111 protein-coding genes and 1 other annotated feature (1 of these 112 running past the window's edge) are annotated in these 115343 nt (G+C 43.1%); of the genes, 40 read left to right on the top strand and 71 right to left on the bottom strand.

Annotated features, from left to right (window positions below):
• The 5 genes from JMF81_RS07890 to JMF81_RS07870 form a co-directional block, all read left to right on the top strand.
• On the top strand, positions 1 to 765 hold the 3' portion of the coding sequence (locus JMF81_RS07890) for an SIR2 family NAD-dependent protein deacylase (RefSeq protein ID WP_201310910.1). It extends 177 nt beyond the left edge of the window; 765 of the gene's 942 nt are visible here — the last part of the coding sequence; the start codon falls outside the window, past its left edge; its stop codon occupies positions 763 to 765.
• Positions 766 to 783: 18 nt separating this feature from the next.
• Positions 784 to 1617 (top strand): protein-ADP-ribose hydrolase, encoded by an 834-nt coding sequence (locus JMF81_RS07885; protein ID WP_201310909.1) that lies wholly within the window; start codon positions 784 to 786, stop codon positions 1615 to 1617.
• 71 nt (positions 1618 to 1688) lie between these two features.
• Complete coding sequence (locus JMF81_RS07880) at positions 1689 to 1943, top strand: hypothetical protein (protein WP_201310908.1); 255 nt, start codon at positions 1689 to 1691, stop codon at positions 1941 to 1943.
• Positions 1944 to 2072: 129 nt separating this feature from the next.
• Positions 2073 to 2513 carry a MarR family winged helix-turn-helix transcriptional regulator gene (locus tag JMF81_RS07875; protein ID WP_201310907.1) on the top strand — a complete coding sequence of 147 codons (441 nt, stop codon included), beginning with the start codon at positions 2073 to 2075 and terminating at the stop codon, positions 2511 to 2513.
• Positions 2510 to 3172, top strand: a complete 663-nt coding sequence (locus JMF81_RS07870) for a YczE/YyaS/YitT family protein (protein ID WP_201310906.1) — start codon at positions 2510 to 2512, stop codon at positions 3170 to 3172. Before JMF81_RS07875 ends, JMF81_RS07870 begins: the two co-directional genes overlap by 4 nt.
• A gap of 15 nt (positions 3173 to 3187) precedes the next feature.
• Here the strand turns inward: JMF81_RS07870 and yfcE are convergent, their stop codons facing one another.
• Positions 3188 to 3733, bottom strand: a complete 546-nt coding sequence (gene yfcE / locus JMF81_RS07865; RefSeq protein WP_201310905.1) for a phosphodiesterase — start codon at positions 3731 to 3733, stop codon at positions 3188 to 3190.
• An 85-nt stretch (positions 3734 to 3818) separates the two neighbouring features.
• Here yfcE and JMF81_RS07860 point away from each other — a divergent pair, with 85 nt between their 5' ends.
• From JMF81_RS07860 to JMF81_RS07835, 6 genes are all read left to right on the top strand, one after another.
• Entirely contained in the window at positions 3819 to 5930 is a 2112-nt protein-coding gene (locus JMF81_RS07860; protein ID WP_201310904.1) for a DNA topoisomerase III, read from the top strand.
• A gap of 102 nt (positions 5931 to 6032) precedes the next feature.
• Complete coding sequence (locus JMF81_RS07855; protein ID WP_201310903.1) at positions 6033 to 6602, top strand: TVP38/TMEM64 family protein; 570 nt, start codon at positions 6033 to 6035, stop codon at positions 6600 to 6602.
• Positions 6603 to 6790: 188 nt separating this feature from the next.
• On the top strand, positions 6791 to 8917 hold the full coding sequence (locus tag JMF81_RS07850; protein ID WP_201310902.1) for a BglG family transcription antiterminator: 2127 nt from the start codon (positions 6791 to 6793) through the stop codon (positions 8915 to 8917).
• Between the two features lie 179 nt (positions 8918 to 9096).
• Complete coding sequence (locus JMF81_RS07845; RefSeq protein ID WP_201310901.1) at positions 9097 to 9768, top strand: SatD family protein; 672 nt, start codon at positions 9097 to 9099, stop codon at positions 9766 to 9768.
• Positions 9765 to 10757 (top strand): flagellin lysine-N-methylase, encoded by a 993-nt coding sequence (fliB, locus tag JMF81_RS07840; RefSeq protein ID WP_201310900.1) that lies wholly within the window; start codon positions 9765 to 9767, stop codon positions 10755 to 10757. The genes JMF81_RS07845 and fliB overlap by 4 nt, the downstream gene beginning before the upstream one ends.
• A 119-nt stretch (positions 10758 to 10876) precedes the next feature.
• A complete protein-coding gene (locus tag JMF81_RS07835) occupies positions 10877 to 11425 on the top strand; it encodes an RNA polymerase sigma factor (protein ID WP_201310899.1) in 549 nt (182 codons plus the stop codon).
• Positions 11426 to 11475: 50 nt separating this feature from the next.
• On the opposite strand, the gene JMF81_RS07830 is transcribed toward JMF81_RS07835, so the two are convergent.
• Positions 11476 to 12141 (bottom strand): hypothetical protein, encoded by a 666-nt coding sequence (locus JMF81_RS07830; protein WP_201310898.1) that lies wholly within the window; start codon positions 12139 to 12141, stop codon positions 11476 to 11478.
• A 154-nt stretch (positions 12142 to 12295) separates the two neighbouring features.
• Here JMF81_RS07830 and JMF81_RS07825 point away from each other — a divergent pair, with 154 nt between their 5' ends.
• From JMF81_RS07825 to JMF81_RS07765, 13 genes are all read left to right on the top strand, one after another.
• Positions 12296 to 14209 (top strand): DNA gyrase/topoisomerase IV subunit B, encoded by a 1914-nt coding sequence (locus JMF81_RS07825; protein ID WP_201310897.1) that lies wholly within the window; start codon positions 12296 to 12298, stop codon positions 14207 to 14209.
• A 38-nt stretch (positions 14210 to 14247) separates the two neighbouring features.
• Positions 14248 to 16497 (top strand): DNA gyrase/topoisomerase IV subunit A, encoded by a 2250-nt coding sequence (locus tag JMF81_RS07820; protein WP_201310896.1) that lies wholly within the window; start codon positions 14248 to 14250, stop codon positions 16495 to 16497.
• A 14-nt stretch (positions 16498 to 16511) separates the two neighbouring features.
• Complete coding sequence (locus JMF81_RS07815) at positions 16512 to 17423, top strand: glycosyltransferase (RefSeq protein WP_201310895.1); 912 nt, start codon at positions 16512 to 16514, stop codon at positions 17421 to 17423.
• 112 nt (positions 17424 to 17535) lie between these two features.
• Entirely contained in the window at positions 17536 to 18777 is a 1242-nt protein-coding gene (locus JMF81_RS07810) for an LCP family protein (protein WP_201310894.1), read from the top strand.
• 231 nt (positions 18778 to 19008) lie between these two features.
• On the top strand, positions 19009 to 19506 hold the full coding sequence (gene ilvN / locus JMF81_RS07805; protein WP_201310893.1) for an acetolactate synthase small subunit: 498 nt from the start codon (positions 19009 to 19011) through the stop codon (positions 19504 to 19506).
• Between the two features lie 85 nt (positions 19507 to 19591).
• On the top strand, positions 19592 to 20608 hold the full coding sequence (gene ilvC, locus JMF81_RS07800) for a ketol-acid reductoisomerase (protein ID WP_201310892.1): 1017 nt from the start codon (positions 19592 to 19594) through the stop codon (positions 20606 to 20608).
• Positions 20609 to 20694: 86 nt separating this feature from the next.
• The gene (locus JMF81_RS07795) at positions 20695 to 21291 is read left to right on the top strand and encodes a GNAT family N-acetyltransferase (RefSeq protein ID WP_201310891.1); all 597 of its coding nucleotides are present in this window, start codon (positions 20695 to 20697) and stop codon (positions 21289 to 21291) included.
• Positions 21292 to 21306: 15 nt separating this feature from the next.
• Positions 21307 to 22062, top strand: coding sequence for a tRNA lysidine(34) synthetase (locus tag JMF81_RS07790; protein ID WP_201310890.1), 756 nt, complete (start codon positions 21307 to 21309; stop codon positions 22060 to 22062).
• Positions 22063 to 22065: 3 nt separating this feature from the next.
• The gene (gene dtd / locus JMF81_RS07785) at positions 22066 to 22506 is read left to right on the top strand and encodes a D-aminoacyl-tRNA deacylase (RefSeq protein WP_201310889.1); all 441 of its coding nucleotides are present in this window, start codon (positions 22066 to 22068) and stop codon (positions 22504 to 22506) included.
• Positions 22507 to 22561: 55 nt separating this feature from the next.
• Complete coding sequence (locus JMF81_RS07780) at positions 22562 to 22909, top strand: phasin family protein (protein ID WP_201310888.1); 348 nt, start codon at positions 22562 to 22564, stop codon at positions 22907 to 22909.
• Between the two features lie 9 nt (positions 22910 to 22918).
• Positions 22919 to 24523, top strand: a complete 1605-nt coding sequence (locus JMF81_RS07775; RefSeq protein ID WP_201310887.1) for an ABC1 kinase family protein — start codon at positions 22919 to 22921, stop codon at positions 24521 to 24523.
• Between the two features lie 18 nt (positions 24524 to 24541).
• Positions 24542 to 25081: a M48 family metallopeptidase gene (locus tag JMF81_RS07770; protein WP_201310886.1), complete on the top strand. Its 540-nt coding sequence runs from the start codon at positions 24542 to 24544 to the stop codon at positions 25079 to 25081.
• A gap of 73 nt (positions 25082 to 25154) precedes the next feature.
• Positions 25155 to 25310 carry a hypothetical protein gene (locus JMF81_RS07765; RefSeq protein ID WP_201310885.1) on the top strand — a complete coding sequence of 52 codons (156 nt, stop codon included), beginning with the start codon at positions 25155 to 25157 and terminating at the stop codon, positions 25308 to 25310.
• Positions 25311 to 25581: 271 nt separating this feature from the next.
• Here the strand turns inward: JMF81_RS07765 and JMF81_RS07760 are convergent, their stop codons facing one another.
• The 6 genes from JMF81_RS07760 to JMF81_RS07735 form a co-directional block, all read right to left on the bottom strand.
• On the bottom strand, positions 25582 to 26502 hold the full coding sequence (locus JMF81_RS07760; RefSeq protein ID WP_201310884.1) for a hypothetical protein: 921 nt from the start codon (positions 26500 to 26502) through the stop codon (positions 25582 to 25584).
• Positions 26503 to 26715: 213 nt separating this feature from the next.
• A complete protein-coding gene (feoB, locus tag JMF81_RS07755) occupies positions 26716 to 28758 on the bottom strand; it encodes a ferrous iron transport protein B (protein WP_201310883.1) in 2043 nt (680 codons plus the stop codon).
• Positions 28755 to 28979, bottom strand: coding sequence for a FeoA family protein (locus JMF81_RS07750; RefSeq protein ID WP_201310962.1), 225 nt, complete (start codon positions 28977 to 28979; stop codon positions 28755 to 28757). Before JMF81_RS07750 ends, feoB begins: the two co-directional genes overlap by 4 nt.
• A gap of 351 nt (positions 28980 to 29330) precedes the next feature.
• Positions 29331 to 31259, bottom strand: a complete 1929-nt coding sequence (gene thrS / locus JMF81_RS07745; protein WP_201310882.1) for a threonine--tRNA ligase — start codon at positions 31257 to 31259, stop codon at positions 29331 to 29333.
• A gap of 118 nt (positions 31260 to 31377) precedes the next feature.
• Positions 31378 to 31591 (bottom strand) — a binding site (T-box leader).
• 43 nt (positions 31592 to 31634) lie between these two features.
• Positions 31635 to 32246 (bottom strand): flavin reductase, encoded by a 612-nt coding sequence (locus tag JMF81_RS07740; protein ID WP_201310881.1) that lies wholly within the window; start codon positions 32244 to 32246, stop codon positions 31635 to 31637.
• Positions 32247 to 32258: 12 nt separating this feature from the next.
• Positions 32259 to 34127, bottom strand: a complete 1869-nt coding sequence (locus JMF81_RS07735) for an ATP-dependent nuclease (RefSeq protein WP_201310880.1) — start codon at positions 34125 to 34127, stop codon at positions 32259 to 32261.
• 130 nt (positions 34128 to 34257) lie between these two features.
• Here JMF81_RS07735 and JMF81_RS07730 point away from each other — a divergent pair, with 130 nt between their 5' ends.
• Positions 34258 to 35328, top strand: coding sequence for a tyrosine-type recombinase/integrase (locus JMF81_RS07730; RefSeq protein ID WP_201310879.1), 1071 nt, complete (start codon positions 34258 to 34260; stop codon positions 35326 to 35328).
• A gap of 57 nt (positions 35329 to 35385) precedes the next feature.
• On the opposite strand, the gene JMF81_RS07725 is transcribed toward JMF81_RS07730, so the two are convergent.
• The 22 genes from JMF81_RS07725 to thiW all read right to left on the bottom strand — a co-directional run bounded on the left by JMF81_RS07725 (position 35386) and on the right by thiW (position 57152).
• Entirely contained in the window at positions 35386 to 35934 is a 549-nt protein-coding gene (locus JMF81_RS07725; protein ID WP_201310878.1) for a uracil-DNA glycosylase, read from the bottom strand.
• A 25-nt stretch (positions 35935 to 35959) separates the two neighbouring features.
• On the bottom strand, positions 35960 to 36583 hold the full coding sequence (locus JMF81_RS07720; protein WP_201310877.1) for a cytidylate kinase-like family protein: 624 nt from the start codon (positions 36581 to 36583) through the stop codon (positions 35960 to 35962).
• A gap of 111 nt (positions 36584 to 36694) precedes the next feature.
• Positions 36695 to 37621: a bifunctional riboflavin kinase/FAD synthetase gene (locus tag JMF81_RS07715; RefSeq protein ID WP_201310876.1), complete on the bottom strand. Its 927-nt coding sequence runs from the start codon at positions 37619 to 37621 to the stop codon at positions 36695 to 36697.
• Between the two features lie 9 nt (positions 37622 to 37630).
• Positions 37631 to 38530: a tRNA pseudouridine(55) synthase TruB gene (gene truB, locus JMF81_RS07710; RefSeq protein WP_201310875.1), complete on the bottom strand. Its 900-nt coding sequence runs from the start codon at positions 38528 to 38530 to the stop codon at positions 37631 to 37633.
• A gap of 8 nt (positions 38531 to 38538) precedes the next feature.
• Positions 38539 to 39483 (bottom strand): DHH family phosphoesterase, encoded by a 945-nt coding sequence (locus JMF81_RS07705; RefSeq protein ID WP_201310874.1) that lies wholly within the window; start codon positions 39481 to 39483, stop codon positions 38539 to 38541.
• Between the two features lie 11 nt (positions 39484 to 39494).
• A complete protein-coding gene (rbfA, locus tag JMF81_RS07700; RefSeq protein WP_201310873.1) occupies positions 39495 to 39845 on the bottom strand; it encodes a 30S ribosome-binding factor RbfA in 351 nt (116 codons plus the stop codon).
• Positions 39846 to 39876: 31 nt separating this feature from the next.
• Positions 39877 to 42201: a translation initiation factor IF-2 gene (gene infB, locus JMF81_RS07695; protein WP_201310872.1), complete on the bottom strand. Its 2325-nt coding sequence runs from the start codon at positions 42199 to 42201 to the stop codon at positions 39877 to 39879.
• A 3-nt stretch (positions 42202 to 42204) separates the two neighbouring features.
• On the bottom strand, positions 42205 to 42522 hold the full coding sequence (locus JMF81_RS07690) for a L7Ae/L30e/S12e/Gadd45 family ribosomal protein (RefSeq protein ID WP_201310871.1): 318 nt from the start codon (positions 42520 to 42522) through the stop codon (positions 42205 to 42207).
• A complete protein-coding gene (rnpM, locus tag JMF81_RS07685) occupies positions 42515 to 42784 on the bottom strand; it encodes an RNase P modulator RnpM (protein ID WP_201310870.1) in 270 nt (89 codons plus the stop codon). Before rnpM ends, JMF81_RS07690 begins: the two co-directional genes overlap by 8 nt.
• A gap of 14 nt (positions 42785 to 42798) precedes the next feature.
• Entirely contained in the window at positions 42799 to 44055 is a 1257-nt protein-coding gene (gene nusA / locus JMF81_RS07680) for a transcription termination factor NusA (RefSeq protein WP_201310869.1), read from the bottom strand.
• A 16-nt stretch (positions 44056 to 44071) separates the two neighbouring features.
• The gene (gene rimP, locus JMF81_RS07675; protein WP_287477245.1) at positions 44072 to 44536 is read right to left on the bottom strand and encodes a ribosome maturation factor RimP; all 465 of its coding nucleotides are present in this window, start codon (positions 44534 to 44536) and stop codon (positions 44072 to 44074) included.
• 218 nt (positions 44537 to 44754) lie between these two features.
• A complete protein-coding gene (locus JMF81_RS07670; protein WP_201310867.1) occupies positions 44755 to 49170 on the bottom strand; it encodes a PolC-type DNA polymerase III in 4416 nt (1471 codons plus the stop codon).
• A 2-nt stretch (positions 49171 to 49172) separates the two neighbouring features.
• Positions 49173 to 50234, bottom strand: coding sequence for a flavodoxin-dependent (E)-4-hydroxy-3-methylbut-2-enyl-diphosphate synthase (gene ispG, locus JMF81_RS07665; RefSeq protein ID WP_201310866.1), 1062 nt, complete (start codon positions 50232 to 50234; stop codon positions 49173 to 49175).
• 13 nt (positions 50235 to 50247) lie between these two features.
• The gene (gene rseP, locus JMF81_RS07660) at positions 50248 to 51279 is read right to left on the bottom strand and encodes an RIP metalloprotease RseP (protein ID WP_201310865.1); all 1032 of its coding nucleotides are present in this window, start codon (positions 51277 to 51279) and stop codon (positions 50248 to 50250) included.
• A 4-nt stretch (positions 51280 to 51283) separates the two neighbouring features.
• Positions 51284 to 52423: a 1-deoxy-D-xylulose-5-phosphate reductoisomerase gene (locus tag JMF81_RS07655; RefSeq protein WP_201310864.1), complete on the bottom strand. Its 1140-nt coding sequence runs from the start codon at positions 52421 to 52423 to the stop codon at positions 51284 to 51286.
• Entirely contained in the window at positions 52424 to 53236 is an 813-nt protein-coding gene (locus JMF81_RS07650) for a phosphatidate cytidylyltransferase (RefSeq protein WP_201310863.1), read from the bottom strand.
• 3 nt (positions 53237 to 53239) lie between these two features.
• A complete protein-coding gene (locus tag JMF81_RS07645; protein WP_201310862.1) occupies positions 53240 to 53947 on the bottom strand; it encodes an isoprenyl transferase in 708 nt (235 codons plus the stop codon).
• Positions 53948 to 54007: 60 nt separating this feature from the next.
• Positions 54008 to 54553, bottom strand: a complete 546-nt coding sequence (gene frr, locus JMF81_RS07640) for a ribosome recycling factor (RefSeq protein ID WP_201310861.1) — start codon at positions 54551 to 54553, stop codon at positions 54008 to 54010.
• 23 nt (positions 54554 to 54576) lie between these two features.
• Positions 54577 to 55272 (bottom strand): UMP kinase, encoded by a 696-nt coding sequence (gene pyrH, locus JMF81_RS07635; protein WP_201310961.1) that lies wholly within the window; start codon positions 55270 to 55272, stop codon positions 54577 to 54579.
• A gap of 143 nt (positions 55273 to 55415) precedes the next feature.
• Positions 55416 to 55793: a hypothetical protein gene (locus JMF81_RS07630; RefSeq protein ID WP_201310860.1), complete on the bottom strand. Its 378-nt coding sequence runs from the start codon at positions 55791 to 55793 to the stop codon at positions 55416 to 55418.
• 64 nt (positions 55794 to 55857) lie between these two features.
• Positions 55858 to 56376 (bottom strand): CarD family transcriptional regulator, encoded by a 519-nt coding sequence (locus tag JMF81_RS07625; protein ID WP_201310859.1) that lies wholly within the window; start codon positions 56374 to 56376, stop codon positions 55858 to 55860.
• Positions 56377 to 56630: 254 nt separating this feature from the next.
• The gene (gene thiW / locus JMF81_RS07620; protein ID WP_201310858.1) at positions 56631 to 57152 is read right to left on the bottom strand and encodes an energy coupling factor transporter S component ThiW; all 522 of its coding nucleotides are present in this window, start codon (positions 57150 to 57152) and stop codon (positions 56631 to 56633) included.
• A gap of 185 nt (positions 57153 to 57337) precedes the next feature.
• Here thiW and JMF81_RS07615 point away from each other — a divergent pair, with 185 nt between their 5' ends.
• The 4 genes from JMF81_RS07615 to JMF81_RS07600 are packed head-to-tail and all read left to right on the top strand — an operon-like array spanning position 57338 to position 60351.
• Positions 57338 to 58468, top strand: coding sequence for a helix-turn-helix domain-containing protein (locus tag JMF81_RS07615; RefSeq protein ID WP_201310857.1), 1131 nt, complete (start codon positions 57338 to 57340; stop codon positions 58466 to 58468).
• Positions 58461 to 58664, top strand: coding sequence for a PLDc N-terminal domain-containing protein (locus tag JMF81_RS07610; protein ID WP_201310856.1), 204 nt, complete (start codon positions 58461 to 58463; stop codon positions 58662 to 58664). The genes JMF81_RS07615 and JMF81_RS07610 overlap by 8 nt, the downstream gene beginning before the upstream one ends.
• A complete protein-coding gene (locus JMF81_RS07605; RefSeq protein ID WP_201310855.1) occupies positions 58664 to 59581 on the top strand; it encodes an ABC transporter ATP-binding protein in 918 nt (305 codons plus the stop codon). The genes JMF81_RS07610 and JMF81_RS07605 overlap by 1 nt, the downstream gene beginning before the upstream one ends.
• Positions 59578 to 60351: an ABC transporter permease subunit gene (locus JMF81_RS07600; RefSeq protein ID WP_201310854.1), complete on the top strand. Its 774-nt coding sequence runs from the start codon at positions 59578 to 59580 to the stop codon at positions 60349 to 60351. Before JMF81_RS07605 ends, JMF81_RS07600 begins: the two co-directional genes overlap by 4 nt.
• Positions 60352 to 60431: 80 nt before the next feature.
• On the opposite strand, the gene JMF81_RS07595 is transcribed toward JMF81_RS07600, so the two are convergent.
• Complete coding sequence (locus tag JMF81_RS07595) at positions 60432 to 61268, bottom strand: MBL fold metallo-hydrolase (protein WP_243282580.1); 837 nt, start codon at positions 61266 to 61268, stop codon at positions 60432 to 60434.
• A 143-nt stretch (positions 61269 to 61411) separates the two neighbouring features.
• Between JMF81_RS07595 and JMF81_RS07590 the strand changes: the two genes are divergently transcribed.
• On the top strand, positions 61412 to 61654 hold the full coding sequence (locus tag JMF81_RS07590; protein WP_201310853.1) for a hypothetical protein: 243 nt from the start codon (positions 61412 to 61414) through the stop codon (positions 61652 to 61654).
• Between the two features lie 11 nt (positions 61655 to 61665).
• Here JMF81_RS07590 and JMF81_RS07585 read toward each other — a convergent pair whose 3' ends face one another.
• The 8 genes from JMF81_RS07585 to JMF81_RS07550 all read right to left on the bottom strand — a co-directional run bounded on the left by JMF81_RS07585 (position 61666) and on the right by JMF81_RS07550 (position 71835).
• Positions 61666 to 62436 (bottom strand): Cof-type HAD-IIB family hydrolase, encoded by a 771-nt coding sequence (locus tag JMF81_RS07585; RefSeq protein WP_201310852.1) that lies wholly within the window; start codon positions 62434 to 62436, stop codon positions 61666 to 61668.
• A 70-nt stretch (positions 62437 to 62506) separates the two neighbouring features.
• Positions 62507 to 64237 (bottom strand): ABC transporter ATP-binding protein, encoded by a 1731-nt coding sequence (locus tag JMF81_RS07580; RefSeq protein ID WP_201310851.1) that lies wholly within the window; start codon positions 64235 to 64237, stop codon positions 62507 to 62509.
• A gap of 2 nt (positions 64238 to 64239) precedes the next feature.
• The gene (locus tag JMF81_RS07575; protein WP_201310850.1) at positions 64240 to 65982 is read right to left on the bottom strand and encodes an ABC transporter ATP-binding protein; all 1743 of its coding nucleotides are present in this window, start codon (positions 65980 to 65982) and stop codon (positions 64240 to 64242) included.
• 151 nt (positions 65983 to 66133) lie between these two features.
• Positions 66134 to 67111, bottom strand: coding sequence for a helix-turn-helix transcriptional regulator (locus tag JMF81_RS07570; protein WP_201310849.1), 978 nt, complete (start codon positions 67109 to 67111; stop codon positions 66134 to 66136).
• 9 nt (positions 67112 to 67120) lie between these two features.
• Entirely contained in the window at positions 67121 to 67510 is a 390-nt protein-coding gene (locus JMF81_RS07565) for a metal-dependent transcriptional regulator (protein ID WP_201310848.1), read from the bottom strand.
• Between the two features lie 129 nt (positions 67511 to 67639).
• Positions 67640 to 69382, bottom strand: a complete 1743-nt coding sequence (locus JMF81_RS07560; RefSeq protein ID WP_201310847.1) for an ABC transporter ATP-binding protein — start codon at positions 69380 to 69382, stop codon at positions 67640 to 67642.
• Complete coding sequence (locus tag JMF81_RS07555) at positions 69379 to 71121, bottom strand: ABC transporter ATP-binding protein (RefSeq protein WP_201310846.1); 1743 nt, start codon at positions 71119 to 71121, stop codon at positions 69379 to 69381. The genes JMF81_RS07560 and JMF81_RS07555 overlap by 4 nt, the downstream gene beginning before the upstream one ends.
• Before the next feature lie 84 nt (positions 71122 to 71205).
• Positions 71206 to 71835, bottom strand: a complete 630-nt coding sequence (locus tag JMF81_RS07550; protein ID WP_201310845.1) for a TetR/AcrR family transcriptional regulator — start codon at positions 71833 to 71835, stop codon at positions 71206 to 71208.
• A gap of 176 nt (positions 71836 to 72011) precedes the next feature.
• On the opposite strand from JMF81_RS07550, the gene JMF81_RS07545 reads away from it, so the two are divergent.
• Entirely contained in the window at positions 72012 to 72386 is a 375-nt protein-coding gene (locus JMF81_RS07545) for a BlaI/MecI/CopY family transcriptional regulator (protein WP_201310844.1), read from the top strand.
• A gap of 1 nt (position 72387) precedes the next feature.
• Positions 72388 to 74172 (top strand): BlaR1 family beta-lactam sensor/signal transducer, encoded by a 1785-nt coding sequence (locus JMF81_RS07540; RefSeq protein ID WP_201310843.1) that lies wholly within the window; start codon positions 72388 to 72390, stop codon positions 74170 to 74172.
• An 84-nt stretch (positions 74173 to 74256) separates the two neighbouring features.
• On the opposite strand, the gene JMF81_RS07535 is transcribed toward JMF81_RS07540, so the two are convergent.
• Positions 74257 to 75906 (bottom strand): glycoside hydrolase family 13 protein, encoded by a 1650-nt coding sequence (locus JMF81_RS07535; protein ID WP_330611490.1) that lies wholly within the window; start codon positions 75904 to 75906, stop codon positions 74257 to 74259.
• 78 nt (positions 75907 to 75984) lie between these two features.
• On the opposite strand from JMF81_RS07535, the gene JMF81_RS07530 reads away from it, so the two are divergent.
• Positions 75985 to 76833 (top strand): helix-turn-helix transcriptional regulator, encoded by an 849-nt coding sequence (locus JMF81_RS07530; protein ID WP_201310842.1) that lies wholly within the window; start codon positions 75985 to 75987, stop codon positions 76831 to 76833.
• A gap of 124 nt (positions 76834 to 76957) precedes the next feature.
• On the opposite strand, the gene JMF81_RS07525 is transcribed toward JMF81_RS07530, so the two are convergent.
• The 5 genes from JMF81_RS07525 to JMF81_RS07505 all read right to left on the bottom strand — a co-directional run bounded on the left by JMF81_RS07525 (position 76958) and on the right by JMF81_RS07505 (position 79488).
• On the bottom strand, positions 76958 to 77317 hold the full coding sequence (locus JMF81_RS07525) for a YccF domain-containing protein (RefSeq protein WP_201310841.1): 360 nt from the start codon (positions 77315 to 77317) through the stop codon (positions 76958 to 76960).
• A gap of 14 nt (positions 77318 to 77331) precedes the next feature.
• Positions 77332 to 77775 (bottom strand): hypothetical protein, encoded by a 444-nt coding sequence (locus tag JMF81_RS07520; RefSeq protein ID WP_243282579.1) that lies wholly within the window; start codon positions 77773 to 77775, stop codon positions 77332 to 77334.
• A 259-nt stretch (positions 77776 to 78034) separates the two neighbouring features.
• Positions 78035 to 78313, bottom strand: a complete 279-nt coding sequence (locus JMF81_RS07515) for a thioredoxin family protein (protein ID WP_201310840.1) — start codon at positions 78311 to 78313, stop codon at positions 78035 to 78037.
• An 11-nt stretch (positions 78314 to 78324) separates the two neighbouring features.
• Complete coding sequence (locus JMF81_RS07510; RefSeq protein ID WP_201310839.1) at positions 78325 to 78984, bottom strand: DNA alkylation repair protein; 660 nt, start codon at positions 78982 to 78984, stop codon at positions 78325 to 78327.
• A 45-nt stretch (positions 78985 to 79029) separates the two neighbouring features.
• Entirely contained in the window at positions 79030 to 79488 is a 459-nt protein-coding gene (locus tag JMF81_RS07505; RefSeq protein WP_201310838.1) for an Lrp/AsnC family transcriptional regulator, read from the bottom strand.
• Between the two features lie 141 nt (positions 79489 to 79629).
• Between JMF81_RS07505 and JMF81_RS07500 the strand changes: the two genes are divergently transcribed.
• Both JMF81_RS07500 and JMF81_RS07495 read left to right on the top strand, forming a co-directional pair.
• Positions 79630 to 80961 carry an MATE family efflux transporter gene (locus JMF81_RS07500; protein WP_201310837.1) on the top strand — a complete coding sequence of 444 codons (1332 nt, stop codon included), beginning with the start codon at positions 79630 to 79632 and terminating at the stop codon, positions 80959 to 80961.
• 160 nt (positions 80962 to 81121) lie between these two features.
• The gene (locus tag JMF81_RS07495) at positions 81122 to 82519 is read left to right on the top strand and encodes an alanine/glycine:cation symporter family protein (protein WP_201310836.1); all 1398 of its coding nucleotides are present in this window, start codon (positions 81122 to 81124) and stop codon (positions 82517 to 82519) included.
• 69 nt (positions 82520 to 82588) lie between these two features.
• Here the strand turns inward: JMF81_RS07495 and JMF81_RS07490 are convergent, their stop codons facing one another.
• Entirely contained in the window at positions 82589 to 82918 is a 330-nt protein-coding gene (locus tag JMF81_RS07490; protein WP_201310835.1) for a winged helix-turn-helix transcriptional regulator, read from the bottom strand.
• A gap of 184 nt (positions 82919 to 83102) precedes the next feature.
• On the opposite strand from JMF81_RS07490, the gene JMF81_RS07485 reads away from it, so the two are divergent.
• Positions 83103 to 83987 carry an SIR2 family NAD-dependent protein deacylase gene (locus JMF81_RS07485; RefSeq protein WP_201310834.1) on the top strand — a complete coding sequence of 295 codons (885 nt, stop codon included), beginning with the start codon at positions 83103 to 83105 and terminating at the stop codon, positions 83985 to 83987.
• On the opposite strand, the gene JMF81_RS07480 is transcribed toward JMF81_RS07485, so the two are convergent.
• The 4 genes from JMF81_RS07480 to JMF81_RS07465 all read right to left on the bottom strand — a co-directional run bounded on the left by JMF81_RS07480 (position 83984) and on the right by JMF81_RS07465 (position 88998).
• On the bottom strand, positions 83984 to 84673 hold the full coding sequence (locus JMF81_RS07480) for a 2-phosphosulfolactate phosphatase (protein ID WP_201310833.1): 690 nt from the start codon (positions 84671 to 84673) through the stop codon (positions 83984 to 83986). The two genes, JMF81_RS07485 and JMF81_RS07480, sit on opposite strands and share 4 nt — an antisense overlap.
• A 96-nt stretch (positions 84674 to 84769) precedes the next feature.
• A complete protein-coding gene (locus tag JMF81_RS07475; RefSeq protein ID WP_201310832.1) occupies positions 84770 to 86503 on the bottom strand; it encodes an ABC transporter ATP-binding protein in 1734 nt (577 codons plus the stop codon).
• Positions 86496 to 88283, bottom strand: coding sequence for an ABC transporter ATP-binding protein (locus JMF81_RS07470; protein WP_201310831.1), 1788 nt, complete (start codon positions 88281 to 88283; stop codon positions 86496 to 86498). The genes JMF81_RS07475 and JMF81_RS07470 overlap by 8 nt, the downstream gene beginning before the upstream one ends.
• A gap of 91 nt (positions 88284 to 88374) precedes the next feature.
• Positions 88375 to 88998, bottom strand: coding sequence for a TetR/AcrR family transcriptional regulator (locus JMF81_RS07465; RefSeq protein WP_243282578.1), 624 nt, complete (start codon positions 88996 to 88998; stop codon positions 88375 to 88377).
• Between the two features lie 267 nt (positions 88999 to 89265).
• Here JMF81_RS07465 and JMF81_RS07460 point away from each other — a divergent pair, with 267 nt between their 5' ends.
• Entirely contained in the window at positions 89266 to 89703 is a 438-nt protein-coding gene (locus tag JMF81_RS07460; RefSeq protein WP_201310829.1) for a DUF4236 domain-containing protein, read from the top strand.
• Between the two features lie 15 nt (positions 89704 to 89718).
• Entirely contained in the window at positions 89719 to 90090 is a 372-nt protein-coding gene (locus tag JMF81_RS07455) for a hypothetical protein (protein WP_201310828.1), read from the top strand.
• 67 nt (positions 90091 to 90157) lie between these two features.
• On the opposite strand, the gene JMF81_RS07450 is transcribed toward JMF81_RS07455, so the two are convergent.
• The 3 genes from JMF81_RS07450 to JMF81_RS07440 all read right to left on the bottom strand — a co-directional run bounded on the left by JMF81_RS07450 (position 90158) and on the right by JMF81_RS07440 (position 92319).
• The gene (locus JMF81_RS07450) at positions 90158 to 90865 is read right to left on the bottom strand and encodes a carboxymuconolactone decarboxylase family protein (RefSeq protein WP_201310827.1); all 708 of its coding nucleotides are present in this window, start codon (positions 90863 to 90865) and stop codon (positions 90158 to 90160) included.
• A gap of 18 nt (positions 90866 to 90883) precedes the next feature.
• Positions 90884 to 91306, bottom strand: coding sequence for a cupin domain-containing protein (locus JMF81_RS07445; RefSeq protein WP_201310826.1), 423 nt, complete (start codon positions 91304 to 91306; stop codon positions 90884 to 90886).
• 146 nt (positions 91307 to 91452) lie between these two features.
• Positions 91453 to 92319 (bottom strand): arginase family protein, encoded by an 867-nt coding sequence (locus JMF81_RS07440; RefSeq protein WP_201310825.1) that lies wholly within the window; start codon positions 92317 to 92319, stop codon positions 91453 to 91455.
• 155 nt (positions 92320 to 92474) lie between these two features.
• On the opposite strand from JMF81_RS07440, the gene JMF81_RS07435 reads away from it, so the two are divergent.
• Positions 92475 to 93152, top strand: coding sequence for a Crp/Fnr family transcriptional regulator (locus tag JMF81_RS07435; protein WP_201310824.1), 678 nt, complete (start codon positions 92475 to 92477; stop codon positions 93150 to 93152).
• A 137-nt stretch (positions 93153 to 93289) separates the two neighbouring features.
• Here JMF81_RS07435 and JMF81_RS07430 read toward each other — a convergent pair whose 3' ends face one another.
• The 18 genes from JMF81_RS07430 to JMF81_RS07345 all read right to left on the bottom strand — a co-directional run bounded on the left by JMF81_RS07430 (position 93290) and on the right by JMF81_RS07345 (position 114897).
• Positions 93290 to 93727, bottom strand: a complete 438-nt coding sequence (locus JMF81_RS07430) for a hypothetical protein (protein WP_201310823.1) — start codon at positions 93725 to 93727, stop codon at positions 93290 to 93292.
• A gap of 17 nt (positions 93728 to 93744) precedes the next feature.
• Positions 93745 to 94353 carry a hypothetical protein gene (locus JMF81_RS07425; RefSeq protein ID WP_201310822.1) on the bottom strand — a complete coding sequence of 203 codons (609 nt, stop codon included), beginning with the start codon at positions 94351 to 94353 and terminating at the stop codon, positions 93745 to 93747.
• The gene (locus JMF81_RS07420; RefSeq protein ID WP_201310821.1) at positions 94334 to 95788 is read right to left on the bottom strand and encodes a protein kinase domain-containing protein; all 1455 of its coding nucleotides are present in this window, start codon (positions 95786 to 95788) and stop codon (positions 94334 to 94336) included. Before JMF81_RS07420 ends, JMF81_RS07425 begins: the two co-directional genes overlap by 20 nt.
• 16 nt (positions 95789 to 95804) lie before the next feature.
• The gene (locus tag JMF81_RS07415; RefSeq protein ID WP_201310820.1) at positions 95805 to 96563 is read right to left on the bottom strand and encodes a PP2C family protein-serine/threonine phosphatase; all 759 of its coding nucleotides are present in this window, start codon (positions 96561 to 96563) and stop codon (positions 95805 to 95807) included.
• A gap of 30 nt (positions 96564 to 96593) precedes the next feature.
• A complete protein-coding gene (locus JMF81_RS07410) occupies positions 96594 to 98012 on the bottom strand; it encodes a penicillin-binding transpeptidase domain-containing protein (protein ID WP_201310819.1) in 1419 nt (472 codons plus the stop codon).
• A 19-nt stretch (positions 98013 to 98031) separates the two neighbouring features.
• Entirely contained in the window at positions 98032 to 98871 is an 840-nt protein-coding gene (locus tag JMF81_RS07405; protein WP_201310818.1) for a hypothetical protein, read from the bottom strand.
• A gap of 11 nt (positions 98872 to 98882) precedes the next feature.
• Positions 98883 to 99398 (bottom strand): hypothetical protein, encoded by a 516-nt coding sequence (locus JMF81_RS07400; protein ID WP_201310817.1) that lies wholly within the window; start codon positions 99396 to 99398, stop codon positions 98883 to 98885.
• A gap of 12 nt (positions 99399 to 99410) precedes the next feature.
• Entirely contained in the window at positions 99411 to 102050 is a 2640-nt protein-coding gene (locus JMF81_RS07395) for a hypothetical protein (protein WP_201310816.1), read from the bottom strand.
• Positions 102047 to 103528 (bottom strand): hypothetical protein, encoded by a 1482-nt coding sequence (locus tag JMF81_RS07390; RefSeq protein ID WP_201310815.1) that lies wholly within the window; start codon positions 103526 to 103528, stop codon positions 102047 to 102049. The genes JMF81_RS07395 and JMF81_RS07390 overlap by 4 nt, the downstream gene beginning before the upstream one ends.
• A 19-nt stretch (positions 103529 to 103547) precedes the next feature.
• The gene (locus tag JMF81_RS07385) at positions 103548 to 105266 is read right to left on the bottom strand and encodes a hypothetical protein (protein ID WP_201310814.1); all 1719 of its coding nucleotides are present in this window, start codon (positions 105264 to 105266) and stop codon (positions 103548 to 103550) included.
• Between the two features lie 14 nt (positions 105267 to 105280).
• Positions 105281 to 106012, bottom strand: a complete 732-nt coding sequence (locus JMF81_RS07380) for a hypothetical protein (RefSeq protein WP_201310813.1) — start codon at positions 106010 to 106012, stop codon at positions 105281 to 105283.
• Entirely contained in the window at positions 105984 to 107981 is a 1998-nt protein-coding gene (locus tag JMF81_RS07375; RefSeq protein WP_201310812.1) for an FtsW/RodA/SpoVE family cell cycle protein, read from the bottom strand. The genes JMF81_RS07380 and JMF81_RS07375 overlap by 29 nt, the downstream gene beginning before the upstream one ends.
• 33 nt (positions 107982 to 108014) lie before the next feature.
• The gene (locus tag JMF81_RS07370; protein WP_201310811.1) at positions 108015 to 108797 is read right to left on the bottom strand and encodes an OmpA family protein; all 783 of its coding nucleotides are present in this window, start codon (positions 108795 to 108797) and stop codon (positions 108015 to 108017) included.
• The gene (locus tag JMF81_RS07365; protein ID WP_201310810.1) at positions 108798 to 110462 is read right to left on the bottom strand and encodes a MotA/TolQ/ExbB proton channel family protein; all 1665 of its coding nucleotides are present in this window, start codon (positions 110460 to 110462) and stop codon (positions 108798 to 108800) included.
• 234 nt (positions 110463 to 110696) lie between these two features.
• A complete protein-coding gene (locus JMF81_RS07360) occupies positions 110697 to 111998 on the bottom strand; it encodes an MATE family efflux transporter (protein WP_243282577.1) in 1302 nt (433 codons plus the stop codon).
• On the bottom strand, positions 111995 to 112438 hold the full coding sequence (locus JMF81_RS07355; RefSeq protein ID WP_201310809.1) for a MarR family winged helix-turn-helix transcriptional regulator: 444 nt from the start codon (positions 112436 to 112438) through the stop codon (positions 111995 to 111997). The genes JMF81_RS07360 and JMF81_RS07355 overlap by 4 nt, the downstream gene beginning before the upstream one ends.
• A 156-nt stretch (positions 112439 to 112594) precedes the next feature.
• On the bottom strand, positions 112595 to 113899 hold the full coding sequence (locus JMF81_RS07350) for an O-acetylhomoserine aminocarboxypropyltransferase/cysteine synthase family protein (protein WP_201310808.1): 1305 nt from the start codon (positions 113897 to 113899) through the stop codon (positions 112595 to 112597).
• A gap of 95 nt (positions 113900 to 113994) precedes the next feature.
• Complete coding sequence (locus JMF81_RS07345; protein WP_201310807.1) at positions 113995 to 114897, bottom strand: AraC family transcriptional regulator; 903 nt, start codon at positions 114895 to 114897, stop codon at positions 113995 to 113997.
• Between the two features lie 148 nt (positions 114898 to 115045).
• Between JMF81_RS07345 and JMF81_RS16525 the strand changes: the two genes are divergently transcribed.
• The gene (locus JMF81_RS16525) at positions 115046 to 115174 is read left to right on the top strand and encodes a hypothetical protein (protein WP_274955138.1); all 129 of its coding nucleotides are present in this window, start codon (positions 115046 to 115048) and stop codon (positions 115172 to 115174) included.
• Positions 115175 to 115343 lie beyond the last annotated feature (169 nt).

Here is a 115343-nt window from a genome sequence, read left to right as displayed (position 1 = left end):
GCGGCAGCAGGATTAACTTACAGCGGCGAACGATTTCAGAGAAATTTCGCGGAATTCATTGATAAGTACGGAATGACAGATATGTACAGTGCGGGATTTTATCCGTTTCCAAGTGAAGAAGCCCGATGGGGATACTGGTCCAAACATGTATATGTAAACCGTATCGCTTTGCCGGCTCTTCCTCTTTACCGGCAGCTTAAGGAGATTGTAAAAGATAAGGAATATTTCGTTCTCACCACCAATACAGACCATCAGTTTTATAAAGCGGATTTCGGTTCTGAGCATATTTTTGCCGCCCAGGGAGATTACGGGCGGATCCAGTGCATGAGAGGCTGTCATCCAAGGACGTATGATGATGTGGAAATGATGAAACAGATGAACGCCGCAAGGAAGGACTGTCTGATTCCTTCCCATATGGTTCCGAAATGCCCGGTATGCGGCGGCCCAATGGCAATGAACCTGCGTTGTGATGATTCCTTTGTGGAAGATGAACAGTGGCATGAGGCAGAAAAACGGTTCGGCAGTTTTGTGGAACAGTGCAAAAGCGGTAAGACAGTTCTTCTGGAGCTGGGCATTGGGTTTAATACGCCGGTGATCGTAAGATTTCCTTTTGAGAAACTTGCCCGGGAAAATAAAAATATGACCCTGATCCGGCTGAATCTGAATGAAGCCGTTGTTCCGGAAAGTCTCGGAAGCCGGGCCATTGGAATTAACGCCGATATGAAACAAAGTGTGTACGATCTGCTGCATGCGCTGGATCAGTAAAAAGAAGGAGTGAGAGTGATGAAATTTTCAAATCAGGAAGAGCGTCTGGATTATCTTCTGGAAGTATTCAAAGAAGATTCTGTGCAGTACAGCAGTCTGGAAGTAGATGACGATTATGACAGCAAGCGGATGGTGCTCCGATCTCTGATGAATATTCGGATGCCGGGGGAAATGCCGGAAGAAGTCCTGAAAGTCCAGGATGAATTTCTGGAAGAAGAGGCCAGGGAAAAGGGTATCGTAACCTTATCTGAGATTCCGACCATACAGGAAGAATACCATAGTTTCCATCCACATGCAGATAAAATTTCTGTCTGGAAAGGAGACATTACAAGACTTGCGGCAGGCGCCATTGTAAACGCGGCCAATTCTCAGATGCTCGGATGCTTTATCCCATGCCACCGCTGCATTGATAACGCCATCCACAGCGCGGCTGGAATCGAGCTGCGGGAAGAGTGTAACTGCCGTATGAATCAGAAGAGAGTCCGTTTTGGCCGGCGCTACGAGGAACCGACCGGCCAGGCAATGCTGACAAAAGGATATAATCTTCCGGCAGAATATGTGATCCATACGGTAGGACCGATCGTAGGGTACCGCCTGAACCGGAAACTGGAACATGACCTGAAAAACTGTTACGAAAGCGTCCTGAAATGCTGTCTGGAACATAACATCCGCTCTGTGGCCTTTTGCTGTATTTCCACAGGAGAATTTCATTTTCCAAATGATGAGGCCGCAAAAATCGCGGTAAAAACGGTTTCTGATTTTCTGGATCAGCATGCGGAAAACTTTGACCGGATTATTTTTAATGTATTTAAGGAAATCGATGAACAGTACTATCATGCTCTGCTGTCATAACAGATTTGCTGCATTGCATTCTGATTCTGTTTGCAGTAAAATAAATCCATCACGAGAGAAGGAGAAAAGATATGGAATTTATCAGCGTACTTCCAGGTGTACATCTGGAAAAAGAAGATCAGGACGGCAGCAGAGAAGTCTTATTTATTTCTCAGAATGATCATATCCGGGTGAAGACACTGGATGGCAAAGAAAGAAAAGGAACCTTTATGCAGATTGAATTTGCCAGATACACAGAAGAAGATGACATCTTATATATGCACAAAGATAATGGAGAAAATGAAGGAATTCCTTTTGATACGATTGACGATGTGATCAAAGAATAAAATTTCAGACCTTATGCCGGCTGTGGCGATTCAGCCGGCATTTTTTCTGCCTTCTTGACATTGCATTCAGCCAGAGATACAATAAGTTTTGTTATAATAAGAATTCTTATAATAAGGAGTGTTATAAATATGGAAAGTTTACATTATCTTTTAATGAAGACTCATGCAATGTTTTACCGGCAGATCCAGGCAGAGATCGGAAAGATCGGTCTGACGTCCGGACAGCCGAAGATTTTGGAATTTTTACAGAAATATAAGGAAGCGGATCAGAAAACCATCGCTTCCTATTGTGAAATTGAACAGGCGACAGTGGGAAGTATTCTGCTGCGCATGGAAAAGGCCGGACTTGTCGTCCGCCGTCAGAAGGAAGGGAACCGCAGGTCGTTATATGTCTCCATGACCCAAAAAGGAGAAGAAGCTGCCCGGCAGCTGACCGGTATTTTTCATGGCGTAGAAGCAGCGGCTGCCAGTGATCTGTCAGAAGGAGAAGTGGCGGAATTAAAAGAACTGCTGACGAAATTATGTGATTCCATGCAGGCCCAGGCCGCAGGAAAGAAGGTGGAAAAATGAGCCAGAATAAGAGAAAAATAGATTATCCGATCCGCCGTTTCCTTTTTCTGTGCCTTGGCCTCAGCATCATGGCATTCGGCGTGGCTTTTTCCATCAAAGCAGCTCTCGGAACATCGCCGATTTCCAGTGTTCCTTATGTTACATCTGTAATTTCCAGGCTGTCTGTAGGGACGACCACGATCATTATGAATATCATGTTTGTACTGATTCAGATTGGAATTCTGCGCAGAGACTATGAATGGTTTCAGCTTCTGCAGATTCCTGCGGCCATCGTATTTGGAACTATGATTGACGTGGCGGAATATGTGATCGCACCGATTGATGTTTCAAATTATTTCCAACAATGGCTTTTGTGTATAATCGGCATTGTTCTGATCGCTCTGGGTGTCAGTGTGGAAGTTATGGCAAATCTTGTGACGACAGCAGGGGAAGGCATTGTTCTTGCCATCTGCAAAAAGGCTCCGATCCGGTTTGGAAATATGAAGGTGATCTTTGATGTGACTCTGGTATGCATTGCCATCGTTTTGTCCCTGGTATTTCTTAAAACTCTGGACGGTATCAGAGAAGGAACCATTGCGGCAGCCCTTTTTGTCGGGCAGGTTACCAAACAGACCAATAAAGTAACCAAAGGAATCGAAGCCGTTTTTCTTTCTGAATGAGAAACGCTGTGTTCTTTATGCCAGATTTAACGTATGATAAATCTGACCATGCATCTCTTTCCAGTAAATTGTCTGATCTTCTATGATCATATAGCTGTGAGGAGAATTTTCTTTTGGAATGGAGACCGATCCCGGATTTAAATAAAGAAAATCGTCATGCTCTTTCCATGCCGGAATATGGGTATGACCATTTAACAGGATATCGCCTTTCTGAAGTTTTGGCGGATGTTCTTCGGAATCAATATGCCCATGAGACGCAAAGATCATCTGTCCTTCCAGATACAGAATACAGGAGTCACTCTGGATTGGAAAATCCAGCACCATTTGATCAACTTCGGCATCACAGTTGCCGCGAACGCATAAAATTTTGTCTTTATGCTGATTGAGCATGGAAATTACACTTTTCGGATCATATTCTTCTGGAAGGTCGTTCCTTGGACCATGGTACAGCAGATCCCCCAGCAGCAGGAGCTTTTCCGGCTGCTCTTTTTTTACAGCGTCAAACATCTGTCGGCAGTAATAAGCTGAGCCATGAAGATCGGAGGCTATCATTAATTTCATAAAAATTCCCTTCTTTCGTAGATTATTTTTGATATTTCCATTATAGTATAGGAGAAGAAAGAATCAAACAGGAAGGAACAGATTTATGAAACAGCTGGTTTTAGCAGAAAAGCCTTCCGTTGCAAGAGATATTGCACGGGTTTTAGGCTGTCACAATAAAACAAAAAATTATATAGAAGGAAAGGATTATGTCGTGACATGGGCTTTGGGGCATCTGGTGTCTCTTGCTGATCCGGAACAATATGGCAAAGAATACAAAACATGGGATATGGATACTCTGCCGATGATGCCGAAACAATGGAAACTGACGGTTCTGCGCAAGACATCCGGGCAGTTTCAGGCAGTAAAAAAGCTGATCCACCGCAATGATATTTCCAGTATCATCATCGCTACAGATGCCGGACGGGAAGGAGAACTGGTGGCACGATGGATCCTGCAGATGTCCGGAAATAAAAAGCCTCTTTTCCGTCTCTGGATTTCCTCTGTAACAGATAAGGCCATCAAAGACGGCTTTGCCCATTTGAAAAAAGGAAAAGAATATGAAAATCTTTTTCGTGCTGCCCGCTCCAGGGCAGAAGCAGACTGGCTGGTGGGAATCAATGCCACCAGAGCTCTCACCTGCAAATATAATGCGCAGCTGTCCTGCGGAAGAGTGCAGACGCCGACTCTTGCCATGATTGCCCAGAGAGAAGAAGAGATCCGAAAATTTCAGCCGGAAACTTACTACGGATGGAAAGTTTCGGCTTTGGGAATGACTTTTGTCTGGGAAGGAAAGAATGGAAATCAGAGGATTTTCAAAAAGGAACTGGCACAGAACATTGGAAAGAAATTAAAAGCACAGAAGATAACTGTAAAGAAGGTAGAGAGGAAAGAAAAGAAAACATATGCTCCGGAATTGTATGATCTGACAGCTCTGCAAAAAGAAGCAAGCAAGCGATATGGGTTTTCTCCAAAACAGACCTTAAATCTTATGCAAAGTCTGTATGAACACCATAAAATCCTAACTTATCCAAGAACAGATTCCAGATATCTGACCAGTGATATGACAGACACATTAAAAGACAGAATCAAAGCATCCGCGGCCGGCCCATACAAAAAGACAGCAGCACTTCTTCTGCGAAAAGAGATCAAAGGAAACCGGCGGTTTGTGAATGATAAAAAGGTTTCAGATCATCATGCGATCATTCCGACAGAACAGTCTGTCCGGCTGATGGAACTGTCTGCTGATGAGCGCAAAATCTATGATATGGTAGTCCGCCGTTTCTTTGCGGTCTTAATGGAACCTTCTGTTTCCGAACAGATCCGCATTCGGGGAGAAATTTCAGGAGAACAGCTTCAGGCAAAGGCAGTTCTTCAAAAGAAAGCCGGATGGAAGGATGCCTGTGAAGATCAGGAACAGGAAGAAAATATGATGACAAATCTTCCGGATCTTCCGGAGGAAGGAAAACAGTATGTGTGCGATGCTCCGGTTATGACAGAGGGAAAAACAAAAGCGCCGGGACGATATACAGAAGGTACGCTGATCGATCAGATGGATAAAAAAGGTCTGGGAACCGTGGCAACCAGAGCAGATATTATCGACAAACTGTTCCGAAGCTATCTTCTGGAAAAAGACGGAAATGAAATTAAGATCACATCCAAGGGAAAACAGCTTCTGGATCTGGTTCCTTCTGATCTGAAAAAAGCGGAACTGACAGCCGACTGGGAAAGAAAGCTGACGGCTATTGCCAATGGGACACAAAATGATCAGAAATTTATGAAAGAAATCCAAAACTATACCCAGGCTCTGATTCAGGATATCAAGTCAGCAGATGGAACCTTCCATCATGATAATATGACCCGGCAGAAATGCCCGCAGTGTGGAAAATTCCTGCTGTCTGTTAATGGGAAACATGGCAGACTGCTGGTTTGTCAGGACAGAAACTGCGGATACAAAAAAACAATTGCACGACTTACCAACGCCCGCTGCCCGGTATGCCATAAGAAAATGGAACTGGTCGGTGAAGGAGAAAATCAGAAATTTATCTGCTCCTGCGGCCATAAAGAAAAACTCTCCGCATTTAAGGCAAGAAAAGCAAAAGAAGGGAAAGCCATGAGCAAAAAAGAAGTCAGCCGTTATCTGAAAAAACAGCAGAAAGAAGCGGAAGCACCGATCAACAATGCATTTGCGGAAGCACTGTCAAAAATTAAACTGTAATCTTACGAAACTGTAAGAATTTTGTAAGGGAGTCTTATGGCGGATGTCATAAACAGCATGTATAATAGAATCAAAAGATATGATACAAAGGATGGTGGTAGGATGAACAGCAAAGCAATGAAATATGTAACCAATGGAACAACAGTCCTTTTTCTTGCGGCAATGGCTGTATTTGTCATTTACGGAATGGGGGCAGGTCTTTTTACAAATAAACAGGAACTGCAGCTTCTGATCGGGACGGCAGGGATACTGGCGCCATTGATCTTTATTCTTCTTCAGATCACACAGGTGGTTTTCCCGCTGATCCCGGGAGGGGTGACCTGCCTGGCCGGTGTTTTTATGTTTGGCCCATTCTGGTCTTTCCTGTACAGTTACATCGGAATTATCATAGGTTCTTTTATTAATTTCTATCTTGCCAGAAGATACGGACAGAATTTTGTAAAACGTCTGGTTGCAGCGGACGTTTACGACAAATATATGTCCAAGATCAACAGCGGCAGAAAATTTGATCTGATGTTTGCTGCTGCAATCATTCTTCCGGGATTCCCGGATGATGTACTGTGTATGCTGGCAGGACTGACGGAAATGAAAACAACAAAATTTGCGCTGATCCTGCTCATCGGACGTCCTGCATCCCTTATCTTTTACAGTGCTGTTGGACTGATCGGCTGACGGATAATCATTTGTATGGTATCTGAAATATATTCCTCTGGAACCGGTATTTTACCGGTTCTTTTTTCGTTTTATAAGAAATTGCTTTTCTATGAAATGAAAACACTTCCCATTATAAGGTTTTGGCGAAAATTTTCTTGTGCTGATAAAAATATAATCATATAATATGAATAGAAAGGAATGATGAAATGACGTCAAAAAACTCCGGATTGTCCAAGCGGCAAAAAGAAATTATAAAAATACTGTCACAGTTTACATCCGATCATCCGATTACCGTACAAACCATATCCGAAAAATTAAAATTAAGTTCCAGAACCATTCTGCGGGAACTGCCAAAGATCAATGAATGGTTTGAGGAAAATGATTTCCGCCTTGTAAAAAAGCCCAGAGTCGGATTATATGTAGATGAAGATCAGGAAACACGAAAGTTTCTGCAGGAACTGGTACAGATGGATCATCGAAAAAATGCTTTTACAAAAGAAGAACGCCAGGACAGAATTCTGGCTGAACTTTTTACGGATGAAGAACCCTTAAAATATTTTTATTTTACGTCCTTGTTTCATGTCTCTGACGGAACTCTGGCAAGTGATCTGGATGAAGTCGATCAATGGATGGAACACTACAATCTTTCGCTGATCCGCAGACCGGGGCTCGGCATCAGCTGGGAAGGAAAAGAAGAAGATTACCGGCAGGCTGCATCTGTTTTATTTCAAAAACAGCTGAAAGAGAAGAATCTTCAATATCTTTTTAAAAAAGAAAATAAGCTTCCTTCAGGACAATACTTTCAGCAGCTTCCGCAGGAAGTGCTGGAACAGCTTATCGTTATCGTAAGTGAGACGCAGAGGGTTCTGAACATTCAGTATACGGAGCATTCCCGGCTGCATTTTATTTTATATCTGCTTCTTACGATCAATCGGCTGAAAACCGGACATTCGATCAGTGGAAAAGAGAAAGATCTGATGTCTATCATGCATCTTCCGGAATGTCAGGTATCCAACTGGATCGGCAGCAAAATTGGGCAGATAGTAGGATTTCCAATCTCTGAAGGAGAAATTTACTGTATTGCCATACAGCTTCTGAGCGAAAAGATCTGGAAGAATAAAAATGAAAGCAAATACGAAGAAGAGAGCTTTAAGATCCGGCAGATTGTAATTAAAATCGTTATTAACATGGAACAGCTCCTGGATACGGATTTTCTGGATGATCCTGTTTTGATCGATGGACTGTGCAATCATATGAGGCCTGCGATCAATCGAATCAAAATGGGGGTGTTTTCAGAAAACGGACATCTGGATATGCTGAGAGAATCTTATGAAAATATCTATGAGGCGACCAAAGCCGCCTGCGGTTTTTTGAAACGGGAGCTGGATGTGGAAGAAATCCCGAACGGTGAACTGGGATTTATTGCCATGTATTTCTGTGCAGCGGTGGAAAAAAAGGTGTCAGACAGTGAAAAATATTCTATCTGCATTGCCTGTCCATATGGAATCGGAACGTCTCATATGCTGTCAGTGCAGATTCAGAAAGAATTTCCGGAAATCCGTGTCCGGAAGGTACTTTCTACAGCAGAGCTGGATATTGATGCTTTAAAAGAAGAAGGCATCGATCTTATCATTTCCACTGCAGAGCTGGATCTTCCATTTCCAAATCTGTGCGTAGGGTCTGTCCTGATGGGACCGGATAAGATTATGATCCGCAATAAACTTGCGGAACTGGAGAAAAACCGTACAGCGGATACAGAACATCCGTCAAAGACAGAACACCGCATACGGCGGATCAGCCGGAGCGGCATCGAATATATGGTTGAACTGGGAAAAGAAATACTTCAGGTGCTTGACAATATTAAAATCGCCTCTGAAGCAGACATACCATCCAAAAAAATGCTGATTCAGTGTGCGGGCAGTCTGTTTGCCCGGAATGAGGAAAATGCAGAAACGATCACCCGGGACTTGATGAAGAGAGAAGAGATTTCCAATACATATATCCCAAGCATGAATGTACTGTTTCTCCATTGTGAGACACGCGGCGTGCAGCACTGCCGATTCGGTTATATTGTATTGCCAGAGCCGTTAAGAGAAGAAGTGGAAGAAGAATTAGAAGAAATCCAGGGGGCTATCGTTATGCTGATTCCAAAGGCAAAAATCAGAGTGTACCGTGAAGTTATGAGTGAGATCAGCGGCGCCCTGGCAGAAAAGGAACAGATTTTAGCTGCATTAAAGCGGAAAGACCGGCGCACTGTCGAAATTCATCTGGAAAACAGTCTGGGAACTTATTATGAAACAATGATGCGCAAAAAAGGCGGACAGGAATCGTAAAAATATGATAAAGGAAAAAGCAAGGGAAAGGTGCCGGATGACCGTTCTCTTGTTTTTTTATTTCATAGAAACGGAGCTTTCTATAAAATAAAAAGGAATAATATTAATTTATTCATTATTTTAGAATAATATTTCATAATTCCTATTTTTTATGTATAATAGAGGGACAGGAGGTTATCATGTATTTCTTTTTTTATTATGAACCTTATATTGCTCTTTTAGGACATCTGAATACAGATGAAGATTATGAAACAGCACAAAAGGCTTTGAAATCCATCAATAAAAAATATCAAAAGGAGCTGGTACAGTCCTGTACCCTGGTTCAGAAAAATGAATTTCACGGACTGCTGCGGCAGGGATCGGTTTTGATGAATCTGATACAGGACTTTGAAGAAGCGGTCTGTCCGTCAGGAATAAGATGGGGAATTGGCATTGGAAAATCTTCTCCTGAAAAACAGCCGGCTTCTTCCTGGGAAGCCCGGAGTGCTGCGTTTCAAAATGCGCAGGATGCCTGGAAATTTCTGAGGGAACAAAATAACCGGAATGCGTCTTTTACTACAGATTACTATATGGTATGCAGCGGAGATCATGAAGAAGTAACTCATCTGATCAATACGATTTTCATGCTGATAACGTCCTTGAAAAAAGGATGGACCAGACATCAGCGGGAGGTCATCACAGATTATATGAAATACGGAGGCGGACAGGCAAAAGCCGCCAAAAGGCTGGGGATTACTCAGTCCAGTGTGCAAAAGAGCCTGGCCGGAGGCAGCTATTACACCTATCAGGAAGTCATGGATACATTAAATGAAATATTTTCACAGATTGGAGAAAGGAAAGAGTATATATGAAAGGGAAAATACCGGATTATTATGAACAATTTTCGTGCATTGGATCCCGATGCAGAGACAACTGCTGCATTGGATGGGAAATTGATATTGATCAGGAAGCATTAAATTTTTACCGCCGGACAAAAGGAGATATGGCAGAACGCCTGGCGGAAGGGATTTCAATGGAACCGGTTCCTCATTTTCGCACAGATGAAAGAGGAAGATGTGTATTTTTAAATCAGGAAAATCTTTGTGACCTGTATCTTAATCTGGGAGAAGAGACTTTGTGTGAAATCTGTACAAATCATCCCCGCTTTTTTCATGACTGCGGCGGCATTCAGGAAAAAGGCCTCGGAATTGCCTGTGAAGAAGCGGCACGCCTGATTCTGAACAGGACGGGCATGGTTCGTTTTTTAGATTACGGACCGTCCTCTTGTGATGAAATCGTTTCATTTTTATTGTCTGTCCGGGAAAATATGATTAACATCCTGCAGAACCGTTCCATAAAAATAGAAAAAAGAATGGCACAGATTCTTGAATATGGATGGCAGGCACAGCAGTGGCTGAACAGTTCACAGCCAGTATCAAAGGACTGGATTTTTTCAGAAGAGAAAGAACGGTTTTTAACTCTTTCGTCTGACGAATCCAGGAAATTCTGGCTGTCTTTTTATGAAGATCTGGATGTTATGGATGAACAATGGTCAAAAATTCTTCATGAGGCAAAGCTCAGATCAGAAGGCGCTTCTTTTGCAGAGGATCCATTCTGGGAACAGCTCTGTATTTACTTTATGTTCCGGCACCTGACTGCTGCTTCAGAAGACTTTAATCTATACGGAAAAGTACAGTTTTGTGTTTTAAGCTGTCTGATCATTGGCTGGATTCTGGATATTTACCCGGAGAAAGAACAAGACAAAAAACGGCTTGAAACCGCAAAACAGTATTCAAAAGAAATTGAATATTCTGAGGAAAATTTGCAGACAGTGTGGGAAGAATTGCTGTTTAATTCTTAAGAAAATATGGTGAATATTGAAAAGTTGTTAAGTTTTTTACAGTTCACTTATTTACAACTGAACAGTATATCTCTATAATTAAAAGTGCAAAAGAAAACGTACAAGAGAGAAGAATATAGATGAAGTTACGAAAGAGGAAACCGATTGGGAAATATGCCGTAAGGTACATTGAGAGATTATACGCATTGTATTCAAAAAGGCTGTTTTTTGTTGCCAAGAATTATGTGAAGGACTCAGATCTGGCAGAGGATATTATGCAGACGGTATTTGAAAAAGCTCTGTTATATCCCAACAGTATTTTAAAGGTTCCAGAGGAGGAGATTTCTTATTTTTTAATCGCGATGGTGAAAAATACGGCATATTCATTTTTAAAGGAAGAGAAACAAAACGCCCATGAGGCTTTGACCTATGATGACGGAACAGAGGGTGATTATGTAGAAGATCCCAATGACAATTACCTTCAGCTGATCGATCTCCATGCATTGAAAGAAAAGCTGAACAAACTTCCGGAACAGCAGAGAGATATTCTGCTATTTCGTTATGTATACGGGTTTAAATGCAAGGAAATTGCAGATATGTTCCATATGTCGGAGCGCAATGTAAAGGCAAAATGCAGTGAAGCAAGAAAGAATCTGAGACGGCTGTTAGCCAGAGATAAAGATATCTGAAAAAACAGCAGCCGCTCCCTGTTTTTGAGGAAGGACTGCTGAAAACTTTTTTATTTGTCTGAAACAAGTTCCATAAGTTTTGATCCGGTCTCTTCTGCATCTTCCGGAAAGAAGAGACGTACAGAATGTTTTCCGCTTTTAATCTTTTTATTCTTCAGATCAAAAGTTTTGCTGTGCATATCTTTTGAGATCTCAGCGTTTTGAAAAGAAGTTTTGATATTCTCGATCAGCAGTTTTTTTGCATCGGACAAATTCTCAATATGCTTCGGTTTTAATTCATTGATCGTCTCATCGGCTGCCTGCTGAAACAGATCCAGATAATGGATATACTGACTGGAAACTGTGACAGAAGCCTCTTTTCCATCTCTTTTTTTCAAACTGACTTTATAATCCAGCTTCTGAAAGGAATCCGTGATCACATCCAGGATGTCTGAAGATTCTGATTTGCTGATGGAAATTCCCGCGTTCTTAAACTGATTCTGAATTGCCGAGATCATAGATGACTGATACTCATCCAGAGTCTCCTGCGCCTCCTTCTGGTCAATACCAAGTTTTACAATGGCGCCGGTATCCTGATATACGATCAGCTGATAAAATGCTTCCATTGTTGCTTCCGGACTTTTGGCCTCTTTTTCTGTTCCGCAGCTGCAGATAGAAAGAGACATAACCGCAAGAAAAACTCCTACGGCTGCTTTTTTTAATAACCTACACCTCATTGTTGTTTTCCTTTCTGTTTTTTTTCACTGCCATTATAAAATTTTTGGTGTATTATGTCAACTTATATCGAAAATTGAAAGAAGTTTGTAAAACAAACGTTTCTGTGCTAAACTTAGTAAGATTATCTTGAATGTGAGGAGGAGAGATACAACTATGGCGAAACGTACGTATGACGCAAACAGCATTTCCGTTCTGGAAGGCCTGGAGGCTGTCAGAAAACGTCCCGGTATGTATATAGGAAGTGTATCCACAAAAGGACTGAACCATCTGATTTATGAAATCGTGGATAACTCAGTGGATGAATTTCTTGCAGGGTACTGCGATGATATCACAGTGTCTTTGGAGGACGATGGAACTGCTGTTATTTCAGATAACGGAAGAGGAATCCCGGTGGGAATTAATGAAAAAACAGGAATTCCAGCTGTAGAAATGGTATTTACCATGCTCCATGCCGGAGGAAAATTCGGAGACGGAGGATACAAAATTTCCGGAGGACTTCATGGAGTCGGAGCTTCTGTGGTAAATGCTTTGTCTACCTGGCTTACAGTAACCATAAAACAAAATGGAAAAATTTATCAGCAGAAATATTCCAGGGGAAAGATTCTGACCCCTCTGGAAGTGATCGGAACGTGCAGAAAATCAGAAACCGGAACAAAAGTACAGTTTCTTCCGGATCCTGAAATTTTCGATAAAACATACTTTAAAGCTGCGATGGTGCGCAATCGTCTGCACGAAACAGCATATCTGAATCCGAAACTGACCATTCATTATATGAATCGGAGAAAAGGAGAAGAGACCTCCGTTGATTATCATGAACCTGACGGCATCTGCGCTTATGTAAAAAAACTGAACGAAGGGAAAAAAGCCATTCACGAACCGATTTATTTTAAAGGTTCCGTGGATGGAATTGAGGCAGAAGCAGCCTTTCAGTATACGGAAGATTTCGGAGAAAATATCCTGGGATTCTGCAATAATATTTATACGGTAGAGGGCGGAACCCATATTACAGGATTTAAAACCAAATTTACGACCGTAATGAATCAGTATGCCAGAGAAATCGGTATGCTGAAGGAAAAAGATCCGAATTTTACAGGAGCCGATGTCAGAAACGGAATGACGGCAATCATTTCAGTTAAGCATCCAGATCCAAGATTTGAAGGCCAGACAAAGACAAAACTGGACAATCCAGATGCCGGAAAAGTAGTCGGGGAGATTACCGGAGAAGAGACAGTTCTGTATTTTGATAAAAATCTGGATACCTTAAAAAAGGTGCTGGCCTGTGCGGAAAAATCAGCTAAAATCCGGAAGGCAGAAGAAAAAGCCAAAACCAATATGCTGGTAAAACAGAAACTTTCCATTGACAGCAACGGAAAACTTTCCAACTGTGAGAGCCGGAAAGCAGAAGAATGCGAAATTTTTATCGTAGAAGGAGATTCGGCAGGAGGTTCCGCCAAAACCGCCCGCAACCGAAAAACACAGGCCATTCTTCCAATCCGGGGGAAAATATTAAATGTAGAGAAAGCATCCATTGATAAAGTCCTTGCAAATGCGGAAATTAAGACGATGATCAACGCGTTTGGATGCGGATTCTCAGAAGGATACGGCAATGATTTTGATATCAGCAAACTTCGGTATCACAAGATCATCATCATGACAGATGCGGATGTGGATGGAGCGCATATCGCAACGCTTCTGCTGACATTCTTCTACCGCTTTATGCCGGAACTGATTTCCCATGGACATGTATATCTGGCAACGCCGCCGCTGTATAAAGCCGTGCCAAAAAAAGGACCGGAGGAGTATCTTTATGACGACGCAGCGCTCAGCAGATACAGAAAACAGCATAACGGATCATTTACTCTGCAGAGATATAAAGGTCTGGGAGAGATGGACGCGGAACAGCTGTGGGAAACAACGTTAAATCCGGAAACCCGGACATTGAAACAGATTGAGATTGAAGACGCCAGAATGGCATCGGATGTAACCTCCATGCTGATGGGAAGCGATGTCCTTCCAAGAAGACAGTTTATATATGAAAATGCCGAAGAAGCAATACTGGATGTATAACTGTGGATAAGAATTGAGCGTATTAGAAAGGAAAACTTATGTCAGAACAGATTATTAGAGCAGAATTTTCTGAAGTAATGCAGAAATCTTATATTGATTATGCCATGAGCGTTATTTGTTCCAGAGCTCTTCCGGATGTAAGGGACGGATTAAAACCGGTACAGAGAAGAGTTCTGTATGCCATGGATGAGCTGGGACTTCGTTATGACAGACCTCATAGGAAATCTGCCAGAATCGTAGGAGATACCATGGGTAAATATCATCCCCATGGAGACAGTTCCATTTACGATGCCCTGGTAGTAATGTCCCAGGATTTTAAAAAGGGGCTTCCTCTGGTAGATGGTCATGGAAACTTTGGTTCCATTGAAGGAGACGGAGCTGCGGCAATGCGTTATACAGAGGCACGGCTTCAGAAAATCACCCAGGAAGCGTATCTTGCAGATCTGGATAAAAATGTTGTAGATTTTGTCCCTAATTTTGATGAAACGGAACGGGAGCCGGAAGTACTTCCTGTAAAAATTCCGAATCTTCTTGTAAACGGAGCGGATGGAATCGCCGTTGGAATGACAACGAACATACCGCCTCATAATCTTGGAGAGGTCATTGACGCGGTTAAGGCTTATATGAGAAAGGAAAGCATTACCAATGAGGAGCTGATGGAATACATTCCCGGCCCGGATTTTCCTACCGGAGGCCTGGTTGTAAATCAGAAAGAACTTTTAGACATTTACTCTTCCGGAAGCGGAAAATTGAAACTGCGCGGAAAAGTAGTATTTGAGCCGGGAAAGAAAAGAGGCGAGAAGGATAAGCTGGTTATTACGGAAATTCCATATACGATGATTGGAAATAATATATCAAAATTTTTGTCCGATGTCGTCAGCCTGATCGAAACGAAAAAAACAACAGATATTCTGGATATTTCCAATGAATCTTCCAAGGAAGGCATCCGGATTGTCCTGGAACTGCGGAAGGGAACAGATATTGAGCGTCTGAAAAACCTTCTGTATAAAAAAACAAAGCTTGAGGATACTTTTGGTGTGAATATGCTGGCCATTGTAAATAGCAGACCGGAAACTCTGAGTCTGAAAGATATCATCGCGTATCATACAAAATTCCACTATGAGGTAACAAGAAGAAAATATGAAACGCTTTTAAAGAAACTGTACGAGCAAAAAGAAATCAAAGAAGGGCTGATTCAGGCATGCGATATCATCGATCTGATCATTGAGATCATACGAGGCAGCGAAAGCCAGAAAGAAGTAAAAGCATGTCTTACTAAAGGAGAAACCGGAAAAATCAGATTCCGCTCTTCTGATTCCATGATTGAAGCATCCAGGCTCCATTTTACAGAGAAACAGGCATCTGCAATCCTGGATTTAAGACTTCACCGTCTGATCGGGCTGGAAATTCTTGCACTGAAAGAAGAGTATGAAGAAATTATGGAAAAAATCCGGGAATATGAAGATATTCTGGAAAATCCATCATCCATGAAAAAAGTAATTCGAAAAGAACTTGACGCTTTCAAAAAAGAATTTGGACGAGAAAGACGAACAGTGATTGAAAATGGAAAAGAGGCAGTTTATATTGAAGCGCCGGTAAAAGAAGAACAGATCTATTTTATTATGGATCGTTTCGGGTATTCCAAGACATTCGACAAAGCCACGTATGAACGGAATAAAGCCAATGTATATCAGGATTATAAATATGTTGTACCGTGCATGAACACTGATAAGATCTGTATCTTTACTAATCAGGGATTTATGCACCAGATCAAAGCTCTGGATATTCCTGCGGGAAAATACCGGGATAAGGGCACTCCGATTGACAATTTAGGAAATTATGACAGTGGAAAAGAAGCGATCATTGAGGTAATGGCTGCTGAAACCGTTCATTCATCCAAACTTCTTTTTGTAACCGCAAACGGTATGCTGAAAGTTATGGATGGACAAGAGCTAAAAGCGATGAAAAGAACCGTAGCTTCCACCAAACTTGCTTCTGACGATGAATTGGTGCGGATCATCCCGGTAGATACCAGCCAGGAAGATAAGATCATTCTCCAGACTAAATCGGGTATGTTCTTAAAATTCCTGCTGGAAGAAGTTCCATGCAAGAAAAAAGGTGCTGTTGGTGTGAAAGGAATAAAACTTGGAAAGAACGATGTGGTTTCGAATGCCTATGTTATGGAAGCACAGCAGATCACCGGCATTATGTACAAGGAGAAAAAGCTGGAATTTAATAAGCTGAAGCTTGCAAAACGCGATACCAAGGGGTCTAAGATCCGACGTTAAGAAAGGAGAGTCCTATGAAAGCAGATTTGATCATTCCGACCTATAAGCCCGGAGAAAAATTTCGAAAATCTCTGCGCCGTCTGGCACAGCAGACAAGAAAACCGGACCGGCTTATTATTATCAATACGGAAGAAACTTTTTTCCCAGAAGATCTTCCATCCTTATATGAAGGGATGGAGGTCTATCATATCGAAAAAAAAGATTTTGATCATGGAAAAACGAGAGATTACGGGGCGTCTTTATCGGACGCGGATATCATCATGTTTATGACAGATGATGCCATCCCGAAGGATCAGTTTTTGATCGAGAATCTGTTAAAATCATTTGAAAATCCTTCTGTCAGCGCGGCTTATGGGCGTCAAATCGCGGATCCGAAGAAAAATTACATTGAATATTATACGAGGATCTTTAATTATCCAAAGGAGAGCCGGATTAAGACAAAAGAGGATCTTCCGACACTGGGCATTAAAACTTTTTTCTGTTCTAATGTCTGCAGCGCATACCGGAAAGAAGCATATGATGCCCTTGGAGGATTTATTCACAAAACAATTTTTAATGAAGACATGATCATGGCTTCCAAAATGATCGAAGCCGGAATGTCTATTGCCTACGCTGCTGACGCAGTTGTATGGCACTGGCATGATTATACCGCAATGGAACAGCTCCACCGAAACTTTGATCTGGCCGTTTCCCAGACTGACTACGGCGGATTGTTCCTGAAAGTCAAATCTGAATCCGAAGGTGTTAAGATGGTCCTTTCCACATTAAAGCATCTGATTCGAAAGAAAAAGATTTATCTGATTCCAAAATATATTCTGGACAGCGGATGCAAGCTGATCGGCTATAAATTGGGCCGGAACTACCACCGGCTTCCGCAGTGGTTTATTATGAAAATCACTATGAATCCTGCTTACTGGGAATCATAAAAAAAGCGCGGCATATACATCTTCAGGAAATCTTAATAAAATAGTCTACTGTTTTTGTCAAAAATATGCTATAATGTGGAACTGTGAATTAGGAGAAATGAGGAGGGCACAAATGAAAATCAAACAATTCAAGATCATCTTGAGTATCTTTCTGATTATCGGCATTGCTGCCGGCAGTGTTTTAGGATACTATGATGCACGACTGGAAGCTTCCATTAATACAGGGGAAAGCTTAAGCAGCGTTGATGTAGGAGATGACCTGTTATCCGACAGCGATGTCATCAATATACTTTTAGTCGGATCGGATCATGGAGCGATTAAAGGAGACCATGGACGTTCTGACAGTATCATGATCGCAACGATCAATCAGGATACCAAGGAACTGAAACTTACATCCCTGATGCGCGATATTTATGTAGAGATTCCGGGTCATGGACATAACAAGCTTAACGCGGCATATGCATATGGCGGCGTGGAACTTCTTTATCAGACAATCGCGAAGAATTTTGGTATTAAGATTGACAAATACTGTGTTGTTGATTTTGAAACATTTGAGAAGGTAATTGACAAAGTTGGAGGAATCGAGATCTCACTGGAAGAAAAAGAAGCAGAATATTTAAATTCCACCAACTATATTTCCAAGGCAAAATATCGAAATGTAAAAGCAGGAAAACAGATATTAAATGGTAATCAGGCACTGGGATATTCCCGGATCCGTCATGTCGTTTCCCAGAAATACGGTGACGGCGACTTCGGACGTACCGGACGCCAGCGTGCTGTGCTTCAGGCAGCGCTGAACAAAGTTCTGGATCAGAGTCCGACGAAGATTGCGGATATCGCACTGGATGCATTATCAGATGTCTCTACAGATATGGATGCAAGTTATCTTAAGAGTCTTGTGACAAAAGTGATTTCTCTGGGAACAACTGAAATTGACCAGCAGAGAATTCCTCTGGAAGGCACCTATGTACAAGGCCGTGCACAGAGTAATATGTTTGTATTTTTCATTAATTTCGATGCCAATAAAGCGGCACTGGAATACTTCCTTTTCAATAAAGGTTCCGAAAAAGACTGGGCCAAAGAATACGGAGGCACATCCAATGTTGAAACATTTGGATATTCAAGATCATCCTCATCTTCAACGTCGAGTACTTCAGGCACTACATCGTCTACGAGGAGTACGTCTGCCTCTACGTATTCTACGAGAAGAGCTTATCGAAGCACTTCGGCAACGTCTGCTACCAGATCTACAAGAAGCACGACGGAACGTCAGACAGAAGCAACAACGGCCCCTGCAACGACAGCAGCGCCCGCAACGACAGCGGCTCCGCAGCAGCCGGAAGAGCAGGAGTAATAGAAATTGTTTTGTCCCCCGCGCCTCTGCGGGGGATTTTTATTTCACAGGAAATTGAAAGAAAAATGCCTCCCATGCGGCCTGCCGCAGGCGGAGAATCCTGCAAAACAGAATTCTTTCCTGGCTTTGGCAGAATCGCTTCTTGACACATATATGCAGAATTGGTAGAATAAAAGACAATATGAATGTGGTGTATGTATACATTACATCTGAGAAAAGGATGTGAATTAAGTGAAACAGATAGTTCTTTCTATTTTGGTTGAGAATACTCCTGGTGTTCTGAGCCGTGTATCCGGGCTTTTTACAAGACGCGGATATAATATTGACAGTATTACCGCAAGTCCGACACAGAACGAGAAGTTCACCCGGATGACGATTGCGGTAAGCGGAGACGATATGATTCTTCTTCAGATTAAAAACCAGCTGTCCAAGCTGGAGGATGTCGTTAAGATTTTCGAACTGAAGCAGAATGAATCCGTCTGCAGAGAACTGATTCTTATCAAAGTCCGGGCTTCCAAAGCAGAGAAGCAGGAGATTATCACGATCGCTGATATTTTCAGAGCCAAGGTTGTAGATGTCTCTTCAGATACTCTGATGATGGAACTTACAGGAAATGTAAGCAAGATTGAAGCTTTTATCAATCTGATCAACGATTTTGAAATTTTGGAACTGGTTCGCACCGGAGCAACTGGTCTGACCAGAGGGGATACAACCGTAGCTTCTTTTTAGCAGCGGCTGAATCCGGCAGTATCAATTACGCTAAGCAAAGGGATATGATTTCCTTTACTATAAATTAAAAAATGGAGGAATAGAAATGGCAAAGATTTATTATCAAGAAGACTGTAACTTATCACTTTTAGATGGAAAAACCATCGCAATTATTGGTTACGGAAGCCAGGGACATGCACATGCCCTTAACTTAAAAGAGTCTGGATGCAATGTTATCATTGGTCTGTACGAAGGAAGCAAATCATGGAAAAAAGCTGAAGAGCAGGGATTTGAAGTTTATACTTCTGCAGAAGCTGCTAAGAAAGCTGATATTATCATGATCCTGATCAATGATGAAAAACAGGCAAAACTGTACAAAGAATCCATTGAGCCGAACCTGGAAGCTGGAAACATGTTAATGTTCGCTCATGGTTTCAACATCCACTTTGGATGCATCACACCTCCAAAAGATGTCGATGTAACAATGATCGCTCCAAAAGCTCCTGGACACACAGTAAGAAGTGAGTATCAGGCTGGAAAAGGTACACCTTGTCTGATCGCCGTAGAACAGGATGCAACAGGAAAAGCCCTGGATCTTGCATTAGCATATGGTTTAGGAATCGGCGGAGCAAGAGCAGGTATCCTCGAAACAACATTCAGAACAGAAACAGAAACAGACCTTTTCGGAGAACAGGCTGTACTTTGCGGTGGTGTATGTGCATTAATGCAGGCTGGTTTCGAAACATTGGTAGAAGCAGGATATGATCCAAGAAATGCTTACTTCGAATGTATCCATGAGATGAAGCTGATCGTAGACCTGATCTATCAGTCTGGATTCGAAGGAATGAGATATTCTATCTCTAACACAGCTGAATATGGTGATTACATTACAGGTCCTAAGATCGTTACAGAGGATACAAAGAAAGCCATGAAACAGATCCTTTCTGATATCCAGGATGGAACATTTGCAAAAGACTTCTTATTAGATATGTCTGATGCTGGTTCTCAGGTACACTTCAAAGCTATGAGAAAATTAGCTGCTGAGCATCCATCAGAAGTCGTTGGAAAAGAAATCCGCAAATTATACAGCTGGAGCAATGAAGATAAATTGATCAATAACTAGGATTTTCAGAGCTTGTAATACATAGAAGGTCAGAGATTTTAACATCCCTGGCCTTTTCTTTCATTTGAGAAAACCGGAGAATTAAGATGTTAGAGAAAAGTCTGCCATATTCAGATATTATCATGAAAGCCGATCACGTCACAGCTTCCACATGGAAACCCGCATATTTGCCAGATGGATATTCCTTTAAGATGTATGAAGAAGGAGATGAAACAGCATGGGCAGATCTGGAGACTTCCGTAAAAGAATTTTCTTCCAGGGAAGAAGCGCTTGCGTATTTTCAAAAAGTTTTTTTGCCGCACCGCCGGCTGCTTCCTTTTCGAATGTGTTTTGTCGTTGATGAAGATAACAGAATCTGTGCCACGGCGTCTGCATGGATGAAAACAGAAAACGGATGTTACTGGCCGATTCTCCACTGGGTCAGCACAGCGCCGGATGTTCAGGGAAAAGGAATCGGACACGCAGTCATTTCATACGCTCTTTCTTTATTTTCCAGGACAGATCCCGGGAAGGCTGTGTTTCTTCATACACAGACCTGGAGTTATCGGGCAGTCAGCATATATTATCAGTATGGTTTTCGAATTACAAAGTCACCTCTTTCGGGAGTACAGACGGATTTTCGTTATCAGGAGACGCTGCAGGGCGTTCTGCCTGAATCAATATTAAATGACATTGTAGAATAAGAGGAGGATAAAGAATTGAAATTACAGCAGGTATTAAGCCGTGTTCGAAAAGCGGTGGATGATTACGGCATGATAGAAGAAGGAGACCGCATTGCGCTGGGAATTTCCGGGGGAAAAGACAGCTTGACTTTATTATACGCACTGGCGCATTTAAGGATCTTTTATCCAAATCATTTTGAAATTCATGCTATCACAGTAGATTTAGGATTCGGCAATTTTCATCTGAATAAAATTCAGGAATTATGTGAAAAATTAAATGTACCTTACACGATCGTTTCTACTGAAATTGCGGATATTGTATTTGAAAAACGCAAAGAGACCAATCCCTGCTCTCTCTGTGCAAAAATGCGGAAAGGCGCGTTAAATGAAAAGATAAAAGAACTGGGATGCAATAAAGTCGCCTATGGACACCATAAAGCGGATATGGTAGAAACCCTGATGATGTCCATGATTTTTGAGAGCCGGATTCACTGTTTCTCACCGGTTACCTATCTGGACCGGATGGATCTTACGGTGATTCGGCCGCTGATGTATATGAATGAAGAAGATATCATCGGATTCCAGAACAAAATGGAACTCCCTGTTGCCAAAAGCCCATGTCCTATGGACGGCAATACAAAGAGGGAATATGCAAAACAGCTGATCCGAAAACTGGATCAGGATCATCCGGGCGCCAGGGATCATATGTTCCAGGCAATCGTAAATGCGGATCTGAAAGGATGGCCGCCGAAAAATCCCCCAAGAAAACGAGAGAAAAAGAAGGAGAAGTAAATTATGAAATTAGTAATTCAGCGTGTCAGCGAGGCGTCTGTCTCAGTTCAGGAAAATGTAATTGGAAAGATTCAAAAAGGATTTCTTGTTCTGATCGGTGTAGGGAAAGAGGATACAGAAGAAACTGCAGATAAATATATCCGAAAAATGCTGGGACTGCGCATTTTTGAAGATGAGAATGGGAAGACAAACCTTTCCCTGAAAGATGTAGGCGGTCAGCTTCTTCTGGTGTCACAGTTTACGTTATATGCAAACTGCAGAAAAGGAAACCGTCCGAGCTTTATCGAGGCAGGAGATCCTGCAGCGGCAGAAGCATTGTATGAATACATGATCCGGCAGTGCAAAAAGGAAATACCGGTTGTAGAAACCGGAGAATTTGGCGCCGAAATGCAGGTTTCTCTGATCAATGACGGACCTTTTACCATTGTCCTTGAGAATCTTTAATGCTAAAATAGAAGTAACAAAAAACAGCAGATTTCAAAGAAAGGAAGGATGACCTATGGAATTCGGAGAAGGAGTAAAAAAGATATTTCTGGCCGGCGTAGGTGCCGCCGCCACAACAGCAGAAACAACCAAAGATATCATTGACAAACTGGTAGAAAAAGGAGAACTTACGGTAGAACAGGGCAGGGGATTCAATGAAGAGCTTAAGCGCAATGCGAAGGATAAAATAAAAGAGCATGTTTCTGTCAATGTAACCAAGAATTTCAGTGATGCCTTTGATTCTGTAGAGAATATGTCTGCAGAAGAACTTCAGAAATTAAAAGAACGAATTGCAGAAGTAGAAGCAGCCAATAAAAACAAAGCAGAAGAAAAAGAAGAGGACGGTCATTCCACGGAAGCGTAAGGATGCATCATGAAACAGGAAGAAAAAAACACCAAAGAGCATAATTCCAAAGGACGTCTCCGAGAGATTTTATCTGTACTGAAACGATATCACATTACCCAGGGAATCCAGCCGGATAAACTTTGCGCAATCCTGGAGGATTTGGGACCTACTTATGTGAAACTTGGGCAGATCATGTCCATGCGTTCTGACATGATCCCGGAAAAGTATTGTAAACAGCTCTCAAGATTGAGAACCGATGTAAAACCTCTTCCGTTTGATGTGATTCTTGGGGTACTGGAACAAGAGCTGGGGGAACCGCCGGAGCAGGTTTTCCTTCAGATTGATTCCAGACCTCTTGGATCCGCATCCATTGCACAGGTGCATAAAGCTGTTTTAAAAACGGGAGAACCTGTGGTCCTGAAAGTTCAGCGTCCCGGGATTAAAGAGACCATGGCGCAGGACATTGCCCTGATAAAAAAGGCTTCCGGGCTTCTGAATTTTGCGGCAGGCACCGGAGACCTGATTGATTTTCGCGGTATTATCGATGAGATGTGGGAGACAACGAAAGAAGAGATGGATTTCTTTAAAGAAGCCGATCATCTGGAGCTGTTTTATAACAATCAGAAAGAGATTTCTTATATCACCTGTCCGAAAGTATACCGTGAGTATTCCAGCTGCAGACTTCTCGTTATGAGTTATATCGATGGAATCCAGATTGATCAGACGGCGTCTCTGGAGGAATTAGGATATGATATGCTGGAAATCGGGGAAAAGGCCGCTGAGAATTTCTGTAAGCAGATTTTGGAAGACGGCTTTTTTCATGCCGATCCTCATCCTGGAAATCTTTGGATTTCCGATGGAAAGATCGCATGGCTGGATCTGGGAATGGCAGGACATCTGTCAGATCACTATAAAGCGATCTTGAAGAGAGCGATTTCCGCCATTTTAAAAAATGATATTTATGAGCTTAAGAATGCTTTTTTGTCTTTTGGCACCCCAAAGCATAAAATCAATCATGCTCAGCTTTATACAGATCTGGACGATCTGGTCGGCCGCTATATGAATATGGATTTTGGAACCATGAATGTAGGAGAGCTGATGGAAGATTTTCTGGATCTTTTGAAAACCCATGAGATCTCTGTACCATCAGACATTACACTTCTGGCCAGAAGCATGATCACCATGGAAGGAACTTTGAAAATCTGTTCTCCAAAAGTCAATATGCTTCAGATTCTGACGACGCATATGTCTGCCATTATGGCAAAGGAATTTGATATAAAAAAGGAACTCAGGCACAGTCTGAGAGATATTTATTCTTCATCAAAAAAATCGCTGGAAATTCCGGCTCAGCTGTCTGATCTTTTGAACATTACAAAAAACGGACAGATTCGCATTAACCTGGAATCATCAGAGACAAGAGGCCTCAAAGAGGAGATGGGACATCATATCAATCATCTGATCCTGACGGTTCTTGCGGCGGTTTTCTGGTGCAGTTCAGCCATCTTGTGTCTGACAGACATCAGTCCTCAGATTTTTCATATGCCATGGCTTGCGTTTGCCGGTTTCTGCCTCGGCGGAATTTTCATGCTGTATCTTTTGATATCCATGATTCTGAGGCGGAAGAAGAAGTAGCAGCAGAAGGAACGAAACATGAAAGAAATACAGATTTGCGGCATTCCGGCCAGAATTGACCGGAGATCCATCAAAAACATTAATATTTACATAAAACCGCCCAACGGTGATATCCTGATCACTGCTCCAAAGCGGGCAGGAGAAGAAGTGATCCTTGATTTTATCCAGAAAAAATCAGACTGGATCGTGAAAAATCACGAGAAGATGATCCGTAAGAAGTCATCTCACTTTTCCGCTGTGATCACGGATGAACAAAAAAATTTACTTATGGAGAAAATCCATCAGTTTTCCGAAAAATGGGAACCGGTCATGGGAGTACATGCGCAAAGTTTCACACTTCGCAGTATGAAGACCATCTGGGGCAGCTGCAGTACAAAGACCGGCCGGATTCGGATCAATCTTCAGCTGGCTGTATATCCAGATGACTGCATTGAATATGTGGTCGTCCACGAACTTTGTCATTTGCTGGAACCCAGTCATAATACAAGATTCCATCAGCTGATGACAAAATTCCTTCCGGACTGGAAAGAGCGGAAAAGACTGTTAAATCAGCAGTAAATCCTTGTACAGAACAATAGAAAGCTGTATAGTATTATACATAACATAAAAAGGAAAATGGAGGTCCAGCAACATGGAGACGGAAAAAATTTATTTGACAATGAAACATTCAGGAGCCAGCAGTCTGATCTTAGGAATCCTTTCCATCTGTTTTGGTATTGCAGCCGGGGTTCTTCTGATCGCCTCAGGCGCAAATCTCCTGAAAAAGAAAAAATATCTGAGTTTCTAAAAATTAAATTTGAATCTGAGATGAAATGAAAGATGAAACAGGAGCATTTTCATGAAAAAATTTTTTCATTGAAAATGTTCTTTTTTTTGTTTCTTTTTGAGACATGTTTTTGAAAATGAAAATCGATGGTCCAGGCCATCATGGAGAGTGGTTATGGAGGGATTTCAATCTATACGCAAAATACCGATTTAAATTATAGATTGTGCAAAAAAGCAGAAAGAAGGCTTCTTTCCATAAATAAAGCCGTCCTTCCTCCTGTTTTTCTATCTTATTATTTTTGCTTCCATTTTTTATAAATCAGATAAACAAGAATCAAAATAAATCCTGCTCCTGCCATGATTCCTCCAGTCTGATGACAGATACTGATATCAATGTTTCCTGTCTGCCCAAGAAACTGATTGGTAAGAAAAACGGCCATGATTCCAATGGCAAAAGGCATTGCCGCCGCAATAAGGATTCCGTCTGTTAATGCAGATATTCCCAGGGATTTCATCCACCGCATTCCCTGCCTTCTGCATAAAATGACAAGAATTCCTGATATGGCCGCCGCTAAAGCTAATCCTGTCTGCGTGGACGCTGATACAGCTTTCCCATAAGTCTTAAGTGCTTTTGCGGCGTCCGGCATTGTCTTTCCCATCTGAGCCGGCATTGTATCCAAGGTATCCAGCACTTCGTTTTCTTTCTCTTCCAGAGCATCTTTGTATTTCTGACGATCGGCGCTGCTTAAGGCTGTCTGTTGTTCTTTCTCTATGGTATCCAGAATCTCATCATTGACTGATTCCAGGAGTTTCTTCTTTTCCGCATCTGATAATGTATCCATCTGTCCGTTTTCCAGATAACCGGCATACTGTTCCAGATATCTGGATACCAGTTCCCTCATTTCAGGGCTGGACTGCACGATTTCCTCCACTTTCTGGATCTGGCGTTCTGTAATCCCGCTGTTTTGTGAAGCATCTGACCGGCTTTCTGCCGCAGAATCCGACGCCGTGTTATGTTCGGATGATTCATTTTCCTGAACGATGGCGTTGGTCATATAATCACTCATGGTGCTGTTTAAGACTGTATTCTGCACCGTTGAAGTGCAGATTGGCTCCAGGCAGAGAGACACTCCCAGACAAAGGAGGGAAATAAAGAAAATGACAGAGGCTGATTTCCCCAAAATCCGCACCAGAATAGATTCATTCTTTATCATAATATGTTCATCCTTTCCGTTCCACAAATTGTATCTGCTGTTTCGTTTTCTAAAACTTATGCTGGTTTCACTATATCACAGCGGCTTAAATCTTACAAGTGTAGGAAATCAAAATATTTCATAAAGAAATTCTTAAGAAACCCGGTTTCAGGCAAAAAGAATCCCGTGAAAAATCTTCCACGGGATTAGATCATGATTATGAAACATTTATTTTTACAGGACGGCGCTTCCAATCTGATAGATCAGGAAGGTGACAATCCATGCAACAACCAGCTGGAACAATGCCGCAAAGCCCATGTGCTTCCAGCTTCCGGATTCTTTCCGGATGGTTGCCAGTGTTGCAGCGCACGGAATGTATAAAAGACAGAATACCATCAGACAAAATGCATTCAGCTGTCCGAATCCTATTCCTTCCAGAATGGAATGCATCATATTCATTCCTGCCGGCGCATTGATGTTAGGAATTCCAAATAAAACGGCACAGCTGGATACTACTACTTCTTTTGCTGAAATTCCGGCAATCAGCGCTACGGCTATCTGCCAGAAACCAAGACCGATCGGCGCAAAAAACGGAACCAGAATTTTTCCAATGGATGCTCCGAAACTGTCTGCCATTTCCGTTGTGTATCCGCTAAATCCAAAGTTCAGGATGATCCACATCAAAATGGAGGCTACAAAAATCGTTGTTCCTGCTTTGGTCAGATAATCCTTTACCTTTTCCCACACGTAGATTGCTATGGTTCTCGCGCTTGGCGCCTTATATTCCGGAAGTTCGATCAGCAGATAATTAGGACTGGTTTTCCGGTCGATCAGATGAATCACTGCCGCAATCAAAATAGCAATGACCAGGCCGATAATGTACATGGAATAAGCTGCAATCATAGGATTTTCCGGGAAAAACATGCCGGAAAATAAAATGTAAATCGGAAGTCTTGCACTGCAGCTCATAAAAGGCGTAACCAGCATTACTTTATAACGGTCTCTTGGATTTTCCAAAGCTCTGGACGCCATGATTGCCGGCACTGTACAGCCAAACCCAAGAATCATAGGAATAAAAGCTCTTCCGGAAAGCCCAAGTTTGCTCATGATTCCCTCCATGACATAGGCAACTCTGGCCATATATCCACTGTCTTCCAGGAAGGCCAGTGCCAGGAATAAAATGAAAATATTTGGAAGGAATGTCAGGATACCTCCTACTCCTGTGATGATTCCGTCTACAATCAGTGACTGCAGCATTGCATTGACATGAAGACTTTCAAGTCCATGGGATACCCATGCAGAAAAAATTTCAAGTCCCAGCTCGAAATATCCTTTCAGCCAGTCACCAATCGTAAAAGTAAGGAAAAAGACAAGAGCCATGATTCCAAGGAAAATCGGGATACTGAAGATCCTGTGGGTCAAAATCCGGTCTGCCTTTTCTGTCAGAGCTTCCTGACGGTTTTTATTCACAACAACCTCGTCTATGATTTCCTGAATAAAATCGTATTTCTGGTTGATGATTTCAGATTCATAGTTTTTATCGATGACATCAGGGAGATCCACCGGATAGTTCGCTGTTACTTCCTGATCCTGCTCCAGCTGTTTGATCGCCAGCCACCGGTAATTGTCCAGCCCCGGATACTTTTCTTCCATACAGGCAATGATCTCATCGATCTTATCTTCTATTTCATCGGAATAGACCATGGCATATTCTGCATGATGATTATGATGGTGATGATATGCCCGCTTATGTTCATGGATCAGCCGATCCGGCCTTTGATTGTCCTTATGATGAGCTGCCGCGTGAAGCAGGATATCAAGTCCTGTTCGTTTTCTTGCAGAAACCGGGATCACCGGAATTCCCAGCATCTCCGGAAGACGATGTGTATCAATTTCCATTCCTCTTTTTGCTACAATATCCATCATATTAAGAGCAAGAACGACCGGTTTTCCAAGTTCTAAAAGCTGAAGGGTCAGATATAAGTTCCTTTCCAGAGAAGATGCATCCGCCACATCAACAATAACGTCAACTTCATCACTCATAATAAACTGCCTGGAAACCTGCTCTTCCATCGTATAGGATGTCAGACTGTAGGTTCCTGGAAGGTCAACCAGACGAATGTTCAGATCATGATCCTTAATGGCACCTTCCATCCGCTCTACAGTAACTCCAGGCCAGTTGGCTACTTTCAAATTTGCTCCGGTATATGCGTTAAATAAAGTAGTTTTTCCACAATTGGGATTTCCAATAAATCCTATCGTCAAATCTTCTTTCATGCTGTCCCTCCCACTTGTATGTTTTCTGTAATATTACGTCCAAGGGCAAATCGGGTTCCCCTGACTTTAACGATCAGGACTCCTCTGCTCTTACTGTTTAAAATGAGAACGGAAGTTCCGTGGGTCATTCCAAGGGCTTCCAGTCGTTTTTCAATGTTGATCGGAAGTTCCATTTTCTGAACGGTGTATGTATTTCCAATCCGCCCCTGACTTAACTTTATCGTTTGTTCCAATCTCTTAGCCTCCTATCAGATTAGTTTTATTTAACTCAAATTTATTATAACAGAATGTCAGAGGTTTTCGAGAATTATTTTCAATAAAAGTGTTAAAATCGGAGAATTTTTTTCGGAATCAGGTGGATTCAGTTCCAAATTTTATAACAATCATCTCTTTATATCTTAATTAATTAAAATTAAGTCAAATTTTTATAACAATATTACTATTTATCCTTTTTTCTTCTTTTTTTCCATTTTTATGGAATCAGAACAGAAAAATTCCCGCTGCAGCAGAACGAACCAGTTCTGACTGCAGCGGGAATGCAATATTTTTACTTTGTATATAAAGGACAAATTCTACTTGTCATCCTTCTCGACCGGACGATTTTCTTTCGAATCGATCTCTGCCTTAATATCAGAAATGAATTCAGCAAGAGATCTCTGACCCTCATCGCCTTTGAAACGGCTTCTGACGGAAACCGCATTATTTTCTTCTTCTTTTCCACCGATAACCAGCATATAAGGAATCTTATGAAGCTGAGCCTCCCGGATCTTGTATCCCATTTTTTCAGCTCTCGTATCGATTTCAGCGCGGATTCCTGCCGCTTTTAATTCATCCAGAACTTTCTGTCCATATTCCAGATGTTTGTCGGAAATCGGGATAACTTCCACCTGTACCGGTGACAGCCATGTTGGGAAAGCTCCAGCAAAATGCTCGATCAAAATACCGATGAAGCGCTCAATGGAACCAAAAGCAACGCGATGGATCATGATTGGGCGATGTTTCTCTCCGTCTGCTCCTACATAGTGAAGATCAAATCGCAGCGGAAGCTGGAAATCCAGCTGGATAGTTCCACACTGCCAGGTTCTTCCAAGAGAATCTTCCAGATGGAAGTCAATCTTTGGTCCGTAGAATGCTCCGTCTCCTTCATTTACAACATAATCGAGTCCAAGATCTTCTAATGCCGCACGAAGAGAATCCGTTGCAAGCTCCCAGTCTTCATCGCTTCCCATACTGTCTTCCGGACGAGTAGACAGCTCTACATGATATTTGAATCCAAACAGGCTGTATACCTGATCGATCAACTCTGCAACGCCTTTGATTTCGTCTTTAATCTGATCCGGTGTCATGAAAATATGGGCATCATCCTGTGTAAAACAGCGCACACGCATTAATCCATGGAGCTGTCCTGATTTTTCATGACGGTGTACCAGACCAAGTTCACCCATTCGAAGCGGAAGATCACGATAAGAACGAGGTTCAGACTGATATACGAGAACGCCTCCCGGACAGTTCATCGGCTTGATGGCAAAGTCTTCGTCATCGATGACTGTCGTATACATATTTTCTTTATAGTGATCCCAGTGTCCAGATGTTTCCCAGAGATGACGGCTTAACATGATCGGAGTGGAAATTTCTACATATCCGGCTTTTGTATGAATGTCTCTCCAGTAATCCAGAAGTGTATTTTTCAGAACCATTCCTTTTGGAAGGAAAAATGGGAATCCCGGTCCTTCTTCTCTCATCATAAAGAGGCCGAGTTCTTTTCCGAGTTTTCTGTGGTCACGTTTTTTTGCTTCTTCAATCGTGGTCAGATAATCATTCAGATCTGCTTTTTTTGTAAATGCGGTACCGTAAATACGTGTCAGCATCTGATTATGTTCATCTCCGCGCCAGTAAGCGCCTGCGATGCTGGTCAGCTTAAATGCTTTTACCGGCTTTGTTGTCATCAGATGCGGACCAGCACAGAGATCCACAAATTCTCCCTGCTGGTAGAAGCTGATCACGGAATCTTCCGGAAGATCTTCGATCAGTTCAACTTTATATGGCTCATTACGCTCTTTCATAAAAGCAATGGCCTCTTCTCTTGGTTTTGTAAAACATGTGATCTCAAGATTTTCTTTTACAATCTTTTTCATCTCTTTTTCAATCTTTTCCAGATCATCCTGAGTAAAAGGCGTATCTTTTTCCATATCGTAATAAAATCCATTGTCAATGGATGGTCCAATGGCCAGTTTTGTTTCCGGATAAATTCGTTTCACTGCCTGAGCTAAAATATGGGAAGCTGTGTGACGAAAAGCTTTCTTTCCTTCGTCAGAATCAAATGTAAGAATGTTCAGGCTGCAGTCATCTTCAATTACAGTTCTTAAATCGACTACTTCCCCATTTAATTCGCCTGCGCAGGCTGCGCGCGCAAGACCTTCACTGATATCTTTTGCGATATCGATCACTGACATTGCCTGTCCGTATTCTTTTACAGAGCCATCTTTGAGTGTAATTTTCATGTCTTTATCTCCCTTTCATAATTGTTTTCTTCTGATTACAGGAAAAACACAACAGAGTTTTTATTTCAGTGAAAAAACAATTTCCCATGAAATAAAAAAACCCATGGATCTTTTCGATCCATGGGACGTATTCATTACGCGGTTCCACCCTGGTTGCCTGAGGAATGATTTCCCTGCAGGCCTCTCATTCATGACGGTAACGGTGTCGGCCGGGCTGGTTTACAGCCACTCCGAGGTGGTCTTCATCTGCTATGACGCTTAAGATGCTCTCAGCAAAATACATCTCTCTCTGGAAGCCTTTCACAGATTACTCTTCTCTTCAACGCTTTTCCTATTTCTCACACATTATAACACCGGATTTACATGAAATCAATCCTAAGATTCAATTTTTTCAAAGTCCGCTGCGCCATGCTTGCACAAAGGGCAGATAAAATCAGGCGGGAGTTCTTCTCCTTCGTAGACATATCCGCAGATTTTACATCTCCATCCTGTTGTTTTTGTCTCTGCTGGCTGAGGCTTAATATGTTTATGATAATAAGAATAGGTGACAGATTCCGTATCGTCAAGGACATCACCATCTTCCACCTGGGCTATAAACATCGTATGGCTTCCCAGATCTACCGTATCTGTGACTTTTGCGCATAAATATCCATTGGTTCCTTCTGTCACATAGATAATGCCATTCTCCGCACGTTTATAGCCGCTCCAGCCTTCCAGTTTATCCACATCTCTGCCGCTTTGAAATCCAAAGCGCCGAAACAGGTCAAAAGACGCTTTTTCCGATAAAATGGAGACATTGAACTGCCCTGTCTTAAGAATCATGTCATGAGTGTAATTGGATTGATTGACCACTGCAATGATACGATTTGGAGAATCGGTGACCTGTTCCACCGTATTGACAATACATCCATTGTCTTTTTCGCCGTCTCTGGCAGACAGAACAAACAGTCCATAAGTAAGCTGAAACATCGTACTCTTATTTTTCATAAGAACCTCCTTTCAATCCGTTTCCGGCTTCTGTTTTTTCTTGCTCTCAAAGTATATAAAATCATCAATCGCATCCAGTATATCTTTAAAATCATCTCTCGGAGCAATGGCAATATATTTTTGCAGAAGTTCTCTCTCCTGCTTTTTATACGGCCCATAGAAGATGTCAAATAAATTATGTCCTCTTAGATAAATCTTAATCAGCTCCATGTGCTCCTTCATATCCTGAGGCGACTGAAAGTCCCTGCCCATCACTTCCAGCAGATGCCGTCCGCTTTTGAGCCGGTGCAGATATTCTTTCCATTTATCAAATAAAATCTCGTAAAAAGATTCTTCCGACGGAATGATCTCTAACTTCCTCATAATTTCGGGATTTAGAAAATAATTTTCAAAAGAATAATATTTTAAAATCAGTACATTTCTTCTGGTTACTTTCGGAAGCTGATCGACATCTGTCAGATTCCTCTCATCATAATATTTACACAGCTGACGTCCCAGTTCATCCGGATCTTTACCGTCACTGTCCCGGATCATAAGAAACTGATCTCTCATATACACCTGATTCATATACTTTAAATTGGCATATGTCTTAATATTAGTGCAGCTGTTAGTCGTAAGAATCGAAATCCGGTTCAGTCTTCCATCCTCGCTATGAATATCGGAATAATAATGTTCCAGAAGCATTGGCAGACGGTATTTATCCTGCTTGCCTTCAACGATAAAAACGAAATCCACATTCATAAGATCTGCCGCATTATATCCCAGATCGTCCAGAATTGCCCCGATATTGGTTCTTTCCTTTGCGATGGAATAGGCTTCATCATCCAAAATGATCTGCCGGATCTGACGGCTTCCGAAATTCGACAGCAGATGAGGGGAATGGGTTGTAAAGATCACCTGATTTTTCTGAGACAGGCGATATAGGATCTCACTGGATGTTTTCTGAAGTTTTGGATGCAGAAACATTTCCGGATCTTCCACCATAATGATCGAAGGAATCTGATTTTCATCTTCTGCGTATGCTTCCATTAAAGACAGCATATAAATGCTTTTCATTCCCCGTCCCAGTTTCTGGACTGGTATGGTTGAGTCCCTTTCCTGATTATAAGCTTCTGCGTTTACCTGCAGCATTTCGTTGACATCATAATTCATAGAAAAAATAATATCTTCGTGGCCGCCGTTTTTATGGAAACTTCGATTGACACGCTTTTCAAACTGATCCACGTTAAGCTGGTAAAGCTTATATTCAAACAATTTTGCCGCTTCAAAGGCATTTAAGGCTTCCGGGACTTTCTGATTGATCAGCCCGATACAATGAAAGCAATGACGGCATGGCTTTGCTTCATCAAACATACAGCAGTTTGTTCTCATGATCTTAAGCAGATCAGACTCCTGGATCAGAAGAAGATCCTCCTGCATCTGCCACAGGTTGCGCTCCGTGCCAATAAAATAGATCGGCGGGAAAATCTGCTGGATATATTTGTTGTGCTTCCTTACTCCGTCATAGAAACGTTTCTTTCCTTCTTTGTTGGCAATAAATGTAAAAGAAAGTTCTCCGTCCCGGCAGGAAGGGAGTTTTGTATAAAAATCTTTCAGCCAGAGATCATATTTTTTGTACGGACTGACATAGCCGTGTTTATGAAAAATTTTCAGATCTTCTTCTGTAATGGCCAGCGTAAGGCTGATCTCAATATTCTGCATGGTTTCATTAAAATCCATCGGTGTGATTTTATAAGATCCTTCTACGGCTCTCAGAGCATGGAGAACCGAAGATTTTCCCGCATTGTTACGGCCCACCAGAATTAATGCTTTATCAATATCCGTCAGTGTCATATAACGGATGGATTTGAAATTTCGAATGGATAAACGAGTGATCTCCATAGGCTTTCCTCCTGTAAATCCAGTATAACACAGAACACACTTTTTTTGTTATTTGACCATGAAAAATCCCTGTGCTAAAATTATCTGTATACAGAGCTGTATAACACAGCAAAAAAGGAGGAATATCAATATGAAAGCACCTACATATTACGATGACCTGAATGCGAGACAGACAATAAAGCTGCGAGAACTGATCAAGACGCTTCCTCCATTTGCAAAAGATTTTTTCCGTGCTATTGACTCCACGACACAGGTGCGGACAAGAATCGCCTATGCCTATGATATCCGCGTATTTTTTCATTTTTTAATGGAGGAAAATCCGGTTTACCGCAATTATTCCATTCAGGATTTCGAAGTCTCTGATCTGGATAACATTGAATCTGTAGATCTGGAAGAATATATGGAATATCTTAAAGTCTATGAATCTGACGAGAGTCACAAGCATATGCAGAATACCGAACAGGGAGTCTTTCGTAAAATGTCCGCTCTTCGTTCTTTTTACGGCTATTACTATAAACGGCAGATGATCGGGAAAAATCCAACTCTCCTTGTGGATATGCCAAAAATCCGGGAGAAGGAAATTATCCGTCTGGAGCCGGATGAAGTTGCTTCTCTTCTTGATTTTGTTGAAAAAGGCGGTGAAAATCTCACCGGTCAGAAAAAAGCATACTATGAGAAAACAAAAGAACGGGATTTTGCCATCATCACCCTCCTTCTGGGAACCGGAATCCGTGTATCGGAACTGGTAGGGTTAAACCTCGATGATGTGGATTTTAAAAGCAACGGTCTTCATCTGATTCGTAAAGGCCGCAAAGAGATGACCGTATACTTCGGAAATGAAGTGGCAGATGCCCTGGAACAGTATATCGAAGGATCCCGCGCAAAAGTGATCCCGAGGGAAGGCCATGAAGATGCCCTTTTTTACTCCATGCAGAGAAAACGGATTGGAGTTCAGGCGGTACAGAATCTGGTAAAAAAATATGCCAGGGAGGTGACTCCTTTGAAGAAGATCACGCCGCATAAACTTCGCAGCACCTATGGCACGGCTCTTTACCAGGAGACCGATGATATCTATCTGGTAGCAGAGGTTCTGGGACACTCCGATGTCAACACCACAAGAAAACATTATGCCGCCATGTCGGATACCAGGAGGCGGCAGGCTGCAGGAAAAGTCGTTCTAAGAGAAAAGAAACCAGAATAGAAAAACAGACAGCCTTATGTATCATGGATTATGACACATAAGGCTGTTATTTTGCTCTCAGCTGCCGAGTTTCTTTTTCGCTGCAATCAGATCCCGGACAGTTTCATCATATTTGGATGGATCCCTTAAAACAGCTGATGGATGATATACGGCCGTCAGCCATACATCCTTTCGTTTCAAGAAGGTTCCATGTTCCCTGGTAATCCGGAATTCCGGGCGTATGATCCTCTGAGCGGCGATGCGCCCCAGACAAATGATCATCTCCGGCCGTATCAGTAAGGTCTCATACTTTAAATACGGCATACACGCTTCCTGTTCCTGTGCAAGAGGATCCCGGTTTCCCGGAGGCCGGCATTTTACGATATTCGTAAGGTATATCTCCTCCCGGGACATTCCTGCGGCCGACAGCATCTGATCAAAAATCTGACCGGATCTCCCTGTAAATGGAATCCCTGTCTGATCTTCCGTCTGTCCCGGCGCCTCTGCAATCAGTAAAATCCTGGAATACAGATTTCCCCTGCCCATGACAGACTGATGCCTTGTGCGGGATAGAGGACATCGTGTGCAGCTGTGCACAAAATCGTTTAATTCTTCATATGTATACATTGATCATCTTCCGAACACTATGTTTTTACTGAGCTTCCTTCATTTTGATCACCTGTTTGATCAGATCAACACTTCCTTCAATTCCAAGGTAACTGCTGTCCAGGCACAGATCATAAGATTTTGCATCTCCCCATTTATTAGAACTATAGTAGTTGTAATAGCTGGAACGCTGCTTATCTTTCTTGATCAGCACTTCTTTGCTCTTGTCAGAAGGAACCTCGTAGACATCTTCGATCCTCTTGATGCGGTCCTCGAACGGCGCATGAATATACACACTGAGACAATTATCAAAATCTTCCAAAGCATAATCTGCACAGCGGCCCACAAATACACAAGGTCCCTTAGACGCAATGTCTTTGATCGTATCAAACGCAGCCAGAAATACTTTGTGATTCAATGGAAGATCAAATGAATTGGAATTATATCCAAGAGAATACGGATCCATCACAAGGGAATACAGAAAACTTGTCGTTGGTTTCTCATCAAAACTTTCAAAAATCTCTTCGCAGATACCGCTCTCTTTTGCAGCAACCTTGATGAGTTCCCCATCATAAAACGGAATGTCAAGATCTTCTGCAAGTTTCTGCCCGATCAGATGACCTCCACTTCCATACTGCCTTTCGATCGTAATGATTGTTTTTGTACTCATATGAATCGCTCCCTTCCCCAAAAGGGTAAAATCAAGTTAGTTATCTCTTGTTTATAGTATACCTGATTTTTTAAATGGATACAAGTAAAGGATCCCTGCAAAAAGGATCCTTTAAAAATTTTTCTCCACATATTTTCTGGCAAAATCAGCGTCTTTATGCATCTGCCGGCTTAATGCGTCCAGAGACTCAAATTTCATTTCCGGCCTCTTATAATGCAGCAGTTCCACCCTGATTTCTTTATGATATATATCTTTGTGGAAATCCAGAATATAGGTTTCCACACCCATATGTTTTTTCCCTTCAATTGTTGGTTTTGTCCCAATATTGCTGATTCCGTAATACTGCCGGCCTTTGTAATAGATTCTGGATACATAGACTCCGTTTGGCGGCAGCAGTTTCTCACTGTCCGGCACCTGATTAGCGGTAGGAATGCCAAGCACTTCTTTTCCCAGATGATTTCCATGGACCACAGGTCCATAGATCATAAATGGAGTATCCATCAGTACGTTTGCTTCTTCGATCTTTCCTTCTTTTAACAGACTTCGGATTCTGGTACTTGATACAATGGCTCCATTTAATTCAAGTTTTGGAATTACGATCAGCCGGAAATCATGATCTTTTTCCATCTGTTTTAAAAGTTCCACATTTCCTCTTCTTTTATATCCAAATCCACAGTCGTCTCCAACAACCAGAATTTTCATTCCCATTTTTTTCAACAGAATTTCTTTCACAAAATCTTCCGGCTGAAGGCGGGAAAAGGCTTCCGTAAAAGGATGTTCAATGTAAATATCAATTCCCCGTTCAGAAAGCAGTTTTGTTTTCTCAACATGGGTATAAATCACACTGACGTCCTTATGTTTCAGCATATTCATCGGCGGCCGGTCAAAAGAAAAAACCGCAGCTTTACACCCTTCTTTTTTATATTGGATCAGTTTGTCAAAAATCAGCTGATGACCTTTGTGCATTCCATCAAATTTTCCAAGGGCAACAACGGTATTATGAAATTGAAATTTTTCAGTATCGTGAATGTACTCCATGGCTTCCTCTCAATCATTTTGGTCATAAAATATTTTGTCAGGAAAGAACATCTGCTTTTTCCATCTGTAGACCCCTATAAAATGTCCTTCTTCATCATAAACGCGAAGCATCCTTCCGGTATCAAGACCGGTTTCGCAGAAGCAGGACAGCTTCAGAGGGTTCCCGTTATAAAGCAGTTTGTTGCAGTTTTTGCGCACCGTTCCCTTTTGGAGAGAAGAAAAAACTTTCTCTACCGGAATGATATATTCACTGACCCGGTCTTCTTTTGCTGCTTTTTCAATCTCTTCCAGGGTATGGGATGCTTCGATTCGAAATCCGCTGGATCTGGTTCTGGTCAGTTTTGTCATACAGGCGCCGCTTTGAAGTTTTCTGCCGATGTCACGGCAGAGACTCCGGATATAAGTACCCTTGCTGCAGGTTACTGTCATGGAAACTTCCGGAAGATTGATTTTCAGATCAGATATTTCATAAATCCTTACTTTCTGCGGTTTCCTTTCGATAACCTTTCCTTCCCGCGCCAGTTCATACAGCTTCCTGCCCTGTACTTTTTTTGCAGAGTACATCGGCGGAATCTGATCGTATTCCCCTATAAAAGAAAAGACAGCTTCCTTTACAGCATCCTCAGATTCAGGGACCGGGAAAACAGCTGTTTCCACTCCCCAGATATCTTCCGTATCTGTTTCTTTTCCCAGCAGGAATGTCGTTTCATATTGTTTTTTTGTTGCCGTCAGCATATCGCAGAGTTTGGTTCCTCTTCCCAGACAGACCGGAAGCACGCCAACTGCGTTAGGATCCAGTGTTCCCGTATGACCGATCTTTTTCTGCCTGAGAATGCCCCTTAGTTTTGCTACGACGTCATGGGATGTAAATCCCTGCTCTTTATATACATTGATGATTCCGTTTAACATATCAACCTCTATAGCTGTTCTTTTATCTTAGGAAGCAGCTGTTTTTCTATCTGTTCAAAACTTCCAAACATGGTGCATCCGGCTGCAAGAATGTGTCCGCCTCCTCCAAATTCCTGGGCAATGGATGAAACATTGACTTTCCCATTGGAACGCATGCTCACCTTTACGCCTCCATTTTTCAAAGGATATAAAAAGACGGCGGTTTCTGCTCCTTTTGTTACCCGCAGCTGGTCAATAATGCCATTTACATCTGAAGGAACAGCTCCCAGCTGATCCAGTTCTTCCTGAGATAACCCGGAGCAGATAATGGTTCCGTCACAAAACAGACGACTGTTCAGCAGCGCTCTGCCAAGGGCGAGATTCTGCACATATGTTTTCTGGAAAAACGTTTCGTCAATGATCTTTGAATGATGGATTCCTTTTTCCAGAAGTTCTCCCGCATAGATCATCGTTTTTTTCGTTGTATTAGAATGTTTAAAAACTCCGGTGTCATGAACAATGCCGGTATAAAGACATTCCGCGCATTTTAAGGATACTTCTTCAAGTGGGATCAAATCACACAGAACTTCGCAGGTTGCGCTTGCTTTCGGATCTGCGATACAATAATTTCCCATTCCCTGATTGCTGATATGATGATCAATGCAGAAGACAGTATCCGCATTGCGGACCAGGCTGGAAAAAGGTTCAAACCGGTCCTCACTGCTGCAGTCCAGTACAAAAAACAAATCGTATTTTTCATTTTTCGGTATTGTCAGAATCTGCCCTGCGCCGCTTAAAAACAAAAATTCGTCACTGATTGGTTCCAGATAGACGTCCGTCTGTTTTTCCGGATATTTTTCGGAAATGTATTGTCTCAGTGCAAGACAGCTTCCAATACAATCCCCATCGGGGTGAATGTGCCCGGTAATCCCAATGGTCTGGGCACATTCAATTTGCTCCATAAATTCTTTCATAATGAAACTCCTTATTTTTGCAGTTCATCAATTTTCTTTGACATTTCCACGCCATATTCAATCGAATCGTCCAAAATAAAGGTAATCTCAGGTGTATTTCTTAAATTGACCGTATGGGCAAGTTCGCGCCGAATATATCCCACTGCGCTGTTCAGCCCTTCCATCGTCTTGTCTTTTGCTTCCTGGTCTCCCAGAACGCTGATATACACCTTGCACTGTTTCAGATCTGATGTTACGACCGCGTCTACGACGGAAGTCATAGGCGCAATCCTTGGATCTTTGATCTCCCGGCTGATGATACGGCTTAATTCCCGCTGCACTTCACCGTTGATTCGTGTATTTTTAATGCTGTTTTTTCTCATAACTGACTCCTTTTCATCAATTCAGCAGAACTTATCTAGGAACTTCTTCCATAACGAATGATTCGATCTGATCACCTTCTTTGATATCATTGAAGTTTTCCATAACCAGACCACACTCAAAGCCGCTTCGAACTTCTTTGACTGCATCTTTTCCTCTCTGAATAGACGCAAGTTTGCCTTCATGGATTACAATTCCATCACGGATCACCCTTGCAGAACTGTCTCGCTGAATAGTTCCGTCTGTTACATAAGATCCTGCGATCGTTCCAACTCCGGATGCCTTAAACAGCTGCCGTACTTCAGCATGACCTGTGACTTTTTCAACAAATTCCGGATCCAGCATACCTTTCATCGCAGATTCGATATCTTCAATTGCATTGTAAATAACGCGGTATAATCTCATATCAACTTTGTCTGCCGCTGCAGCGTCTTTTGCTGCAGGCTCCGGACGAACATTAAATCCAATGATGATCGCATTGGAAGCGGAGGCAAGCATAACATCGGATTCATTGATTGCTCCAACGCCTCCGTGGATTACTTTAACTGCCACTTCATCGTTCGATAATTTTTCAAGGCTCTGTTTCACTGCCTCTACAGATCCCTGTACGTCTGCTTTTACGATAATGTTTAATTCTTTTACGCTGCCTGCCTGAATCTGATCAAAGAGATCATCCAGAGACAGCTGGCTCTTCGTTTCAGAAAGCATTTTTTCTCTGCCATAGGCAATGAATTTTTCTGCCACGGCACGTGCTTCTTTTTCACTGTCCATTGCCATGCAAACTTCACCGGCATATGGCACTTCGCTTAATCCGAGAATCTCAACCGGAGTAGATGGTCCGGCGGATTTGATTCTTTTTCCTTTGTCATTGATCATGGCACGAACTTTACCGTGAGCATTTCCAACAGCGATCGCGTCTCCTACATGAAGTGTACCTTTCTGTACCAGGACAGTGGCAACCGGGCCTCTTCCTTTGTCAAGCTGTGCTTCCAGAACGATTCCTCTTGCCTTGCGGTCTGGATTTGCCTTTAACTCAAGTACTTCGGCGGTCAGAGATACCATATCCAGGAGTTCTGGAATTCCTTCTCCTGTATGAGCGGAAACCGGACAGAAAATTGTGCTTCCTCCCCAGTCTTCCGGAATCAGTTCATATTCTGTCAGTTCCTGTTTTACACGTTCGATATTGGCGCTTTCTTTGTCAATCTTATTGATCGCTACGATAATCTCGACTTCTGCAGCTTTTGCATGGTTGATGGCCTCAACAGTCTGCGGCATAACACCGTCATCTGCAGCGACAACAAGAATTGCAATATCGGTTGACTGTGCTCCACGCATACGCATGGATGTGAATGCTTCATGTCCCGGTGTATCCAGGAATGTGATTTTTCCATTGGCGGTTTCCACCGTATAAGCACCGATATGCTGGGTAATTCCGCCGGCTTCTCCTGTAGTTACATGGGTAGAACGAATTTTATCGAGAAGAGAGGTTTTTCCGTGGTCAACATGACCCATGACACAGACAACGGGCGGCCTTTCCACCATTTTGCTCTCATCGTCTTCCTCGTCATCTTTCAGGATTTCTTCAATAACATCCACCTGCTGTTCCATTTCTACCAGACGGTCAAATTCCAGCGCAATTTCTTCTGCTTTCTCAAAATCCAGTTCTGAGTTCAGATTCAGCATTCCGCCTCCGCTGATCAGCAGTTTTTTGATAATATCATTGGCTGGAATGGACAAAGCGTCCGCCAGTTCTTTCAAAGTAAGCATTGGCGGAATTTTTACTGGCACATCCGGGTCAATTTCCGGTTTTTTCACCGGCTCCGGCTTAATAAATGCTCCAGGTCCTGATGTCTTCTTTTTCCTTCTCTGTTCCTGCGGCTGGTTCTTATTAAATTTTTTGTTCTTTTTATTATTTTTATGATTGAATTTCTGGGAATTCTGAGGGTTTTCTTTTCTCAAAATTTTACGATCTCCATCCTGTTTTTTATTCTTTTGATTTTTCTGATTGTTTCTCTGGTTTTTAAAGTCTTTCCGGTTTTCATTCTTGTTATGATCTTTATTTTCATTCCGGTTATTCGGCTGATTTTTCCCATTTCTCCGGCGGTCACCATTCTGATTCCGGTTCTGTCCGCCTTTTCCGTCTTTTCGGCCGTTTTCCTGTTTCTTAAAATTCTGTTTTTTTGAAGAAGATGTATTTTTTTTCGGCGCTAATGCTTTTTCCACAATGGCTACCTGGTCATCACTTACCATACTCATATGGTTTTTTACATCAATCTGATTTGATTTCAGTATTTCCAAAATTTCTTTGTTATCTTTTCCCAATTTCTTTGCAACTTCATATACTCTGAATTTTGCCATATATTACACCTCCATAATTGATTCCTTATCAAGCTGTTTGCGGACTGCGTTAGAAAATCCCTGATCCGTTACCGCAATGGATGCTCTGAAATCCTTGCCTACGGCATGGCCGAGCTGTTCCCTGTCGCACCAGAAATAAAGAGGCACCTGATAATGGTTGCACAGATTTCGAAATTTCTTTTTTGTATTCTCAGAAGCATCCATGGCCACAATGACCAAACACGCGTTTTTTTTTCGAACTGCTTCTGAAACTGCGAAATCACCGCTGGACAGATTTCCGGATCTCATACATAGACCAAGGGTCGATAAGATCTTATTCAATTTCTTTCATCTCCTTTTCCAGCTGTTCATAAATTTCTTCGGGAATTGCCATCTTAAACGAACGTTCCAGACCTTTTGATCTGACTGCTTTCGCAAGACAATCATTGGACTTGCAGATATAAGCTCCTCTGCCGTTCTTCTTTCCCGTTGCGTCAATCGTGATTTCTCCTTCCTTGGTACGTACAATACGCACCAGGTCCCGTTTTTCTTTCTGTTCTCCGCATCCAATGCATTTTCTCGTAGGAACTTTTCGATTGTTCATTCTATCACATCCTGTTACTCTTCATTTTCTTCATCTGACATCTCTGTTTCTTCAGATTCCGGTTCTTCGGATTCCATATCATCTGAAATTTCTTCTTCCTCAGAAGATACTTCAGTTTCTTCTTCTGCAAAGCTGTCTTCTTCATCTGCAGTTTCCTGGAAATCAAGATCCAGCTCATCGTTAAGATCCTGAAGATCGTCAGACGTCTCTTCTTCCATCTCTTTCTTTAAAGCTTCTTCCTGAGCCTGGGATTCACTCTTAATATCAATCTTATATCCTGTAAGGCGGGCAGCAAGTCTTGCGTTCTGTCCTTCTTTTCCAATAGCAAGAGACAGCTGATAATCAGGAACTACGACTTCCGCGCTCTTTTCCTCCACATCAGCCGTTACGGATACGACTTTGGACGGACTTAACGCGTTTTCAATAAAGATGCAAGGGTCTTCGTTCCAGTTGATAATATCAATTTTTTCCCCTTTCAGGTCATTTACAATCGCGTTGACTCTTGCGCCGTTTAAACCGACACAGGCTCCGACCGGATCCACATTTTCATCATTGGACCATACTGCCATTTTAGTTCTGGATCCTGCTTCTCTCACAATATTTTTAATTTCTACTGTGCCGTCCTGGATTTCTGCCACTTCTTTTTCAAACAGGCGTTTTACCAGATCCGGATGTGTTCGTGATACAAGGATCCTCGGTCCGCGGTTTGTTTCTTTTACTTCAACGATATAAAGCTTGATCCGCTCTGTCGGACGGAAAACTTCTCCCTTGATCTGTTCTGATTTCATCAGAAGAGCATCTGTTCTGTCATCCAGGCTGACGCTGACATTTTCTCCAACATATCTCTGAACGACACCTGTTACAATATCTTTTTCTTTGCAGTAGAAATGGTCATATACGACTCTTCTTTCTTCTTCCTTGATTTTCTGTACAATAACACTTCTGGCGTGCATTGCTGCGATTCGTCCGAAATCTTTCGGCGTGATTTCCACACGAACCTGATCTCCAAGTTCATATTTCTGATTCATCGCTTTTGCTTTGCCAAGACTGATCTCCAATGCAGGATCCATGACTTCTTCTACCACTTCTTTTAAAGCATAAACATAGATGTCTCCGGTCTCCCGATCCATGTTGACCACTACATTATCCGCGCTGCCAAAGTCCCTCTTACATGCAGCAAGCAAAGAATTTTCAATGGCCTCCATGATGACATCCTTGTCAATTCCTTTTTCTTTTTCTAACTGATTTAATGCTGCAATTAATTCGTTCATTTTTTCTTTTTCCTCCTTAAAAATCTAATGACAGACGGGCCTGCGCAATGCCCTTCATTTCAAATTCCATGTCGTTACCATCAATTTCCAGAATGATACGATCTTTGGAATAGTCTTTTAAAATTCCTGTAAATTCTTTTTGTTTGTCCACAGCCTGATACAATTTGATATCAATGGATTTTCCAATACTGCGAAGATAATCTTTTTCCTTTTTCAGCGGCCGTCCCAGACCCGGAGAGCTGACTTCCAGAATGTAGGCATCTTCAATAAAATCTTCCTCATCCAGCTTTTCTTCCAGAGCACGGCTTATAAGAACACAGTCATCGATGCTGATGCCTCCTTCTTTGTCCGCATAGACTCTCAGATACCAGTTGGCCCCCTCCTTTACATATTCTACATCAACCAGTTCAAATCCATTTTCTTCAATGATTGGAAGAACCATAGCTTCTGTTCTGTTTTCAATCTCCGTATGTTTTGCCAAAATATCATCCCTTTCCATCTGTTTTGATCATGTCAAGCGGACACTTGGAACCTGTCAGGCTGTTTCCTCGTGAACGCAGGCTGCTTTGTGCTGTCTGTGTTCGGATATCTACACAAACAATAAGAGTGGACTTGCGCCCACTCCTATCAGTAATTTCTTAAGCTTCTTTTATTCTATCATGAAAGATAGTACTTGACAAGGGATTTTAGTAAAAATTGTTAAATAAAATTAAAGGACAGCTGGTCGGTTTCTTCCAGATCCCCCATAATTCCCAGTTCCTTCATTTTGTCAATGCAGGCCTGCGGCGCTTTCGTCCGGTTCCTGAAATTTTCAAGAGACGTAAACGCTTCCCCTCTGGCTGCCTCTTCTACCTGAAGAGCGGCCTTTTCTCCCATACCGTCAATGCTGGTAAAAGCCGGCATGATCTTTCCGTCAATTACCTGAAAATCTTTCGCTTTCGCTTTATAAATGTCGATTGGCATAAATTCATACCCTCTGGCATACATTTCATCGGCAATCTTCATTTCACGCAGAAGATCCAGATCCGCGTTTTTTACCTCATGTTTTGGAGTATTTTTTATCTGGCGGATCCTTTCATCCAAATGTTCTTTTCCAAGACACATATCTTCATAAGAAAATGCCTTTGCCCGGATACTGAAATAAGCCGCATAATATGCCAGCGGATGATATACCTTATACCACGCGATTCGCCATGCCATCATAACATACGCAGCGGCATGAGCCTTCGGGAACATATATTTGATCTGTTTACAGGACCAGATATACCATTCAGGAACTCCTTTTTCTCTCATGGCTTCTTCCTGTTCAGGTTTCAGCCCTTTTCCTTTTCGAACTCCTTCCATGATCGTAAACGCCAGAGCTTCATCCAGTCCCTGATTGATCAGGTAAACCATGATATCATCTCGACAGCAGATGGCAGTGGAAATTGTGGCATCTCCATTTTCGATCAATGTCTGCGCATTGCCAAGCCATACATCGGTTCCGTGAGACAATCCGGAAATACGCACCAGATCGGAAAAACTCTGCGGATGGGTATCCTGAAGCATCTGGATAACGAAATCTGTTCCAAACTCCGGAACTCCCAGAGATCCCAGCGGTGTCCCGTCAATATCTTCCGGTTTGATGCCCAGAGTCTCTGTTCCATGAAACAGGCCCATGACTCCTTTGTCGTCCAGAGGAATGGTATGGGAGTCAATTCCCGTGATATCTTCCATCCTTCGGATCATAGACGGATCATCGTGTCCGAGAATATCCAGTTTCAGAAGATTCTGGTCAATGGAATGATACTCAAAATGTGTCGTGATGATCGGTGTATTCATATCATTTGCCGGGTGCTGGATAGCGGTGAAATCATAAATTTCTTTATCATGAGGCACAACAATAATTCCTCCCGGATGCTGTCCCGTCGTTCGTTTGACTCCGGTGCAGCCTGCCGCCAGACGTTCGATCTCGCAGCGGCGCTTGCTGATGCCTCTTTCTTCCAGATATTTTAGAACATATCCATAAGCGGTTTTTTCCGCCAGAGTACCTATGGTACCGGCACGGAAAGCCTTTCCTTTTCCGAAAATGACTTCTACATAAGCATGAGCTTTTCCCTGATATTCTCCGGAAAAGTTCAGGTCAATATCCGGCTCTTTATCTCCTTTGAATCCGAGGAATGTCTCAAACGGAATATCCTGTCCTTCCTTGATCAGTTTCGTTCCGCATTTCGGACAGACAGCGTCCGGCATATCAAACCCAGACATACCCTTTTTCGCGTATTCCTGTACCTGCTCAGAATCAAAATCCACGTAATGACAGTTTGGGCATATATAATGAGCCGGAAGAGGGTTTACCTCAGTAATTCCCGCCATGGTTGCCGCAAAAGAAGATCCGACAGAGCCACGGGATCCAACCAGATAGCCATGGTCGTTGGAATCCCATACCAGCTTCTGCGCAATGATATACAATACTGCATAGCCGTTTCCGATAATGGAAGTCAGTTCTTTTTCCAGACGGTTTGTGACTCTCTGCGGCAGATCCGGGCCATAAATCTCATGCGCTTTATTATAACAGATTTCTCTCAGCTCCTGGTCTGAATTTTCAATAACCGGGGGACATTTGTCCGGATGGATCGGAGAAATATTTTCAATCATATCATTGATCTTATTTGGATTTGTAATGACCACTTCTCTGGCTTTATCACTTCCAAGATAAGCAAATTCATCCAGCATTTCTTCTGTCGTCCGGAAATACAGCGGAGGCTGCTGATCTGCGTCCTTAAAGCCTTTTCCTGCCATCAGGATGGAACGGTAAATCGAATCATCCGGATCCAGAAAATGAACGTCACAGGTAGCAATCACCGGTTTATGAAATTCTTCTCCCAGCTCAACGATCTTCTGATTCAGGCGCTGGATATCTTCCTCTGAATTAATATTTTCATATTTATCTGAGTGAATCATAAATTCATTATTTCCCACCGGCTGGATTTCCAGATAATCGTAAAAGGAAACAATTCTTGCGATATCTTCATCGGACCGCTGATCCACCAGAGCGCTGTAGAGTTCTCCTGCTTCACAGGCTGAGCCGACGATCAGGCCATCCCGGTATCGGTCGATCAGTGACTTAGGCATACGCGGTTTTCGATTGAAATAATTAATATGGGATTCCGATACAAGACGATTTAAGTTCACTCTTCCTGTATTATTCTTTACCAGCAAAATACCATGACGCATCCGTCCCTTTTTTACAAGATCCGTACTCTGGGCGGCAAAATCGTTGACCTGATCCAGGTTTTCAATTTCTCTTTCTTTCAGCATAGAGATAAATTCAACAAAAATCTTTCCAGTTGCGGTTGCGTCATCCACAGCACGATGATGGGTCTCAAGGACGATATTTAAATGCTTACATATATTATCCAGCGTATATTTTCCAAGATGAGGCATCAGACATCTGGCAAGTCCAAGGGTATCGACTGCAGTATACTCATAAGGCAGTTTCAGCCTCCGGCAGTTTGCCCGGATGAATCCGGTATCAAAGCCGGCATTATGAGCCACCAGTACCGCTCCCTCACAAAAATCCAGAAATTTCGGAAGAATTTCTTCAATGATGCCGGCATCTTTTACCATATCATCTGTAATCGTTGTCAGCTGAGTGATCTTATATGGGATCGGCCTCTGTGGATTTACGAATTCACTGAATGTCTCTGTAATCTGACCATGAACAACCTTAACTGCTCCAATTTCAATGATGCGGTCATTCTCACTGTTAAATCCTGTCGTCTCAATATCAAAAACAACATATTCCTGATCCAGGGTCTGTCCCCTGGAGTCAATCGCCAGATCCCCAAGATCATCTACAAAATACCCTTCTACTCCATAAATGATTTTAAAAGGATCATCTTCCGCAAGGTGAAGGTCTTCATACGCATGACGGGCAATCGGAAAGGCCTGCAGGACACCGTGATCTGTGATGGCAAGCGCTGGATGTCCCCAGTCATGGGCTCGTTTTACCACATCCTTGATCTGTACAACGCTGTCATTATCACTCATAACAGTATGCAGATGAAGCTCCACTCTTTTATCCATGGATGTATCCTGTCTCTTTTTCCTGAAATCCGGAATTGCTTTAATTCCCGCAACAGACCCAAGAGAAATCTCACGGTCAAATTTATCATACATGGCAACTGCCTTAATCCGATAAAATCCTCCCTTTTTCAGACTGTCCAGAATTTCCGGAAGCTGTTCATTCTTCACAAAGATCTTACAGCTGATAGAATCCGTAAAATCTGTAACATGAAAGATGATGATTGTCTTTTCATTGCGGATTTCTCTCGTCTCAAGAAATGTGATCTGACCATGAACAACGACTTCACCAATCTCATCATAAATATCTTTGATTTCTGTCAGATCGCCGTCACAGTTTCTTCCATAAAGAAGCGTTGGATCATCTTTCGGTCTCCTGTTTTTACGAAATCTGTTTTCACTTTTCTTTGCAGCCGCCGCTTTTTTGCGTATTTTTTTCTCTTCTTTGTGTTCCTGTTCTGCCGTATCCGCGTGTTCCACAATTGCATGGATTTCCTGCTGAAGCCGGTAATCACTTTCATCTCTCAGGTTTCTTTCATGCTGCCGGGAAAAATCAAACCCTACTTTGATTTCCATATGGAACCGGTCTTTCATGACACCCTCAAAATAGTCTTTGATCGCCGATGCCTTGCTCCGGTTTACAAAGGTATCTTCAAAATAAAAAGTAATCACATTCCCTTCAACTTTATAATCACCTTTTCTGACAACATTAAAAATAACCTCTCCTTTGCCCTTTAGTTCAAAGAGGAAGCTTTTCATATAATGTTCCATCAGGTATTTTAAATTATACTGGTCAGAGAGATGATAGGTTTCATGAAACCGTATCTTAATATAGCGTTTGGAAAACAGCTGTTCCCGAATCTGCTGTTCCATCCGCCAGGTATCCACCCTGGAAATCAGATGATCACAGCAGAAAGAAATTCTCAGCATGTTATCTCGTTTTTTTAAAGTAATGTCCTGTATGTCCACAGACTCAAACATCGAATGGAAGGCATCAGACACCTTCAGGTCCGGAAATACAGTAAAAAAAGGTTTTGCTGCCCCTGACATTTCTATTCACCCCAATGTTCCAATTCATTTCTTAATGTATCAAGCAGTTCATCTTCCGGCACTTTGCGGATAACTTCGCCTTTTTTGATCAGCAGACCTTCGCCAATTCCTCCGGCAATTCCAACATCCGCTTCTTTCGCTTCACCCGGGCCGTTTACCACGCATCCCATAACTGCAACTTTGATATTTAAATGTTCAAAGTCGCTGGCCATGGTCTCTACCTGATTCGCCAGTGAAATCAGATCAATATTGGTTCTTCCGCAGGTTGGGCATGAAACAACCTCAATTCCGCCCTGACGCAGTCCCAGTGTTTTCAAGATCAGCTTTGCACTGGTAATTTCATTTACCGGATCTCCGGTCAGAGAAACGCGAATCGTATCTCCGATTCCCTGATAAAGAATGATTCCAAGACCAGCTGCAGATTTAATATTGCCGCTGTATACGGTTCCCGCTTCCGTGATGCCCACATGAAGAGGATAATCAATCTGTTCCGCAACCAGCCGGTAGGCATCTGCACACATCAAAACATTGGAAGATTTGATGCTGACGACAATATCATGAAAATCAAACGCTTCCAAAAGGCGGACCTTGTCCAATGCGCTTTCCACAAGTCCCTGAGCTGTTACCCCATGGTATTTTTCCACCAGTGGTTTTTCAAGAGATCCGCTGTTGACGCCGACGCGGATCGGCACATGATACTTTTTAGCTGTCTCTACCACTTTTCGGATATTTTCCTCACCGCCAATATTTCCCGGATTGATCCGGATTTTATCGGCTCCGTTTTCCATGGCTGCGATGGCCAGTTTGTAATTAAAGTGGATATCAGCCACCAGCGGAATATGGATCCTTTTCTTGATTTCTCCAAGCGCTTTGGCAGCTTCCTGGGTCGGCACCGTACACCGCACAATCTCACATCCCGCTTTTTCCAAAGCCAGGATTTGTTTTACGGTAGCTTCCACATCTTCTGTTTTCGTATTGGTCATAGACTGGATCGCAACCGGATTTCCACCGCCAATCTTCACATTTCCAATTTCTACGACTCTGGTCTGTTTTCTTGTATACATAAAAACGCCTCCTTTAGAGGAATATCTTCGTAATATCCTGATACATGACAAATACCATCAGCGCAAGAAGGAGGAGTAATCCAAACGTATGAACAGCCGCCTCCATTTCTCTTGGAACCGCCTTTCCGCGAATCGCTTCTATGATCAGAAAAAGAAGCCGTCCGCCGTCCAATGCCGGCAGAGGAAGAAGGTTCATCACTCCCAGGTTCGCGCTGATCAGGATCGCCATATTGAGCATGGTTAAAAATACCGTCACAGCTCCGTATTTTGCCGCTTCATTATACTGATCTCCGACAACTTTCACAATGCCTACCGGACCGGAAAGATCCTGCAGTCCCAGCTGTCTTGAAATCAGCATTCCTACACTTTTCACTGTAATTTTAATCTGCAGACCGACTTCCCGGAAACTGTATTCCAGAGTTTTTAACGGTCCGACTTTTTGGTATCCAGGCCATGTAATGCCAATTATATACTGATTCTGTTCCTTATTATATTCAGGCGTTACATTCATCGCGATTTCTTTCCCGTTCCGATCGACCGTCAGAGGAATGGCGCCGCCTTTGTAGTCAAGATACATATAATAGGAAAATTCACGATAGTTATGGATCCTGTCACCATCTACACTTGTCATAACATCTCCTGCCTTTATGCCGGCCTCGGCTGCCGGAGATCCTTTCTGGACAGAATCAATCTGAGGAATATCAGCTCCTGACATTCCTACTACAATGACAGAAAATAAAAATGCCAGAACAAAGTTAAAAAACGGACCGGCAAATATCACCGCCATTCTGGCCCATACGGATTTGTTGTTAAAGGCATTCTGTTCCGGACGATCCTCATCTTCTCCCATCATACATGCGCCTCCAAACGGAAGCAGATGAATAGAATAAAAAGTATCGCCAATCTGTTTTCCTATAACGGTAGGTCCCAGTCCAATGCAGAACTCATCCACCTGGATGCCGTTTTTCTTTGCCACCAGGAAATGTCCCAGTTCATGGACAATAATAATGATTCCAAAAATTAAAACTGCAATGATAATATTCAATAATCTACCTGCTTTCTATATGCTCATATACCCACTGTTCCGTTTCCAGTACCTGTTCCAGAGACGGATTTTCTATGTTCGTATGGGCATCCATCGCGTCTTCAATGATGTCATATATATCCAAAAAGCGGATCTTCCGGTCTAAAAACAGAGCAACTGCCTTTTCATTGGCCGCGTTAAACACGGTCGGCATGCTGCCGCCCATTCTTCCCGCCCTGCGTGCCAGAGGGAGCCCTCGCAGTACGTCTTCCGGAGGTTTAAAAAATGAAATCTCCTTCATTGCCGCAAAGTCCAGACGTTCACCTGCCAGAGGACGGTGTTCCGGATAAAACAGCGCATACTGGATCGGCAGTTTCATATCCGGTGTACCAAGCTGTGCCATAACGCTGCCGTCTTTGTATTGTATCATCGAATGAATCACGCTCTGCGGCTGGACAACTACATGAATATGATCAAAATCGACGTCAAACAGCCACTTTGCTTCTATCACTTCCAGACCTTTGTTCACCAGGGTTGCGGAATCTATTGTAATCTTTCGTCCCATAGACCAGTTTGGATGTTTTAAAGCATCTTCCACCGTTACATATGCAAGCTCTTCTTTCGTCTTATTCCGGAACGGCCCTCCGGATGCTGTTATGATCAATGAGTCCAGATCTTTTCTGTCACCGCTTTGCAGGCACTGAAAGATCGCGGAATGCTCACTGTCTACCGGATAAATCCGAACTCCCAGTTTCTCTGCCATCGGCATGATGATATGACCTGCCGTTACAAGAGTTTCCTTATTTGCCAATGCAATATCCTTGCCTGCCTTCATGGCAGCGATCGTTGGACGAATTCCAATCATGCCGACAATCGCTGTTACAACAATCGAACAGGAAGGCTCACCTGCTGTTTCCAGCAGACCGTCCATACCGGATACGATTCTGACATCAAGATCCTGTACACGGACTTTTAGTTCTTTTGCCTTCTGTTCGTCATATACAGCCGCAATTTTGGGTGAAAACTCCCGGATCTGCTGTTCCAGTAAATCTATATTCTTCCCGGCAGCCAGCGCTGTAACGCCAAGATCGCTGTTGGAACGAACGATCTCAAGTGTCTGAGTGCCGATGGATCCTGTGGATCCAATGATAGAAAGATATTTCATTTAAATAGTTCCTCCTGAAATCATGACCATAAGATAATAAACAACAGGCGCAATCAGAAGAATGCTGTCAAATCGGTCTAAGATTCCGCCATGGCCCGGGATCAGAGAACCATAGTCTTTGATTCCGGCATCTCTCTTGATCGCAGAAGCGGCCAGATCCCCAATGACAGAGATCACAGCGCCAACACCGCAGATAATCGGGAACATAACCACTGGATCAAAAGAAAGACGCAGCCTGGTCTTAATATAAAATCCATAGATCAGTCCAAGGATCACAGCTCCTAAAATACCGCCGACAAATCCTTCGATGCTCTTTTTCGGACTCAGTTCCGGTGTCAGTTTGTGTTTTCCGATCAGCATGCCAACACAGTACGCCAGGGTATCATTTCCCCAGGCAGCCAAAAACAGCAGAACCACAAATTCGCCGCCATTCTGGATAATTCTCAGCTGATAAATATAAGAAAGCATAATGCCCACATAAATAAACCCGAAGAAACAGCCCATCATCTGGTTTAATTTATATTTCGGAAAACGAATCACATAACATCCCAGCAGTACGATCAAAAACAGGATAATGATCGGAACAGTCCATTGTGCCAGGTCAAAAAACATTGCTACATAGAACAGGATACATCCGGTATATCCAATCACTGCCAGAGAAGATTTCTCAATATGAAAAATTCTGAGCAGTTCGCTGTATCCGATCAGAGATATGATCAGAGTCGCTGCCAAAGTGACCATTCCTCCCATATACAATGCGAATACAGCAATAAGTACTAATACAATACCGCTTAACAATCGTTGCTTAAACATAAATTAAATTCCTCCAAATCTTCGATCGCGTCCATTATAGTACTCGATCGCTTTTTTCAATTCCTTTTTGTTAAAGTCCGGCCACAGCACATCTGTAAAATAGAATTCTGTGTAAGCCAGCTGCCAGAGCATGAAATTGGACAGACGCTCTTCTCCGCTGGTCCGGATCATCAGATCCGGATCCGGAAGATCTCTGGTATCCAGATAATTCTGGAATGATGCTTCCGTGATGTCCTCTTTCTGAATTCGGCCGGACTGGATATCCTCCGCCATATGTTTCATGGCACGAACCATCTCATCACGGCTTCCATAGTTTAAGGCAATCGTAAAATTAATGCCGGTGTTGTCTTTGGACGCTTCTTCCAGCTGCCTGATCTTATCCTGTAGATCCTGTGACAGTCCGCTCACATCTCCGATTACCCTTACTTTCATATTATTTTTGTTTGCGCGTTTGATGCAGTTTTTCAGATAATCACGCAATAATTTCATCAAAGCATCCACTTCGTCCTTCGGCCGTTTCCAGTTTTCTGTGGAAAAGGCATAGACAGTCAGATACTTGATTCCAAGGTCATAGGCATCTTCAATTATCCTCTCTACGGTTTTACTCCCCTGCACATGTCCCATATTTCTTGGCAGATGCTTCTTCTTTGCCCATCTTCCATTTCCATCTAAAATGATCGCCACGTGCTGAGGGACATTCAAATGTTCCATAAGGACCTCCTTACATGATAATAAAACAGGACTGTACATCTCTTCCAGTCCTGTTCCATATTAAACTGTCATGATTTCTTTTGACTTTGACTCTACTCCATCATCGATTTTCTTTACATATTTATCTGTTAATTTCTGAACTTCATCTTCATAATCTTTTGCCTGATCATCATTGAGTTCGCCTGCTTTGTTCTGCTTTTTCACAAAATCATTGGCGTCTCTTCGAATATTGCGGACAGCAACTTTTGCTTCTTCGCCTCTTTTCTTTACATCTTTCGCCAGTTCTTTTCTCCTGTCTTCAGTAAGCTCAGGGAAATTCAGACGGATTGATTTACCATCGTTTGTCGGAGTGATTCCAACATCGGACATCAGAATGGCTTTCTCGATCGTTCCCAGCATATGAGGCTCCCATGGCTGGATCAGAATGGTTCTGGCTTCCGGTACAGAAATATTTCCTACCTGAGCCAGAGGAGTGGATACTCCATAATAATCAACTCTTACCTTATCCAGAACATGCGGATTAGCACGTCCTGCACGAATTGTCATAAAATCACTGATCATACTGTCGTATGATTTCTGCATCTTTTCTTCAAATTGTTCTAACATTTTATTTTGTTTCCTCCTGTTTCTTATACGGTCACATATGTTCCGTTAAATTCACCTTTCATCAGATTCTCAATGCTGTTTTCTTCATTCAGCCCGAACACCGCCAGCGGCATCTTATTCTCCAGACACATGATAGTGGCTGTCAGATCGATCACGCCCAGTTTCTGTTCCAGGACCTCATCCATCGTAATCGTATCATATTTTACAGCAGCCGGATTGATCTCAGGATCACTGTCATATACACCGTCAATGGATTTTGCCAAAAGGATTGCATCTGCTTCAATCTCAATTGCACGAAGCGCTGTAGATGTATCAGTTGAAAAATATGGATGACCGGTTCCTCCTGCAAAAAATACTACTTTCCCTGCTTCCAAATCCCGGACTGCCTTGTCTTTTGAAAACAGTTCAGTAAATGAGCCGCAGACAAAAGGTGTATAGACTTCTGTCTCCATTCCGGCAGCGCGGAAAGCATCTGCAACATAAATACAGTTCATCACTGTGGCAAGCATTCCAATCTGGTCTGCCTTTGTTCTCTCCATACTTTCACTGGTTCGACCTCTCCAGAAGTTTCCCCCGCCGATCACAATGGCTACCTGCAATCCTTCTTCCGTCAGGACCCTGACCTGACGTGCCACATCGCGGCAGGTTGCTTCATCAAACCCTGTTTTCTTGTCTCCTGCAAGTGCCTCTCCGCTAAGTTTCAGGAGGACACGCTTCATATCCTTCAAATCGTTCATTCAATTACCTCTTTTGCTTTTTTTTACAAAATCACTCTGTGAAATTATATCATAATGACTAAAAAAGAACAATACATATTATATAAGAAATCGGCGCCCTCAAAAGAACGCCGATTAAATCCGCACTACTGGCGGCCGCCCATGACCGCTGCTATGGTAAACATTGCCGGAAGAAAGAAAGATCCGATTTGATCCAGCTCAAAAGATCCGCCGGCAGCATTAAAAAGGATCATGATCAGATCCAGTACGAGAAGCGCAGCTCCGTAATAGAAGCTTCTCTGACATCCGTCAAGACGATTTCCAAATCGAATGCCGTTCAGACCTCCAGCCACTGCCGTAAGACCATACAGACCTGACAGTATGATCGCGATATAATACATTGCAGATGACACATTCGTCTGCATTCCTGCGCTCACTACCAGCACAACATTCAGAATCTGCAGAATCCCCTGAATCAGTATGATAACTGCCATAACCTTTAAAAAAGTATTTTTTCTTTCCATATAAGACCGCTTTCCTCCATCTATATTCTGACAGGGCACAGTTTAGCACAAAAGCCCCTGTCCGTCAAGAAAGCTGGTGAGCCGGTGAAGAAATCCTGTCATAGATGTAACGGCTGATTTTTTCTTTGGATGTTCCAAGAGAAAACGCCAGTTCCTGGATCAGGTTATCTTCTGCGATCCGCAGATATCGTTCATCGGTTGTCGGAAAGTTTTTCCCGTGAGCCAGACGATCCATTTTTTTATGATGCAGCATTTTGATCAGACCCATCATCTCTCTGCAGTCACAGCCTCTGATACATTTTTTATAGCTGTCCTCACGAAACTTCTGGACCGGAACTTTAAAGTCTTCCAGATCTTCCATACTCTCCAAAAGCTCTTTTGCCTTTAAAGGAGGAATGATGTTCCTCATGACTGTACGTTTATTATCTACCGGTGTGAAGACCTCACTTCCATTTTTCTGATACGGCTGGAGGATATAATATAGTTTATCATCGGGAATTCCATCCATATGCATCGTCGTCACGTCTAAAACTTCACAAACCCCAGTGCTTCCATAAACAATGTAGTCACCTTTTTTAAACATTCTTTTCCTTCCTTTCTTTGTCACAGTTTTTTCCTTATAATATAAGTTTACCAGAAATTTTCACAATTTTCTAATGTTTTTCTAAAAAAACAGATTTTTTAGTTAATTTAACAAAGAAATTCCGGCACTTTTCCTTAATTTTTTGTATGTATAAACTATTTCATAGAGTCAATAGAATGTCTGTCAATATCAAGTATCGAAAAAAAGAAGCCAAATGCCTGCACTCCATAAAGTACAGGCATTCCAAAAATCCTTTATTTATTTTTTTCGTTCTCTCCCAAAGCACTTCGAATCACATTTACAGCTTTTGACCGGTACAAAACTCCTAAAATCACTGCCGCCATAACCGTTCCGCAGACTGTGCTCATTAAGAATGGAACGACGAAGGTAAATAAGGCCGCCTCCTGTCCCATCAGCAGTGTCGCTACCGGATAACAGAGCATGCCGCCGATGATACCGGTCCCAATGACTTCTCCAAAATAGGTCGGTATCAGCCGTTTTGTATAGGAAAATACCATTCCGCACAGAAATGCTCCCGCCATGCTTCCAGGGAAGGCCAGAAGGCTTCCGGTTCCCAGCAGATTCCGGATCAGGGATGTACAAAACGCCATGATCACACCATACAAAGGTCCGAGAAAAACGGCGGAAATCACATTAACCAGATGCTGAATTGGAAAACATCTGGAGGCCCCAATCGGAATAGAAAACGCGGATAAGACAACTGATACAGCTACCAGCATAGCCGCCACCGTCAATTTACGTACATTATAATTCATTTTTCTTCTACTCTCCTTTCTGACATTTCCATTGTAGCACAACCTGTGAATTTTTCCATAAGATTCCTGCTTTAGATCTTTTGTTTCCTGTCCGTTGATTTTTCCGGGAAAAATATCGTTTCCCTCGATTGTTTCCTGCTCTTTCTAAAGATATGATAGAGATAAGAAAAAAGGAGGTACTGCTTATGGACTTTTTACATTTTTCAGAAAATCTTGTCCGTCTGCGGCGTGAAAAGAAACTGACCCAGGAACAGCTGGCAGACTTTATCGGAGTTACTAAGGCCGCCATTTCCAAATGGGAAACAAAACAAAGCCTTCCGGATCTGTTGATCCTCCCCAAATTGTCATCCTTCTTCGATATTTCAATTGATGCTCTTCTGGGATATCAGCCGCAGCTGTCCAGGGAAGAAATCCGCAGAATTTACCACACTCTGGCGGGTGATTTCTCTGAAAGACCTTTTGATGACGTCATGGAGGAAAGCCGGAAACTGGTCAAAAAATATTATTCCTGTTATCGCTTTCTCTTACAGATTGCCATTCTTTGGATCAATCACTTTATGCTGGCTCAGGATAAAATCAAGCAGCAGAAGATTCTTACCGATGCCTCAGACCTCTGTCATCGTATTATTTCTGACTGCGGCGAAACAGGCCTGTGCAATGATGCTCTCTGTCTGAAGGCCTCCATCTGCCTTTTACAAAACGCGCCGGCGCAGACAATTGAAATTATGAAAGATCTTGCCGATCCATGCAGCATGCTGTCACAGGCTGACAGTATCCTGATCAAGGCTTACTGGGCTGCCGGCAGAAAAGACGAGGCGGATTCTTTTGTACAGATCAGCACATTTCTTCATCTGCTTTCCCTTGTGGATCATGCGGCTTCTCATCTTGCCATCCGCGGGGATGATCCGGCATTTTGCAGAGAAACCATAAGCCGAACAAAGAAACTGATCGACATTTACCGGCTGGACGCCCTGCATCCCGGCTCTGTGATTGCCTTTGAGCTTCAGGCTGCCATGACATACGCCCAGAATGGCAGCACAAAAGACGCCCTGGAGATGCTTCTGCGGTATACCGATCATCTGAAATATCTTATGGAGGATGAATATCTGAAACTTCACGGAGATTCCTATTTTACCAGACTGGAACCATGGTTTGAGCAGCTTGATCTGGGGAGTTCCGCTCCAAGAGATAAAAAAGTCATCATGGAAAGCGCGGTTTGTATTCTGGATCATCCGGCTTTTCAGAATCTGCAGGATGAACCGGAATATCAGAAAGCCAGGAAACTAATTACCATGATTGGAGGTTCTTATGAGTGAAATTCAGGAGTTTTTTCCTTTCCTTATCCCATTGATCCTGCTGCAGCTGTCTTTGTTTCTATCTGCGCTGTATCATATTCTGACCCATGACTCCTACCGCCGGGGCACCCGGGGTCTGTGGCTCATTGTTATCATAGCTGGCATGGAATTCATCGGTCCCATCCTCTACTTTCTGTTTGGAAAGGAGGAATCCTGATGGAAGCATTGTGTCTGTCCCATGTATCAAAATCCTTCGGCAGAAAGAAAGTGCTCCAGGATCTTTCTTTTTCCGTTCCGGAACACTCGGTGTTTGGATTTATCGGAAAAAACGGCGCCGGAAAAACAACTGCCATGCGGCTGATCTGCGGACTGCTCAAAGCTGATGCAGGTGACATTACTGTTTACGGCAGCTCAGTCAAGAAGGAACCTGTAAAAGCATCCTGCTGCATTGGATACCTTCCGGATGTTCCTCAGTTTTATGACGATATGACGCCTTATGAGTATCTTACTCTGTGCGGAAAAATCAGCCGTATCCCAAAATCCGTCCTGGACTCCCGGGTCACACAGCTGCTGCAGACAGTGCACCTTACGCCCGGTCCTCACCGGATCAAAGGATTCTCCCGGGGCATGAAACAGCGCCTTGGAATCGCTCAGGCGCTTCTTCACCGGCCAAAGCTTCTGATCTGCGACGAACCGACTTCGGCCCTCGATCCGTCCGGGCGAAAAGAGATTCTGGATATTTTATCTTCCGCCAGAAAGGAAACGACGATTTTATTTTCCACCCATATATTATCTGACGTGGAGCGGATCTGTGACCAGACCGCGCTCCTGCATCAGGGCGGCATCGCCTTTTTAAAAACCCGGGAAGAGCTCCGGTCTCTGCGGCATGAGGCAGATGTGGAAATCTGTTTTCACACACCGGAAGATCTTGCAGAATTTCACAGGATTGTTCCGGAAGGCAGAATCAGCGGCTCTCTCAGCCTGAAAATTTCCCGCCACCGGGAACATGACATGCTTTTTCTCATGGAACAGCTGGTCCGGCATCAGATCAGCGTGGAAAAAATAGAACGAATCAGGCCTTCTCTGGAAGACTTATTTCTTAAAACAACAGGAAATGAAGGTGATGTTTCATGATACAATGGACTGCATTTTTGAAAAAAGAATGGATAGAATTTACACGGAGCAAGAGGGTATGGATCGTTCTGGCTGTCTGCATTTTCTTTGGCATTATGAATCCGGCCATCGCTAAACTGACTCCGTGGATGCTGGAATATTTCTCAGACAGTTTTTCTGAAATGGGAATCGTTGCAGGGCAGGTACAGATCGATGCTCTGACATCCTGGGCTCAGTTTGACAAAAATTATTCACTTCTTCTGATTCTGATTTTGCTGCTTCTAAGCAATCTCCTGACAGAAGAATACCAAAAAGGTACGCTGATTCCGATTATCACGAGAGGAATGAGCCGATGGAAGGTTCTGACGGTAAAGTCTGCCATGGCAGCCGCTGTCTGGACCGCCGGCTACTGGCTGTGCGTTCTGATTACTTACGGATATAACGAATACTTTTGGGGCAACCAGACTGCAGATCATCTCTTTTTATACTGCGGATGTCTGTATCTTGCCGGTCTCTGGATGACCATCGCCCTAATCTCCGCATCCGCTTATTTTTCTTCTTCGACAGGAGTCATTTTATGTTCTATCCTGGAGTTTGCTCTCTCTTATTGTATTGGGATGACAGACGCCGCCGGCAGGTATGTTCCCACTCATCTGCTGAACGCCTCCCTGCTTCTATCTGGAAACGCCGAAATATCCGACTACGCTGCATCCGCTCTCGTCACGGGAATCATTGCCGCGGTTCATCTGGCTTTGGCAGTTTTTATATTCCAGAGAAAAAATTTATGCTGACAACAGATTGGACAGGGAAAGTTTCCCTGTCCACCTTAATACCTCGTTCATCTCGCGGCACTGCCCCTCGATGAACGTTTTTATTTGCAATTCTGCCATTGGATTTCCTGCCCGCACCGGATATATTCAATCTGATTTCCCATAACCTTTCTCATCCGCTCAAAGGGAATCTCTCCGGTACAGTGGCCTGTAAAGAACTGGCATGGAAGTTTCTTCAGTTCTTTTGCGATCTGGTCGATCGTTTCCAGATCTTCATCATTGTATCCCTGCTTTTTCATCATATGAAATCCGCTGACTACGGCATCCGGACACCCGCCAAACCGTTCTTTATAGGCGTCCAGAATGTTCAGAATACCATTATGGGCACAGCCGGATATCAGAACGTTCTTTCCGCTGTCATGAATGACCAGATACTGCTCATGGGAGAAATCATCCTGTCTCATGCTTTCCTCTTCTTTGCAGGTCAACTCTTTATTTCCCTGAGGCCAGAGACGCCGGCCGGTTACATTCGTAAACAATGACAATTCCTCATCTATCCTGCAGTCCCCGGACACCCGGATCAGCTGCGGCAGGTTCTCAATGTCCGGATCCAGTCCGATATAGTGAGCCCCGTTGGGCTTCTCATGATAAAATTTCCCGAACGCATTTTCCCGGATATAGATACGTGCATCCGGATTCATACGGGCAAAAGCCGGTATCCCGCCTCCGTGGTCGTAGTGGCCGTGGCTGATTACAACGGTATCCACCTGTTTCAGATCAATTCCCAATTTCCCGGCGTTTTCCAGCGTCTTTTCCGATGCTCCCGTATCCGCCAGAAGCTTATGCCCGGACGTTTCCACATAAAAAGAAAGGCCGTGCTCATAAAGACAGCCATCGGTTCCGCAGGTATCTTCCATTAAATTTACGATTCTGATCATAGCTGTTTCTCCTGTTTTTCTTTCATTATATCAAATAGGAGCGGATACCGCAAAATCACACGATTTCCTTTTGTTTGACGCATTCCGCTGAATCTGATATTATAAGTTAGAAAATACTAACCAGAAGAAGAAAGGAGCCGCCCATGCATTTAAGCCAGATCAAAATACTTCAGAAATTGAGATCTTCTCTGAAAACATTTCATGTCACCCATCCAAAATTTCATCTTTTTCTGCAAACCATTCTCAAAGAAAAAGCCCTCCAGGATGGCAGTGTTGTAAAAATCAATGTCACTTCTCCGGACGGCAAAGAATATATCTGTAAGATGAAATTAAACGAAAATGACCTGGATCTGCTCCAGTGTCTGGAAGAATTGACCAAGGAATAGGTTTCCGGCTTTTATATGAGGCCAAAATGACAGCAGGCATTCCACACGCCATCCTGATCTGCCGGACCGGTCACATAATCCGCATTTTTCTTCAGCGCCTCTCCTGCATCTCCCATGGCGACTCCCGTTCCGGCACAGGAAAGCATTTCCATATCATTTTCTCCGTCTCCAAATGCCATAATCTCATTTTCCGTAATATGATAATGACTGAGCATCTGCCGGATGCCTCGTACCTTGCTGCCGCCTTTTGCAATGACATCCACAGCATTGGGATTCCAGGAAGTAATCCGGCATTCATCAACTTCTTTTCTCAATCTGGAAACTTCCTCTTCCCTGGCATATACGACAAACTGATAAATTTTCCCTCCTTCATATCTGCCTGTCTCCGGCACCGGCGTATGAATCTCCTTCTGTGCCTTCTCTACAAGATCATTTACCATATTGATATACATCCGGTCCTTTTCTATGATCATCACCGGGAGTTCTTTTTCCTGAAAGATCCGAAGCATTGTCTCTGCGTCCGGGCCGCTGATCTCATAATCTGAAATAATGCGGCCGTCTTTATCTGTGCAGAGCTGTCCGTTTAACAACACATATCCATCGAAAGGAATCTCCTCCAGCGGCAGATCCTCTATTTCAAGCATATGTCTTCCGGTGGCGGCGAAAATCAAAATTCCGTTCTCTTTCAGACGTCGTATGGCTTTCATCGTGCTTTCCGGCACCTCAGGCTTTGTTTCGGGAAGCAGGGTCCCATCAATATCGAAAAAAACTGCTCGAATCATGGCTTTCTCCTTTTGGATTTCTCTTTGATGGTTCCCATTATATCATCTTCCCTCTTAAAAACATACTGTTTTATGCCAGCCGGCTTCTTTTCCGGACATACTGCCGGTAAATTCCGTCTTCCATTATCAGCTGTTCATGAGTTCCCCGCTGAACAATCTGTCCCTGGGAAATAACCAGAATCTGATCTGCCGCCCTGATGGTATTGAGCCTGTGGGCAATGACCAGAAGAGTTTTCCCTTTCACCAGCTCAGAAATTGCTTCCTGAATATACCGCTCATTATCCACATCCACACTGGCTGTGGCTTCATCCAGGATAATCAATGGTGCATCTTTTAAGATACACCGGGCAATGGAAATTCTCTGTTTTTCACCTCCCGATAAAGTTGCTCCGCCTTCCCCAATCACTGTGTCAAACCCATTTGGAAGATCCATGATAAAATCATAACACCGGGCCTTTTTTGCCGCTTCATAGACTTCCTCCCTGGATGCGTCCGGTTTTCCCATGCTGATATTTTCATAGACCGTATCCTGAAACAGATAGACCCTTTGAAATACCATGCTGATCTGATCCATCAGGGAAGCCAGGGAAAGGTCTTTTATATTTTTTCCCCGGATCAGAATCTTTCCCTGATCCGTATCCCAGAACCGGGCAATCAAACTGGCAATGGTAGATTTTCCTCCGCCGGATGGACCGACAAGCGCAGTCATTGTGTGAGGATACATGGAAAAATCCAGCTGACGCAGCACTTCTTTCGTCTCATAAGAAAAAGAAACTTTCTGAAATTCTACTTCCGGCTGATTTTCTTTCGGAGCCGGAATGGGTTCATGCCCTGTATCCGGAAGTTCCTTTTCATCCAAAACCGCCTCAATGCGGTCCAGACAGCTGTTCATGACCGTCAGCCGGCTTCCTTCCCCATACAATGCCTTCAGCGGGCCAAACAAATCAAACAGGAACAGCAGAAGTCCGCACAGATACGGCAGAGAAATCTCTCCCGTCTGCTGCAGCATGACTGAGCAGCCAAAAAGACCGGTCATTCCAATTGCATAAATGATATTCAGCCCTCTCTGCCACGGCGCCATGGCTTTTTCGAACTGCAGATTCTGATCTTTTGATTTTCTAAAATTTTCTGTTAACTCTCTGGATTTATCTCCCAGAAGATTATAGCTTTTTATGATTCCGATTCCTTCCACAAAAGATAACACGGCATCTGTCAGGCTTTCACTTTGTTCCTGTCTTTTTCTGGCTTCTTTTAAGGAAACCTTGTTCATCCGGGAAGCCGCAGCTGCTGCTGTCAGACTTACCAGGATCGTGATCACTCCAAGCCTGATATCGAAAAACAGCATAAATACTGCCAGTATCACTGCTGAAAACAGATAACTCATCATATTGGCCAGTGTGCTCATAACTGTTTCTTCAATAAAAATCATATCCGTACTCAGAACAGAACTTATTTTCCCAATATTGCCTGATGTAAAATATCCCATTGGAAGCCTTCTCAGATGTCTTCCAAGTTCCAGCCGCTTTTTTGCAAACATCATATATCCTGCAGCACTTTGCAGCCTGTCGCTGAAAAACTGACACAGGGTCTCTCCTAAAACAACTGCTGCCATGGCTGCCGCTGTACAGCCGCAGTCTGCCGGTGTCAGTGTCTTATCACAAAATTTTGAAAGTATAAAAAATGCCAGACAAATCGGCATTTTGGCAAGGACTGCCTTTAAAAATGAAAAGACAAACGCCGCCTGTATCCTTCTCTTATAAGATCCGGACAGCTTCAAGATTCTTTGAAACAAATAAATCATAACTATTCCCCCTTTCCACTTTCTACTTTCCAGTTCATGCTTGCAACAGATGCCTTCCACAGCTTCTGATATTCCAGGCAGTCTTTCAGCAGCTGCTCATGAGTTCCTGCAGCCGTAAGCCTTCCATGTTCCATAACACAGATCTTATCTGCGTCCTGAACTGACGGAAGACGATGAGCAATCACAAGAAGAGTCTTGCCTCGGGAGACTTCTTCCATCGCCGCCTCCATTTTTTCTTCGTTATCCGGATCTGTAAATGCCATGGCCTCATCCAGCACAATGATCGGAGCATCTTTCAGGATTGCTCTTGCCAGGGCGATTCTCTGCCGCTGTCCGCCTGACAGCTGTTTTCCGGCGTCTCCTGCCATCGTGTTAATTCCATCCGGCAGTTTTTCAATAAATTCCATACACTGCGCTTTTTCTGCCGCTTCCATAATTTCTTCATCTGTGGCAGAAAGCTTTCCAAGCCGGATATTATCCTTTAAAGACCCGGGAAACAGGTATTGTTCCTGTGCCACATAAGAGATCAGAGAATTCAGGGCTTCGAGGCTCATATCACGGATATCCTGTCCGCCCACTGTTATACTGCCGGACTGAGGATCGTAATAATGTACCAGAAGTTTTGCCAGGGTACTTTTTCCTGAGCCGGATTCTCCCGCCAGAGCTGTCTTTTCTCCCTCTTTTATGGTCAGGCTTACATGATCCGCAGCCGTTTCCTTATCATAGGCAAACACTACGTCCCGAAATTCAACCGTATGATCTTTTCCGCAAAACGCATTCTGAGTCTGACACAAAGGATCTGCATCCATCATCTTTTCCAGGGTTTCAATCTTATAATTGATCTGAGGCAGGGACGGCAGAAAACCAAGTGCTTTCAGCAGCGGAATTCCCATACTGAGAGACAGACACATCACAAGAATCAGATCCGGAAGAGTGCTGTATCCCTTCAGAACAAACCAGGACCCCAGGGGCAGCGTTACCAGAAGAGTGCATGGCAGAATGCTGTTGTAGAGTGCCATCCACGGCCAGCAGGCTTTGTACCAGTCCAGTGTGAAATCGCGATAGGTTTTAATATCTTTTTCAAATCTGCGGTAAGATTCCGCGTCTTTATGAAAAACTTTCACAACCTCCATGCCGTTGATATATTCAATAATCGTATTGTTCATGATCTTTCCTGCCTGATAGTAACTATCCATATCTTTCATCCCAATGGCATACATGACCATCATGGCAGTCAGTCCCACCGGAAGAGAGGCCAGTGTCATCAGCGCAAGTTTCCAGTCGATAAAAAACAGACTGATATAAATAATCACCGGAGCCGCTACATTGCCGGCCCCTTCCGGCAGCGCATGTGCAAGAAGCATTTCCATGCTGTCAATATCATCGACAAACATTCTCTTCAGGCTTCCGGTTCCTTTTTCCTGAATGACCCCAAGAGGAAGTTTTTCCATTTTCTGCTGCAGAGAAATACGCAGCCTCATCAAAATATGATACGCCGCGTCATGAGACATGGATAAGCCTTTTATATAGAGGCAGGCATGACACAGCAGGCAGATTCCGACTCCAATCACCCTTCCTGCGATCATTTCTCTGCTGATTGTCTCTCCCATAACCAGCGGCGTGATCACCTGGTAAACAAAAACAAACGGCAGGATGCTGAAAATAACTGCAGTTAAAATGACGATCCCAGAGGCTATGGTCTTTTTCTTATAAGGTCCTGCATACTCAAATACCTTACGAAACATTGTCCTTTACTCCTTTCTTTTTCTAACTCCTTTTCCTTCCTGATGCGGACTTTTACAGGACAGAAAAAGCACATCAAGTTAGCGCTTTCTAACTCGATGTGCTTATCTTACCTTTTCTTCTGATTTGTTTCTACTAAAATCCGGTTTAATTTTAACACTTTCCGACAGGATAATTTTTGGGAAGAACTCCGTATTTTTTCCGGAATGCCGCAGAAAAATGACTCATATTGGAATATCCGGAACACATTGCCGCTTCACTGACATTCATCTGTCCTTCCTCCAGCAGACTTGCCGCATGATGAAGTCTTTGATCAATCACATATGCATGAAGAGAAGTGCCCGTCAGCTTCTTGAATCCTTTTGTAAGTTTGGAAGGACTGATATGAACTTCCTTTGCCAGCTGACTGATCCCCGGGACAGATGCACTGTCTTTGTCAATCCGGTCTTTGATTTCCAGAAGCATCAAAAGATCCGTTCTGGATAATCCATTCTCTGCTTTTATTCCGTGACACGGCTGCATGAGTGTGTCAAGAAAAACTGTCAGAAGTTCCAGGATCTTGCCTTCCAGGAAAAGAGAAGCAAGCCCATTTTGATACCTGCCCGCATTGTTAACTTCACGAATCATCCGGTACATATCCGGTGTCATTGTCATTTTATGAAATCCGGCAAGGATTCTCTTCATCCGGTCTCCGGCGTCTCTTTCCAGAATATCTCCTACAAGGCCGTCAAAAACATTCACAGGAATCTGGAGGCTTTTAAAGAGCATTTTATGTCCTCCCGGATAATCTCCGATGCTGGACGTCTGAGCATCACGATAAATACAGCATTCTCCAGCCTCCATGGAAACCGGCTGCCTCAGGTGTTCCATTTCCCAGTTCATTCCATGATTCAGAAAGAAAATGAGCTGAATCGTATCCGTATCTGCATTTCCCTTCTTTTCTACATGCATATCTCTCTCCCACCGCATTTCCCAGTCGAACCAGCAAATTCCCTGCCGGGTCTTTTTTTCTTCTGCTTTTACACTTCCAACTTCCAAAGGAATCTGCTTCAGAATATAAGGAAGCGGCTGTTCTTCTGCCTGTTCCAGCAAATGATTTATATAAATTTCCGGTAAATCCTGATACGACATACTTATCCCCTATTCTCTGTGTTCGGAAGAAATCCCATTCTGATCAAAATAATGTTTCAGTACCTGAAAGCTGTCTTCACTTAATACATGCTCCATCCGGCATGCGTCTTTTCTGGCTGTCTCCTGATCCACCCCGAGATTGGCCAAAACTTCTGAAAACAAAACATGTCTCTCATAGACAGATTCCGCAAGGCGCTTCCCTTCTTCTGTAAGTGTAATCACATGATCTTCCCCCATATGGATAAAGCCTCCCTTTTTCAGATTCTTCATCGCAACACACACACTTGCCTTACTGACTTTCAAAGCGTTTGCGATATCAATCGACCGGACCTTTTCTTCTTGTTTCTGCAGAACCAAAATCGCTTCCAGGTAATCTTCCCCTGATTCCAGCAGTTTCATTTCCACGCCTCCTTTCCACTCTATCGGATTCTTTTTCAGATTCCTGATGCCGCTTCGAAAGTTAGTCAAATCTAACCTAATCACATTATACAGGAGATCCACAGGAATTGCACGGAGATTTTTTATCAATTAATCCTCTGCCTTTAATTTCCATCCAGCAGCCTTTTGTCTTCCCTGGATAAAATCAGCATAATATCCTTTCCGCTGTATCAGATCTTCATGGTTTCCCCTCTGTACAATGGATCCCTGGTTCAGAACCAGAATCTGATCAGCATTTCTTACGGTTTTCAGCCGATGGGCAATCATAAGGATCGTCTTGTTTCTGGTCAGTTCCTCCATCGCCTTCTGCAGTCTGTCTTCATTTTCAGGATCGACATTCGCAGTGGCCTCATCAAAAATAATGATCGGCGCGTCTTTTAACATGGCCCGGGCTATGGAAATCCTCTGTTTTTCTCCTCCGGATAAAGAATTTCCGCCTTCTCCGATTACTGTGTCATACCCTTGCGGAAGCTTTATGATGAAATCATGACAGCATGCTTTTTTTGCCGCTTTCACAACTTCCTCATGTGATGCCTCAGGCTTTCCAAATTTAATATTGTTTTCTATAGTGTCTGCAAACAGATACACATTTTGAAATACCATACTAATCTGATCCATCAGAGATTCCAGCGTATAATCCCGGATGTCGATTCCTCCGATCTTGATCACACCGCGGTCTGTGTCCCAGAATCTTGCGATCAGACTGCACATGGTTGTTTTTCCGGATCCGCTGGGGCCGATGACTGCAGTTGTCGTCCTGTCTGGAATACCCACAGAAATGTCATGCAGGATTTCTTTTTTATCATAAGAAAACGATACATGAGAAAAATCGATCGAATGATCCTGCGGTTTTATATTCCGGCCTTCAAGATCCATTTGCGGGATCGCATCGATCTGATTTGCATGTTCAATAGAACTGCCTGCTACTCTCAGGATTGCCATTCCGCTTCCTGCAGATTCAATCTGTCCAAATACCATAAATGACAAAACAATACTCATCAGGGCGTCCGCAGGCCCCATGCTCCCATGAAGATAAAACAAAACCGCAGACATCATGATCATCACGCTGAAGATATGCAGAATCATCTCCTGGACAATATTATATGGCGTAAATAAAGTTTCAATTTCCAGATTGCTTCTGCGGCTGTCTTCCAGAGCATCCCTCAGCTTCTGATCGCCTTTTCCAGTCAAATTGAATGCTTTGATAATGCTCATCCCCTGAATCTGTTCCAGCACGGCTCCAACCAGACGCGCCGCGGCCTCCTGCCGTTTCGGTACAATGCTTCGGGACTTCTTTTCCATCCTGGATGTTGCCATCAGATACAGGAGAATTCCAAGCAGTACCATGCTTCCAATTCTCCAGTCAAACACAAGAACCATAAGAACAAACACGGCAGAATTGATCAAACCTCCGAGAATATTCACTAAAACCATAGGCGCTGTCGTTTCTACGTCCTCCAGCACTGTAGTCGCCACACCGGTAATCTCTCCCAGATTAGCCTCATTAAAATAGCCCATGGGAACACTTTTTAACTTATTTCCAATAAAAATCCGCTTATTTGCCGCCATAAAATATCCCGCATGTGTCTGTTTTAACTGGGTAAAATAATTCATGATTCCTCGTCCCGCAATGCTGGCAAGCAAGATCAGCAGAACTTTCCAGGCGGTATCTATATCATGTTTTCCGCCAGTCAGATCCAGAATCACATAATAAATGGCAGCTGCCTGAAACATATGAAAAACCGCAAACAGGAATCCAAGGGCAATGGACTGATTGATATTCTTCTTTTCCGGTCCGGCAAATTTCCAGATTATTTTTAATGCGCCAATCATAATTTTTCTCCTTCCTTTACTCCAATATGAGCCTTCCACATAGATTCATACAGAGAGCTTTCTTTTAGCAGCTGCTCGTGGGTTCCGCAGGCATCAACTCTGCCATGACGGATGACATAGATTCTGTCTGCGTCTGTAATCGTGGACAGTCTGTGGGCAATCACAATTACGGTTTTGCCCTCCACAAGCCGCGCCACTGCGTTTTGGATGACAGCTTCATTCTCAGGATCGATATACGCGGTAGCCTCATCTAAAATCACGACAGGAGCGTCTTTTAACATGGCCCGGGCAATGGATATTCTCTGTCGTTCCCCTCCTGACAGATGAGCCCCTCCCTCGCCGACTTTTGTATCATATCCTTGTTCCAAAGAACGAATAAACTCATCACATCCGGCAGCCTTTGCTGCCTCCTCAACTTCCTGATCGGATGCTGACATTTTTCCCATCCGTATATTATCCCGGATTGTTTCATCAAACAGATAATTATCCTGAGATACAAATGCTATATGATCATAAATTTCAGACAGCGGAATGTCCTGCAGACTGACGCCTCCGATGGAGATTTTTCCTTTTTTTACATCCCAGAATCCACCAATCAGTTTTGCAATCGTGGATTTTCCGCTTCCACTCGGCCCAACAAACGCTGTCAGCTGTCCCGCTGCGATCCTGAGGCTTACATCATGCAGAACTTCTTCTCCCTCGTGATACCCAAAAGAAACATGATCCGCACAGATGTCAGAATCCGGCCAGGGAACCGGCTGATCCTTATGGATCTGTTCTTCTCCCTTTAAGATCGAATCTACAGAATCCACGATCGTTCCGGCCTTTGCAAGATCATCAATAAAATTCATAGCCGCAATCAGCGGTCCTGCCACACCCAGAGACAATATAATTACGGTAAGAAATGTTTCAGCAGACAGGCTTCCGGTTACATACCATGCCCATCCCGCCGGAAGAATTGTAATTAATGTTGTCGGAAGAACCGCCTTGGCAATGGACATCGGCAGCTGGCAGCTTTTCATCCAGTTGTAATAATAAGACGCATTGGCAAGAATACTGTCAGCATATCTGCCGTAAGAATTCCTGCCCTGATTAAACGCTTTGATTACTTCAATTCCACCGATATATTCCACAATGGCTGCGTTCATTCTCTGGGAAGTTTTCACGGCTCCCTCATATTTTTCTCCATAATCCTTCATAACCGTTCCCATAAAAATCATTCCTGCAGGAATGGACACAAGAGACAGCAGCGCCATTCTCCAGTCCAGAATCAAAAGATAGATCAGAATGAAAACCGGCCCCATAAGATTTGAGGTCATTTCCGGCAGAAGATGGGCAAGCGGCCGTTCCATACTTTCTACCTGATCAACGATGATCTGCTTCATTTTTCCGCTGGATATATCCATGACAGTTCCCAGCGGCATATTGGGAAGTTTTTTCAGAATCTGTTCCCGGATATGCTTTAAAACAGAGAACGTCCCATTATGAGACATGGACAAAGCCAGAGCATAAAATACTGCCCGTGCCGTATAACCTGCAAAAGCCAAAAGACACCATGCTGCATAAAACTGAATTTGACGATTTCCGGAAAAAAGGCCAGAAATCATCCTTGCCGCCGCAAAATAAGGCAGCATACCGCAAATCACACCGAAAACAGCAGATAAAACCGACCGAATCAGCCGTCCATGTTCGCTTTCGGCCAGCTCCCACAGTCTTGCCATCGAACGTTTTGTTTCCATTATCATTCCTCCTTTTGGGTTAGCTTCAGCTAACTAATTGTCTGAAAGTAAAGCCGCCCCATGATCGGACAGCTTTATGTTTTTTTATTCATATTTTTCTGGATAGAAAATCGTATCAAATCCAGCCTGATGGTATCTCTGGAGCATGTCAATATAATGCTCTGCCTGACCACGGTCCATTTTATGGCGCACCACCTCAAACATTGCACTGAAGTATCCGGTTGCCGCAATATGGATGAATTCCCTGGAAGTCTTTCCTTCTTCCAGCGTCCGGCATCCAATGGCTTCCATATAGCGCAGAGTATAATGCACTTCGATTTCAATCAGTTCATCCAGAAAATTCTGAAACCGCGTTCCGTAAGACGCATCCAGAAGCAGACAGAAGGCATCCATATGCTCATAGATATAATCAAGAACCACCGCCATACCATTTTCCGAATAAGATCGCATGGAAGATTCTTTCTTCTGCTCTTTCACCTGATCAAAAGTTTCCTGAATTTCCATAAAAAGTTCCTTCAGTTCATTGACCGCCGGCTCTACCAGTTCCTGAAACATCCCTTCCTTATCCCCAAACCGGGTATAAATGGAACCAGTGCTTGTTCCTGCTGCCTTGGCGATTTCCCTCAGAGAAGCGTCCTTAAATCCTTTCTTCAGGAATTCCTCTTTTGCACACTCCAGGACACGCTCATAAACGCCTTCTTTTTGTTTTGCCATATTTTCTCCCATTCTTTGAATTCATAACAATGTTTCGAAACACTGTTATGAATATATCATATTCTTTGTTTTCTGTCAATGTCCTCTCTCTTTTCATGAGACTGCTTTTGTTTGACTCCAGTGCCCATGCTTGTTATAATATATTTACTACATTTGTAAGATTTGGAGGAAAACCTATGAAAAAACTGCCTCAGATTTCAGAAGGTGAATTTGAAGTAATGAAAGTGATCTGGCGGAAAGCCCCTGTCAGTACTACAGAAGTCACAGATGAGCTGACACGTGTGACTTCCTGGAGTCCCAAAACGATTCAGACAATGTTAAAACGTCTGGTGACAAAAGGCGCGCTGACCTATCACAAAGAAGGCCGTGTTTTTATTTACTCACCTTTGATCGATGAAAAAGAATATCTGGACCAAAAAAGTCATTCTTTCCTTCATCGTTATTTTCACGGAGACCTTACGGCTCTTGTTTCTTCCTACCTTGAAAATGACCAGCTAAGTCCATCAGATATTGAAACCCTTCGAAACATGCTTTCTAAAGGAGGAAAATAAATTGGCTTTTGTCGGACTGCGCCTTTTTGCATGCAGTCTTCTGCTGTTTCCTTTTGCAGGATTTTTCCTGCTTGTAAAATATGTATTTCGGAAACACCTGACTGCAAAAATCCAATATATGTTATGGCTGATCTTTCCCGGGTTTCTGCTTGCCCCTTTCCTGCCATTCCAGCTGATCCATTCCGTATCCGTATTTTCCCACCTGGAAACCATCAGCAAAAGCAGCCCGCTTCGGCCTGTTCTCTCTTCAGCAGCTTCCATTTCCAAAGGACAGACAGGGGATTTTTTTGTTACTGCAGAGACATTTCAGGAAACCAGATGGATCTGGATCTTTTTCTTTCTCTGGATCACCGGATTTCTGATCGTGTCTCTGCTGTCCCTTCATTCTTTTGCTGCGCTTAGGAAAATGAGACGTTCTGCGTTTATCCTGCGGGATTCCGATATTCTCAGGATCTTTTCTCAATGCCAGAAAGAGCTAAATATACGGCAGTCCATTCCTCTGTATTGTACATCTGCCCTGAAATCTCCGGTCTGTGCCGGCATTGTCTTTCCGGGAATCTATCTGCCGGACCGGCTGATGGAAGACTTTTCTGAAAGAGACCTCCGTTTTATGCTGCTGCACGAACTTCGCCATTACCGTCAGAAAGACAATCTGATCAATCTCTTTCTTCAGATGATTTCCGCTCTGTACTGGTTTCATCCCCTTGTGTGGATCATCTGGAAAGAAATCCGCTGTGACCGGGAAGTTGCCTGTGACTGCGCAGTTCTGGAAATCCTTTCAGATTCAGAACGTCTGGCATACGGAAATACCCTGATTTGTTTTGCTGAAAAAAATTCTCTATTTTCTTTTGCAGCAGGACTTGGAAGCACCATGAGACAAATGAAACGCAGGATTTCCAATATCGCCGGATACCATCCCGCTACCCGCCTTCAGCGCACAGCCGGATATCTGGTCTGCCTTCTGGTACTGCTGGCGGCAGTCGTCTTTACCTCGATTCTGCCGGCACGAACTGCTTATGGTGATTCTGACACCTCCGCTTTTTCGGATAAAAAGGTATCTTCTCTGGACCTTTCCAGGGAATTTGGCGAGATGGACGGCTGTTTCGTCCTGTATGATCAGAAGAATGACCAATGGAATGTATATCAGGAAGAAGAAGCCCGCCAGAGGATTTCTCCTGCTTCTACCTATAAAATATATGATGCGCTCCTGGCTCTGGAATCCGGAACCATCACTCCGCAGAAAAACCAGCTGCCATGGAACGGAAAATCTTATCCGTTTCAGGAATGGGAACAGGATCAAACCCTGGACTCTGCCATTCAGAATTCAGTTAACTGGTATTTTCAGGAACTGGACGCTTCCTTAAACCGCTCAGATATCCAGGCATTCCTAAACAGGATCGATTATGGAAATCAGAGGATCGGAGATGATCTTGAAACCTACTGGCTGGACGAGTCATTAAAGATTTCCGCTGTTGAACAGGTAGAGTTATTAATTCGCCTGGAGCAAAATCAGTTTGGATTCGATGAAGACAATGTCCGTGCTGTTAAAAAGAGTCTTCTTTTATCGTCAGATTCCAGCGGCTCTCTTTATGGTAAAACCGGAACCGTCCGGACAGATCAGGGCAGTGCCAGCGGCTGGTTTATCGGGTATATGAAATATGCCGGAAATACCTATTACTTTGCTGCAAACGTAAAAGGAACGGACACCGCTTCCGGTCAGGATGCCAGAAACCTTACGATGGATATTTTATCCGGCATACAAAAAAGCGGCGGCTTTGGCAGTTAAAACCTGCCGGCCTCCGCTTTTTTTACCGTTTGCTTTTCATGTGTTTTGACAGAAAATATGCTGCTTCTGCAGTCTCTTTCTCATTTATTTTTCCCATATCAGCATGACTGCTTCATATGCCCTTAGACAAAGAATTCCGGAACGGTATTCCATATCAGGATAATTGGCGGTCAGAACCCTGGCTCCTTCCAGTGAAACTTCATACTTGGTTTCTTCCTGATAAAAATTACAGATGACCATGATCTTTTGATTTTCAAGAATTCTTTCATAGGAAAATATATTTGGATTTTCCCGGTCTATGAGCCGGTAGGTTCCCTGCCGCAGTACTCTGGACTCTTTTCTCAGACGAATCAGCGTCTGATATGTGTAAAAGATGGAATCTTTATGCTCCAGGCAATCTGCAGCATTCACCTGCTGATAATTTGGATTCACCTTCATCCACGGAACTCCTTTTGTAAAACCTGCATTTTCTGCCTGTGACCACTGCATTGGCGTCCGTCCATTGTCCCGTGCTTTTTTATGGATAGACCTTAAAATATCCTCTTTTGAAAATCCCTGATCCAGTCGTTCTTTATAAACCTGCTGTGTCTCAATATCCGGATAATCTGATATGTCATCGGAATAAAAATTTGTCATACCGATTTCTTCTCCCTGATAAATATAAGGGGTTCCTTTCATTCCATGCAGAAGAATTGCCAGCATTTTTGCGCTCAGTACACGATATTTTCCATGATCATTTCCCCATCTTGAAACGATTCTCGGCAGATCATGATTATTCCAGAATAAACTGTTCCAGCCGTTATTTTCCATGACAGACTGCCATTTGGACAGCACATCTTTCAGTTCGATCATATCCAGCTCTTTTAAATCCCAGCGGTGTTTTCCTTTGACTTTATCCAGATTGATCTGTTCAAACTGGAAGATCATGCTCAATTCTTTTCTTCGCGGATCACAAAATAATTTTGCATTTTCCGCTGCAGCTCCCCATGTTTCACCAACCGTTAAAAGATCTTTCTCCCCGTATGTCTCCCTGGCCATTTCCTGCAGATATTCATGCAGATGAGGACCATTTTCCTTAATGTTCTGATCCGGAACCTTTCCGATCAAATCAATGACATCCATTCGAAATCCTCCGATTCCTTCATGGATCCAGAAATTCATCATTTTGTAAATATCCTGACGCATCCTGGGATTTTCCCAATTCAGATCCGGCTGCTGTCTGGAATAGAAATGCAGATAATATTGATCCACTTCCGGCACATACTCCCATGCAGATCCGCCAAAATTTGACATAAGATCATTAGGCTCTTTGCGCCAGATGTAATAATCATGATATGGATTGTCTGCGGACTTTTTTGCCTCCTGAAACCAGACATGCTGATCGCTGGTATGATTGACCACCAGATCAAGAATAACTTTGATTCCCCTTGCCCTGCATTTCTTTATCAGCAGACGTAAATCTTCCATTGTCCCATATTCCGGATTAACTGCTTCATAATCACTGATATCATATCCGTTATCAACGTTTGGCGACTGAAAGACCGGATTCAGCCAGATTACATCAATTCCCAGTTCCGCCAGATAATCCAGTTTCTCTATAATGCCTGGAATATCACCGATCCCATCCTGATTGCTGTCGTAAAAACTTCTAGGATAAATCTGATATACGACGCTGGACTGCCACCATTTTTCTTCCATTTCCGTTCCTCCCTTGTTTCTTAACTGTAACTGCATTATAATATTCTCCATATAAAAATTCTTGTACAATCCTCGAAAAAAACAACACTATATTATCCAGAGGAGGAGAAGCAGATGGACAGACAATCCCTGAAAGAACAAAGAAAACACGGAAAATATGATTTTCCTTTTCATATTATTTCCCACACAGACAGCCTCGGAACTTACAATGTATCCTATCACTGGCATGATGAAATTGAAATTATTTATCTTGAATATGGCGAGATTGATATCCGCTGCAGCAAAAAGGAATATCATCTGACATCTGGAGATTTCTATATAATCAATTCCAACGAATTGCATCAGATTTCAGGAAGATCCCCGTCTCTTCATCATGCCGTCATTTTTCATCCTCATTTTCTGGACTTCAGCCTTTTTGACAGAGCGGAAGAAGTTTATATTCATCCCATTACCAGCGGATCTGCACAGTTTGCCGCCGGTGTTTGCCAGGATCAGGACTGCCTTCATCTTCTCAGACAGCTTGTGGGAACTTCGCCAAAAAAGTATCTTTCCATCAAGATCCTTCTTTATGCATTGATCGATCAGTTTTATCAAAAAAATCAAATAATCATGAAAGAGCCTTCCAACGCTCAGGACGATTTGAAAAAGGTCCTTTCTTATATCCAGGAAAATTTTAATAAACCCCTGACTCTGAATCAGATTGCGCAGCAGATTATGATCACTCCCAATTATCTGTGCAGATATTTTAAAAAGAAAATGGGCATGACCGTATTCCAGTATATGAAACAATACCGTATCAACAAATCCATTGATCTTCTGCTTCAGTCAGATCTTTCTATCATAAACATTGCCATGCAGTGCGGTTTCGATAATCTTTCATACTATATCCGTACTTTTAAGGAACTGACCGGGCTGACCCCAAAACAATACCGCAGACAGCACACACAGCAGGAAATCTCATGAAGCAGCAGGATTCCCGAGGAGCGTTTTTAAATTAAAAACATGGTTCTTCTGCGAAATGGAAAGAGCTTCTGCTCAGTCTTTCATGAACTGAGACAGAAGCTCCTCTGCAGTCTTTGATTTAAAATTAATATACTTCTGCGCCGAATGGCATCAGCGCCAGTTTTGCCAGTTTAAAATGCTGAAGCCCAAACGGGATTCCAATGATCGTAATACATAATACTGCGCCAAAAATCAGATGCTCCACTGCCAGCCAGAACCCGGACACGATCAGCCAGACAATGTTCATGATAAAAGATCCGGCGCCGCCTCCATACCGAACTTCTTTCCCAAATGGGAAAAAGCTCAGTGACGCAAGCTTAAAACACTGAAGCCCCACCGGAATTCCGATGATCGTAATACACCAGAGGCATCCTGCCACGCACCATGATAAACCGCCTAAAATTCCTCCACATATAAACCAGATAAGATTTCCTAAACATCCCATATTCTTTTCCTCCTTTAACTGTCTCTTAATTGTTTTAGATCTGATATCATATTTTCCACCTGGCAGACTGCTTCATCCAGCTGCTCCTTTGCCTGACGAATCTTAGACTGCACCATATAATCCGACACAGGGTTATCGAAAAATATGTCCGTAATCTTTAAAAAATCACTGATTTCCAAATCCAGATTTAAAAACATCTGAACATCTTTTAATTCCCTGCGAAATTCCTTTAAATCTTTTTTCGCCTCTTCCAGATATGTTTTTGTTTCTTTTAACCTGGAATGTTTCATCACATCTGTAAAAAGTCCTCCGCCAAACAGATCGATCAGACTCCAGTTCTTTGCCTTGCCCAGACGTTCTCCTGCTTTTTGAAGACTTTCCAGCGCTCTTTCTCCGGCCTGGACTGCCTCCGCAATTTCTAATTTTTCTATCTCGCCGTTCATATTTATTGACCTCATTTCCTCCATTCTATTGTTGTTTTGCTGCAGTTTTTCTATAGAAAAATAAAAAGACCTTTATCATGACCTAAGCCACAATAAAAGTCTTGCTATCTCATTTGATACGGCTGTGCTGTGCACAGCGGGTGACGATCTCAAACCCACTCGTTCCCGAGTGTTCAGCTACTCCCTTTCATTTGCTTTTCTGAGATGACTATATCACCCGTTTCCCCTTTCTGTCAATAGATTTCCTCAATTTGTCAGAAAAATGTCAGGAAAATCATTTTGCCAATTCCTGGAACATACGGTTTAGTTTTTCTTTTACCTCTCCTTCACTCCAGGATGGATCAGCCTCATAGAGTTTTGTCCGGTCCTTAAAGAAACATGGAGTATAATAATACTGATACTGATCTGCAATCTCCGGGTGTTCCACCTCATCTATGACCGTTATCTCTATGTTCTGGTATTCCGGGTGCTCTTCTTTCAGCTGTTTTATGATTCTCTCTGCCTGACGGCAGTACGGACATCCCGGATATTCAAATAAAATAATTTCCATCATGTTCTCCTCCTTTATAAATACCTGCATGCCTCTCTTAAGCTGAGGGGCGTCATCTGACCTCGGTGTTCTTCTATAAATCCGCGAACCCACCGGGGATTGGTTTTTGAATAATCCCTTAAACTCCATCCAATCGCCTTCTGTATAAAAAACTCATCGGAATCCAGATTATTTTTAATAATCTTTGCCAGAAGTTCCGGTTTCATCTGATCCTTTCGTCCCAGCTGATGATCAATGGCAATTCTGCGCAGCCAGAAATCATCATCCACTGACCACTGCTCCATCAGAGCATCCACCCGGTCATCTTTGAGACCAATTTCGCCGATTACCTGATCCAGAAAATCAATGGTATCCCACCAGGATTTTTTCTGAATGTATGTTTGGATCCTGGGGATATCCTCATAAACCAGATACCGTTTCATTGCCAGAAGATAATCGTATACAAAATATTGAAATTCCCGGTGATCCTCTCTATAGCAGGCATCCAGAAGATCCCAGTCGATCATTTTTTTCTTCTTTTCCTCTTTCAGGATCTCACGATAGGCCTTTCGTCTCTCCGGCGCCGGGATCCCATAAAAAGGAAACTGATCTCTCATATATTTTGCCATAGAAACAGCCCGGGCAGGATCTTTTCGTTTTTCAAATTCTGTCCTGATTCTGTCAATTTTATTCACTGATGTCTTCCCTTCTTCCTTGCTGATGCCGGCGTCAAAAATCAATTACAGACGCAGTCCTTTGATATCCTTGATTCTTGACAATATGATACTGCAGCTCATGTGAAGGATTCCCGGAAGTGGATCCATCTCTTCCTGAATCAGCCGGTCCAGTTCTTCATTGGATGCAGTTACCGCATGGATATGCAGTTTGTTCTCACCAGTCACACGATAAATCTGCGTGATTTTTTCATTTGCTTTCAGACGTTCAATCACCTCTTCCAGCGCTTCATGGGAAATTTCAAGCTCAAAAAAACAGGAAACAACCCCGCTGATCTTCTGCGGATTGATGATCGTTGTATATTCTTCAATAATTCCCTTTTTTTCCATGGCCTGAATGCGCATCTTTACCGCCACTCTGGAGATCCCCACTTTTTCCCCTATTTCCGAATATGACATCCTGGCGTTTTTCATCAACAGCCGAATGATCTTCTGATCTAACTCGTCCAATCCATCGAGAAACATTGTTTTCCACCTTTCCTTCTTTCCTCATCTTAATGCATTTTGCCATAAAACGCAACTTAAGAATTGCATTTCTCCTTGAATGCTGATACAATTAATTACGAAACGTAATCTTTAAATTACATTTTGAAAGGAGTCGGAACAATGCAGCAAAATCTCACAGAAGGACCTGTTATAAAAACCATGATGAAATTCGCAGTTCCCATGATCCTCGGAAATCTGCTCCAGCAGTGTTATAACATCGCTGACACCCTGATCGTCGGTCGTTTTCTGGGAGCCGGCGCACTGGCCGCGGTAGGATCTGCTTTTACTCTTATGACATTTCTTACTTCTATCCTGCTGGGACTCTGCATGGGCAGCAGCACGGTATTATCTATTTACTACGGACAGAAAAATTTTCAGCGTTTTAAAGATTCCGTTGGAACTTCTTTTCTTCTGATTGCCGCGCTTACCGTCCTTCTTACTGCTGCATCCTTCCTGCTTTTAGATGAAATTATTCTTTTTCTGCAGGTGCCAGAAGAAATTCAGCCTTTGATGAAAGATTATCTGATCGTTATTTTCTTTGGAATTGCCGCTACATTTTTATACAATTATTTTTCTTCTTTTCTCCGCGCCATTGGAAATTCAGTCGTTCCTCTGGTTTTCCTGGCATGTTCCGCCCTTTTAAATATCGGCCTGGATCTTTTCTTTGTCGTAGGGCTGTCCCGGGGAACGGCCGGAGCTGCAGAGGCAACTGTAATCTCCCAGTATATTTCCGGAATCGGGATTCTCTTGTATACATGGATAAAATTTCCTGATATCCACTCCTCCCTTTTTTGTTTCCGGCTCTCCAGTCTTAAGGAAATCGCAAATTTTTCTGTACTGACCTGCATTCAGCAGTCTGTTATGAATCTTGGAATTCTTATGGTACAGGGGCTTGTGAACAGTTTCGGTACAACGATCATGGCCGCTTTTGCTGCCGCGGTCAAGATTGACTCTTTTGCGTATATGCCGGTGCAGGATTTTGGAAATGCCTTTTCCACCTTTATCGCTCAAAACTATGGAGCAGACAGAAAAGACAGAATCCGTCAGGGAATTTTAGGCGCTCTTTCATCCGCCATGGCTTTCTGTATCCTGATTTCTATCCTGATCTGGATTTTTGCAAAACCTTTAATGCTTCTTTTTATCGATCCGCAGGAAACTGCGATCCTGTCAGAAGGTATCCGGTATCTGCACATTGAGGGCAGCTTTTACTGCGGCATCGGCTGTCTCTTTTTGCTTTACGGTCTCTACCGCGCTCTGGAGCATCCTGGAATGTCCCTGGTTCTTACGATTATTTCTCTTGGCACAAGAGTGCTGCTGGCATACCGCCTTTCTGCCACTGCCTTTTTTGGAGTGACCGGAATCTGGTGGTCTGTTCCCATTGGATGGTTTCTGGCTGATCTTGTCGGAATTGTGTACTTCTGGAAGAAAAAGAAAGCATCGATATTTTCCTGAACTTTCCTATTTCTGCCATTACATCTTGAAATTTTCACTGTAGTACGGTAAACTATGAAAAAGGTGAGTACAAAAAGGTATCGCATCTTAGCGGTACCTTTTTGCGCTTTTTCGGGCAGTCTGCCTGTAAATCAACAATACAAGGAGGATAAAAAAGTTTATGTTGGAAGCAATAAGTGATGCAATCTACAAAGTGGATGATGTCATATGGGGCTGGTGGCTGATCATCCTGCTGTTTGGAACCCATATTTTTATGACATTTAAAACCCGGTTCATTCAATGGAAATCCATTACAAAGGGAATAAAACTTTCCGTTACAAAAGATCCGGATGCGGAAGGGGAAGTATCAAACTTTGGAGCTCTTACAACGGCTCTTGCCGCAACCATCGGAACCGGTAATATCGTAGGTGTCGGTACCGCCATCGCCTTAGGGGGACCGGGGGCTGTGCTTTGGTGCTGGCTGTCCGGTGTTTTTGGAATCGCTACAAAGTATTCAGAATCCCTGATCGCAGTCAAATACCGGGTAAAGAAAAAAGACGGAAGAATGCAGGGCGGAGCCATGTATGCCCTCTCCCGCGGACTCAAATGGAAAAAACTCGGGAAAGTCCTTGGCATGATATTTGCCGTATTCGCCGGATTTGCTTCTTTTGGAATCGGATGCGCCACACAGGTCAACGCAATCGCCAATGTCGTAAAAGCAAACACCGGTGTTCCGGTATGGATCGTTGGAGTTGTTGTTGCGATCCTGACAGCTTTCGTTATCTTCGGAGGAATCAAATCCATTTCCAGTGTATGTGAAAAACTTGTTCCATTTATGGCAATTTTTTATGTTTTAGGATGTGTGATTATTCTCTGCATTAATTATGACTATATCATTCCGGCGATCACAACGATCTGCCGCCTCGCTTTTCAGCCTGGAGCCGCTGCCGGAGGACTCGTGGGAACCGGTATCATGATGGCAATGCGCTATGGAATTGCCCGTGGATTATTCTCAAATGAATCTGGTATGGGTTCTGCTCCGATCGCCGCTGCCGCTGCCCAGACAAGAAACCCTGTCCGTCAGGCTCTGGTTTCTTCTACCGGAACTTTCTGGGATACCGTTGTTGTCTGCCTTATGACAGGTCTTACACTGGTTTCAACCATTATGAAAAATCCAGCCATCAACGTTAATGAAATCACAGACGGCGGCGTCCTGACAACCCTGGCTTTCGGCCAGATTCCTTATCTCGGACCGATCATCCTGACACTGGGAATTATCTGTTTTGCTTACTCTACCGTTCTTGGATGGGCATACTACGGAGAACGTGCAGTAGAATACTTCTCCGGCAAAAAAGGATTGATTCCTTACCGTGTCCTGTATGTTGTAGTCGCAGCAATCGCTCCGGTTGTTACTCTGGACGTAGTGTGGGCTCTTGCTGATATCTTAAATGCCCTTATGGCAATCCCGAACCTGATAGCAGTACTTCTGCTGTCCAACGTTATTTCAAAAGAAACCAAGATTTATATTAACGATCTGGATGCGTGGGATGATACCCCGGTACCAATTGTAGACGATTGATCAGAATTCAATACAACATAAAAAATCAGTTCCGTTTGCTGACTGAGCAGCAGCTGCGGAACTGATTTTTTATACCTGCATATTTTTCTTATATTCCATTCCCCACTGTTCCATGGCATCCATGATCGGACGCATGGATTCCCCCAGTTCACTTAAAGAATATTCCACCCGGGGCGGCACTTCCGGATAAACCGTTCTTACAACAATCCCATCTTCTTCCATAGAACGCAGACTGGAAGTCAGAACTTTCTGGCTGATTCCTTCCAGATCCTTTTTCAGCTCATTAAAACGCCATGGCCGTTTCAGCAGATCCCGCATAATGAGAAGCTTCCATTTACTTCCAATCAGCTGGACAGTCGTAGCTACCGGACAAGGCGGCAGATCTTCTTTCTTCACCATATACATTGCCCTCCGCTTTATATTGTAATATTCTTCGTTACATCTATTATATGCCATCTGTTTCTTTTTTGCAATCTCATTCTTTTTATCCCTCAGGTTACCAGAAGGTAACCTGAGGGATAAAAAGGTGCCTGCTTGTCAGATATGGAACATTTTGTATAATGAAAATATGGAGGTATGATACATGAATATGTTATGGAAAACAAAGAAATCTTCTCCATCCAGCCAAAAGATCCTGCGGCTGAAACAGGCCCTTCAGACAGCAGATGCTGTCATCATCGGCGCCGGCGCAGGACTCTCTGCATCCGCAGGCTTTGTATATGACGGAAAACGATTTCAAACTTATTTTTCTGATTTTGAAGCGAAATATGGATTTCATGATATGTATTCCGGTGGATTTTATCCTTATGCCACACTGGAAGAACACTGGGCATACTGGAGCAGATATATTTATATCAATCGTTATATGGATGCTCCCAAACCTGTTTATAATGATCTCTATCAGCTGATAAGAAAAAAAGATTATTTTATACTGACTACCAATGTAGATCACTGTTTTCAAAAAGCCGGATTTAGTAAGAAACGACTGTTTTATACTCAGGGAGACTATGGTCTTTTTCAATGCAGAAGACCATGCTGCCAGGAAACTTTCGATAATAAAGAAATCATAGAAAAAATGACTGCACGGCAGCAGGGAATGAAAATCCCATCAGATCTCATTCCCGTATGTCCCCGCTGCGGCAGACCCATGATAATGAATCTTCGTTCTGATGATACTTTTGCAGAAGATGACGGGTGGCAGAAGGCCTGCAGCCGCTATTCTGCATTTATCCGCTGTCATACCGGAATGAAACTCTTATTTCTGGAACTCGGAGTCGGATATAACACTCCGGGAATTATCAAATATCCATTCTGGCAGATGACAGCAGAAAATCCCAAAGCCCGTTATGTCTGCATCAACAATACAGATATCTTCTGCCCGAAAGAAATCGAACATCAGGCACTCTGCATCCGCCAGGATATTGGAGAAGTCCTTTCCTCACTCAGGACCCTCCCATCTGATATTTAAATTTTCCGGGTCTCGAACACATCTTCCTCCAGTGCTTTCACCTGAAGGACAAAGTCAAACCGGTCTGTCATGGTACACAGCCAGTAATCCTCCTGCGGAAATATTTCTGCTGTTTCTTTACGGAAAAATTTCTGCACGGAAGGATCCTTTCTAAGCATTTTTAATTCGGATTCCATATCAAAAGGCCTCTCCTCCAGAATACTTTTCATATACTCTGCACAGAGCAGATCTTCCGGTGCCGGTTTTTTCCCTTCCAGTCCCATACATACCAGGGATACATGGGGAAAATTTTCTTTCCTGATATAACGGGCAGTCGCTTTGGCATTTACCAGACTTCCTGTCAGGATGATGTCAGCCTTACGGGCATTGGCAACTCCCTGTGTTCCCGCACTGGTCGTATGAATGATTGTCTTTCCTTCCAGATCCATCTTCTCTGCCTGGGCCGGGGAATTGCCCATGTCAAATCCCGGCAGGATTGCTCCATGGCGCTCTCCTGCCAGCAGATAATCCGGATGCTCTTCTTTTAGCCGGCAGGCTGTTTCTTTGGCTCCCACCGGAAGCACCCTTTCGGCGCCGCCTGCCATCATATAACATTCCAGTGAAAATGCCCGGAAAACATCGATGATGACAGCACATCCCTTTGCTTTCCTGGCGCCTTTTATCATTTGTAAAATTTCTATCTCCATAATTTCCCTCCTGGTTCCTGATACTCCTATCATACTTTTTTAAAAAGTCTATCAAAAACACAGGAGAAAATCAAATTTCCGCAGTTTCTCCCATTTTTACAGTTTCCAGCTTGCCGCTGTCTCTCTTGCATCGACAAATCTTCTGTAGATTCCTTCCTGTTTCATGAGTTCCTCATGATTTCCTTTCTGGACGATCTTTCCATGATCTACAACCAGAATCTGATCTGCCTTTCGGACTGTTTTCAGACGGTGGGCAATCATAATAATCGTCTTTTCTCTGGTCAGGGCATCAATAGCCTCCACCAGATCTTTTTCATTTTCGGAATCTACATTTGCCGTGGCCTCATCCAGAATAATGACCGGTGAATCCTTCATGATAGCTCGCGCAATGGAAATCCTCTGTTTTTCACCGCCGGACAGTGACGTTCCTCCCTCTCCGATCACGGTTTCATATCCATTTGGCAGTTTCATGATAAAATCATGGCAGCAGGCTTTTTTGGCCGCCGCGATCACCTGTTCCATCAGGGCATCTTCCTGACCGAAGCGGATATTATTGGCCACAGTATCCTGGAACAAATAGACATTCTGGAACACAAAACTGAAATTCTTCATTAGACTGTCCATGCTGTATTCCTTTACATTTCTGCCTCCCAGTGTTACTTCTCCCCGACCCACGTCCCAGAATCTGGCGATCAGATGGCATAATGTCGTCTTTCCGCCGCCGCTGGGGCCGACCACTGCCGTTGTAGTCTGCTCCGGTATTACTGCGCTGATTCCGTTAATGATACTGCGCTTATCATAAGAAAATTCCACATCCTTTAATTCAATCGTATGATTCTCCGGCTCGATTTCTTTTCCGTCGATATCCATAGGCTCCAGATCCAAGATATCCTGCGCTTTATCGACACTGACGTCTACCGTCCGCAGCAGCGCGGAATAATTGCCGGCAGAATCGAGACTGGAATAAACGATATAGGAACATATCAGCATTGCAATGCAGGTGATCAGTTCCATGCTGCCGTGAAGCCAGAACCATATGGACAGCAGGGACATGACCACCCCTGTCATTTTCGTCACAAAACTCTGCAGTCCCATATACGGAATAAACGTTTTCTCCAGAGTATAATTCCACTCTACATTTTTACTGATGGCATCATTTAATTTTCTGCTGTGGACGCCGGACAAATGATACGCGCGCACTTCCATGATCCCCTGAATATATTCCAGAAGTTTTTCCACAAGGAGGGAATCTGCTTTCACCTTTTCCGGTGAAACCTTTTCTGATTTTTTCTGCATTCTGCTGTTAACCAGGAAAAACAGCGCCAGACCGGCCAGGACCACCGCTCCAATCCGTGCATCATAGATCAGCAGCATGACCGCAATCAGAAAAGCAGTCAGCACGCCCTGGGTTACAAGCATGACAACCCTGGTGGCCACATCTCCCAGATTCTCCATGGTATTTGTCGTCACAGATGTGATATATCCCATGCTGTTTTTATTAAAATATCCCATCGGAAGATACCGGAGATGCTCTGCGATTTCAATTCTTTTGGAGGCTGTCGTATCGTATCCGGCCTCACACTGGATAATGGTGTTGTAATACTTCACAGCCGCTCCCCCGATCACACTGACCAGGCAGATGGCAAAGGACTGCCAGATGACTGTCATTGTAACAGAGCGATGAATCACTGCATTTAACATTAAAACGATGGCCGGGATTTTCATTGCTTCAAACACGGCCATAAAAATCCCAAATATAATGGATATATAAAACTTTTTTCTATTTTCCCTGCTGCAGAAATTAAAAAATTTCCTTAATATTTTAAGCATTTCGGCTGCCTCCTTCCATCCGGCTGCTGCCGGCCGTATCTTTGACTGATATGTGAGCTTCCCACATCCTGCGATATAAATCATTTTCTTTCAGCAGTTCTTTATGGGTTCCGCTGGCATTTACCCTGCCGTCTTCTATGACAAAAATCCTGTCCGCGTCACTGACTGTAGACAGCCGGTGGGCAATCACGATCAGCGTCTTTCCTCTGACCAGTCTGGCAACCGACGCCTGAATCAGCGCCTCATTTTCCGGATCTGTATAGGCTGTAGCCTCATCAAGGATAATGATCGGAGCATCTTTTAACATCGCGCGGGCGATGGCAATTCTCTGCCGTTCTCCTCCTGATAAATGACCTCCGCTGCTTCCGACGACCGTATCATATCCATTTTCCAGCTGCATGATGAAATCATGGCATCCGCTCCTTCTGGCCACTTCTTCTACCTCTGCATCACTGGCTCCCTCTCGGCCCATCCGGATATTTTCCCGAATGGTATCATCGAAAAGATAATTATCCTGAGAGACATAGGCGACTTTTCGATTATATTCCTCCAGGGACAGATCTTTGATATTCACGCCGCCGATCCGGATGCTTCCGTCCTTTACATCCCACAATGAAGCGATCAGTTTTGCAATGGTGGATTTTCCGCTTCCGGACGGACCTACCAGCGCGGCCATGGTCCCGGATTCTATTTTCATGCTGATTCCATGGAGCACCTCTTTTTCATGGTATCCGAATCTGACATTTTCCAATACAACAGAATAATCCTCCGGCTCCTTCCTGTCTGTCTCCGGACGGATCAGTTCTTCCTGAGTGAGAACCCCTGTCACTTCCCCTATGATGGTTTTCAGTTTTCCGATATCGTCAGAATAAGACATGCAGGTGATCAGCGGCTGGACCAGTCCGACCGACAAAAGAACGATCATGACAAAATCTTCCGGCGCCAGACTGCCGCGCATAACAAAATAGCCGCCAAAAGGAAGCACTGTCAGAGCGGTGCAGGGCGTCAGTGTCATGGCGAGAGAAAATGGAATGTCGCATTTTCTCATCCATTCAACATAGCAGGACGCTCCTTCCTTTGCCGCTTTGACAAATCGTTCATATGATGATTTTGCCTTTCCAAAAGCCTTGATCACTTCGATTCCATTGATATATTCTACTGCCGTATCATTTAGCGTCTTTGTTTTGGTGACGACATTCCGGTAATTTTCCTCATACCCGATCATCATAAGACAATAACACAGCATTCCCAGCGGCAAAGTAATCAGAGAAATCAGCGCCATTTTCCAGTCAATGGTCAGCATATAGAGAAAAACGAGCACCGGCGCAAGGATATTTGCCGTAAATTCCGGCAGAATATGAGCCAGTGTCGTTTCAATGCTGTCTGTTCTCTCCATCATAATATTTTTCAGCGAACCGGACGGCATATCTTTCACATATCCCAGCGGAACTTTTGACAGTTTGTCACATAACTGCCTCCGGAGTTCTCCCAGCACGTGAAATGTTGCCTTATGAGAGCAGGTGGTGGAAACACTGTGGCAGATAATTCTTAATGTCCAGAACACTGCCATCCAGATTCCGCTTGTCAGATAATCCTGCCAGTTCCGATTTCCCTCCACCAGCCGGTGGATCACATCTCCCATAATAAAATACGGAATTACTCCGCATACAACTCCGGCTGCCGCAGCCGCGACACTTGTCGTATATAATTTCTTATAACGGCCGGCAAATGTCATAATCCAGCTGACCGGAGACTTTTGTTTTACATTCTGATCTTTCATAACAACCTCCCATATCATTGTTAGCCGAGACTAACTATCAAACCAAAGAAAGAAGCGGAAAATCCGCTCTGTTCTTTTCTCTGCATTTTTTCTATCCGAATTGAACCCTCATGATTTTTTCCCATCCTCCGGTATGAAACTCTCGGAACAATGCAATTCTTTTCTTTGCATCCTCCTTTTTCATATCATGAATGACCATTTCGAAAATACCGGAAAACAAACCGCTGGAAATCATATGACATAATCCCTCATCAATCTCCGGGACAGAATGTCCCATCGACCGCAGGACTTTTATATAATGCTGCGTCGCTTCCACTTCCCTTGTCACCAGTTCATGAATAAAATCTTCATAGGCCGTTCCTCCGGAAGCGCAGATCAGCAGTTTAAATTCTTCATAGTGATCATAAATATAATCCAGCATCTGATCCAGATAATCAGTCGCCGTTTCATCCATCAGGACCGTCTGCTGCTCACCCGGCAGGCGTTCAATTTCAGCAATCCCCTCTTTCAGAAATCCGATGACCTTATCTGCATGAGGTTTTACAAGAGCCTCAAACAGCGCCTCTTTTGTCGGATAATACCGGTAAAATGCCCCTGTCGTCACTCCTGCCGTTTTCACAATACGGCGCAGAGATGCATTCTGGAACCCTTTCTCTAGAAACTCCTCTCTGGCGGCTTTCCGTATTTTCTCATGAGTCTTTCCTTCCTGTGCCACTTCTTTTACCTCCATGATCATGTTTCGCGCGAATGATAACACTGTGTGCTAACACTGTTATCATCATAGCACACAACAATTTCCCGGTTCAATAACACAGACCGTAATGTGAAATTTTCTCAGTGATTATTTCGTTTTCATATCCCTCTGAAAGCTCCAGAAGACGATTTTTTCCATCAGAATTCCTTTACTTTTCTGTAAAAATACCGATAATATGATATTTTATAACTTTATTATGCTATACTGTAAAATCAGGAGGTAAATACAATGGGATTAAGATTTAGAAAAAGTGTAAAAATACTTCCCGGTGTAAAGATTAATTTTAATAAAAAAAGTACTAGTGTAACCATCGGCGGCCGCGGTGCGAAATACACAATAAGCTCTACCGGTAAAAAGACTAAGACTGTAGGGATTCCGGGAACCGGTTTATATTACACAGAGACCAGCAATGAGAAAAGAAAATCAAATGAGTTTGTACAGCAAAAGCAACCGAAAACTTACTCACCAAAAACCTATAAAATTTGCGGTATCATAATGATATTATTATCCTTATTATGTCTTATGATCGGCCTGCCAACATTTGCGTTTGGTGGCCTTATCTTTGTGATATTTGCAATTATATCTTTTTGCATTGGGCGATTTTATTTAAAAACAGCTAAAAAAATCATAAACCAGCAACCATCAAAACCACCTTTACAGAAATAGGGGGGGATAAGCATAATGAAAAAAGTATCTTGTATTTTTATAAGCATCTTATTGATTATTTCCTTAGCAGGATGTTCTCCTGATTTCAATGGGAGCAGAACTGGAAATGACAGTCAGTTTATTATGAAATACACTGCATTTAATACGACGGATTCACAGGATCTGCTTGTAGAAGCCGGTGATAAGATAAATGCCAAAATTGTGATAGATGGCGGACATTTATCGATAAAAATCCAAAAAGGACAGGAAGAACCTGTTTATGAATCAGAAAATGTTTTCTTCTCAAATGATTTTGACCTTGATATTGAAGAAAGTGGTACCTACACAGTCACCGTTACAGGTAAAAAAGCAAAAGGAAGCGTTCGCTTTGTAGTAGAAAACAGTTAAATCATGAAGACTAACAGCAAAAGCCCCGGCGTTTCTGCCGGGGCTCTGTTTTTTTAGTTATTGGATTTTATTCTTCCATTGCTTTTGCCGCATTTTCGATGCAGTTCATGGCATTTAAGCTTCTCGGATATCCAATATACGGCAGGCACTGAGATACTACTTTGATCAGAAATGCTTTGTCATTTCCAATCATCATGTTTCCGCCTGCGTGAGATGTCAGCTGAGGTTCGCATCCCCCCTGCGCTGCCAGGAAACAGAATGTGATCATTTCTCTCTGTTTATAATCCAGACCGGTTCTTGTGTAATAATCTCCGAAACAGTTGGCAGAAAGCCAGCGGTTGATATGGCCTTTCTTCCAGGAATCTTTCATAACGTCTCCAAAAATATCTACCTGGGCCTGGGCGCCTTTTTCCAGACGATCTTCCATGGTTGTCGTTGCCTGGCCTTCCAGAGGAAGCTCCACACCCTGCTCTTTGAGATAATCATTGACTGCGTTCAAAAACGGATAGACTCTTCCGAACCCAAGATAATCTACTGCCTGATAGACCATTTCTTTCAGCATAACCGGTGTCAGACCGCCTTCCATGGCTTCCGGAAGCATAGCCTTAAATGCATCAATGCTCTGACTTCCTGTTAAAGCCGCCATAATTGCCAGATATCTGGTCGGGTCATCCAGCTGCTGATTCGGTTCATTTACAACTTCATCGCAGGCAAACGCTTTCCAGCGTTCCATAAATTCAGGATCTGTTTTCTTTAAGCTGTCTTCATGTAACATACCAGATTTCCTCCCATTCTATTTCAGTTTATTGTATTCTTCATCTGAAACTTCTTCCAGCCACTCGTTGGAACCGCCCTCTGCAGGCACTTCAACGGCAAGATGCTGGAACCAGCTGTCTTTTGCTGCTCCGTGCCAGTGTTTTACTTCCGGCGGGATATTAACTACATCACCAGCATGAAGTTCCTGAGGCTCTTTCCCCCATTCCTGGTAATATCCTCTTCCTCCGGTACATAAAAGAATCTGGCCTCCTTTATGATGAATATGCCAGTTGTTGCGGCATCCCGGCTCAAATGTAACATTTCCGATACCGACGCCTTCTGTTGTCAGCATCTTTAAATAACTCTGTCCGATAAAATACTGCGCAAATGCTGTATTGGGATCACCAGTCTCGAATACGGCTCCGCCGCCTAAATCCTTCTTCATCTGTTCTTCATTCATTCGATCTTCCTCCATTTCTTCTATGGCATCCTTTGACCACATAGTCTAATTTTATCTTTAATCATATGGTAATCCTTGAAAAAGGAAAAGTCTAATGCTTTGTTTGAATAAGGATTCATGCCCGGACTGTATAATCTTTTTATGTTCTATTTTTTAAAAATGTCCAGTTCTCCCAGTTTTTTCTGGAATCTCATAATATCCCATGGAAGAAATTCTGTAATTCCAAGAGCGGCAACATTTACGATTCCAGATACATCCTTGAGGATTCTTATAACCTGATCCAGAGTCATCTGCCCGACCGCATAGCTGACCGGAGGAATATGCGGTTTGGCACAGAGCAGGGAACGGAAATCATCCGGAGATAGAACATCCAGATCCCAGTGAATCAATACCTGCTGATATCCATTTTCCTGAATCCAGGAAAGCAGGGCATCACTGTTTTTATCCAGCTGCTGCGGCGTAAGGTATTTTATCTGATATTCCTTCTGGTATTCCTCTTCCCATGTTTCCATATGATCTGCTGCCAGTCCCACGTAGATAACATCTTCTTTTCTGAACGGATGCTTTACCATATCTGCAAATTCCGGCGCCCCGTCTCCCATTAAATTGCCAAGAACCATCGCATGCTCATTGGGACAGTCTGCAGGCCTTGAAAAATCAGGATGGGCATCGATCCAAATCACTGCCGTATTTTCCGGATACTTTCCATGAAGATAATCAAACGGCGCCTGTTCCACGGAGCAGTCTCCCCCAAGGATGATGATTTTATCCGGGTCTTTCATTTCACAGATTTCATATGCCATTTTCTGCTGTTCGATCAATTCATTTTTCCATGCGATTCCGTCGGTGACCGGTGTTTCCTCCTCAAAGTTTGTTTTTACCGGTACTTCCGCGCATTCCAGATTGTTTCCTTTCGGAGCAATCAGATCCAGTATATGGCTTCCCGCATAATACGGCGGATTTATACCTCCCTGCCACTCAGGGAATGTCAAACGTAATGTCTTTTTTGTCATGTTTTTTCCTCCTTTCCTTCTTTGGGTATTATATGGGAAAAAGATCTTTTTTTATATGTCATATGGTATGCAGCAGGAATTTTTTTAAAAAATCTTTCTTGCCCGCTGCATAAAAATCCTTTACAATGAATGCGGAATTAAAAAGGAGGTCTCTTATGCATCATCTTACAATGTCCAAATACTATTTCGAACATGATTTCACAGAATTCGAAGAATTCATTACATCCTATCCCGCTCATCATAAATATTATGAAAAAGGAGATATCATCAGCGCCCAGAGTGAAACTTTAAAATACGGATATTATATCAAACAAGGCATTATGAAGCTCTCCATCGGCCATGAATGCGGTAAAGAAAAGATCGCTGCCCTTTTTGGCCCGGGTTCCTTTTTTCCTCTTGGAATCGATCATCATTATTATGATATGGAATATGCTATGGTGGAACAGGCTTACACAGAAGTGGAGGCTTATGAATTCGACTACCGCATCGTTCGGACCATGTTCCTGGAACATCAGGATCTGGCTCTCCGGATGATGGAACATTACTGCGATTTCACCAGCTATCTGTTTTTTGAAATTGCCTCTCTGTCCGGCGATAATTCCGTGGCAAAAGTGTGCAATGTCCTATATGCCCTCCAAAACACATCCCTCTGCCGCAGTCATGTGCTTCATATCAGTCAGGATGATGTCATGGAATTAAGCGGTATTTCCAAAATCCAGGTAGCCCGTGTCTATCAGACACTCCGCGGCGAACATATCATCCAGACCTCCCGGGGAAGAATCCAGATCCTCGATCAGGATAAACTCCGTTCCTATTGCACTTATGAATTGTGACTGTCAGCTTCCGGACATGGATCATTATCAATCACCGCGAAGACTCTTGCCGGGAAACCTGCCATTTCCACCCGAATCGGGATAACAATAAATTATTTTTAGACACAAAAAAGCGGACGCATCCGCTTTTCCGCCTTTTATAAAATATCAAAGCCAATGGTTTCCGCTTCCTGTTCCAGCCAGTTTCTGATCTTCCGGTAATCCTCAGTCTGCATTTCTTCCGCTCTTTCTCCCAGGATCACGATCAGGTTTGCATGGTCTGACGACTGGATATATTTCCGTACTTCTTTTTTTATCATTTCCTCCGCAAGAAAAAGGGCTTCGCTGTCCGAGTAAGACTGTATCCCTTTTTCCACCTTTGTATAAAAACCAGGACGAAACTCAGTAAATTCTGACGCATTAACTGTCTGATCTCCAAATACATAGCTTTGCCGGATTTTCATGCAGCTTTCTGTCATTTCCCGCTGCATGGCACGCAGACTGTCTTCATCCTCTGAGGACATCTGATCCAGAAGGCAGAAACACACAGAAAGACTTTTCCGCCCTTCTTCTTCATAATGCTGTAAAAAACCCATACATATTCTCCCTTCCTTTACACTGCTTCAGATATATCTGCAATAATTTCATTCATCTGCTTTTCCCGTTTCTGCACATCAAAAATATCAGACAGTTTGTGAAGTTTAGGTCTCAGCCTGTGATCAACTCTGTTTCGTCCATTCAGCATCGGCATTCCCCAAAACGGCGTCATTTCCACATCTCCCAGTTCTTCCTTTGAGGCCAGGTACAGATGGACTTTCTGCGCAGGTACGATTCCTATATCCTTTAATCCTCCCTTTTTCACATAGGAATCCGAAAAAACAAGCATGACCTTCAGCCCGTCTTTCTCCCGAAGCTTTCCGGCGGAACATTGAATGCCTCCAATGATATCGTCTATTCCATCCATGGAGCCATACCCGGACTCGATTTCTTCAAAAACACGATGAAACTCATAAAGATGATCCGTAAACATTTTTCCTTCAAAGCGGCAGATTCCGGCCGGTTTCTCCTTCCCGTAAAATACGGTAATGCCATAATAAAATTTCTGCAGGATGTCCTGAAATCCTTTCCGGATCAAATCATCACAAAAAAGATGAACTGCCGGCAGATTCACCGCAGCAGATTCTGTGGCGTCAATTACAAAATCAAAATAAATCCGTTTCATCGTCTGCTCCTTCCGCTAAATACAAGATTTCCAGCTCTTCCTTTCCATTTCTGCAGGACAGCCGTTCCCTCTCTTTCATATCCTTTGTAAGTTTCCCGCTGTCACTCCAGTTCCAGTCATCTGATAATAAAAATCCATAAAGATTTTCGGTTCCGCAGCGGCATAAGATTACGGTCTTCTTTCCTTCCAGTTCCACTGTCACCGCGTCCCTCTCAGCTAATACATAATAGAAATTCTCTGATTTGACTCCGTTTTTATACCGGCAGCATATCTGCATCAAATGATCCCGGCAGTAACGCTGATCTGAATTGTGCAGCAGATACCGGGAGCAAAAATATTGGGAAAACTCTCTTTCGTGTCTTACATATAAGTATTGTTCAAAATCGTCAACTGCCTCCTGAATATCCTGATACTGATTTCTGTATTCCAGATCTTCTCCCATCATTTTCTGCAGAATCCGGCGAAGCATCTGTGCGCATTCCAGGCTTTGGGCCTCATCTTTGCAGCATTCATCCAGGTATTTTTTTGTCTTCGGCATTTCCCTGAGGGAAAAGGCTCTCTGATCCTCCCAGTACGCTTCATTTTCTTTGAAATGATATCGTTCTTCCAGAATATAAAAAATGGTCAGGGCTGCAGAATAATAATCCCATCTTCTAGAAGGAATGGCACTTAAAATTCCTTTCTGATTTCTGATCAGACTGTTGGGATGAGCAAATCCGCTGGTTCCTCCTGCAATGTCCGCAAACGGGTCATCTGCGGATTCTTTGATGCAGACCCAGTCCCAGTCGATAATGGAAACCAGCAGATCATCATAGCTGCCGTCGGTTTTCTCTATTGTGATATTGGAAGGTTTCAGATCACGGTGCACCAGATCTCCCGGAAGCTGATGCAGAGCCTTCACTGCGTACAGCAGCTGAAAGATGATTTTTTCTTTCAGCAGAAGAAATTCTTCCGGTTTCATGATCCCTCTGCATTCTCTCAGGACTTCCTGCCAGCTTCTTCCCCTGTAAGGATAGGCCGTTCCTGTTATCTTAGCATTCCTGCTTTCTCCTTCCGGCAGATTAAAAATATACTGGGGCGGCACAAGATATGCCGGAATCAGTTCATCTCTCAAAAGTGCCACCAGATCTCTTTCCTTCAAATGGCAGCACAAATAAACGTAGTATTCACTGTGTTCAAACTTCTGTTTTCCCAGCTGCCTGCGTTTCTCGGTAAGTTTTTGTTTATCAATTGCTTTTATATAATACTTCTTTGTCTCCTGACAATTTTCCAGGCAGGCTGCACACTTTCGTCTGCCCTCAACAAGTTCACTGCATGCCTCATAAGCAATTCCCGTTTTTCTGTAATCCAGCTCATCATCAACATCTTTCAGATAACAGAAAAACTTTTCTGCTTTTCCATTTCCAGCTTTGAAAATCTTTCCTCGTTCCAGCATGCTCCTTCCTCCCATCTTATCTGTTTTTCCAAACCCACAGGACACCGCTTTGATTGTCTGTTTCTCCCATGGAAACTGATCTCCTGGCAATTCGTTCCAGACTTTTTTCTTCCGGCAGATCTTTTGCCGCCGTCAGAATTTCCTCCTCATCCAGATTTCCAAACAGCCCGTCACTGCCTGCCAGAACCCGGTTTCCAGGAAAAATCTGATAGCTGTGTGCTTCCGGCTTTCTAAAATCCTTTGCTCCGATATAATTGGTCAGATAACTGGACGCTCTTTCAAATTCCGGAGACTTTTTGTTCGTAAAAATGCCTTTCGCCAGTCCTTCATAGGCATAGTTTTCCACATTGGAAACCAGAATCACCGCGTCATTTTTCATATCAATCAGATAACACGGACTGTCACCTGCATTGACCACATGAAGACTGTTTTTGCAGATCACACCGGCTGTCAGCGTACTGCCGCCGGAAATCCGGTGTTTCTTTATGTAAGCTGCGATCGTCCGCTGTACAGACTCCATCGTATTCTCCAGAATTTCCCGGATTTCCTTCCGTTTTGGAATCACAGCATTTTCTTTTGCAAGAAACGGCACGATTTTCTGTGAAAAATATGCTCCAAAGGTCCATGCGGTCAGCCTTGACAGCTGACCGCCCTGTTCCATTCCTCCCATGCCGTCACAAATGCCGAACACTGTCATTTCTTCGTTGTCATTGAATTTTTTCTTTTCATAGAACAGATAATCCTGATTTTCTGCCCTTCCATTTTTTCGTATCAAACTGTAAATCCGCCCTGTCATCCTCTACCTCTATTTCATTGCCTGCTGGTACAGAGAAATAATATCTCCCAGAAGACTTTTTCCTGCCTCATCAGAATCATAGATATTCATTGCAATCACATACTCCGGATCATCCGCCGGCGCCATAGATGTAATCCAGATGCTGTTTCGCTTATTATTTCCAATCTCACCGGTTCCGGTTTTTAAGCCAATGGAAATTTCTTTTCCCCCTGCTTTGATCGTATTTTTCCCAGTCAGCTGTTTCGTATAGTGCTCACCGGTGCTCTTCATAATCTGGCGCAGCTTATCTGTGACTGCTTTTTCTGTTACTTTTTTATATTCCTGAGGTTTTGTTTTCATCTCATATGTCTTATCCTGTCCTGAGCCGTGATAAATGGACCGGACTGCATAAGGCTTCATCATGATTCCGTCATTTGCAATGGTCTGAGCAATCATGGCTGCATTGACAATGGTCAGCTGCACCTGATTCTGCCCGATAGCGGTCCAGGCATTCTGAATATCTGTAAATTTCGTCTTTTTATTGTTTGTATAGAATGTAGAAGACACTGTTCCAAAATCCAGTCTCAGATTCTTGCCGATCAGAAAGCGGTCCGCAAGATTTTCCAGTTTCTCCTGTTTCAGATATTTTTCTCCCATGGTTCCAAAATACACATTGGAACTGCTTAGGAATCCCTGCGGAAGTGAGATTTTTCCATGAGCCGCTCCTCCACTGTTGCTCAGTGTCGTATTTCCAATCTTAACACTTCCCTCATCTTTGACTGCTTCATTTTCCAGTCCTTCTTCCAGGATTCCGACACTGGTCGTAATCTTATAGATACTTCCAGGAACTGCCGGATTCCGCAGCGGCTTGATAAAACCGCCGCTGTTTTGCAGATCTTCTTTCCAGGTAGACGAAAGATTATTTCCATTTACTGAAGGCGTAAATGCGCAGGCTTTGACTGCGCCGGTCTTCGCATCCATAATAATCGCTGATCCTCTCTTATTCTGCTTTTTTAAGAGATTATAGGCATATTTCTGCAGACTGCTGTCGATTGACATCTGGATGGTTGCCCCTTTTTCTTCATCTTTTACAGTAGAATAGAGTTCATCCTGGTACAATTCATACAGTCCATAAGTCTCCGGGCTGTCCATGCCTTCTGTCAGTCCTACAAACAAAGTATAGGCATACGGGTCTTCATACTGGATTTTCTGCCCGTTCCCGTCTTTTTTGGCAGACGCGATCACTGTACCATTTGTGTCAATAATATCTCCGCACAGTACCTTCTTACTGTCTCTGGATACCAGTTCTTCCTTTTGCTGCTTCGCATATGTTTTGTCATGGGTCGTATTGCGGATAGTTGTCCATAAGATAGACAGAATCATGAGACCTGCCAGCACAAGGGTGACAGCAGAAATAATTTGAATTCTTTTTCGTCTGTAATCTTTCAAATTGCTGATTCTCCTTTACTTAGATGTCAAAATGATCTCCAAAATATATTTCCAGGTCATCATCTTCTGAAACAGGCTCTTTCTCCTCAAAATCATAGGCCGTTTCTTCCGGTTCTTCCTCCTGGAGGCATCCCGGCGCTGCCAGTTCCAGCCTTGAAATATTTTTATCCGTCACTTTTTTCCACTGTGTTAATGCAATGATCATCTGCTGTTCCTCACCAAACAGAATCTCACCGCGGTGCGGCGTCCATTTTCCTTCCTCTTCCGACCAGACAGGAAGAACAAAATCTTCTCTTACCCGCTTCAGGCAGAAAATATTTTTCCCGCTGACTGGTTCCAGTGTCAGGAAATCTCTGCTTACATGGTCATCGCTGGTCTCCAGAACAATATCCGAGTGCTTGTTTTTCCCAATGCGGTAAAGTTCTTTCCCTGCGAAAAGACTGTCTTCTCTGCTTTTTCCGCCGATAATAACCCGGTAATCCAGAATCGCTTTTTCTTCCTCAAAGCCGGCAAACGGTTTTGTTCTTTTTTCCCCTTTTGGTTCTTCTTCGGACTCATCAAAAAAGGTGAAATCTTTGAAATTATCTTTTTCTGATGTTTCCGGTTCACTGTAAAGGGTTGGTCTGTCATCGCTTTCGTCCGGAAAATCCGGAATTATTTCTTCACACTCTTTTGGTTCCTCCCCGCCGCGTTTCATTTTCTCCAGTTCCTCGATGTCGTCATCCGATAAGTCTCCCTGAAACCCGCCTTTTTTCTCAAAGCGGCCGGAATCATCCTCTTTTCGATTTAAGAACAGATAACCGGTCAGAAACCCGATGCATATCAGCACGATCACGGCAATTACAATATATTTTAACATTTCTTTCTCCTCTACCTTGTCATCGTAGAAGTACGACGTCTGTGCTTTTCAAGTTCTAATGTCATAAATGGCGTAATTTTTATGATAATTTTCCACTTAAACGTCATACTGACTTCATCTTTAAATCGTTTTCCATCCACTGTTCCGGAAATAAGTTCCTGCTTTCTCTGATTCTTTTTACACCTGGTCACACGAAATCCATCTGCTGTTTCTGTAATCTGGATAAATTCTCTGGCCAGAAAATAATGTCCGTTTTTTTCTGTTTCCACAATCTGCGTGTCACAGTTTCTTCCTCGTCCCAGCAGACACGGATACTCTTTTATACTGCCTGACTGTGTCCGTCCATGTTCATCCCTGAACTCATAATCCAGCAGCCTTCCTATGTATTTTTCAGGTTTCGGTGCAGGACCGACTTTCTTTTCTTTCTTCTTCACTTCTGTTTTTTCCCGAAGCAGCCGAATTATGATGTACAAAAGAAAACCGTCTACAACGATCATAACCCACAGTCTTTGTAAAAATACTAACATCCTGTTCCCCTCCTATCTGTTCTGACGGCTCGATGCCAGAAGTACAACAAGGGAAACAATAAGCAGCACCGCAAGATAAACTGCAGTTCCGATTACTCCACACAGCGCCCGGATCACCGCGCCGCAGGAAATCCACAAAAGTCCGCCAAAAAGAAGCATATCATCCTGAACCACTTCTTTTTTCTTCTTTATTGACAGCAGCAGTTTTGACAGACATCCTGCCAGTACGACAACCCATGCCGCCACCGCAGCAATCGGATGAATTTTGTCCAGCTGGCCGATTCCTTCATAAACCAGCAGAGCCGCCGCAATCCAGAATGCGCTTTTTATAATCAGCTGGATATTGGCAGTGATCTGGTTCTTATCCGACTGATTCAGTTCCTGAATCAAAATCCTTCGTACCTGCCCGTCTCCCTGTGAAAAGAAATATTTCGCCGTCTCTCTTTCCGGTGGAGAAAAGGTTTTCAGCTGTCTGCGGATTGCTCTCTTTGCATCTTCCAGCGGATCCTGCATAGAACTATGATACAGAAAAAACAGCCTTCCTTCAAAAGGCATATCTTCGTAATCCAGCACATCTTTCAAAATCTCTGCCGCCGGATCCTGAAGGAGCTGTTCCAGCTTCGGAAACCATTCCAGTGTACAAAGCTGCCAGAACTTATCCTTCTTTTCCCTGGAAGCATCCGGATAACATATATAGTAGAAGCAGAATAGATTAAACTGTACTTCATCTTTCAGGCTCTCACACTTTAAAATTCTGGATGAAATATTGTCCAGCACATAATGGTACTGTTCCTGGTTCTGAGAATAGTTTATGCTCAGAAGCTGTTCCAGCAATTCCTCATCTGATGCCATTCTGGTTTCTCTTTGTTTCCGTTTTTTTTCTTCCGCTTCCAGTTCTTCCTGGATCTTGTCCCAGTCTGTTCCCAGTTCCAGGGCAATTTCTCTGATATCATTTTGATGTTCTTCCCGGAAGGCCGGATCGCGGACCTGATCCAGAAATAATTTCTGCCACTCCTGATTTTTCTTCTGATATTCTCCCGGAGACAGCAGTTTTAATTCTTCTTTTCCTGTTTCCCATAACTGCCATTGTTTCATATCCTGAAATGTGACGATTTTCAGTTTCTTTAAAAGACGACTGGCAAGAGCGCTGCGTACTTTTCCCTCAAAAATCTGATCATCCAGATCCAGAACCTGCTCTTTTTGTTCGATCGTCTTTGAATGAATCAGCAGATCAGACAATTTTTGTTCTATCTTTTCTGAAAATACTTCTTTTAAAGGGGAATAAGCGGTCCACCAAAGTTCCATTTCTTCTGCCGTTGTAAGATGCTCCAGAATTTCCCCTGCCTTTTTCTGGATCTGAGTACTTTCCTGCATTACGATTCCCTGAATCTCTGTTTCAATATCACTGCGGATACCTGCTTCTGATAAAATCTGCAGGTACTGTTCCAGCAGGTTTTCTTTCATACCTTCTGTCCGCATTATCCACTGAACTGCCTGACGTATGACTTTTTCCCATATTTCCGGATTCATCTCACTGGAAAAAGCCCTCATCATACGGCAATAAATGCTGAAGAAATCTGATGATGCCGCAATATCCTCCCGGGTTTCCAGCAAAACAGCTGTGATTTTAAGGAAATCATTTCTTCGTCCCTCGTCCATCCAGGCCTGATTGTAAGCTTCCTGATATTCATCCAGTCCAAACTTTGACCAGTCAATCGGAATCTCATTCTCCACCATTTCAAAAATGAAATGCCAGATATAATCTTTTTCATTGGCAGCATAATTGCTTTTCCGGAACCTTTCTCCAATCTCTTCATATAATTCATTGTGTTCGTGCAGCAATTCGCTCATGCGGGTCAGCATGGAATCATAAAAATCCCGGATCTCCAGTTCTCTTCCCTGCTGCATGGAAATCACCAGATCATATTGTTCCTGCGGATCTTCCGGACCAAAATAAAATCTTGCCCCCTTAGGTTTCTCTGAAGAAAGGCGGAAATATTTCGGCATCATTGGAGCAATAAAATTCAGCTCCTTTCTCCAGCAGCCTGGCATCATGTAATAAATATGATACATCATTTTTCTTGCAAGCAGCTGATATGCTTCAAAGTCATCCTCTGACAGATCCCGGTCTGTGATCAGAATTCTTTTTGATCCGGAAAAACCAGAAAGAAGCATCTTCAGGAAATAAGCATCGCTGCATTCTTCCTGCCAGCTTTTTAATCCGGATCTGGACTCTAGTTCGCTGTCATAGGGAACCATCACCTTGTCCAGCCGGATTTTCTGATCCTTTCGCTGTACTTTATCAAAAGATGATATTGAAAGACAGGAGAGAAAGCTCTCTTCTCCTCTTTTCTCCGGAACCATCACATGAGTCCAGGTGTTCGGACGGTTATCCCCCTCAATCAGCGTGCTGCAGGAAGTGGCGCCTCCTGCAATATAGCGGTCCTCATAATACATTACATATTCAATTGGGAAAGCCTTTTCTTCCTCCAGCCTCATCGGAACCCAGTCTTTTGAAATCTGTTCCGCTCTTTCATTTTCTATATTATGATCCGGCGTGCTGGATCCAAAGATTCCCCATCCGTTCTTTCTGCTTTTATTGAAAAGATCCGGCGCGGCAGTATAATAATATTGATTAAATTCATATTTCATTCCTCATCCTCCCTTCCTGCCTTCTTCTCTATTAATGCCATTGTTGTACGCACAAAAGCTTCTCCGATTCGAATCGGATCATACTTTCCATCTAATTTATAGATCATCGTACCATTTATATTTTTTTGTTTTGTCGGACATCCCAACGCGGAAGCAAGATATATATTACCATATGTATTCATATCATCGCTGTCAATGACATAATCCTGAAAAATCTCCCGTATTTTCTCCTCTCTGTCTCTGTACGCTTCACTTCCTTCCGGCGATAAATAATGAATATCCCTGTCAAACAAAGCCCATTCTCCATATTTTCCATTTAAAAACTGCATGACCTCATCCGATTTACTCAGGACAAATGCCATCTCCGGCTTCCTGCTCGTAAATCCGGCCTGTTTCGTCCACAAAAACTGCAGAAGATCATCACAGAAATTTCGATTCTGGGCTGTTGTGTTAATATCAGTCAGAAGATCCTGCATAATCTCACGGACTTTCCATCCGCCGCAATTGGACTGCTGCATTTTCCTCTGACGGTTGATATCCCGGATCCTGGCTTTATTCAAAATCCTGCTTCTTCCCCTGTCCGAAAGCGTCTCTATCATGCTTCCAAGTTTTGTATTCTGAGGATCAATCAGATAAATCCATCCGTCGGTGCTTAGAATATTATTCAGGACACTGCCGTTTTGTGCCGAATTTTCCAGCAGCTCACCGGCAGCATCATAAACACATACCATAAATGGATCCTCTATTCCCTCATCATGCCACGCAGCCTTCAAAATCACCGGAGGTATAAATTCACCTCGGGTAGAATCCGGACAAATGCCGTTCTCCTCCAAAAGCCTTACTTTCTCCCGCAGTTCCCGGTAGCTTGGATCCTGTATTGTCTGAGCTTCTTCGAAAGAAAGAACCTCACTGCTTCCATTCAATGCCTTTCTGTGGCTGGCAAGCATAGAAACAAGCATACAGGTCTTTCCTGCATCTTTTTTCCCTATCAGACCAATGGTGACCTGCTGATACTGAAAAAATCCTGACGGCAGAATATTATGACAGTGCCGGCAGATCATGCTGGCTCTTCTGGTCGTAATTTCACTGGACACATCCAGGATGGAATCTTCATTTTCCTGGTTCCGGTATCTGATCTTTAAAATCTCTCCATCTTCAAATTCAAATTGTTCATCAATCTGATTATCAATCCAGACTTCACCGTTATCTTCTGATCCGCAGTACTTTCGAAGCTGCGTAATCAGCGAATATAATTCTTCTTTCCTGACAAAAACCCGGGTAGTATCCGCCCTGTCTGTCACAGCCAGTTTTTTCTGCTTGCGAAAGGCAATATATTTTTTATCTTCTCTGGCATTCAGCGGGAAATCTTCCAGATTGCGCATGCCTCCAAGAAAATCCCAGTCACTGAATTCATCCTCAAATAAATAATCAACTTCTGTACTCTCAATTTTATTCAGACAAAATGGACAAATACGCATTTGGAACTCCTTTCTTTTCCTACTGTCTGACAATCCGGAACACAGTTTCAGGACTGCCGGCATACAGATCCAGCCCTTCTATGCCGCGGTACTGATACGGACCAAGGACTGATTTCACTTCCATATCTTCCAGATCATCTGCCATAGTACTCCTTAATCTCCGGTTGGAGAATAATATGATTTCCTGCTGCTCCTCATCAGATGTCACGCCGATTCCCATAACCAGCCCTTCAAAATCGAATTCGCAAAACTGAACTTTCCGGACTCCTTTTTCTTCTTTCATTTTCTGGGAATTCAGGTTCTGAATGCCTGATTTTCTTGGCAGTCCCAGATCCTTAGCGACAATGCTTCCATAATATCTGCATCCTTCACTCTGAACCAGAATATAAATATCCCGGTATATCCTATAACCCTGATATCTCTCGATTTCATCACTCAGAGCTTTGAGAAGAGACTTGTATTTTGCCAGATCTTCTGCATTTTCCTGAATGATCCTGCGGCGTTTGGAAATATTACGCAGAGCCTTTTCTTCTTCATCTGCCGGAAGTTTCCGCTTTGTCTCCTGTGCCCTGGTCCATTCGCTCATCTTTTCATCTGCTCTGCGGTATGTCTTTTCTATTTCGTCCTGAAATTCCGGCTGCAGCATATTACTGTACTTCATACGCTGTCTCTGCGGTATGCTTCCCTCTGCCAGATATGAATAAGGCTCAAGCTTTTTCAGAAGATTTTCTATGTCTTTAGCCGTTTCTTTAAAACGTTTCAGATCAACCTCTGCGTCTTTCATATTTTTTACGGCTGATTCATATCGTTTTTTCTTCTCTGTGTCGTCCTGGATTTTTTTCTTCTCCCAAAAACGGCTTTTTCTGAAAGACATAACAAGGACTGCTGCAATGATCAGGAGCAGCACCATCAGCATAATAATATTTCTCTGTTCCCCTGCCGGTTTTGCCCGGAACCTCTGCCACCAGGACGGATTATATTCATCCTTAATATCATCAAATTCGCTGCCTGAAGCATGCCTGCTTTTCAGCAGAACAATGGAACCATCTTCTGCTGTTGCCGTAACATGAAAAGAATAATGATCACCAAGCATTTCCATGTCATCTTCATCCAGTCCGGCTGCGCCCAGATAGCAGTTAAAATCATCGTTTTTCTCTGTCTCACTCATCAAAGACCGGTCATCCACCAGATACTCTACCTTCCGGTTGGTAAGTTTTAACGGCTTATCATTGGTATTATACAGACGAATCAGTGCCTGATAGTATCCGCTGTCCGGATTGCCGATTTCCTGTTCGATCGTATACCGTGCCGTAATTGCGCTGTTATAAATAATATATACTTTTGTACTGGTCATATCTGTTGATGTGACAGTCAGATTCCAGTCTCCTTCCGATACATCTGATACCGTATAATAAGCATATGACTCATCATCTGTATGTTTTTCCTTAAAGGCAATCTGACGGCCTTTTTCATCCCTTAATTCCTGAAGTTTCGGACTTCCGGTGCCATACACGATCAAATCCATGGACCGGACGCTCATGTCCGGAACTGTAAAACTGAGCTCTCCATCCATATTGACGCGTTCCTCATTGGCCCATCCATCTTCTTCCGGATTGTAATATTTTTCAAACGGATAGCTTTCGTCCGCCCGGAGTTCCGCCGTGCCTGCCGACAGAGCCAGTGCCAATGTCAAGAACAGCATGATTAGCGCTCTGAACCGTCTTTTTCTTATCTTCATGCTTCCTTTCATCATTATTCTCCCATCTCTTCTTCTGTCACTATATTTTGTATTTCTTCCCATATTCCTGACGATGCGGCCGTGGCAGCCGCCACCAGTGTCTCCTTCCAGAACCGGTATTCCTCCTGCGGAAAGTGAAAGGATTTCATCTGACTGACGCAGTAATCTATCATCCTGCATCCATTATGCATCGCTAAAATCCTGTTCCCTTCTGTCTCAAAGTATGAAAGGATTCTGTCCGGGATTCTCTTTTTTGCTTCCTGCAGCTGGCGTTCCCGCTTTTGCTGCTCTGTCAGCAGTTCAAGATAGATCCGGATGCGTTCTTCCCGGATCACAATTCCAGGATTCGCATATTTCTGCAGTTTCTTCCGCACTCCGTCTTTCTGCTTTCCAGTAAGATTCTGCCTCATTCTGGCTAAGGCATTCTGTTTGGAAATTACCGCATCCTTAGTGAGCATCTCCCACAATTCCAGTGTTGTCACAGCGTCCAGTTCAAAAATATCTTCCCGGAAAATTTCCCGAATCCGGTCAAGAAATTTCTGATTTGCTTCATAGCGGTCCATATACTGCCGGTAACCCGGCTCTCCATCCAGATAATATTCATAATATATACGGTCAACCGGATCTGTTTTTTTCCAGAGATTTGTCATCTTTTCTCTGTCTTCCCGGTTCATTTCCATAAGATACTGCCGGATCCTGTACTTGGTCAGTTTCCAGTTACCGCTTCCTCCTGTGCGCATTTCCATCCTTTTTCTCCTTCAGCTTTTTCCTGATCTTCGCCTTGATCACTTTTTTCTGTTCTCTGACTGCCTGGCAAATGAAGGCCCAGATACATCCGCAGAGATGCCTCAAAGGCTGGGAAATATAATATCGGAATAAGATTACCATACGATTCTTGGTTCTTTCATCCTCCACTGCTTCCTCTTCCATTTCAACTGCAGACATAACCACCATGATTCCAATCATTGCCATGGTCACACATTTGGAAGCTCCTCCGTTGGAAATAAATGGAATCGGCATTCCAAAAATCGGAAAAAGCCCGTAATTGCTGGCTGTCATAAAAACAGCCTGTATCCAGATCATAAAAGAAATACCAAACGCCATGCCGCTGTTATATTCATGCCGTGTGGACAGGACAATCTTTTTACCTTCCCAAAACAGCATAAAAAACAACAGAAGCAGCAGCACCGGACAAATATTTCCAAACATTTCTGACATGGCAACAAAAATCATATCAGAATCCGCATTCGGCACCGTACTGACTTCAGCAGAGTCTTTGCCAAAAAGCCCGCCATCCCGGACTCCGGCTCTCGCCCGGTAATTCTGATATCCGGAGTCTCCATTGTCCCATTCCGGATGCGTCCAGCAGTAAAATCTGGTTTTTACTTTTCCATATTTCGGTATATAGAATTTTTCAAGGAAATTAGCGTCTCCATAATTAACATAATAATTATATATTTTAGTAAAATAATACGTTCCCAGGAAATCTTCTTTATCATCCTGATCTGACAGCAGATAACTCATGGCAATCAGCATAGACTGATTTTTTCGGTCTTCCACAGCTGTTTTCATATCATTATAGCCAATCTCAGACTTGTCGGAAAACAATGCCGCAACTGCCTGTTCTTCCGCTTCGCTGAGAGCGTTTTTCTGTGCATTTCCTACGATTTTTTTCAATTCTCGCTCTGTTACTTTCCGGTCCTTTCCCTTGCTTTTTCCATTAAAATATTCCACAAGATACGGCCTGAAATCTTCAATCGTTCCGCTGCCGCCGTGATATCCGGATGCGGAAGGCACTTCCCGGTTATAAAAACATGAAATCAGTTCCTTTTCACTGATCTTTTGGTTAATAGAATCCGTCATCATTTCCCCTGCCATGACCCCAAACAGCACGATCATGACTCCTGCGGCAATCACAGCAATCGAATATTTGATTTCCTGCATGTAGATTACAATAAATGCAATATACACCAGCAAAACGATCAGCAGACTTCCCATCTCATTGATCGCCAGCATTCCGATGATATTTATTCCCGTATAAACGGCTGACAGCATAAGACGCTTTCTTTTTTCCTCCTTTGACCTTGCCTGTTTGCATAAAAGGCATACCAGCACCATCAGAAAAAAGACTTTTAATATTTCAGTTACCGGAATGGAACCAACTGCCGGAAACGGGAGATTGGTTCTGGCTTCAGGATTTGCCTGTCCGCCCGGACCAACGCCGAATAAAATCAGCAAAATGTAAAGCAGAACGGACAGACACGCCAGAAGAAAACTAAAGCTGTCCTGCCGGAATCTTCTTATTTTAATAAACAGAATTCCTGCCAGCACCGCCGAAACATAGGATGCCAGCAGAAGTATAATATTTCTCATAATAAACCCTGAATTCAGATCATCATCTCCCGGAAACAACAGGAGAAGTTCCATAAAAACGCCCCAGGTCAGGAGAATGGAAGAATACAGAACAATTTTCTGATTTCCCTCCAGTATGTACAAAGTCACAAAATAAAAAAGAATGGTCCCCAGCGCAAGAATCAGAAAAAATTCCAGGTAGTGATAGCCAAAATATGAGGCGCTATTTCCGCTTCCCTTGACTCCTTTTACCAGGGCAGGCACCAAAAGCAGGCCCTCATATAAAATGACCAGCCATAAGACCGTTTCCTTTTTTATTTTTCGAAAACTTTCTATTAATTCTCTTTTTGACAATTTCTTCATTTGCATTCCCTCTCCAACAGTTCAAAGTCAGCCTTATTCTTTTCCGTTTAATATATCCTGCAGCTGCTGTATCATTTCATCATCTTTCAGACGGAACTGGAATACAACCCTGCGGGACTTGTTCTTGTCAATACTTCCGTCACTTTTGCGGATTGGATTGCTGAATGAACGCCCATTGGCCGTAATCATCCTTCTTAGATCCTGTTTCTGATCTGAATCCAGATCCAGATTTTTACTGTTTAAACAGTATCTGGCCACACTTAACGCACGTTTCTGTGACAATTCCAGATTATAATCGTAAGTTCCATCCGTATCCGTATGACCTTCTACAATGATTTCCGCAATGTTATCTTTAAATTTATCATTCAGCAGGACTTTAAAATATCCTTTCATAAACCGGTCCAGTTCTTTCTTTCCGGAGGCTTTCAGATTCGATTTATCTGTATCAAACAAAATCTCGGAATCAAACTGGATCGCTCCGGTCTGACCATCAATTTCCAGATTTACATTGTCCAGTTCCTTTCGGAGATCTTCTATGATCTCTGCTTTTACTCCGATGATCCTGGAAACCTTTTTTTCCATCTCTTCAAATTTTGTCGTGCCTCCGTCTGCGTCTCCGCCCAGTTTCTCGATCGTAATTTTCTGCTTGTCCACGATTGCCTGTTTTGCCGCAATCTCATCCTGCTGTGTCTGCAGTTTCTGGATTACCGCAAACACAATCAAAATAAAAACCAGCAGCAAAGCTGCCATCATATCGGAATAGGACTGCCAGTAATCCATGAACTTCCTGTTTCTTTTCTTTTTCTGCCTGCTCATCTATGCCTCTTTCTGCTTATTAAAAAGACTTCCGAAACTGCGGATTTTGCCGCGCAGTGTCGTGTTCTCAATGGCATCCAGAAGATGCTTCTCTGTCTCTTCTATTTCAGTGCTGAGAGATTCCAAAACTTCTTTGATTTTCTCAGCTTCTTCCCTGTTTTCTTCTTTTTGTTTTAATTGTCTGATCTGATCCAGAAGATGATTGATTTTCTCCTGTCCCAGCTTAATTTCCTGCTGTATCCATTTTAGATCACCAGAATCCTCTTTTTGTCTTTCCTGTTCCCGCTTAAGCTCGTCTGCCAGCGATTCCATCTGCTGCAGCTGACGCTGTGATTCCTTCTGATACCTGGCAAGTTCCTCACTGATTCCTGCCGCCTGTTCCAGCTTTCGAACCATCTGCTCCTGCTGGCCGACCATCTCCTGAAGCTGGTCATGAAGTTTTTCTTCCCTGCCGTAAACTTCATCCAAATTGCCGCTGGTCTGTTCCATGGACCTGGAAAATCCCTGAAGGGTGTCATGAAACCGGCGCATCTGCTCCATATTCTGAACTGTAAGTTCTTCCATTCTTCGATTGGATTCACTTACTTCAGCAACGAATTTTCGTATCTCATCGGTCATTTCTTTCTGCCACTGGCTCAGATATCCGACAGATTCTCCCAGTGTCTGAAAATTCTTCTCCAGATTTCCTACCGTCTCAGCCATGGCTGCATAATCTGATTCTATGCTGCGGTTGAGGTTCTTCAGGAAACTGCCTACCATCTGTTCCATAGCGGTATTTTCTCTCTCATGAATCTGCCCCATCAGATTCTGAATATTTGAATTAGTCGCATTAAATGATTTTGACAGCCGTTCCCCCAGTACATCCGCCAGATTTCCGGCAAATTCTTTGTTCAGCTGATCCAGCGACCGGGTCTGAGTCCGTTCTTCTTCATAAAGTCTCGCCCACATGCTCTGTTCTGACTGATTCATTCCAAGCTTGTCAAAGCATTTTTCCAGTTTCATTAGCTTTTCTTCAAACCGTTCTTCTACCGAATTATAAAAACTGTTCATATATATGGAAATGACAATTCCGTAAATAGAAGTGTAGAATGCAATGTTGATTCCGGAAATAAAGACCTGGATGGATTCCCCCAGCGACTTGGAAGAACTGAAATCAAAATTTGTCAGCCCAATCGCAAGTCCGAGAAAAGTTCCCAGAATTCCCATAGCCGTCATAAGCCCCGGAAGGATCTGACAAAATCTTAAAGACAGATTTTCCGTCAGCTGATCAAAATTAAAAAAGTCTGTAATACTGCATTCTGCCGCGCCTTTCCTGCGGTACGCTTCACAGTAAGCTTCATATTGTTCCTTCATATCCTGATCTTCTATAAATGCATCGATACCAAGAATCCTGGCTTCCAGTTTTTCTTTGTCGCCTTCGCAGTCGTCCCTGCTTTCTTCCAGTTCTTTTATCATGGTTTCCATATCTTTTATATAGGCATTCATATGATCCAGTCCGTTTTGCAGCGCATACCGGGTCATAAGGGCCATTGCGCCTAAAAACACTGTATTGATCACCAGCTCCATCATTCCGTAATCAAACTGCAGCGTTACAAATACCGTAATTATAAACATCAGCAGGATGATGATCTTCAATGTACTGATTCTCTTCTTATAGTTATCCATCTGCTTTCCTCCACACTCCTCTAAAAATGTCGATTTCTCTGGCATTTTATTCTTATACTACTATATCTTATCAGCATATAAAATACAAGCATGGAGAATACAATCTCGTTTTTTTTCCGGCTCATTCATTTTGTCCGTCCTTTCAGCCGCAAAAAGGAACTTTTCGCGCCAAAAAATCCACTGTATCACAGATGATCTAACTCTATGTTACAACGGATTTCTGCCTTGTTTATTTTAAGATTCTCTTTTTTCTATCTCTCTTTTCATAATAAGCGCAGCCAGGGCAGACAAAATCCGGGCAGCTGTCGTACTCCACCAGATCATTTGCTGTCCTCCCAGAAGAGGCGGAAGAATCAGCATCAGAACAAACATAAGAACAGGTTCCATAAATGTCAGGAAATAAGAAAAAAGGCTTTTTTCTGTAGCGTAAAATCCAGATGTAGTAATACGGCTGACTGCGACAAATGGAACCGAAAGGAGAAAGACCGGCATAATTCTCCCAATTTCATAATTGACCTCCAAAGATGCGCCAAATAAAATACCTATTTTCCATCTTAACAAAAACAGGACTGCCACTCCGCATACAGATAAAAACAGCGCAAATTCATAAGCCAGCGCGCGGGTATCTTTTAATTTTTTCAAATTTCCCTGACCATAATACAGACTCATAAGAGGCTGGCTTCCATCTCCAACGCCCTGCAGGATAAGATAAATAATACAGATAATATAAGCTATACAGGCATATGTGGCTATCGCTTCTTCTCCGCCATACCCTGCGGAAAATCGATTGATTATCATCAGTGAAAGATTCGGTGTCATGGCAAGACCAAATGGCGCAATTCCAATCTTCAGGATTGCTCCAGCTGTATGAACTGCTCTGGAAACCGGGATTCGGAAAAAAATCTGCCTTTTTACAGTCAGATAAACCAATGCCAGAAGCATCGTAATTCCCTGACTTATAATAGTTGCCCATGCGGCTCCTCTGATTCCTCCATCTTTTACCCATACAAAAAGATAATCCAGAATAATGTTTGACACAAATCCGGCTGCCATGGCGGTCATTGCAAAAAAAGCGCCTTCATTATTCCTGATAAAAGGCACCAGGCCGGTGCCGATGATCTGAAGACTGGCTCCAATGGCAATAATCTTAATATACTGGCCGCCAAGGGAAAGCAGCTGTCCGTCAGCTCCCAGGAAACGCAGCAGCGGATTGGAAAAAAGATAAGTCAGGATTGTCAGAAGGATACTGAACAGAAACAGCATCCATATAGCACCTGCCGTATATTCCCGCGCTCTTTTTTCTCTGTTTTCCGCTTTATGAATAGAATAACAAACCGCGCCGCCCATTCCAATTCCTGTTCCGGCTGCCTGGATCAGCGCAACGATTGGATATGCCACATTAATCGCGGACAGGCCGGCATCCCCAACCTGGTTTCCTACAAAAAATCCATCTACGATCGAATAAATTCCCGACAAAGCAAATGCCAAAATAGATGGAATCACGTATTGAAAGAAAATCTTTGTATTTCTGATCATTCCTGCTTGTCCCCTCTCATTTCGTTCTCAAACAGAATATTAAAAAGTTCCAGGGTATCCTGCATCTGCTTCATTCTCTCACAGCCTATTATTTCGAAAATCCTCTTCTCCGTCTTTAATAAGGGGTTCACCCATTTCTCTGCGTAAATTCTGCCCTCTTCCGTCAGGGATATCTTTTTTTCACGCCTGTCTGCCTGTCCCGCCTTCAAAATAATGTATTTATTCTTCTTTAGATCCCGGACAACTGTATTGACTGTCTGTTTGACCAGCCCAAATCCTTCACAAATTTCTTTCTGCGTCATCTCACCTGCTGTCATTAACGCATACAGTACCATCAGCCTGGGATAAGAAATTCCATGGCGATTTGCCCACTGGACATACAGAGCAGTTCCTCTGTTCCAGGCAGAACAATAATCAAAACTCCATTTCAATTTAGACATTATCTTCCTCCTTTCGTATTTCACAGAACCATTATAGTATTATATCGTACTATTATCAACTTGTCACTTTCCCTTAGAGAGTGATTCTTTTTTCGAGCTTATCCCTCAAAAAAACAGCTGTCATTTTACTGACAGCTGCTGACTCTATCATCCTATTTATTTTATCGCTGCAAATGCCGCATCCAGAGCAGCGATCAGATCCTCTGCTTTTTCGATTCCAATGGACAATCGTATCGTGTTTGGTTTGATTCCCTGCTGTTTTAATTCTTCTGCCGTGCACTGACTATGTGTTGTCGTTGCCGGATGAATGACCAGAGATTTCACATCTGCCACATTGGCCAGCAGAGAAAAAATCGGAAGATGATCGATAAATTTCTGTGCTGTTTTTTCATCGCCTTTTATCTCAAAAGTGAAAATAGAGCCGCCTCCACCCGGAAGATACTTCTTATATAGAGAATGCCCAGGCTCGCTTTCCAGAGACGGATGATGCACGGCCTCCACCTGAGGATGCTGGGTTAAATACTCTACAATTTGAAGCACATTGCTCACATGCCGCTCCATACGCAATGATAACGTTTCCAGCCCCTGGAGAAATAAAAACGCATGGAATGGAGACAGAGACGCCCCGGTATCCCGTAATAAAACCGCCCGGATATAAGTTACGAAAGCAGCTTCCGGTGCCGCGTCTGCGAACGATACACCATGATAACTCGGATTTGGCTCAGAAATCCATGGATATTTTCCAGATTTCTTCCAGTCAAATTTCCCGCTGTCAATGATCACGCCGCCCAGAGCCGTTCCATGTCCGCCGATAAACTTAGTCGCTGAGTGAACTACAATATCTGCCCCATACTCAATCGGACGAATCAGATATGGAGTTGCAAAGGTTGAATCCACTACAAGAGGAATTCCATGCCGATGCGCAGCATCTGCCAGTTTCTCCAGATCCACCAGATTAGAATGCGGATTTCCAAGAGTCTCCACAAAAATCGCTTTTGTGTTTCCACGGATTGCCGCTTCAAAAGCGCCTTCCTCATCCGGATCCACAAAGGTCGTCTGGATCTTTCTTGTCTGCGGCAGTGTATTGGCAAGAAGGTTATAGGTTCCGCCGTAAATTGTCTTAGACGCAACGATATGTTCTCCCGCACCGGCAAGCGCCTGAAATGTATAGTCGATTGCCGCAGCTCCTGAGGCAGCCGCAAGAGCCGCCGTTCCTCCTTCCAAAGCGGCAATACGCTGTTCAAAAACATCTTCTGTCGGATTTGTCAGTCTGCCGTAGATATTGCCTTCTGCCTGTAAGCTGAACCGGTCAGCGGCATTCTGGAAGTTTTCAAATACATAAGAAGTGGTTGCATAAATCGGAACTGCTCTGGCGTCTGTTGCCGGATCCGGATGTTCCTGACCAATATGAAGCTGTTTTGTTTCAAATCCCCAGTTTTTTGAATCTCTGATGTCTGTCATGAATCTATCCTCCATTTTTCTGATTTTCTGTTTGAATTTAAAATCATAGTAACATGGTAGGTTATCTTTGTCTAATAGAAAATAAAATGAACTGGTTATTCTTTTTTCTTATAACAAAACTTTTTTTCCTGAGCGCGATACTCTGTCGGCGTACATCCATATGATTTATGGAACATTTCCGTAAAATAACTGGCTCCTGAAAATCCCACCTCAAACGCGATTTCCGAAATGGTCTTATCTGTTGTCTCCAGCAGTTCCATTCCTTTCCTCAGGCGGTAACTGATCAGATATGATACCGGAGTCTCATTAGTATATCTTTGAAAGATGGAACAGCAGCTTGTCTTTCCGACATTTCCTGCCTGGCTGATCTCCTTCAGAGAGATTTTTTTATCATAATTTTCATAAATAAACCGGAGCATTTTCTTTAAGATCGTAAGATGCTGATTTCCGGATTTTGGTTTCTTTTTCAAATGATTCGATAAATGCAGAAGATTCTCCCATATTTTGAAAAACAGAGTTTGGATTCTCAGCATATATGCTTTCTGCCCCCGGCATTGATACATCTCCAAAACTGACTGCAAAATTTCTTTTTCATATTTTTTATCTTGGTGCAGTAAAAGATACGGCACTGCTTTATTTTCCAAAATCGGCATAATGTATTCTTTCTCAATTACAGGGACAGCGTTCAGCAAAAGCGGATGAAACAGAACACAGATAAAAGAACATTCACTGCAGTCCTCTGAAAATCCGTAATGAAGCTGTCTGGTGTTGACAAAGATTCCCTCTCCCTCATTTATCATAACAATTTTCCCATTTATATTGTATTCCATGTGCCCGGACTGTACGAGAATAAACTCAACATCATCGTGCCAGTGGCTTAAAGCGCTGAAATCGGGATAATCGGAAAGACATCCCCGGCGGATATACACCGGGAAATCCGGGGTATCATATAAAACATCTTCTGACCGGTCATTTTTATTTGTAAATTTTACCTGCATTTTTCCCTTCTTTGAAATATTGTTATAGATTTATGGAATATTTAGATAGATAATATTAAATATCTGCAATATAATATTATCATAAGAATGAATCAGAAACAAGGAAGCGCTTCCTCCCGCACGCCGTTTTCAGCAAGGAGGGATTATTATGCCAAAATGGATCATTCGGGGAATTTTAACAAATCTGGAGGCATGGATCAGTGTAGAAGAAAATGAATTTTACCGCAGCCTCTACATTCAATTCTATGAACTGTTTGGAAAGCAGTTCACAGCATAGGAAAACGCTGCCGCAGGCGAATGATATGCTCCCTTCTAGGTAGACAAGTGAAATAATAAAAACTTGTCACTTAGAAGGGAGTATTATTATGGCATATAAACATAAGTATTCCTACGAAGAAAAAGAGCATATTCTTATGGAATACCTCAATGGTACCCACGGCTTCAGG

This window comes from Anaerostipes butyraticus (assembly GCF_016586355.1).
Lineage (GTDB): Bacteria > Bacillota > Clostridia > Lachnospirales > Lachnospiraceae > Anaerostipes > Anaerostipes butyraticus.
Note: the sequence above shows the minus strand (reverse complement) of the source record. Positions and strands in the feature narration are given on the sequence as shown.

Bases quoted from the DNA above. Each gene is read 5' to 3' on its own strand.
- JMF81_RS07885 (WP_201310909.1), top strand. From the start codon at position 784: ATGAAATTTTCAAATCAGGAAGAGCGTCTGGATTATCTTCTGGAAGTA.
- JMF81_RS07880 (WP_201310908.1), top strand. From the start codon at position 1,689: ATGGAATTTATCAGCGTACTTCCAGGTGTACATCTGGAAAAAGAAGAT.
- JMF81_RS07875 (WP_201310907.1), top strand. From the start codon at position 2,073: ATGGAAAGTTTACATTATCTTTTAATGAAGACTCATGCAATGTTTTAC.
- JMF81_RS07870 (WP_201310906.1), top strand. From the start codon at position 2,510: ATGAGCCAGAATAAGAGAAAAATAGATTATCCGATCCGCCGTTTCCTT.
- yfcE (WP_201310905.1), bottom strand. From the start codon at position 3,733: ATGAAATTAATGATAGCCTCCGATCTTCATGGCTCAGCTTATTACTGC.
- JMF81_RS07860 (WP_201310904.1), top strand. From the start codon at position 3,819: ATGAAACAGCTGGTTTTAGCAGAAAAGCCTTCCGTTGCAAGAGATATT.
- JMF81_RS07855 (WP_201310903.1), top strand. From the start codon at position 6,033: ATGAACAGCAAAGCAATGAAATATGTAACCAATGGAACAACAGTCCTT.
- JMF81_RS07850 (WP_201310902.1), top strand. From the start codon at position 6,791: ATGACGTCAAAAAACTCCGGATTGTCCAAGCGGCAAAAAGAAATTATA.
- JMF81_RS07845 (WP_201310901.1), top strand. From the start codon at position 9,097: ATGTATTTCTTTTTTTATTATGAACCTTATATTGCTCTTTTAGGACAT.
- fliB (WP_201310900.1), top strand. From the start codon at position 9,765: ATGAAAGGGAAAATACCGGATTATTATGAACAATTTTCGTGCATTGGA.
- JMF81_RS07835 (WP_201310899.1), top strand. From the start codon at position 10,877: ATGAAGTTACGAAAGAGGAAACCGATTGGGAAATATGCCGTAAGGTAC.
- JMF81_RS07830 (WP_201310898.1), bottom strand. From the start codon at position 12,141: ATGAGGTGTAGGTTATTAAAAAAAGCAGCCGTAGGAGTTTTTCTTGCG.
- JMF81_RS07825 (WP_201310897.1), top strand. From the start codon at position 12,296: ATGGCGAAACGTACGTATGACGCAAACAGCATTTCCGTTCTGGAAGGC.
- JMF81_RS07820 (WP_201310896.1), top strand. From the start codon at position 14,248: ATGTCAGAACAGATTATTAGAGCAGAATTTTCTGAAGTAATGCAGAAA.
- JMF81_RS07815 (WP_201310895.1), top strand. From the start codon at position 16,512: ATGAAAGCAGATTTGATCATTCCGACCTATAAGCCCGGAGAAAAATTT.
- JMF81_RS07810 (WP_201310894.1), top strand. From the start codon at position 17,536: ATGAAAATCAAACAATTCAAGATCATCTTGAGTATCTTTCTGATTATC.
- ilvC (WP_201310892.1), top strand. From the start codon at position 19,592: ATGGCAAAGATTTATTATCAAGAAGACTGTAACTTATCACTTTTAGAT.
- JMF81_RS07795 (WP_201310891.1), top strand. From the start codon at position 20,695: ATGTTAGAGAAAAGTCTGCCATATTCAGATATTATCATGAAAGCCGAT.
- dtd (WP_201310889.1), top strand. From the start codon at position 22,066: ATGAAATTAGTAATTCAGCGTGTCAGCGAGGCGTCTGTCTCAGTTCAG.
- JMF81_RS07780 (WP_201310888.1), top strand. From the start codon at position 22,562: ATGGAATTCGGAGAAGGAGTAAAAAAGATATTTCTGGCCGGCGTAGGT.
- JMF81_RS07775 (WP_201310887.1), top strand. From the start codon at position 22,919: ATGAAACAGGAAGAAAAAAACACCAAAGAGCATAATTCCAAAGGACGT.
- JMF81_RS07770 (WP_201310886.1), top strand. From the start codon at position 24,542: ATGAAAGAAATACAGATTTGCGGCATTCCGGCCAGAATTGACCGGAGA.
- JMF81_RS07765 (WP_201310885.1), top strand. From the start codon at position 25,155: ATGGAGACGGAAAAAATTTATTTGACAATGAAACATTCAGGAGCCAGC.
- JMF81_RS07760 (WP_201310884.1), bottom strand. From the start codon at position 26,502: ATGATAAAGAATGAATCTATTCTGGTGCGGATTTTGGGGAAATCAGCC.
- feoB (WP_201310883.1), bottom strand. From the start codon at position 28,758: ATGAAAGAAGATTTGACGATAGGATTTATTGGAAATCCCAATTGTGGA.
- thrS (WP_201310882.1), bottom strand. From the start codon at position 31,259: ATGAAAATTACACTCAAAGATGGCTCTGTAAAAGAATACGGACAGGCA.
- JMF81_RS07740 (WP_201310881.1), bottom strand. From the start codon at position 32,246: ATGAAAAATAAGAGTACGATGTTTCAGCTTACTTATGGACTGTTTGTT.
- JMF81_RS07735 (WP_201310880.1), bottom strand. From the start codon at position 34,127: ATGGAGATCACTCGTTTATCCATTCGAAATTTCAAATCCATCCGTTAT.
- JMF81_RS07730 (WP_201310879.1), top strand. From the start codon at position 34,258: ATGAAAGCACCTACATATTACGATGACCTGAATGCGAGACAGACAATA.
- JMF81_RS07725 (WP_201310878.1), bottom strand. From the start codon at position 35,934: ATGTATACATATGAAGAATTAAACGATTTTGTGCACAGCTGCACACGA.
- JMF81_RS07720 (WP_201310877.1), bottom strand. From the start codon at position 36,583: ATGAGTACAAAAACAATCATTACGATCGAAAGGCAGTATGGAAGTGGA.
- JMF81_RS07715 (WP_201310876.1), bottom strand. From the start codon at position 37,621: ATGGAGTACATTCACGATACTGAAAAATTTCAATTTCATAATACCGTT.
- truB (WP_201310875.1), bottom strand. From the start codon at position 38,530: ATGTTAAACGGAATCATCAATGTATATAAAGAGCAGGGATTTACATCC.
- JMF81_RS07705 (WP_201310874.1), bottom strand. From the start codon at position 39,483: ATGAAAGAATTTATGGAGCAAATTGAATGTGCCCAGACCATTGGGATT.
- rbfA (WP_201310873.1), bottom strand. From the start codon at position 39,845: ATGAGAAAAAACAGCATTAAAAATACACGAATCAACGGTGAAGTGCAG.
- infB (WP_201310872.1), bottom strand. From the start codon at position 42,201: ATGGCAAAATTCAGAGTATATGAAGTTGCAAAGAAATTGGGAAAAGAT.
- rnpM (WP_201310870.1), bottom strand. From the start codon at position 42,784: ATGAACAATCGAAAAGTTCCTACGAGAAAATGCATTGGATGCGGAGAA.
- nusA (WP_201310869.1), bottom strand. From the start codon at position 44,055: ATGAACGAATTAATTGCAGCATTAAATCAGTTAGAAAAAGAAAAAGGA.
- JMF81_RS07670 (WP_201310867.1), bottom strand. From the start codon at position 49,170: ATGTCAGGGGCAGCAAAACCTTTTTTTACTGTATTTCCGGACCTGAAG.
- ispG (WP_201310866.1), bottom strand. From the start codon at position 50,234: ATGTATACAAGAAAACAGACCAGAGTCGTAGAAATTGGAAATGTGAAG.
- JMF81_RS07655 (WP_201310864.1), bottom strand. From the start codon at position 52,423: ATGAAATATCTTTCTATCATTGGATCCACAGGATCCATCGGCACTCAG.
- JMF81_RS07650 (WP_201310863.1), bottom strand. From the start codon at position 53,236: ATGTTTAAGCAACGATTGTTAAGCGGTATTGTATTAGTACTTATTGCT.
- JMF81_RS07645 (WP_201310862.1), bottom strand. From the start codon at position 53,947: ATGGAACATTTGAATGTCCCTCAGCACGTGGCGATCATTTTAGATGGA.
- frr (WP_201310861.1), bottom strand. From the start codon at position 54,553: ATGTTAGAACAATTTGAAGAAAAGATGCAGAAATCATACGACAGTATG.
- pyrH (WP_201310961.1), bottom strand. From the start codon at position 55,272: ATGAAGCGTGTCCTCCTGAAACTTAGCGGAGAGGCACTTGCAGGAGAC.
- JMF81_RS07630 (WP_201310860.1), bottom strand. From the start codon at position 55,793: ATGGAAAGAAAAAATACTTTTTTAAAGGTTATGGCAGTTATCATACTG.
- JMF81_RS07625 (WP_201310859.1), bottom strand. From the start codon at position 56,376: ATGTTTAAAAAAGGTGACTACATTGTTTATGGAAGCACTGGGGTTTGT.
- thiW (WP_201310858.1), bottom strand. From the start codon at position 57,152: ATGAATTATAATGTACGTAAATTGACGGTGGCGGCTATGCTGGTAGCT.
- JMF81_RS07615 (WP_201310857.1), top strand. From the start codon at position 57,338: ATGGACTTTTTACATTTTTCAGAAAATCTTGTCCGTCTGCGGCGTGAA.
- JMF81_RS07610 (WP_201310856.1), top strand. From the start codon at position 58,461: ATGAGTGAAATTCAGGAGTTTTTTCCTTTCCTTATCCCATTGATCCTG.
- JMF81_RS07605 (WP_201310855.1), top strand. From the start codon at position 58,664: ATGGAAGCATTGTGTCTGTCCCATGTATCAAAATCCTTCGGCAGAAAG.
- JMF81_RS07600 (WP_201310854.1), top strand. From the start codon at position 59,578: ATGATACAATGGACTGCATTTTTGAAAAAAGAATGGATAGAATTTACA.
- JMF81_RS07595 (WP_243282580.1), bottom strand. From the start codon at position 61,268: ATGATCAGAATCGTAAATTTAATGGAAGATACCTGCGGAACCGATGGC.
- JMF81_RS07590 (WP_201310853.1), top strand. From the start codon at position 61,412: ATGCATTTAAGCCAGATCAAAATACTTCAGAAATTGAGATCTTCTCTG.
- JMF81_RS07585 (WP_201310852.1), bottom strand. From the start codon at position 62,436: ATGATTCGAGCAGTTTTTTTCGATATTGATGGGACCCTGCTTCCCGAA.
- JMF81_RS07580 (WP_201310851.1), bottom strand. From the start codon at position 64,237: ATGATTTATTTGTTTCAAAGAATCTTGAAGCTGTCCGGATCTTATAAG.
- JMF81_RS07575 (WP_201310850.1), bottom strand. From the start codon at position 65,982: ATGTTTCGTAAGGTATTTGAGTATGCAGGACCTTATAAGAAAAAGACC.
- JMF81_RS07570 (WP_201310849.1), bottom strand. From the start codon at position 67,111: ATGTCGTATCAGGATTTACCGGAAATTTATATAAATCATTTGCTGGAA.
- JMF81_RS07565 (WP_201310848.1), bottom strand. From the start codon at position 67,510: ATGAAACTGCTGGAATCAGGGGAAGATTACCTGGAAGCGATTTTGGTT.
- JMF81_RS07560 (WP_201310847.1), bottom strand. From the start codon at position 69,382: ATGATTGGCGCATTAAAAATAATCTGGAAATTTGCCGGACCGGAAAAG.
- JMF81_RS07555 (WP_201310846.1), bottom strand. From the start codon at position 71,121: ATGGAAACAAAACGTTCGATGGCAAGACTGTGGGAGCTGGCCGAAAGC.
- JMF81_RS07550 (WP_201310845.1), bottom strand. From the start codon at position 71,835: ATGGCAAAACAAAAAGAAGGCGTTTATGAGCGTGTCCTGGAGTGTGCA.
- JMF81_RS07545 (WP_201310844.1), top strand. From the start codon at position 72,012: ATGAAAAAACTGCCTCAGATTTCAGAAGGTGAATTTGAAGTAATGAAA.
- JMF81_RS07535 (WP_330611490.1), bottom strand. From the start codon at position 75,906: ATGCAGTTACAGTTAAGAAACAAGGGAGGAACGGAAATGGAAGAAAAA.
- JMF81_RS07530 (WP_201310842.1), top strand. From the start codon at position 75,985: ATGGACAGACAATCCCTGAAAGAACAAAGAAAACACGGAAAATATGAT.
- JMF81_RS07525 (WP_201310841.1), bottom strand. From the start codon at position 77,317: ATGGGATGTTTAGGAAATCTTATCTGGTTTATATGTGGAGGAATTTTA.
- JMF81_RS07520 (WP_243282579.1), bottom strand. From the start codon at position 77,775: ATGAGGTCAATAAATATGAACGGCGAGATAGAAAAATTAGAAATTGCG.
- JMF81_RS07515 (WP_201310840.1), bottom strand. From the start codon at position 78,313: ATGATGGAAATTATTTTATTTGAATATCCGGGATGTCCGTACTGCCGT.
- JMF81_RS07505 (WP_201310838.1), bottom strand. From the start codon at position 79,488: ATGTTTCTCGATGGATTGGACGAGTTAGATCAGAAGATCATTCGGCTG.
- JMF81_RS07500 (WP_201310837.1), top strand. From the start codon at position 79,630: ATGCAGCAAAATCTCACAGAAGGACCTGTTATAAAAACCATGATGAAA.
- JMF81_RS07495 (WP_201310836.1), top strand. From the start codon at position 81,122: ATGTTGGAAGCAATAAGTGATGCAATCTACAAAGTGGATGATGTCATA.
- JMF81_RS07490 (WP_201310835.1), bottom strand. From the start codon at position 82,918: ATGGTGAAGAAAGAAGATCTGCCGCCTTGTCCGGTAGCTACGACTGTC.
- JMF81_RS07485 (WP_201310834.1), top strand. From the start codon at position 83,103: ATGAATATGTTATGGAAAACAAAGAAATCTTCTCCATCCAGCCAAAAG.
- JMF81_RS07480 (WP_201310833.1), bottom strand. From the start codon at position 84,673: ATGGAGATAGAAATTTTACAAATGATAAAAGGCGCCAGGAAAGCAAAG.
- JMF81_RS07475 (WP_201310832.1), bottom strand. From the start codon at position 86,503: ATGCTTAAAATATTAAGGAAATTTTTTAATTTCTGCAGCAGGGAAAAT.
- JMF81_RS07470 (WP_201310831.1), bottom strand. From the start codon at position 88,283: ATGAAAGATCAGAATGTAAAACAAAAGTCTCCGGTCAGCTGGATTATG.
- JMF81_RS07460 (WP_201310829.1), top strand. From the start codon at position 89,266: ATGGGATTAAGATTTAGAAAAAGTGTAAAAATACTTCCCGGTGTAAAG.
- JMF81_RS07455 (WP_201310828.1), top strand. From the start codon at position 89,719: ATGAAAAAAGTATCTTGTATTTTTATAAGCATCTTATTGATTATTTCC.
- JMF81_RS07450 (WP_201310827.1), bottom strand. From the start codon at position 90,865: ATGTTACATGAAGACAGCTTAAAGAAAACAGATCCTGAATTTATGGAA.
- JMF81_RS07445 (WP_201310826.1), bottom strand. From the start codon at position 91,306: ATGAATGAAGAACAGATGAAGAAGGATTTAGGCGGCGGAGCCGTATTC.
- JMF81_RS07440 (WP_201310825.1), bottom strand. From the start codon at position 92,319: ATGACAAAAAAGACATTACGTTTGACATTCCCTGAGTGGCAGGGAGGT.
- JMF81_RS07435 (WP_201310824.1), top strand. From the start codon at position 92,475: ATGCATCATCTTACAATGTCCAAATACTATTTCGAACATGATTTCACA.
- JMF81_RS07430 (WP_201310823.1), bottom strand. From the start codon at position 93,727: ATGGGTTTTTTACAGCATTATGAAGAAGAAGGGCGGAAAAGTCTTTCT.
- JMF81_RS07425 (WP_201310822.1), bottom strand. From the start codon at position 94,353: ATGAAACGGATTTATTTTGATTTTGTAATTGACGCCACAGAATCTGCT.
- JMF81_RS07420 (WP_201310821.1), bottom strand. From the start codon at position 95,788: ATGCTGGAACGAGGAAAGATTTTCAAAGCTGGAAATGGAAAAGCAGAA.
- JMF81_RS07405 (WP_201310818.1), bottom strand. From the start codon at position 98,871: ATGTTAAAATATATTGTAATTGCCGTGATCGTGCTGATATGCATCGGG.
- JMF81_RS07400 (WP_201310817.1), bottom strand. From the start codon at position 99,398: ATGTTAGTATTTTTACAAAGACTGTGGGTTATGATCGTTGTAGACGGT.
- JMF81_RS07395 (WP_201310816.1), bottom strand. From the start codon at position 102,050: ATGAAATATGAATTTAATCAATATTATTATACTGCCGCGCCGGATCTT.
- JMF81_RS07390 (WP_201310815.1), bottom strand. From the start codon at position 103,528: ATGCGTATTTGTCCATTTTGTCTGAATAAAATTGAGAGTACAGAAGTT.
- JMF81_RS07385 (WP_201310814.1), bottom strand. From the start codon at position 105,266: ATGAAGATAAGAAAAAGACGGTTCAGAGCGCTAATCATGCTGTTCTTG.
- JMF81_RS07380 (WP_201310813.1), bottom strand. From the start codon at position 106,012: ATGGAAATGCGCACAGGAGGAAGCGGTAACTGGAAACTGACCAAGTAC.
- JMF81_RS07375 (WP_201310812.1), bottom strand. From the start codon at position 107,981: ATGAAGAAATTGTCAAAAAGAGAATTAATAGAAAGTTTTCGAAAAATA.
- JMF81_RS07370 (WP_201310811.1), bottom strand. From the start codon at position 108,797: ATGAGCAGGCAGAAAAAGAAAAGAAACAGGAAGTTCATGGATTACTGG.
- JMF81_RS07365 (WP_201310810.1), bottom strand. From the start codon at position 110,462: ATGGATAACTATAAGAAGAGAATCAGTACATTGAAGATCATCATCCTG.
- JMF81_RS07360 (WP_243282577.1), bottom strand. From the start codon at position 111,998: ATGATCAGAAATACAAAGATTTTCTTTCAATACGTGATTCCATCTATT.
- JMF81_RS07355 (WP_201310809.1), bottom strand. From the start codon at position 112,438: ATGTCTAAATTGAAATGGAGTTTTGATTATTGTTCTGCCTGGAACAGA.
- JMF81_RS07350 (WP_201310808.1), bottom strand. From the start codon at position 113,899: ATGACAGACATCAGAGATTCAAAAAACTGGGGATTTGAAACAAAACAG.
- JMF81_RS07345 (WP_201310807.1), bottom strand. From the start codon at position 114,897: ATGCAGGTAAAATTTACAAATAAAAATGACCGGTCAGAAGATGTTTTA.
- JMF81_RS16525 (WP_274955138.1), top strand. From the start codon at position 115,046: ATGCCAAAATGGATCATTCGGGGAATTTTAACAAATCTGGAGGCATGG.